The following is a 115,343-nucleotide window of genomic DNA, read 5'->3' as shown; positions in this document are numbered from 1 at the left end:
CCATATCTTCAATTTGGCAGCCAGGTCAATCTGAAACATTTTTCGTATACAAGTGAAGCGAACTTTATCGGACAGCTGCTGGAATCTGTGGAGCTTCCAAGGAGTTTTGCTGAACGTTACCCGCATGAGCTAAGCGGCGGACAAAAGCAGCGTGTGACCATTGCACGCGCAATCAGCATTGAACCGGCCCTCATTATATTGGATGAACCGGCTTCAAGCCTGGACGTTCTATCTCAAGCGGCGGTGCTGAAATTGTTAGGCGGGCTGAGGGAGACTTTGGACATTTCTTACCTTTTTATTTCTCATGATCTGTCGGCAGTACAGGAGATGAGCCATCGGATCATGGTGATGAAAGGTGGTGTAATTGTGGATTCTTTCGAAAATGAACGGCTTTTTTGCAGCGATCGCCATTCATACACAAAAGAACTGATTTCGATGTTTGAATAATGAGGTTGTGTTAATTTGGTTAATCGCAATGAACGAGTTGCTTCGGCAATTCGTTTTTATTTTGGGAAAAAAGAAATTCCAATAAACTTACTTGACATTATAAGCTTGTGAAAATATAATTACTTACATAAAGTAACCAACAAAAAGGAGAATTCATAATGAATAAAAATGATGCAGGTCAAGTTTTTTTAAGGGTGATTTTAGGTCTTACTTTTTTAATTCACGGCGTTTCAAAGTTTCAAGGGGGCATAGGAAATACGGAGGGATTTTTCGATAGCCTTGGCATTCCTGGCTTCATGGCGTACCTCGTTGCAGGAATCGAATTGATCGGGGGAATTGCGGTTATACTGGGTTTGGGAACACGAATCGTATCCGTCCTATTTGCGGTCATTATGGCGGGGGCGATTTTCACGGCTAAATTACCTGCTGGTTTTCTTGGAAACGGGCAAGCGGCGGGTTACGAACTGGACTTGGCACTGCTTGCCATGTCTGTCTATCTAGCGTGTGCAAACCGCACGGTTCTTTCTTTGGATCATGTGATTTTCAATAAAAAAGGGAAGTGACAATATGGATAAAAATTTTCATCAAAAACCAATTACCTTTGTTGGCGAAGTCAGTATAAATGTTTTGGATTTGAATAAGGCCATTCTGTTTTATCAAGAAATCATCGGTCTTAAAGTATTGAGTAAAACCGATCGGCAAGCTGTTTTGACGACAGACGGTAAAACCCCGTTGCTGACACTTGAGCAGCCTGCTGATGTGATTCCGAAAGAAGGGCGGACGACGGGCTTATATCACTTTGCCCTTTTACTGCCAAGTCGTGCTGACTTATCGATTTTTTTACGCCATTTACTTCAAACGAAATATCCATTTGGAGCGGCTGATCATGAAGTGAGTGAAGCGCTGTACATTACCGATCCGGATGGCAATGGGATTGAAGTATACTCTGACCGGCCATCGACTGATTGGAGATGGGCCGGAGGGGAAGTCGCAATGGGCACGGATCCGCTGGATGGGAATGACCTTCTGAAAGAAAGCGATGGTGAGTGGAGCAAACTGCCTGCAGGCACCTTGATGGGGCATATACATCTGCATGTAGCGGATTTACGTAAAACGGAGGAGTTTTACATGCAAGGTCTTGGGTTTAGCGTCGTGAATCGATATGGAGGAGCGCTCTTTACTTCAACCGGTGGATATCATCATCACATAGGATTGAACACTTGGAATGGCGTTGGCGCCCCTGCTCCTAAGGAAAATAGTGTGGGGCTAAACTGGTATACTCTCGTTTTTGCAGACGAAGAAGCGAGAAAAAAAGTAACGGAACAACTGAAAGGAATCGGGGCTGTCGTCACGGAAAAAGAAGGGTTTTTCGCTGTAACAGATCCATCAGGCAATGAGATTCATTTAGTCGTCTAAATATTATAAAGCAGAAAGCAATGGTGAGAGGATAATGGGATTTTTAAGTAGATTATTTAGAAATAAAGAAACCGCGGTAGGGGAGAATGGAAAAATGACAAAAGTATTATTCGTAAAAGTGAACGATCGTCCTGCAGAACAGGCAATCAGCTCGAAAATGTATGACACCTTCTTAAAAGCATATAAAGAGACACACCGTACAGATGAAGTGACAGAGCTGGATCTATTTAAAGAAGAACTTCCTTACTATGGAAATACGGCAATTACCGGCTTGTATAAACGTAACCAAGGTCTTGAACTGACAGCCGAAGAGGAAAAGGCGGCCGAACTGGTTGACCAATATTTAAATCAATTCATGGGGATGGATAAAGTGGTATTCGCTTTCCCTCTATGGAACTCAACGGTTCCTGCGCCGCTTATCACATATCTTTCCTATTTGGCACAAGCAGGTAAAATGTTCAATTATACGGCGGAAGGTCCTGTCGGGTATGCTGGTGATAAAAAAGTCATGCTATTGAATGCCCGCGGTTCTGATTATGCATTAGAAGGAATGGCTTCTGCTGAAATGGCCGTGAATTTAGTGAAAAATATCATTGGCCTATGGGGAATTAACAATCCGGATGTCGTGGTCATTGAAGGACATAATCAGTATCCGGATCGGACACAAAAAATCATCGCGGATGGTTTGGAGAACGTTGTAAAAGCGGCTGAAGCATTCTGATTGCGAAGTGAAATGAATAGAAGCAAAAAAGGCCCTCCATATTAATGGGGGCCTTCTTCGTGCAGAAATGATATTATTTGACCTGATACTTTTTCAAGCGGTATTGAAGACTTTGGCGGCTAATATTCAGGGCCTTGGCTGCTTTGGAGATATTCATCCCATGTTCCTTTAAAATCTTCTCCAAGTATTGCTTTTCAGTATGGGCGATATAATCATCAAGAGATAATGTCGACTCCTGTAAATCTCCATTTTCATGATTTTCTTTTCTATCGGGAAGAATGTCTTCCAAATGGGCTTTCTTCCTAAATAGAGCCGGAAGGTGGGTGATGGCAATCTTTGTATCGCCAGGTTCCATTAAATTCATGGCTCCCTCAATGATATGTTCAAGTTCCCTTACGTTCCCGGGCCAGTCGTAATCATAAAAAAGCGAGTAGACCTCTTCGCTGATTCCTTCTATATTCAATTCGAACAGCGCATTGAATTTCTCGATGAAGGATTGCGCCAGCAAAGGAATATCCTCTTTCCGTTCACGAAGAGGCGGGATGAATAACGAAACGACACTTAATCGGTAGTATAAATCCTTTCGTAAATGATCATTTGCAATGGCATCTATCGGATCTTCATTTATCGTTGCAATGACCCTAACGTCAATTTTTTTATCCTTTGTATCCCCAACACGGCGAATCGTCCTTTCTTGAAGGGCCCGTAATAATTTCGCTTGCATGTTCGGATTTAATGAGTTGATTTCATCTAGCAGGATGGTACCGCCCTGTGCCTGTTCGAATAATCCAGGCCTTTCAATTGATCCGGTAAAGGCGCCTTTCTTTGTGCCGAAGAGTATTCCTTCAATTAGACTATCCGGCAGGGCAGCACAGTTTTGGCTGATGAAAGGATGTGTCGAACGGCTGCTGCCATTATGGATGCTTTGGGCGAAGAGCTCTTTTCCAGTGCCCGTTTCCCCGACGATTAGGATGGAGGATGCCGTTCTGGTCGAGCGCTTGCTCTTTTCTATGACTTCCAGGAAATTTTCACTCGTTCCGATGATGCTGTCAAACGTATATTTGGTATCGCCTTTATTTAAGATATTATCTTTAATGATTCTTTCCAGATTCGTTATATCCTTTGCCACTTCAATTGCTCCGATGATATTTTGCTTCTGATCCAAAATCGGAAACGTATTATTGATTGTGGTAATTTCCTGTCCAAGATTATTGAAGTAGGTCTGCTTCGAGTTCTCGGTTGTCTTACCCGAATGAAGTGCCCTTATTAATGTACTCTCCGTTTCTTCCTTGAATTTAAAGATTTCGTGAATCTTCTTCCCTAACACTTCTTCTGAATCCATTCCTTCAATTTCTGCCATTTTCTTGTTATATACAATGGTCCGCCCTTTTATATCGATTATATGTATCCCTGTATCGATTACATCCACAAGCGAATAGAGGATGGGTTGGAAACCATCTATTTTAAGGATTTGATCTAAATTCATGAATGCCTCCCGTTTTTCTTCTTTTCTTAGAGCTATTGTAGAGGAATTGAAGTAAAGGCGCAAATAAAATTTGCACAGCAAGATTATTTTGCATCGAAGTGCAAAAATATTTTGCGGAAAAAGTGAAAAAACGCTGTTTTTTATGTTTTTTATAGTTGGCATGAATCTTGCATTAATTAAAAGTGTAAGGTTTAAGCGACGAAAATAGGGATTAGAGCAAAAAATAATGGCATACTATGTAAATTTTGCCCCAAAAGTGCTGAATTTCATTGCATATTTAATGAAATATCATTATTTTTTCAAAAAAATGAAAAGTTGGCACGGAACTTGCTTGTTAATTAAGGGTGAAGAAAAAAACATAAAATTTTAGGGAGATGAGCTATAATGGTCCAAACATATAAACACGAACCATTTACTAATTTTAAAATCGAAGAAAACAATAAAGCTTTTCAAGCGGCATTGAATGATGTAGCTAATGATTTAGGGAAGAAATATCCGCTGATCATTAATGGTGAAAAAGTGTTTACTGATGAAGTCATTACCTCTGTAAACCCAGCAAATAAAGAAGAAGTTATTGGAATCGTATCCAAAGCGAATAAGGATCTTGCTGAGCAAGCGATGCAAGCGGCAGATAAGACATTCCAAACTTGGAGAAAAACGAAAGCGGAAGTGCGTGCAAATATTTTATTCAGGGCTGCAGCCATCGTACGGAGAAGAAAACACTATTTCTCGGCTCTATTGGTGAAAGAAGCAGGAAAGCCTTGGAATGAAGCGGATGCAGATACAGCGGAAGCGATCGACTTCATGGAATACTATGCACGTCAAATGCTGAAGCTTAAAGACGGCATGCCAGTGGAAAGCCGTCCGATTGAACACAATGCTTTCAATTATATTCCGCTTGGTGTCGGTGTCATCATCTCACCTTGGAACTTCCCGTTTGCGATCATGGCAGGCATGACGACGGCAGCTCTTGTTTCAGGTAATACGGTCTTATTGAAACCGGCCAGTACAACACCGGTCATTGCAGCTAAATTCATCGAAGTGCTGGAAGAAGCGGGCATGCCTGCAGGAGTTGTGAACTTCATTCCAGGAAACGGTGCCGAGGTTGGCGATTATTTGGTAGATCATCCTCGTACACGTTTCATCAGCTTTACCGGATCTCGTGATGTTGGAATCCGTATTTATGAGCGTGCGTCAAAAGTTCATGAAGGCCAAATCTGGTTAAAACGTGTCATCGCTGAAATGGGCGGTAAAGATACGATCGTGGTTGATAAAGAGGCTGATCTGGAATTGGCGGCACAATCAATCGTCGCTTCTGCATTCGGATTCTCCGGTCAAAAATGTTCTGCTTGTTCACGTGCCGTCATAGTGGAAGATGTATATGACCAAGTCTTGAATCGTGCCATTGAATTAACGAAAGAAAAAACAGTCGGGGAACCAACAGATCTAAACAACTTCATGGGTCCGGTTATCGATCAAGCAGCTTACGACAAAGTCATGAGCTACGTTGAAATCGGTAAAGAAGAAGGGAAAATTGTTACAGGGGGAGAAGGAGACAATTCAAAAGGTTTCTTCATCCAGCCAACTATCATTGCCGATGTGGATGAGAACGCACGTGTCATGAAAGAAGAAATTTTCGGACCAGTGGTTGCATTCTGTAAGGCAAAAGATTTCAATCATGCAATCGAGATTGCCAATAACACGGATTATGGATTAACGGGTGCGGTCATCTCGAACAACATTGAACATATCGAACAAGCGCGTGAGGATTTCCACGTAGGTAACTTGTACTTCAATCGCGGCTGTACTGGTGCCATTGTAGGATACCAGCCATTTGGCGGATTCAATATGTCAGGTACAGATTCAAAAGCGGGCGGTCCTGATTATTTAGTTCTTCACCTTCAAGGAAAAACAACATCTGAAACGCTATAAATTTTAGGGGGAATCAACATGACAACTTTAACGGAAAAATTAATCGAGCAAACAGAACAATATGGTGCAAACAATTATAATCCACTTCCAATCGTCATTTCGAAGGCAGAAGGAGTTTGGGTGGAAGATCCTGAAGGCAACAAATATATGGATATGCTTAGTGCCTATTCAGCAGTGAACCAAGGCCACAGGCATCCAAAAATCATCGACGAATTAAAAAAACAAGCTGATCGCGTAACATTGACGTCCCGTGCATTCCATAGTGATAAATTAGGACCATGGTATGAAATGGTTTCACGCATTACGCAAAAAGACATGGCACTGCCTATGAATACAGGTGCTGAAGCTGTTGAAACTGCAATCAAAGCTGTTAGACGCTGGGGTTATGATGTTAAGGGAATCGCAGAAAACCAAGCTGAAATCATTGCATGTATCGGGAATTTCCATGGCCGGACGATGGCAGCAGTGTCCTTGTCATCCGATGATGAATATAGAAGGGGCTTTGGACCGATGCTGCCAGGAATCAAGCTGATCCCTTACGGCGACCTTGATGCATTGAAAGAAGCGATTACACCGCAAACGGCTGGATTTTTAATCGAACCGATTCAAGGTGAAGCGGGAATCATCATACCGCCACAAGGATTCTTAAAAGAAGCTTACGACTTATGTAAAGAAAATAATGTCCTATTCGTTTCTGATGAAATTCAGTCAGGACTTGGACGTTCAGGAAAAATGTTCGCCTCTGACTGGGATGGAGTAGTTCCGGATATGTACATTTTAGGTAAAGCGCTGGGCGGCGGGGTTTTCCCAATCTCTTGCGTAGCTGCAAACCGTGAAATCCTTGGCGTATTCAATCCTGGTTCCCATGGTTCTACATTCGGCGGCAATCCATTGGCATGTGCGGTTTCCATCGCATCATTGGAAGTCCTTGAAGAAGAGAAGCTTGCTGAACGTTCATTGGAGCTTGGACAATACTTTATGGATAGTTTAAAAGAAATCAAGAATCCAATGATTAAAGATATCCGCGGCAGAGGCTTATTCATCGGAGTCGAATTAACGGAAGCAGCAAGACCTTATTGTGAGCAGCTTAAAGAAGAAAAATTGCTATGTAAAGAAACGCATGATACAGTTATCCGTTTTGCTCCGCCATTAGTGATTACAAAAGAAGACTTGGATTGGGCAATCGAACGCATTAAAAAAGTTTTATCCTAATATACCTATGAGGTGAATTCCATTGAGTACAACAGTCAAAGAAGAAAAAGAAACTGCCAGCTTGCTTGATTCAACACAGGTCGTAATCAAGGAGGCGCTGGATAAGCTTGGCTATTCTGAAGAAGTGTTCGAGCTTTTGAAGGAACCTCTTCGGATGCTGACCGTCCGGATTCCAATCAAGATGGATGACAATTCAACGAAGATTTTCACTGGATACCGTGCACAGCACAACGATGCTGTCGGTCCGACGAAAGGCGGAATCCGTTTTCATCCTGAAGTCGATGAGGAAGAAGTCAAGGCACTTTCAATGTGGATGAGTTTGAAATGCGGAATCGTGAATCTGCCATATGGCGGAGGAAAAGGTGGCATCATCTGTGATCCGCGCCAAATGTCCATCGGTGAATTGGAAAGGCTTAGCCGTGGATACGTTCGGGCAATCAGCCAAATAGTGGGGCCGACTAAAGATATTCCGGCCCCGGATGTTTATACGAATTCACAAATCATGGCATGGATGATGGACGAATACAGTAGAATAAGAGAACACGATTCGCCTGGTTTCATTACAGGCAAGCCACTGGTACTGGGCGGTTCACACGGTAGGGAAAAGGCGACGGCACAAGGTGTCACCATCTGTATCGAGGAAGCGGCAAAGCGTAAGGGCATAGAATTGAAAGGTGCACGCATCATCGTCCAAGGGTTTGGGAACGCAGGAAGCTTTTTGGCCAAATTCATGCATGATGCTGGTGCGAAAGTGATTGGCATATCGGACGCATATGGTGCCATCTATAAACCGGATGGTCTGGATATCGATTACTTACTTGATAAAAGGGATAGCTTTGGAACGGTAACGACACTATTCGATAATACAATCACCAATCAGGAACTTCTGGAACAAGATTGTGATATTTTAGTGCCTGCTGCCATTTCCAATCAAATCACCAAAGAAAATGCACATCTTATCAAAGCCCAAATTGTTGTGGAAGCAGCTAATGGACCTACCACTTTGGAGGCAACCAAGATCTTGACGGAACGCAATGTGCTTCTCGTACCTGATGTATTGGCAAGTTCAGGCGGTGTGACAGTTTCTTACTTTGAATGGGTTCAAAATAATCAAGGTTATTATTGGGAAGATGCAGAAGTCCAAACCAAATTAAAAGAGTTATTGGTCAATTCATTTAATCAAGTATATGAAATGTCCGAGACAAGAAAAGTGGATATGAGGCTAGCAGCGTATATGGTGGGTGTCAGAAAAATGGCAGAAGCCTCGATATTCCGTGGCTGGGTATAAGCTAGCCAAATAATGGAGAGTGGAGGAGTGATTCCGTGTTAAAACCGATTCATACCATCGAGTGTGCTCAGGATGGGACCGTCGAACAAGTTTACGTTCAAAAGAATTCCTATGTTTATGAATGGGAGAGGCTCTTTTTAGTGAAAACGGAGGATGGGAAATTGATTGATGTTTCAATAGGTGCCAGTGGTCACATTACTGAAATTAATGTTTCGGCAGGGGATCCTATAAATAGAAAGCTTCCTTTAGCTTTGCTCCAAGACGATTTTGTTATAACTGGCTCTGATTGATTATAGGAAAGAGGGTGTTCCAAAGGCGGAAGCGATTTCTGCTTTGGGATGCTCTTTTTTTGTTGTGATCATTTATATGGTGATGACAAGCCAGGAAAAAGTTTGAAAAGAAAAAACGCCCTGTTTCATGGTAAAATATCAGAATGATTGGACAATGCACCAAGCAGTTCCAAACCAAGAAGCTACAAAGTGAATGGACCGATATGCGGAGATTGTCAGGGTTTGAATATGTAAAGTTGAGAGGAGGCTGGAAGGGTGAATATGAATGTGGATATATTCAGGAGATTATCCGATTTTGATAATGTTTTGGTCGTAGATGATAAAGGGATTATCATTTTTTATGATATGGCAGATTTAAATGTCCTTATAGAGCTTGGGATAAGGCCGGAAGAATTCATGGGGAAGAGTGTCACTTCCTTTTATAAAAATATCACGAACGAAAATAGTACGCTGATGAATGTGTTAAGGACGGGAAAACCGTTATGTAATATAAAACAAGAGATGATCACCAAAACGGGAGAGGTCATCGAAACGATCAATTCCACATTTCCGATAGCCGAAAACGGTAAAATAATTGGAGCCGTAGAATTCTCTAAGCGTTTCTTTTCCAAGGATGCCATTCAATATTTGGACAAATATTCGAGCCATAAAATCTTCAGGAGAAATAATACCGTTTATACGGTCGATGATATTATCACGGTTAACCCTAAAATGGAAAGCATTAAAGATAAACTTGGAAGAATTGCGTTAACGACCTCAAATATTTTGATCGTTGGGGAAACGGGCACAGGGAAAGAACTTATCGCTCAGGCGATCCATAATTTAAGCGATCGATTTGGAAAGCCCTTCATTTCACTTAACTGCAGTGCGGTCCCTGCTAGTTTATGGGAAAGCACTTTGTTTGGTACGAATAAGGGGAGCTTCACCGGATCGGAAGACATGCCGGGTCTATTCGAACAGGCGGAAGGCGGAACTTTATTTCTGGATGAAATCAATTCCCTGGATATGAATCTTCAGGTGAAGCTTCTGAAGGCGATTGAAGAGAAAACGATAAGAAGACTGGGCGGGAAGAAAAATATCCGCTTGGACATCAGGGTGATTTCAGCAACGAATGAGGTCCCGGATATTTTACTGGCGGAGAAGCGGTTGCGGGAAGATTTATTCTATAGAATTGGTGTCGTGCAGATTGACTTGCCAAACTTGATGGAAAGAAAAGAGGATATAGAAGTCCTTGTTGATCATTATCTGAATTTTTACAACAATGCGATGAATATATATATTGATGGTGTTCAGGATGAAGTGCTGGAGTGTTTCAAAAGATATCCATGGCCAGGGAATATCAGGGAATTGAAAAATGCGGTCGAGACGGCATATAATCATGTCCAGTCCAGTAGGATCACCCTTGATGATATTCCTGGAAGAATCAGAGATTATACCGAAGCTCCAATGGCTAATAACAACAGTCTTAATGTGGATTCATTAAAAGATGCGGTTCAGCAATATGAAAAAGAGATCATTGTGCGTCAGTTGAAAAATACGAATGGGAAAATGGCGGAATCTGCCAGACAGCTTGGTATCTCCAAACAATTATTGAAATATAAAATGGAAAAACATAAATTGCGGTAAAAATTTTTTTACGCTAGAGGGAAAAATTTCACCACTTTTATTGGATTTTGATAATCAAAGGGTCACGATTCTAGACGCTAAATAGAATCGTGACCCTTTTTTGCCTTGTGTTTAGCGTCATATGCAAGTAACGTTAAAAATAATTAAAATATTGTTAAGGTTGGCACGGCATTTGCTTATATAAGTGATAGGCGTATTAATAGCTGGTTTCATTTAGTGATAAAAAAATAGAGGTGAATGGATGAATAAAAACAAGATAGTACGTGACAGCCTTATTTTTGGTTTTGCTTTATTTGCCGTATTTTTTGGGGCTGGCAATCTGATTTTTCCTCCGTCGATCGGACTTGCATCAGGGTCGGATTGGCTTCCGGCGCTAGCGGGCTTCATTCTTACGGGAATTGTACTCCCTATACTGGGAGTTGTGGCGGTCCTGAATTCAAAAGGGAAATTTGAAGAACTGACAAGGCCGATCAGCACTTGGTTTTATAAGGTATTCAATCTGGTCGTCATGATTGGGATTGCGATGCTCGTCACTGTACCCAGGACGGCCGCTACGACCCATGAGATGGGGGTACATACATTATTCCCGAATGTACCTTCTTTCGTGACGATGGTCGTTTTCTTTGGATTGAATTTTTATTTTGCCAGCGATCGATCCAATCTCATTGATAAAGTCGGACAAGTGCTAACGCCTGCTCTGTTCGCCATTCTTCTTTTTATCGTCATCAAAGGCACTATCGATCCATTGGGGGCGCCTGTAAATACGGAAATTCAAAATCCGTTTGGCCACTCGTTTTTTAGTGCCTATCAGACGGGTGACGTGTTCACGGGCCTTCTTTGTGCCTCGGTTTTCATTGGCTCGATTGCAGCAAAGGGATATGCGGAACCTTCCAGAATGAAGCAAGTGGTCATGAATGGAACCATCGTGGCAGGTTTGGGATTGCTCATCATATACGGAGGACTTCTATATATAGGTGCTACAGGAAGCGGATTATTCCCTTATGACATGGAGAGTGCGCAGTTGGTGACGGGCCTGGTTTATAAACTGCTTGGGGATTACGGCACCATTGCTTTGGCTATAGCGGTTTCATTAGCGTGCCTTACCACCTCAATTGGAATAACCGCTTCAATAGCAGATTTCCTTAGCGGGTTGACGAAACAAAAAGTGAGTTACCGCAATTGGGTAATCGTCGTTTGTGCCACTGGAGTGTTGATGGGGCTAATGGGTGTCGAAAAGATCATCGACTACTCCGTACCGTTATTCATGGGAATTTACCCTGTTTCGATTGTGATTGTCTTACTTGGCGTTTTCCGCAGATACATACCAAACGCGGGAGCCTATAAGGGGTCGATCCTGGCCACTTTCATCATCAGTTTATGCGAAACATTGGAAAGCATCGGTATCCATATGGGATTCATGAATGATTTCATTTCCATCATTCCATTCAGTTCATATGGTTTTGCATGGCTGATTCCAGCCGTACTGGGATCCGTCGTGGGAACGTTCATTCACGGAAAACAGGCTCAGGAAATTCCTTCAAGCCCCATGAATGGCGAAAACCATTCATCTTAAATGTTGTGAAACGACATAAGGTTTAAATATGGAAGGATGAAGTTAAGTTTGAACTTTCATCATGTTGGATTTTACTAATTAAGGAGAGAGAAAGTATGAATGAAAATAAACGAAATATGAAGTTTATTTATATAAATGGAAAAATATTTACATCGAATCCAAAACAACCTTATGCGAGTGCCATGGTTGTTCGTAATGGGCGCATCGAGTGGGTTGGAGAACAGTCAGAGACAGACGGATTGAATGGGGAACGGATTGATCTACAAGGGCGGCGGGTGCTTCCCGGACTAATTGATGCACATCTGCATCCGCTATTTTTAGCTAAGGCAGCCAAGCAAATTCCATGTATGCCTCCTGTCGTTGAATCGATTGAGGATTTGATCAAGGCCGTTCGTGAACAGTGTGAATCCCAAAATTCAGGGGATTGGATTGAAAGCTGGGGATATGATGAAGGGAAATTGATGGAAGGGAGGTCCCCTTCACGCTACGATCTGGATAGGGCGACGACGGAAGTCCCTGTGGTCATAACCCGGACCTGCGGCCATATAATTGTCGTGAACAGCAAGGCATTGGAATTGGCGGGAATTACAAAGGACACGCCAAATCCAGCAGGGGGAGAGATTGACAGGGATTCAGAAGGGGAGCCGACCGGAATATTACGGGAAAATGCTAAAGAACTGATCAATAAAGTGATGCCGGTTCAAACATTCGAAGAAGAAACAGATACTCTCGCCGAACTGAGTCCCCAATTATTAGCACATGGGATTACTGCAATCACTGAACTCCTGGCAAGGACCAAGCCGATCGATTACTTGGATATGTATAGGGCTGCGAGCGAAAAGGGCTTAAAGCAACGTACAGTTTTATACTATATTTGGGAAGATATGAAGAATGATATGATCCTGGATAAGGGTAAAACAAACAGAGAAAGCCAGAATCATATCGGTGGGGTTAAGTTATTCTCGGATGGCAGCGTGTCGGGGCAAACCGCGTGGGTCGACCCGCCATTTTTAGGAGAAGAAAAGAACCAGGGCATACAGATGACCTCAGAGGCGGAGTTGTTAAGTGCAGCTGAGGCAGCCAGGGAAAACAATATTCAATTGGTCATACATGCAATGGGGGAGCAAGCGATCGATATGATCGTGAATACCTTTTACGGAAAAACGGGATGGATCGCGGATGGTCCATCAATAAGAATCGAACATGCAGCCATGCCTACAAAGCAAGCACTTAAGCGAGCAGCTGAAACGGGTATCGCTTTTGTTCCCCAACCAATCTTCTTATATGCCGAAATCGAAAGCTACCTTAATAATCTAGGTGCAGAACGCACAAGGCAAACGTACCCCATCCAATCCATGTTAAAGGCAGGCATAAAGCTGGCATTCTCTTCCGATGCACCTGCAACGGCGTGGGTTGATCCGGTCAATCCGTTCGTTGGAATCAAGGCAGCCGTCACGCGAATTGCCTATGACGGTACGGACACCGGTCAGGATCAGCGTGTGGATGTACCTACCGCGATTACACTCTACACGCGGGCCGCTCAGGAGATAACGAGAATCCCGGATGTCGGGCAGCTCACTCCCGGCTATCATGCAGACTTCATTGTGCTTGACCAGGATATTTTGGCGATAAGACCGGAGGAAATCGATAGGATTACAGTGGAAGAAACCTATATGGGCGGTTCTTTGGTTTATCAAAAAGAAAAGACGATAAATAAATAGAAGAAATAGGGACGAAAAGGGAGCGGATTTCCTTTTCGTCCCTTTCGTTTCTTAGTACGGTGTTCAATAGTAGTAAAAAATATTTTACGCTAGAGGGTAAAAAATTTACACTTCCATGGTGTATAAGGCGCAAAGGGTTTGCTGTATCCTATTTTTCAAGGAGCGGGAAGGGTAATCCGGAAAATTAATAATTGGCACATAACTTGCTGATTACTAGATAGATAGATCTTATTGTTCATATTTGAGGAGGAAATGGTCATGCAAAGTTTGAAATTATATCCGGAAATAAAAAGTGTAAGGGAAGATGTGATTGCTTGGCGGCGTCATCTTCACCAGCATCCGGAATTATCTTATCAAGAGGAGAAGACATCGCAATTCGTATACGAAACTCTGTTGTCATTTGGAAACCTGGAAGTTACACGTCCGACAAAATACAGTGTGATGGCCCGCTTGATTGGTTCCCAACCGGGGAAAACATTGGGCATCCGTGCAGATATGGATGCGCTGCCGATTGAGGAAGAGAATTCTTTCGATTTTAAATCCCGAACACCAGGTGTCATGCATGCTTGCGGTCATGATGGACATACGGCGATGCTTCTTGGTACGGCGAAAATCCTTTCCGGAATGAAAGATAGCCTGAAAGGTGAAGTCCGCTTCTTTTTTCAGCATGCCGAAGAGTATTTTCCTGGGGGAGCGCAGGAAATGGTCGATGCAGGCGTTATGGAAGGTGTGGATATCGTGATTGGAGCCCACCTCATGTCCACCTTTGAAGTCGGGAAAGTTGGCATCGTGTATGGACCGATGATGGCAGCGCCTGATGGTTTCTTCCTGACCATTAAAGGAAAGGGAGGCCATGGTTCTGCACCTCATGAAACGATTGACAGCATCGCGATCGGGGCCCAGGTCGTTACGAATCTTCAATATATCGTGTCCCGCAATACAGATCCGCTCGACAACTTGGTTCTGTCCATTGGAAAGTTCGTTGGAGGGGAAGCGGCCAATGTCATTGCAAACTCCGTAGAGATAAGCGGGACGGTTCGAAGTTTTGATTTGAAATTCCGTGAATCCATGCCAATTCTTATGGAAAGGGTCATCAAAGGCATTACGGAAGCTCATGGTGCCTCGTATGAATTTAACTATCTAACTGGATATCGACCAGTCATAAATGACAATGAAGTCACCAAGCACATTGAAGAAACTGTCCGTGAAGTTTATGGAGAACAGGCTATCGACCATCAGAAACCGACGATGGGGGCTGAGGACTTTTCGGCTTTTCAACAGAAGGCACCTAGCAATTATTTCTTGATAGGAGCTGGGAATAAGGAAAAGGGAATAACCTATCCCCACCATCATCCGCGTTTTACTTTTGACGAAGATGCCATGGAATACGGTGTTAATATTTTTATCCATGCTGTTCGTAAGATTTTAGGATAGAATCCAAGGGGCAAATTACTGGAGAACATTAGAAATCCTTGCCGGGAAGGAAAAAAGAACTAGAATGTACATTACCCAAGATTTATGAAAGCACCTTCGCTGACCGTACGCTTAATTGGGTATGGTTACGCGAAGGTTTTTTCAATTGGAAGGAATTAAATGGTTTTGTGGCACTGAAAATGATTGATGGCATATTGTCATATTCGCTTTCATAAACTGTTACAAGCCAATAACCAAGGCCAGAAAGGAGTTGATCATGGTTGCTCGAAACCGATTCAACCGCTTTTCTTTATCCGTGTGTGCTTTCTAGGAAATTAAGCCCACGGCTAGAAATATTATGTTAAAATACAACATGAGATTTAAACATCAAAAAAATAGTGGTTTTTCTTAATTCAACCAGATTTGACAATAAAATGGTGAATATTCAGAATTCCACTGTTTAAAAAAGGGGAGTTAAATAAGAGTATGAGAATCTCAGAATTAAAAAGGAACGCCCTTAAGTCGTTGGGAGGTAAATGGGGAGTAACTGTATCGCTAATGTTGCTTCTGTTCTTGATCAACATCATTTTGCCTTTTATTGTCGAAGTGATCGGAAGCGGTGGGTTTTCACAATGGCTCATGCAGGAAGAAACACCGATATGGTCTGATATCTTCAGCCTAGTCTTTACCATTGCATTAATCCCGCTTACCATTTCAACCACTTGGTTCTACCTGAATTTGGTTAGGGAAGGAAACCCTGATATTCCAGAAGTATTTGCTATCTATAAAGAAGGAAAAACCTCTTTCAAGCTTATTGGTGCATCCATCTTACAAGGTATTTTCATTTTTTTATGGTCATTATTATTAATCATTCCGGGTATCATTAAAGGCATCGCCTATTCGCAGCTGTTTTTCTTATTGAAGGATCATCCTGAATACACGGTGCTTGAAGGCATTACAGAAAGCAGAAAAAGGATGAAGGGCTTGAAATGGAAGTATTTCCTTATGCACCTAAGCTTCATCGGATGGGGCATCCTTTGCATGTTCACGCTGGGAATTGGTTTACTATGGTTGATTCCTTATGCAGGAACAACAATGGCTGCATTTTATAATGAATTAATTGTGCCTCAAGATGACGATCAACAATTAGAGGTATAAAAGATCAACCGATAGCAACTGGCTATCGGTTTTTTTATTCCCGATTCCCCTTAAAAAGGTTAAATTGTTCATTTTGCCTGGTGTATAATAGAATATTGAGAATGCCATTTAGGGGGATTACATAGTGAGTGGGTATAATATTGCGGATCTGGTATACCAATTGTTTTGCCTTGTATTTCTTATCCTGATCATCGTGGGAACCGTATCCCTTTTCCGTTCAATCAAGCACCGTAAAACCAGACTGGATATCATGGAAAAGAAGATGGATGATTTGCATGAACTGATTAAAAGGGGCAAAAATTGACGGCTACAGTGCAGCCGTTCAGACTGTAGACAAACTCGAAGAAAAGCGAGTTTGCCTGCAGTTTTTTTATTTGAAAAACGTTCCAGTTGATTGGGGCGGGTGTTCGAGACTCCTGCGGGAAAAGCGTGGCCAAGGGAGACCCCACAGGCGCAAAGAGTGACGAAGAGGCTCCCGGACCGCCCGCGGAAAGCGAGTGCCTGGAGTGGAAATCTACGTAAAATAATTTATACTGAAATAACTTAGTGAAAGGACTTTCACCGAATTTGAAAATGAGGATTGGATTTTAAGCTTCAATTGAGAGACATAAAAAAATTGAAAAAGAAAGGGAATTGTCAAAAATAAGCAGTTTTACATAGGGGAGTTGGGATTGTGGGGCAAATTTCATGTAAGGCTGCTGGTATGGAAGATGCATGGTTTGTTGCGGGATTTTACCCTATAATGGAATAGATGTGTATTTAAGGATTTGGTGAAAAAGTCTATCAGGAATGCTCGACCCTTTAACAAATCGACTGAGATGGTAATGCTGAACATTCGATCCTTTTGTTATGTAACTTTTAAGAAGTGGGAGGAGTCGGTATCATGAAAGAAGTTATTGCAGTAAAAGAAATTACTAGGTTTAAAACACGGACGGAGGAATTTAGTCCGTACGCTTGGTGTAAACGGATGTTAGAAAATGACCCGGTGAGTTATCACGAAGGAACGGATACGTGGAACGTTTTTAAATATGAAGATGTGAAGCGGGTTCTCAGTGATTATAAACATTTTTCAAGTGTACGGAAACGGACAACCATATCGGTTGGAACGGATAGTGATGAAGGTTCTGTGCCTGATAAAATCAAAATCACTGAAGCGGATCCACCTGAGCATAGAAAACGCCGTTCACTGCTGGCCGCAGCATTCACACCTAGAAGTCTTCAAAACTGGGAACCTCGCATTCAGGAAATTACGGATGAGTTGATTGGACAAATGGATGAGGAAACGGAAATCGATATTGTGCAATCATTGGCGAGTCCGCTTCCGATCATTGTCATGTCGGATTTGATGGGCGTTCCCTCGAAAGATCGTTTATTGTTTAAGAAATGGGTGGATACCTTATTTCTTCCTTTTGATAGAGAAAAACAAGAAGAAGTAAATGAATTGAAGCAAGTGGCAGCAAAAGAATACTATCAGTATTTGTATCCGATTGTTGTGCAAAAACGATTAAACCCGGCGGATGATATCATTTCAGATCTATTGAAGTCAGAAGTGGATGGGGAAATGTTTACGGATGATGAGGTTGTCCGGACGACCATGCTGATTTTAGGGGCCGGGGTCGAGACAACAAGTCATTTACTGGCCAATAGCTTTTATTCCCTGCTATATGATGACATAGAAGTTTATCAAGAGTTACATGAAAACCTGGATTTAGTTCCGCAGGCGGTCGAAGAAATGCTCCGATTCCGATTCAATCTTATTAAATTAGATCGCACCGTAAAGGAAGATAACGATCTATTGGGAGTGGAATTGAAAGAAGGGGATAACGTGGTTGTTTGGATGAGTGCAGCTAATTTGGACGAAGAGATGTTTGAAGACGCCTTCACCCTTAATATCCACCGCCCTAATAATAAGAAGCATCTAACCTTCGGAAATGGCCCTCATTTCTGTCTGGGAGCGCCGCTAGCCAGGCTGGAAGCAAAGATTGCGCTTACTGCATTCCTGAAGAAATTCAAGCGGATTGAAGCGGTGCCATCCTTCCAGTTAGAAGAGAATCTTACCGATTCAGCGACCGGGCAAACTTTGACATCACTACCGCTTAAGGCTAGCCGTATTTAAAAAACGAAAAACCTTGTGCACTAACCTGCATAAGGTTTTTTTCTTTTTAGTAGGGACGCATGGATACATGTTGATTGGCACCCGTTAAATCAATTGATGTACCTGAAGTCGTCAGGAAATCTTATAGTAACCTGAAGTTGAGGTGACAATGAAGAATGGAGTAGTATGATAAAGTAGGAAATTTTGTGCCGAGGCAAATTCCTGAATTCGGTTGGCGGGCGATTACACTCACCATGCAATGAAGAAGATATGATAAAATGGAAATTTCCATAGAATCGGTTTTAAATAAGTGAAAGGATGTTATTATGAAATTAAAGCAGCAATTAACCATTGCCTTTATAGTAAGTGTACTTTCTTTAATCGGGTTCAGTTTCATGGCATTTACCATAAGTGCAAATGAATACCTGAAATTTGATGAAGATGTGATTTCCTTGGTGCAGGGATGGGAGTCGCCTCTTCTGACTGACATCATGAAGTTCTTTACCTACATAGGTTCAACCGTTTCCCTGATCATACTTTCCTTGATCATTTTGTTTTTCTTATATAGGGTTTTGAAGCATCGTTTGGAATTGGTCTTATTCACTGCAGTCATGGTTGGTTCACCTCTTCTCAATTTGATGGTTAAGCTATTGTTTCAACGCACCCGGCCCGATTTACATCGACTCATCGAAATAGGGGGGTACAGTTTCCCTAGTGGACATGCCATGAATGCATTTTCTTTATACGGTATTCTTACATTTTTGCTATGGCGTCACATTACAGCTAGGTGGGCAAGGATTCTATTGATTCTGATCAGCATGATGATGATTCTCTCGATAGGTATTAGCCGTATATACTTGGGGGTCCATTATCCTAGTGATATCATTGCCGGATATTTGGCGGGTGGTTGTTGGATCGCGATTGCCATTTGGTTTTTCCAAAGGTATCAAGACCGCCGGAAGAACAAAGATCGTTAATAAAGGGAGCAAGATTATTGCAAGTTAAGCAGCCGGCGGGTAACAAGTAAGCTGTTGATTCAAGAAAGTTAGGAGCGTATTAAATGGAAAACTGGATTACGGAATTCATGAATGATTTTGGGTATATAGGAATCTTTCTATTAATAGCATTGGAAAATATTTTCCCGCCTATCCCGTCAGAGGTCATTCTTACTTTTGGCGGCTACATGACAACAAAAGCGGATATGACGATTATCGGCGTCGTGATTGCTGCGACTATAGGGTCAGTGGCAGGGGCAGTCGTCCTTTATGGAATTGGTTTACTTCTTGATGTTAAGGTTATTGAAAAGTTCGTGGAAAGATGGGGCCATATTCTTAGGTTAACGGTATCGGACGTCCATAAGGCGAATTCATGGTTTGACAAGTACGGGGCATGGACCGTGTTTTTCTGCAGGCTGGTTCCGTTGATCAGAAGCTTGATCTCAATTCCTGCAGGCATGTCCCATATGAGCTTTTGGCTCTTTCTGCTTTACACAACATCCGGAACATTAATTTGGAACATCATATTAGTCAATATCGGGGCAGCTGTTGGGTCTTCCTGGGAAGATATAGTAGGATATATGGACATTTATTCAAACATCGTTTATGCGATATTGGCTTTGTTATTGATTATTTTCGTTGTTTTGATTTTTAGAAGGAATAAAGGGAAAGTATAATTTAGAGTTTAGTTGATTGGGCGTTATAATCGGCACTTCATTACATAACGGAAAATAACCGCCAAAGGCTGTCATTGCGACAGCCTTTTTCTTATGGAAGGAAGTAGGCTGAACTCAGAATAAAGGGGGAATGCTTTGGGCAAAATGAGTGAAACGAAAAAGGAATGAGGTTCGGAATATGGCTTCTTTTTTCAAACAAAAGAGACAAGTAAAGCAACGTGAAAAGAAAAAGGAAGATGAAGGTCAATCCAAAAGCAAAACGCCAATTTATATTGAAAGTTCCCTTTCTGCCAATCTGGAAATCGTGAAGAAAAAGACGGGGAAAAGTCCCGACATCATTATCCGAACGTTGAAAATCGGTCAAAATCCGGAGATAAAAACAACTATTTTGTATGTGCAGGGTCTGATTGATAATCCTAGCGTAACGGACTTTTTAATTGAATCAATCATGAAAAATTCTCACCTATCAAAAAACATACTTCCACTGGAAGCATTGGAAATTATCTCTGAGGACGTGGTTTCCCTCGGTGGCGTAGAAAGGGTCACGGACTGGGAAAAACTATTTTTGACATTATTATCAGGGGACAGCATCATTTTTGTTGATGGAGTAAACATCGCCCTGGTTGCCAGTACAAGAGGAGGAGAGAAGCGCTCGATTCAGGAACCGAGCACGCATTTGACTGTCCGGGGATCTAGGGAAGGGTTTACGGAATCGAATGGAACGAACATCGCCATGTTACGCCGCATCATCAATACCCCGGACTTATGGATAGAGTCGATGAAAATAGGCACGGTGACAAAAACGGACGTTTCCATCATGTATATAAATGGAATTGTCAGGGAAGGGATTGTCGAGGAGGTCAAGAAGCGCTTAAATCGAATTAACATCGATAGCATTCTTGAATCAGGATATATTGAACAATTGATAGAAGACCAGGTCATGACCCCATTCCCAACCCTTAACCATACAGAAAGACCGGATATGGTTGCGGGAAATCTTCTGGAAGGAAGAGTGGCGATATTCGTTAATGGAACGCCTTTCGTCTTGGTGGCCCCGGCAATATTCGTACAGTTTTTTCAATCTGTCGAAGACTACTATAATCGCTTTGACATTGCTTCTGCCACACGTTTTTTACGAATCATCGTTTTCATCATCTCGATAGTCGGGCCGGCTGTCTATGTTGCCGCCACGACTTTTCATCAGGAAATGATTCCAACGAAGTTGCTGGTCATTGTAGCGGCCCAAAGGGAAACGGTTCCTTTGCCTGCCGTCGTTGAAGCGCTACTTATGGAAATGACCTTTGAAATATTACGGGAAGCAAGTCTTCGGATGCCAAAGGCCGTTGGTTCGACGATGTCCATTGTCGGGGCACTGGTCATTGGGCAGGCGGCCGTCCAGGCTGGTATCGTATCGCCGGCAATGGTCATCATCGTCTCGATCACGGCGATCGCCAGTTTTGCAACCCCTTCTTATGCCATAGCAATATCTGCCCGCATTGTCCGGTTCGGTTTCATCATTTGTGCCGGCACATTAGGTTTTTATGGGATGATTTTAGCCTTTATCATTCTCATCGTCCATTTATGCAGCCTGCGTTCACTTGGAGTTCCTTATATGACTCCGCTCGCACCTCTGAATCCTGAAGGGCTGGGCGACACATTCTTCAGAAGACCGATGTGGGCATTCAAGGAAAGGCCAAAATTTTTAACCAACGAAAATAATCTGATAAGGGAAGGCGAAAATCAAAGACCATTGCCTCCTGAATCGCGCGGAATGAAAACTTCTGACGAGAAAAAAGGTGAAGGCAATGAATCGTAAAAGATTAGTTCCGCTCTTGATGATGTTGATCGCCACCACATTCACTACTGGCTGCTGGGATAAAACAGAGTTAAATGAAATGGCCATCGTCTCGGCGGTTGGACTCGATAGAAATAAAGAAGGAAAGTTAGTGGGAACGTTCCAAATCATTAATCCAAGCAATGTAGCGGGAGCTCTTCAGGGAGGCGGCGGAACAAATCCACCGATATCCATTTATAGAGCCACTGCAAATAATGTGCTTGAACTGGATAGTATCGCTTCAACTAAAATCTCCCGAGATATGTATTTTGCCCATGCCAACCTGGTTGTCATCGGTGAGGAACTAGCAAAAGAAGAGGGTCTCAACGATATTATTGATGCATTTGAGCGCTCACCGGAATTCAGGGCAACTACGAGGATTGCGATTGCCCGGGGTGTGAAAGCAAGGGATATTGTCGAAACGTTAACTGCAATCGATAAGGTATCTGCTGAAAAAGTCATTAGGACAATTGAAACCACTGAAAAAACCCAGGGGAAAAGTATTAGCATCAATCTCCAAGAGGTGATCAAGAATCTGCTTAGTACCGGAAAAGAACCGATAATAAGCGGTTTTACCGTGAAAGGAAACACAGGTAAAGAGGATAAAATGGAGAATACCATGTCCTCGGATATTGAGGCAAACCCTAATGCAGCGGGAATTGGTGTTTTTAAAGATGGCAAATTGATTGACTGGCTGGATGGCGATAAGGCAATAGGATCAATGTGGGTAATGGATAGGATCGAAAATACCCATTTAAACCTTGATTGGGAGGGTAAAAAAGACGCAATCACCTATTCAGTAATTCGCCAAAAAACCAACATTGGGACAAAATTGGAAAACGGCAAACCGAAAATATCGATAAAGGTCCGTGCAGAGGGAGATATCCGGGAGGTGAATGTTCCTTTGAATCTAACCGATATGCATGTTCTGATAGATATTGAAAAGAAGTTAGCGAAAGAATTGAAGAAGGAGATGGAAGATGCGATTGTTCGGGCACAAAAAAATAAATCCGATATTTTTGGTTTTGGGGAGCTCATGCACGAATCCCATCCGAAAGAATGGAAGAAGTTGGAGAAGAATTGGGACAATGATTCTTTTCCTAAACTGGAAGTAGATGTGCAAGTGGAAACTTTCATTCGCCGTACCGGATTACGTAATAAGCCATTTCTTTCAAATTTAAAAAAGAAAGATCAATAATGGAAAGGAAGTGGCATCCTCATGGAAAAGGCAAAAATCAGCGGTTACCAGCTGTTCGTCCTTATTTTCCTATTTGAAATGGGCAGTGCACTTTTGGTTCCGCTTGCAGGTGAAGCCAAGCAGGCTGCTTGGCTAGTCATCCTTATTGCGATGATAGGAGGATTTTTATTATTTTTCATTTATTATGGCCTTTTTCAATACTACCCTGAGCAGCTGTTAACAGAGTTTGTAAAACAGATATTGGGGAATTTTCTAGGCAGGATCGTAGCTTTTCTATACATCCTTTATTTCATCTATCTTTCTGCAAGGGTGCTGAGGGATTTCGGAGATACGCTGCTTACTTTTGCCTATCCTCATATTCCGTTATTTGTCGCGAACGCTGCATTCATTTTAGTCGTGGTGTATACGGTCCGTAAAGGGATAGAAGTATTGACGAGGACGGGGGAACTATTCTTTGTCTTGGAGAATTTACTTTTAATGACCTTCATGCTTCTGATTATTGCTTCAGGCATGATCCATTTAAACAACTTAAAACCCATTTTTGAAATGAGCGGTCCAGAGATGGTGAAAATGGCTTTCACTAAAACCGTATTTTTTCCATTTGGCGAGATCATAGTGTTTTTAATGATTTTTCCTTATTTGAATGAACCTCAGCGACTGAAAAAAATTGGGATAGGGAGCTTGGCGACAAGCGGTATTTTTCTCGCGATAATAATGGCTGTAAATATTGCTGTACTTGGTGTGGACCTTACGACCCGTTCGCAATACCCTCTTCTTACCCTCATTCAGTCAATAGAGGTCGCTGGCTTTCTTGAACGTCTCGATGTGTACTTCTTGTTTTTGTTGATGATTGGCGGGTTCATCAAGATATGTGTATTTACTTATGTAGCGGTAACGGGTACGGCGAATGTTTTCAATGTTAAACAGCCCTCCAGACTTGCATACCCTGTTGGCATGGTCATTTTATTGATTTCGATTATTATGGCAAGCAGCTATACGGAACATATCCATGAAGGGCTAGATGCCGTACCAAATTACATCCATCTGCCATTTCAGGTGATCATTCCGTTGCTTCTCTTGATCATTGCCTTTTTTAAGAATCGAAAAAAAAGGAAGACAAGCACCAAAAAAAGTTCCTAAAAGGTGGAATTGATGAGAAATGAAAATCTTTGGTATTACAGTTTTGATCCTAGCCCCTTTAGTGGTCATATCTTTAGGTATGGATATTCTAATGGGATTTGATTTGGATAATTCAATCAAGCATGCCTTTAACCCATTTTTGGTGAAGGATCCCGCTGAACTTATCCTTTTTCTCATTCTTCTTGCATTCCTTGTGTTCAGCTTCTTTTATCGAAAAAAAAAGAAAGGCAACACCAAAGGACAACAATGATGGTGCAAATTCCCCTTGCTGAAATAGAGATGAACTCCGAATATGGGAGTTTGTCTTTTTGCTTTTTTCCACCCTGTAAACGCATTTCATAGTATGATGATTAAATGAGCTTAATTTTTAGCGTAATGTAAAATCACTCAACAAAAAAACCCCCGGGAGGAGGACGGCAATTTGGATATCAAATTGAATCAAAAAATCATAAAAGACATGTGCGGGGCCGTCTCCTTCAAAAGAGGGGAAGCTTTTCATCGTGCCAATAAAGTGAAATTTGAAAGCTACCGTCATGATGGTTGTGAAGCAACAGTTAAAGGCAAGGAAGACTTCCATGTCACGATCGAGGCGGATGCTGTCGGCGGTTTTCAGACAAAATGCAGCTGTCCTACGCTAGCTTCCTTCCATCGGGATTGCCAGCATATTGCAGCCGTCCTGATGTCGGTTTACGACCATCAGCAAGGTGGAACGATCCCTGAGGGCCTGCATTCAACCGGTTCTGATGCTTCAGCCAATAAGAAGCTGTCAGAGGGCTTGCTGACCCTTTTCGATAATCAGCCTGTCCGCAAAAGCGGTCATCAGCGCCACTTTGAAAAAAGAAAGGTGCTTGAAGCAGAGTTTACGTGCAAATCAGTATGGTTGGGCACGGAACAATATATGTTAGGACTGGAAATGAAAATCGGTTCTTTCAATGTGTCGAATATCCGGGATTTCCTGAAGCGCGTTAAAGACGGAAAACCTGCCGAAGTGTCCCATTCATTTATATATGACCCGGTATTGCATTGTTTTCAGAATGAAAATGATTCCGTGCTTCAGGAGCTCATTACAGTAATATCGGATGAAAAAGTCTATGTTGACGCCCTGACGGATAAATCCGAATATACATTGGACAATCACTTATTACTCTTGCCTCCATCTTCTTTTCAAAGGCTTGTCCCCATCCTTGAAGTAGCGCCATTGGTGAAGCTTTCCCATGGGGGCCATACATTCAATGGCTTTCGTTTATTAAATGGACCGCTTCCTTTACAGTTTGACTTTTCCGAAAGCACGGTCAAAGGGTATCAACTGAAAATTAATGGATTGCATGAGATGATTATCATGAATGCATACAAACTTGTTCTATTTAAAGGGAAATTGGTTCAGCTCCAAAATGAGGATTGCCAGCGCCTTTCTGAGTTAAAGCAAATGATGGAGGATTCGGGAATGAATCAAATTCCAATCCACCATGACCAGCTGGAACTATTCCTGGACAAAGTGGTACCAGGTTTGAAAAGACTCGGTGAAGTCCATATAGCAAGATCCATCACCGAATTATTTTTGAAGACACCGCTTGTTGCAAAGCTATACTTGGATCGCGTAAAAAACAGGCTGCTAGCGGGGCTGGAATTCCACTATGAAAATATTGTGATCAACCCTTTGGAAAAGCAGGAGTCCAAGGTTATAAGGGATGTTGAGAAGGAGTCGGAGATACTGAAGCTGATGGAAGATAGCCAGTTTGCCAAGACGGACGGCGGCTATTTCTTGCATAATGAAGAGTTGGAGTATGAGTTTTTGTACCACATCGTTCCGAAACTCCAAAAGTTGGTACAAATTTATGCCACGACGGCAGTAAGAAACCGGATTTCCCGTGGAAATGCTGCACCGAGAATTAGGGTGAATATCAAAAAAGAACGTACTAATTGGCTCGAATTCAAATTTGAAATGGATAATATCCCAGATAAACAAATTCGTGAGGTCTTAGCAGCGCTTGAAGAAAAGAGGAAGTACTTTCGTTTAAGGAATGGATCGCTGCTTTCCCTTGAAACAAGGGAATACGAGGAAATCAATCGTTTTCTGAATGCATTGCCTGTACAGGATGAAGACCTGGAGAGCACGCTGAATATGCCATTCGTAAAAGGGCTTCAGCTCCTTGATTCCGTGAATGACAGCCAGACATTCACAATGGAGGAGTCATTCCGTCAGTTTTTGGATAACATTGGGAATCCAGGCTCCTTGGAGTTCACGGTGCCAAATAGTCTAGTCCCGATCTTGCGCGAGTATCAAAAAAACGGCTATAAATGGATGAAAATACTTGCCCAATACGGTTTTGGCGGAATTCTTGCTGATGATATGGGACTGGGAAAAACACTGCAAAGCATCGCGTTCATTTTATCCGAGCTGCCTGACATCCGTGAGAAAAGGGTTCCGGCGCTTATTGTCTGCCCATCATCATTGACCTACAATTGGCTGAACGAATTCACCAAATTCGCTCCAGACATACAAGCCGTCGTCGTTGATGGCGACAAGACGGAAAGGACGAAGCTGCTTAAGGAAACAAAGGATGTGGATGTAGTGATCACCTCTTATCCATTGCTCCGGAAAGACATCGCGTCGTTTGAAAAGCAGGACTTCCATACGGTGTTTTTCGATGAGGCACAGGCCTTTAAGAACCCAGTGACACAAACCGCACGAGCGGCCAAGAAGATCAAAGCGGCACATCGCTTCGCGTTGACTGGTACGCCTATCGAGAATTCACTAGAAGAGCTCTGGTCCCTTTTCCACGTCGTATTCCCTGAACTATTCATGGGGTTAAAGGAGTATAGCAATCTCTCAAGGAAGCAGATTTCCCGCAGGATCCGCCCATTTTTGCTGCGGAGAATGAAAGAGGACGTGCTAGGTGAACTTCCGGAAAAAATCGAGTCGCTGGAATCGATGGAACTGCTTCCTGATCAGAAGAAACTGTACGGCGCCTATCTGGCGAAGCTGCGGCATGATACGCTGAAACACCTGGATAAGGACACCCTCCGGAAAAATCGGATCAGGATCCTCGCTGGCCTGACCCGGCTTCGGCAAATATGCTGTCACCCCGCCTTGTTTGTTGACGGATATAAAGGCAGTTCAGCTAAATATGAGCAACTGATGCAAATTGTCGAGGAATCGAAGCATTCTGGAAGACGGGTGCTGATTTTCTCGCAATTTACAAAAATGCTTCAAATTATCGGCAGGGATTTGGCCATGAAGGGACAACCTTTTTTCTACCTGGATGGACAAACCCCATCAAAGGAACGTGTGGAAATCTGCAATCGATTTAATGCAGGAGAGCGGGATATATTCCTCATTTCATTGAAAGCGGGAGGTACGGGTCTCAACCTGACGGGTGCCGATACAGTCATTCTATATGACCTTTGGTGGAATCCGGCAGTTGAAGAACAAGCTGCGGACCGTGCCCATCGAATGGGACAGAAGAATGCGGTTCAAGTCATCAAACTTATTGCCCGTGGCACAATCGAAGAAAAAATGAATGAACTTCAAGAGAAAAAGAGACATCTTATTGAAGAAATCATCGACCCTGGAGACAAATCGTCGTCTGCACTTACAGAAGAGGATATCAGGGAAATATTGATGATATAAGGGTTCAGCTGAAGGTAATCTTAGTAATGAATTGAATAGTTCAGTTATGGAGCATTCCTTTGTAATGAGGAATGCTTCTTTTATTTTTAAAAGAGAAAAGGATATTTCGATAACAATAATAATATAATAAAAAACAACAATGTTTTATTGTAAAACGATAAAATGTGTGTTAAATTCAAATTGATAAAAAATAAATGAGGTGCTAATTATGAAACAAGTGTCAACGACCTTTTTGAAGATAGCCGTTATTCTTATTGGAATGCCGGTTCTTGCTTTGTGCATCTTTGTGGTGCCTGAGATTGCGAATTTTGCAGCAGAATTATATCCGGATATGACTTATTTGAAATATCTCGTTTTAATCGATTTGTATGCATCGGCGATACCTTTTTACTTTGCTCTATATCAAGCCTTTAAACTTTTAAGCTATATTGACAAGAACAAAGCTTTCTCGGAATTATCTGTAAGAGCTTTAAAGACTATAAAAAATTGTGCAATCACAATCAGCAGCTTGTATGTGGTAGGAATGCCGCTCTTTTATCTCATGGCGGAGATGGACGACGCCCCAGGCATCATAGTAATCGGATTGGTCGTCATTTTTGCTTCAATGGTGATTGCAGTCTTTGCTGCTGTTCTTCAAAGGCTTTTGCAAGAGGCCATCGATATAAAATCAGAAAATGACTTAATAGTCTGAGGTGAATAACATGGCAATTATAATCAATATTGATGTGATGCTGGCTAAAAGGAAAATGAGTGTTACAGAGCTTTCTGAGAGGGTTGGAATAACGATGGCTAACCTTTCCATATTGAAAAACGGCAAGGCAAAAGCGATTCGATTATCAACTTTAGAGGCGATTTGCAAGGCGTTAGAATGTCAGCCCGGAGATATTTTAGAATACCGGAATGATGAAGACACCCAAGGATAATGGTAAAGGGGAGTAAAACATGAATTTAACCATTAAAAAAATGGAGACACCAATCATGCGGGCACTAAAACAACTCGTTCGGTTTGGTTGGGAGCAGGCCCTGTCATGTTTGTTTCCTGCCGTTATTTTTGCCTCTTTGGCTATTACAAAATTCATTCCGCTTCCCTTCCTGCCGCGGTATGATTGGCTGCTCATCATCTGCCTTCTGATGCAATGGTGGATGGTGCGTTCCGGGCTTGAAACACGGGATGAACTAAAGGTTATCACATTGTTCCACCTTATTGGACTTGCTCTTGAACTTTTCAAGGTACATATGGGCTCCTGGACTTATCCAGAGGAAGGTATCTTTAAAATATTTGGAGTGCCTCTGTATAGCGGATTCATGTACGCAAGTGTAGCGAGTTATCTTTGCCAGGCGTGGAGGAGGTTAAAGGTTGAACTGGTCAAGTGGCCGCCGTTTTCGGTCGTTGTATCTCTTGCAGCTGCGATTTATTTGAATTTTTTCACCCACCATTATTGGATTGATGTTCGTTGGTGGTTATCTGGACTTGTCATCATCGTCTTTTGGCGGTCATGGGTCACATACGAGGTTGGTGGAACTCGATATCGTATGCCAATCGCGCTTTCTTTTGTGCTCATCGGATTTTTTATATGGATAGCCGAAAATATCGCAACATTCTTTGGAGCTTGGGAATATCCAAACCAAACCGACGCATGGAGTCTCGTTCATCTAGGGAAGGTAAGCTCATGGCTCTTATTAGTGATTGTTAGCTTTCTTATAGTAGCGACGCTAAAGCAGGTTAAGGGGAAAGATTCCACTAAGATGGATGCCAATCATTTTTTATAAAATGACTTCACACAAGAAAATAAATAAGTAAAGACGACACATTAATCGATATATCTAAATTGTGTCGTCTTTGTTTTTTCTATGCTTTTATATACTTGATAACATAATGGTAATGCGGTGTCATATTCCGAATTTCTACAATAGCAAAATGACCTTAACTCATTCCTATGAAACAAGTTTTAATCCCACTGCTGCGCCAAGGACCATGGCTATAAAAACGACCCTTCGCCAATCTTTGGATTCCCCATATAATAGCATCCCGATTATCGCTCCGCCTGATGCGCCGATTCCTGTCCAGATAGCATAAGCCGTCCCCATCGGCAAGGATTTCATGGCATAAGCAAGAAAAAGGAAACTTGCTCCAAATCCGATGAATAACAGCAGCAAGGATTGCCAATTACGGTCTTTGTGCAATTTATTTATCATCGCCACCCCAAACATTTCAAATAGCCCCGCTAAGATTAAAGAGACCCAAGCCATTATGATTCATCCCCTTTCTCAGCCTTATCATCAGTCACTAGCTTCAAGCCGATCACACCTGATAATAAGAGCAGGATCAATAGCGTTTTGCTCAGCTTGAAGGATTCTCCAAAGAAAATGATTTCGGAAAAAACGGTACCGGCTGTCCCCATACCGACAAAAACGGCATATACCGTTCCTACAGGAAGCTTCCTGCCAGCCATGATCATCAAGTAAAAACTGATGATGATCGAAATGACCGTTCCAGACCAAGTCCAAAAGTCATCTGCATGTTTTAAGCCAATCACCCAAATTACTTCAAAAAAAGCTGCAATGAATACTTTAATCCAGTTTGTGCTCATGAAATATCGCACCTCCGATTTTATTCTTTACCAAAAAAAAAAGCCCAAGAGATAACTGTTAAACAGTTTCTCCCAGGCTTTTATCCTTCCGTGACACAGCATGCTGTGAGTTTTCTCTCGGACCAGACCAGTAATAAGACGCACTGCGGAACCCTAGAAAACCTTTGACATATGCAATTACCTTTCATTATACATACTTTTTGAACTTACTCAAGGTAAAAGTTTAATGATAAAAAATGGATGGTGAGCTTTTTGCCACTTTAAAAAATCATCAATTTATCATGACCTGTCAATGGAAAAAAAGAACGTAGTCAGTTTCTGTTTTCAGGTCGAAAAAGCCCCGAAATCTTATCCGGGGCTTTTTTGACTTGCTATTCAGGCACTCACTGTCCGTTTCCGGGATGAACCTTCTTTTTTATGTGATACATAGCTATGCAGGATCATTCCCATGATGACGATAAAGATACCGAACCACGATAACGGAGAAGGGATAGGTAAAGATAGGAATAGCAATTCGCCGGCTAGGGCAAAAAGGACCTCCATCGATTGTGTAGCTTCGACTGAAGCTAATTTCTGCATATTTCCACTTACCAAATCGGTCGCTTTGAAAAAAAGGACCGTGGCAATGACACCTGAAAATAGTGCGACCAAAAGGGATTGGAAACTCTGCATCTTCGTCGGCGCCCCTACTGTAAAGAAACCGTACAATGAAAGCAGGAACCAGAATGGCAAACTCGCCAAAGTCATTCCCAATACACGCTGGTAAGCATCCAAACGTCCTTCGGATACTTCCATCATTTTGCGATTTCCCAAAGGATATGCAAACGAGGCGATGACGATTGGAATCACTCCCAACCAAAGATTGGCCATAGAAATATGCTTGGTGTGTTCCAGCTGCATCAGGATGATTCCTAGCAGGATGATCATGGACATGAGGAGACCTTTCACAGAAACCTTTCCTCTTTGCCTTTCGAGCCCATCTTTTGTTTGGATATTTTCAAAAAACAGCGGCGCAAGTAATGCACCCGAAATGATCGTGATTTGCCAAGTGCCGGCGATTAGCCAGCCAGGTGAGTAGGCGGATGCAAAGCATAAAGGAGCATAAAATAACCCAAAACCGACAAAACTCCAAAGCAGCCAAGGACCTGGTTTTTCTCTCATCACTCGTAAAAGGGGACGCAGATTTTTTCTGCTTAATACGATACAAAACAGAAAAGGCACCATAAAGAAATAACGCAGCGAAGCACTCCATATCCAACTGCCGCCAGACAACTCCATGGCCTGATTCAAAACAAACGTAAATGCAAAAAAGAAAGCAGAACAAATACCTAATATAATCGGACGCAATTGACTCACCTCAATCTGTTTTATGAGTCAGTAAGACTCTGGAAGGATGGATGGCAATCGTTTCGGCTTTCTGAAAAATTTTTCAGATATATCCACTGTGTCAAAAGCGGAATGAATTTTCGGAATATTATAAGCGATCAATTTAAATTGTCCTTCAAAAGCAAAAGAAAATCAACAGGATTCTTTTAGACTAGTGAAATTCATTCTCCATGATTCGACATGGATGAAAAGAATGCTTGTTGGAATTAAATGAAGACGTTTCCATTTTAATATTTTGATTAACAAAATATACCAACACCGCAAGCGGAAAACGTTGTTAGGACGTGTGTTATGAAGGAATTACTAATGTTTTATATAAAAATCATATAGAGGCAGATAATATACGAAGATACGAGAATTGACGAATATGGGAGGGAGTGGTATCTTTATAGAAGTGCAAATAATGTCGAATGGTGACGAAATATATAGATGCAACATTCGCAAGAAAGTTAGTGGGGTAAATTATATGAAATCTACAGGTATCGTACGTAAAGTTGACGAATTAGGACGGGTAGTCATTCCAATTGAACTACGCAGAACATTAGGAATTAATGAGAAAGACGCTCTGGAGATTTATGTAGAACAAGAGCGCATCATCCTTCAAAAATATAAACCAAACATGACTTGTCAGGTTACAGGTGAAGTTTCCGATGACAATATGAAACTTGTTGACGGTAAATTAATACTTAGCCCTGAAGGTGCCGAACTTCTAATTAAAGAAATTCAAGCCAGCATGGAAACTGCTAAATAATTAATATGCTAGATAAATAGCATCCAAGTGTAGGGAGGTTTTCCCTACACTTTTTTATATTAAATGGTGAAATAATAAAAATGATTCGATTCACGGACGAAACCATTCTTTTCATAAAGCTTCTGTGCTTTAACATTATCCTTACCTGTCTCCAGTGAAACCCCTTTGGCACCTGTTTCCCGTGCAAAAGTGATGGCCGCGTTCAATAACTCCTCGCCAAATCCCTTTTTGCGGGCGGATTCCCTTACGAATAAATCATTCAATACCCATGAACGCATCATACTGACAGATGAAAAAGAAGGGTATAATTGTACAAAACCAATAGGATTTCCTTCATCATAGGCCATAAAAACCACAGAATCCCCATTTGTCAGTCTTTCTCTTAAAAACTCCCTTGCACGACCAGGATCAGATGCTTGCTCATAAAACACTCTGTATAAATCAAAAAGTTCCGTCAGTGTTTCCAGCTCATGTAATGTAGCCATTTGTACGCTCATAATTGGACCTCCAATTTTAGAATACTCTAAATTTACCATTTAATTATGCTATTCGACAAATTCTGGAACTCATTTTCCAGCCAAAAATCAGAATGGAGCCCCAAAAGGGACCATCCTGATTTTTTTCATCATGTAGAGGGCTATTAAAGCCAAGATGAGCAGTAAACTCACGAGACATAGCGTTTACTCGTGAGTTTAGAGCGAATACTCGTGAGTTTGGTCGATTTACTCGTGAATGAGCATTACTCGCAGAATGAAGCAGCAAACTCAAGAGATATCATCGTTTACTCGTGAGATTAGAGCAAATACTTGTAAGTTTGGCCTATTTACTCGTTAAAATGAAGCAAATACTCGTGAGTTTAGCCGTTTTACTCGTAAAAGGAGCATTATCCATAGAATGAAGCAGTAAACTCACGATATATAGGCGTTTACTCGTGAGTTTAGAGCGAATACTCGTGAGTTTGGTCGATTTACTCGTGAAATCGGAGCAATGAGTTTAGCCGTTTTACTCGTGAAAGGATCATTATCCATAGAATGAAGCAGTAACTCACGATATATAAGCGTTACTCGTGAATGATGCATTAACAAATAAAAATTGGCCCTAAAATCACAAGCAAAATCTTCATTACCGCAGTGGTTTAGCTTCTAATCCGCCTGTGTTAAGGATATGTACCTTTACGTTTATATCATGTATTGAATCCTTATCCAAATAATCCTTAGGCTCTTTTATATGATTCTTTTGCCAGTATTCTGTTTCTTTGATATAAAGGATTTTGCCAAAGTTTAAAGGATCTGCGTTCTTTTGAATCCCGCTTTTGAAGGATGTTTGGATTTCTTTTTTTATTTGGCTTTCGAATTTACGTTTTATTTTCTCGATATCGATTTGGGTATCAAGCCCCAGTATTTTGCCGGATACGTCAATTTCAATATCGAATTTGTACTTTCCATCCTTGAGAACAGGTTTTACTTTATGATCCGGATGGGAGAAAGAGGCATAGATGTCTTGCTTATTCATGGTAATGTTCACTGGAGTTTTGTTGGTCCTTTTAGTGAGCCAGCGTACACCGCTCAGTTCCTTTTCAGAGAACCAGGGCTGGGATACTTTATAGTAAATGACAAATGCACCTTCCATATAGAGGCTTTTTCGATTTTTATCTTTTTCCTTCCAAACTTTATCGTTCCAGGAAATGGAGGGTAAGATGGTTGTATATGCTTTTTCCCGTTGATTAGAATAATACTTTTGGACGGTAATGGGTTCGATGTATGATCTGCTACGATAAACATCTTCTGGTAAATATAATGTAGTATATAAAGGCGATAAATTAAAATAACCATTAATGGAGAAAAGCTCATCCATGGAACTTTTTGTAGCAAATATATTGGCTGAGTACCTTAGTAATTGGTTTCTGTATATATAATCCACTATTTCTGCACTTTGCTGTTTCAAAACATTTTCACTGATGACAAATGTGGAAACATGCCCTATATAGAGAGACTGTTGGGTATTGCGCATTAGTTTATTAATGGCGATCGAAATGGACCGTCCTTTTTGTTTCCCTACATATACGGGAGGTGCTTGCGTCGGCTTTGCCTCCGTTTTAGCTACCGCAGCGAAGTCTACAAGCTGCGTATAAACAATGTACTCCCCATCCTTGAAATCAATCCCGATGGCCGTTATATAATGAAAGTCCTGGATCGTTTTTTCATCCCAACAGCCTGAAAGCAAAAGGATTAAAGGTAGGGTCAAGCAAATTTTACAGATGCGGAACATTTCTTACTGCCCCTTTCTGGTCTTATCGTTAGCTGCCAATGATCTCTTGCTCATGGAATTCCATGGCCTCTTTATAAATGCATCCATTATTTTTGCAAATCTTGGTGGGTTCAGTCCGCCAATATAAGAAACCCCGAATGATTCAAGTCTGGATAATAAAGTGACAATCGAGAGTAAACCGATTATCATGCCGTAAATTCCATAAATGCAGCTGAGTAACAGCACAAACATACGTAAAATCGTTACGGCACCTGTTAAAGACTGGTTTACAAGGGTATAAGATGCGACAGAAGTTACGGCAGTAACCACAAGCATGGTTTGTGAGGTCAGACCTGCCCTTATCGCGGCATCACCGACAATGAGGCCGCCTACAACGGCAACTGTCTGTCCAACCGCTTTAGGTAACCTGACTCCGGATTCACGGAATAATTCAAATAAAATGAGCATGAGAATGAATTCCATCGTAGCAGATAAGGGAAGTCCCAGCCTTGAAAGGGTTATGGTTGCTAGTAACGGAAACGGCACCTGTTCAATATTGAAAGCGGAAATGGATATCCAAAACCCCGGCAATAAAACGGTAATGCCTAGCCCCATAAAGCGAAGCAGTCGCTCAAGGCTTACAAATAGATAAGGTAGATTCGAATCTTCTGCGGTTTTTATTTGCAATAATAATGTAGAAGGAGCCACGATTATTGTGGGCATACCGTCCACGATTAGAATGAATCTTCCTTGATTGAGTGCTTCCACTACAAAATCAGGGCGACTCGTATAATGAGTGAGTGGAAAAATACTATATTTACTGTTTGTGATTAATTCTTCCAATTGTTCGCTGCTCACCAATATATCAATATCAATGTTATTAATTTTCGACCTTACATTTTTAACGAGTTCTTTATTGATGATGTCATCCATGTACATCAGTCCGACTTTCGTTTGACTGCGCCTGCCAACGATAAAGTCTTCATAGGCAAGCGATTTTGTTTTTAGTCGCTTTCTGATTAAAGCAGTATTGATGGATATGTCCTCGACAAACCCGTCTCTTGGACCTCTTACTGAGACCTCGAAAGAAGACTCCTCAGGCTGCCGGTTCGGCACATTGGACAAATCTATTGAAAATAATTCTTGGGTTGATGGTATGAATAATAAGCCATGCCCAGAGAAAATTAGCTGTTGGACGCTATTGAATTCACTATCAATGGTTACTTTCCTGAGGTCAATCAAGGGTTTTAGCTTGTTGATTGCTTCTTCAGCATCGATTCTCTCATCCAATTCCATCATTTTGTTTAACTTTTCCAAAATACCCTCGTTCAGTAAACTGATGTCGGCCATACCCGAGCAATAAAAAATTAGGACAGGAATGAGTCTTTCGGTTTCTCCGATATAAATCGTGTCAAATATGATATCTGAACTTGAACTGAATAACTCCCGAAATGTCTCCTCCCTTAATTCAGGCGGGGGTAGTTCATTTTTGGATCGTTTCATTCGCATGTCGTTTACCCTCCTTAGAACTGATGAAAGTGCCGATAAACAAAAAGGCGGACAAAAGTAACAGGAAATAAAAAGCGCCAGGATAGTAGAATGTCTGACTTACATGCAAGAACTTGAAATTACTGAATGGTACGATGGAGATGACGACCATGAGGAAGCCTACAGCGAAAAGAATACCCAGCTTCATATTATTAGTTTTTCCTTTAAAGACTTCCGTTATTAAGAATAACGCCAGTGAAACACGGATATAGGCACCAGCAAGCCATTGATAAATGGAAAAGAAGTCTGTATGTTCGATATATTTACCAATTGTCAGCAGACGCCATTGTTCATAGGCGGGGTACCTCATGGCTTCGGCTAAGATCGGCCCGAATTCAGCGAGTGCTGCTGTCAATGGGCCAAGAAGTAAAAACACTAATCCGAGGCATAAGAATACTAGTACCTTTAGATTGAGCTTATCCGAAAGTTTTTCTTGAAAAAAAGCGATTAAAATCAGTTCGGCAAGGCCATAACCAGAATATTGAAAGGTTTTAACGCCATGAAAATAGCCCTTCTCGAAAAGGGGAAAGAGATGGCTGTATTCTTTTGTCGGTATATTTCCGGTCGCAACGAAAATGCCAAGAATGACGACTATTGGCAATAATACAGAAGAGCAAATGGCGATGGAGCGCATGCCGGAATGGGCAAGAAAAATGCATAGCAGCGTAAAAGGAATGATAATCGCTAAACTTGGGGTTTCAAAAAGAAAGCTTGTAGTTATCCAATCAATCGTTTCCTTTGTAGTGGCCAAAACAAGGCTGATCAGATAAATCACTATAAAGAATAAAGCGATATTTTTAATATGTTTTCCAAATCTATTTTCAAGCCAATCCGTCAGGGATTGATTATCCATATTCTTGATTATCCTCGATAATATGTAGACCCAAATCGGTATCAATCCAATAATTAGGATAGAAAAAAACCAAGCATCCCTTCCGCCGGTGGATAGGAGGAAAGGGATCAAAATAACGTGATTAAGAAGGCCGATTGATAAAAAGAAGATGCTAAGGGTTTGTATCGAACTTATTTTCTTCAAGATGATCCTATCCCCATTTCCATTGTTTAAAGGTTGGATTGATGTACATGGCATTCTTTTGTTATGGTTGCTAAATGTGGAATTAGTATACGTACTTAAGTTATATGGATAAAAATCCCTGTTTTTTTGATTAATCATTTTTCTAGGTGCATTTTTAGGATTGTAAACATAGAATTGCCGGTAAAAAGGATTTGTTTCAATCGATAAAGAATATATATAGATGCTATTTTTATTGAACATCAAGGGGGAATGAAGATGGATTTAAGATACCCGATTGGAAAGTTTCAGTTTGATGGGGAGATTACTAGTGGTGTAGCCGAGGGGTGGCTCAATGAGATTGATGCTTTGCCTCGGATGCTGCGGGAAGCGGTAGGTAACATGAATGATGAACAGCTTGATACGGCTTATCGGCCTGGAGGATGGACGGTCCGCCAAGTGGTGCATCATGTTGCTGATAGTCATATGAATGCGTATATTCGCTTCAAATTGGCCCTTACGGAAGATAGTCCGGTCATTAAACCATACGAAGAGGGGCAATGGGCAGAGCTGCCTGATTATGATTTGCCGATTGAAGTTTCTCTATCACTGCTCGAAGGTATACATATCCGCATGGGCAAACTTTTATCGGGTCTTCATGCGGATGATCTGAGCCGAACATTCATCCATCCTGATTCAGGAGAGGTGACAGTCGGTGAAAACATAGGAATTTATGCATGGCATGGACGTCATCATCTGGCTCATATTACTTCTTTATCAAAGCGCCAGGGATGGTGAATATGACTGAGAAAGGTGTGATTACTGTGAACGCCGATGTGAAAATCGAACAAATAACATCAATCGAATGCAATCTTAATGAACTTTCCGACCTTTTGGTGCAGGTTGTGGATGATGGCGCGTCCATCGGTTTTTTACCTCCCATGGAACGGTCTGAGGCAATTGATTATTGGAGTAGTGCCATAAATCCTGATGTGATTTTATTAGTTGCTAAATTACAGGGTAAGATAGTCGGGAGCGTACAGTTACATTTATGTTCAAAGCGGAACGGCGGCCATCGAGCGGAAATCGCAAAATTAATGATGCATACTGATTATAGACGAAATGGAATAGGGCGTTCACTCATGCTAGAGGCTGAGAAAAGGGTCAAGCAAGAGGGACGGACATTATTGGTCCTGGATACAAGGGAAGGGGATCCTTCTAACTCCCTGTATACTTCATTGGGATATATTCAGGCAGGCAGGATTCCTGATTATGCGAAATCTGCAAATGGTGAATTGCATCCAACCATTTTTTATTATAAAAAAATGAATTGAATGGGGAATGTATATGCAAGCTATAATCGAAAAACAGGGTAATGGGATTATCGCAAGATTCGATTGCCTGCTCAATCATTCGGTTGAAAAGGTATGGGGTGCTTTAACGGAGAATGATAAGGTGGAAAAGTGGATGTCCAACCTGGAGATGAAAGACCTTCGAAAAGACGGGACCATAAAATTCAATTTCAATGATGGGTCAGGGAAATCTTTTGATATGAAGATCAGGGACTTCCAAGAATTTGCCGTTTTAGATTTTGAATGGGGGGACGGCTGGGTTCGTTTCGAGGTATCCCCTGAAAAGGATGGATGCTCATTAGTATTGAAAGAATCCGTCACGCCAGTTAATGATCATACATCAAAAGATTTGGCAGGCTGGCATATTTGCCTTGATATGTTTAGTGATTTACTTGATGGTCATCATCAGGACTTCCCGATGGATGAATGGGAAAAAAGGCATAAGGAATATACGGCCGCCGTCAAACGAATTGAAGGATGAATGGAATGTGTGACATGCAGGTGGATACATAAGGAAGCGGAAAAGTGAATATCGGCCAAAACCGAAGTGATGCTTCTGCCATGAAGGAAGTTTTTAATTGATATTCCAGTTGGCTCCATGTTAAGATGTCTTTAACTTTTAAGAAATGGAGGTTTTCCTGTGACATTTATCAGACTGCGTTTCCAATCTTTGAACCGTTAATTGAATACGTTCAAGGGCTCTGCATGTCCGCAGGGTAAATGGGAATGGTCTGTCTATTTTTAAGGAAACCTTCATTTTACGCTTTTGTGAAAAAAAGAGACGATTTCAACCTCTTTTTTTTTGTGTCCAGCTGAAGCCGCGGCAACCTAATGGAAATGACCAGCTTGAAAGACCGACATATTCTATTGTCGGTCTTTTGATTTTTATTTGAAAACGTTCCAATTGATTTCAGCGTTTCCGCCGACAGTCTGCCAAGCCTCCTTGCCGCAAGCGCCTTTGGTGATCTAGCCAGTTATTCGCCAGGAGTGTCGCAAATTACTTAAATCTAATGAGGTTTCATTCCATATAATTAATAGAGTATAACCAAGTCTTGTCACAAAAATAAGGTAATCATCCCCATGGGTAAATCAAGAAAGGGATTCGGGATGAGGACATTCAACGTTTAAATTGTACGCCCGACTTTATTTTTCGGAACACGAATGCATTATTTGTTGGCATCATTTTCACTGACATGCATTTCTTGTTTAATTTCATTCATCCTGTTTTTCCCCCACTCATACATCATTTCAACGATTGGCAGCAAGGTCATTCCAAGGTCAGTCATGGAATATTCGACTTTAGGAGGGATCTCGGGATATACCTCCCGATGGACGACGCCGTCTTCCATAAGTTCACGTAATTGATTCGTTAAGATCTTATGGGATATTTTTGGGAAAAGCCTTTGGAGATCACTGAATCGGTGTGGGCCTTCTACACCTAAATGCCATAGAATGACGATTTTCCATTTGCCGCTGAATATGGATAACGTAAGTTCTTTTTCGCAGTTATAATAGCCGTTTAAGATCTTTTCTTTGATTTCATCTCTTAATGATTCTGACATGGACATTAGCTCCTTTTTAATTTTACCAGTAACCTTTAGGTAACCTCCGCACAAAAAAGTGCATTCTTCACAGCGCTGATTTCCAGCGTTACAATTTGAGTAGTCATCAGACAATTAAATTCAGGAGGCAATATATATGAGTAAAAAAGCATTACTAATTATACCACCGGAACGTTTTAATGAAGATGAATTATTTCAGCCGAAAGAAGTTTTGGAAAATACAGGAGTGGCAGTGACGATAGCAAGTACGAAAACAGGTGAAATAACTGGAGACTATCAAGGCAAGGCGTTGGCAGAGGTGATCTTTTCTGATGTATCAGCAAGTGATTATGATGCAGTTGCTGTAATTGGGGGATCGGGCACGAATGATCACCTATGGGGCAATCAAGAATTGCAAAGCTTTTTGAAACAAGCGCATGAACAAAAAGTTCTTGTATCGGGAATTTGTGCAGGTTCTGTAACTGTAGCGAAAACGGGTTTACTTTCTGGCCGCAAAGCTGCTTGTTACCCAGTTGATGTTCAAATTGACGAATTGAAAGCCAATTCCGTTGAATATGCAAAACAGCATGTCGTTGCGCATGATGATATCATAACAGGTGATGGTCCGGATGGTGCAAGAGAATTCGGAGAAAGCTTAGCCGCAGCATTACGCTAAATCTCTTTTTACTGCTGACCTAATATCCCCATGTGAAACCCTTGGATTCTATGTAATCCAAGGTTTTTTGAATTTGAAAACGCAATAAGTTCTTTATGCCTACATATTTATCCTTAATTGGCAATTGACAAGATTTAATTAGGTATATAGTATGTTTATGTGGAAAAATAAAGTAAGTGATCGTAAATAAGGAAGGATCCATTTTGAGCATAGATTGAATCTTTGTTTTCACACAGGTAAGCGAGAGCAATTGCAGGTCAAATAAAAAGGGGAAATTATTAATGAGAAGTTCATCGATTGAAAAGAAAGAAAAAGTGAAGAGGAGGATATCGCTCCGGATAAAATGGTTATTATTTATATGCACATCCGTTTTTCTAGCTATAGTCGTATCCGTTTCGATAATGGGGGTAAAAGTGACCTCCATTTTTAAAGAAGATAGTATATCCATCAACAAAAGCTCGGCCCAAAATGCGGCGGCACAAATCAATTTGAGCATGGCCACGTATGAGAATTCGCTAGAGCAATTATCACAGCTAGTTTCCAATCAGATCAAGAATGGTGATTCAATCAAGGATATCCAAAAAACGATAGAGGCATTTCAAAAGAACAATGAAGATTTAATTTCTGTTTATTATATGGATGGATCGGATGGTTCCTTGTATGCTTCGCCCCAAATGGATTTCAATCAGGATGCAAGGGAGACTAAGACTTATACGCAGCTGACCGAAAGACCAGAAACGAAATGGATGGATGTGTATAAGGATGGAGTTTCAGGGATGATCATGACGTCCGTTGTCACGCCCGTTTTATCGGACGGGAAAATGGCAGGAGCCCTTGGTTATGATATCGACCTTTCGACAATCGGGAAAATGAGGGCAACCATCGAAAAAGAGTCTCCTAGCAATCTGGTGATATTGGATTCACAAGGTTTTATCGTGAGTTCATTCATGCAGGGTATGGACGGGAAGAATATGAATCCTGAAAAAAGCGGCATGGAAGAAGGTGTGGAGGATTTCATGGCGGATACTGACCGATTCAATTCAGAGTTCAAGTGGGTGGCCGACATGTATAATGGGGGCGTCAAGGCGAATCAGGCCTTGACGTTGGATGGTGAAGATTATACAGGTGAATTGAGTACGGTCCCTGAAGTGAACTGGAAGGTTTTGGCGCTCACTCCAGACGAAATACTGCAATCAAAGCTGGATGACATTAATAGAATCGTAGTGATATCAGGTATTTTAGGTCTTCTATTCGGGACGGCATGTGCTCTTTATCTAGCAGGAAAGTTAACGAAGATCATGGCCGACTTCCAAAAAATCATAGAAAAGACAGCTAGTGGGGATTTAGTGTCCGAATTTGCCATTTCATCCAATGATGAGATTGGGGACTTAAGCAAAAGCTATAACTCGATGCTGGGGAAATTAAGAGGATTGGTTGCCAAGGTAAACGGCAATGCGGAATCGGTGACAAAGGCCAATGCCGGCTTAAGCCAAATAGCTGCTGAGAATAGTGCGGCCATTACAGATGTTTCACGCGCGATAGAAGAAATTGCAGCGGGAGCATCGAATCAATCTGAACAAGTGGAGCATGGTGCGGGCACGATTCAGGTACTTAGTGGAGAAATCGATGGGCTATCAAAAAAATCGAGGGAGACCCAAACCGTATTGGAGCTTGCATCTGAAAAAATAGAGTCAGGGAAACAACAGGTAAGTGGTTTGGAAACGTCGTACCATAAATTAGAAATGGCTTTTGCTGCAGTCAACAGCATGAGCTTAAGACTTGTGGAAAAATCAAAAACCATTTCCGATGTCACGAATGCCATTTCGAAAATATCGGAACAAACCAATTTGTTATCTTTGAATGCATCCATAGAAGCGGCAAGGGCAGGTGAGTCCGGCAAAGGGTTTGCTGTCGTGGCGAATGAAGTAAGGAGCTTGGCTGATGATTCAAAAGAAGCTACAAAAAACATTCAAGCCATCATCCAAAGCATTCTTTCAGATACAGAGGAATTGCTAAGGACGACCAATGAAACGAATCAAATCAGCAAGGATCAGAAAAATGCCGTGATCACGGTAAGTGAAGCCATGAAAGAGCTGGAGGATTCAGTCGGGAAGATATCCAATTCGATTCAGGAAGAAACACGATCCATTGAAAGCATCAATCAACAGAAAGAAACGGTTATTAAAGTAATAGAAGAAATCACCGCCGTTTCTCAGCAAACGACTGCTTCATCAGAAGAAATTGCATCATCGATGGAGGAACAAGCAGCTTCATCCAATGAACTAGCTCAATATACACAGCAGCTAACACAGTTAATAAATGATCTGGAGCATACGCTCGGGGAATTCCAGATAAAGAATTAGAGGAACGGAAAACATAAGCGTTGCGAAAAGGGGAGGCCACTAAGTGGTTTCCCCTTTTTTTGTTGTATTGCATTGACCCTGATTTCTGTGAACTGGGCATCTCTCTTTAGTGGACAAAATCACTAGAAGTACAAAAGTACAATTTAGAGGGGCTGGTCAAGTATCCATGCTTTTTTTACAAAGGGGAATAATATATAGGAATCGGACAAGTAGGGTCCAATGGCTCAAGGCCCAAAAAGGGGAGAACAACATGCATTTCGAAATAGGAATGACTATTTTTGTGTTCGTCATGACAATGATAGTTATATTGTGGAGGCCAGGAGGTATCAATGAAGCATGGCCAGCTTCAATCGGTGCAGTGATAATTTTACTGACTGGCACAGTATCCCAAGGCGATATTTTGGATATCATCAATAAAATCGGGGGCGCATCGATCACCATCATGGCAACGATTGTCATGGCAGTCATCTTGGAAAGTTTCGGCTTTTTTCACTGGGCGGCTGCGAGACTTGCTATCCTTGCCAGAGGATCGGGGTATCGTCTGTATTGGTACATTCAATTATTGTGCTTTTTAATGACCTTGTTATTCAATAACGACGGCAGCATCATGATTACGACCCCCATCTTGATCTTGCTTTTGAAAAATCTCAGATTAAAGCCGCATGAAGCCATCCCGTATCTTTTGAGTGGAGCATTGATTGCAACAGCTTCGAGTGCGCCTATTGGTGTGAGTAATATTGTTAATTTAATCGCTTTGAAAATTGTGCACATGACGCTTTATATGCATACTGCCATGATGTTTGTACCTGCAACTTTGGGGTTGGTCTTCATGTCATGGTTGATGTTCGTAGTGGTCAAGAAAAAATTGCCCAAGAAACTGCCGAATATTTCTTATGACATTGAGGAAAGTTTCTTCACTAAGAATTTCCACCCCTTAAAGGGGAAAATGACGGTTGAAACAAAAAGGCAACGCACAAAATTCATGTTGAAAGTATTGCTCTATGTGTTCGTGGTGCGCTGTTTACTCTTTGTAGCTTCTTATTTTTCCATTCCAATCGAGTGGGTTGCTGTACTTGGCTCTTTATCTTTACTGATCTGGAGGTGGTACCATTTACGGACAAACCCTGTCGATATCTTAAAAAAGACCCCATGGCACATCCTGATATTCGCCTTCTCCATGTATGTGATCATTTATGGTCTACATAATGTAGGCCTTACAGCCATGCTCGTACAGATATGCGAACCGATTGTAAATCAAGGGTTACTGAGTGCGAGCTTTGTCATGGGAGGATTGGTTTCGATTCTATCAAACATCTTCAATAATCATCCAGCATTAATGATAGGTACCATTACCTTAACCGAAATGGGCCTGGATCCGATCACATTAAAAACTATCTATCTAGCTAATATAATCGGTAGTGACATGGGATCATTGTTATTGCCCATCGGTACTCTTGCCTCACTTATCTGGATGCATATCCTGAAACAAAACAAAGTGAAAATTAAGTGGAAAGATTATTTAAGTGTATCCCTGATAGTCATACCAATTACGACAGTGGTGACACTGCTCTTATTATTTTATTGGGTGCAAATGATTTTTAGCTGAATAACCCCCTAGGAGGAGATAGTAATGAGTGATGCGTTTGCATTACTGGGTAAACAGATTGATGTCCAAATCTCAGGAAAAAAAACTTTCAAAGGAATTCTAACTGATCTGAGCACGGATATTCTAGTGTTGTTCAATGGTCAGCAGTTTTTGTATTTTCCTATGCTGCACGTCCATAGATTCAATCTGAGTACAGAGATAGATAACGAGATTAAAAATCCTATGGAGTCCCCCATGATGGAAGACATGGCGTCGATTTCCTATCGTAAAACACTAATGAACGCAAAAGGGGTTTTTTCAGAAATCCATGTTGCTGGACACATTCCTTTACACGGCTATATCACCAATGTTTTCAATGATTACTTTGCATTCTACTCGCCTGTATATAAAATGATGTATGTCTCGCTGCATCACCTTAAATGGCTTACTCCGTACAATCAAAATTCCACACCCTATACCCTCAGTAAAGAGAGTTTTCCCGTCAACCCTTCAGATGTGCCAATGCTGCGTTCTTTGGAAGACCAATTAAAGAAAAATGCAGGAAAGCTAGTAGTATTTGATGGGGGAGAGGACCCGATGAAAATCGGTATGCTTAAAAAGGCGGAAAACAACTTGGTTGAATTAACGACAGCTAATGGAGATCATGTGTTTTTGAAGCTTTCACATATTAAAACGGTGTACATGCCATAGATTCATAGAAACGAGGGGAAGGCCATTTAAGCTTTCCCCTTATTTTCTTCTGCAAGATGATGGGTGAGTTCCTGATCAAAAATCCATCGCCTTCGTAATCAATTTCCGTTGTAGTTCATCACGTCAGAGCAAGGTCTGTTTATGCCAAACCTCAAATACGTTGCCCCTCCTAAACTATGTTGCATATCTTCACTCCTATATCGTTAGTACGGCTTTATCATCACTGGAATGTCTCTAATCTAACTTTACCTATTCTGTCCAAAAAAATAAAATCCTCTAGTAATTCTTCGATTTCCAACCATGAACATTTCACCATGACCTGGGTAACTCTAGGGAAAGTAACACTGTGACGGTAAAAGAACATAATATAGGAATAATGGTTTATTTTTAAGGTGATTTATTGAATCGGATTGATGAATATTTGTAAAAAATAGGCTAAAGGTTTTGTTCATTTCGCCGATAATATTGTTGGGGTGAGAGTTAAGGCTCATCTGATTGGGTGGATGATAGGATAAAAGATTCATATGATGGAGGTTACTTGAACATCGTATATTTAAAATATTTCAAAGCGTATAAAGGAAGGGTTAAAATGTTTAATGGAAAATTAAGCGGTATGATACTTACATTGGTATTCATGGTCAGTTTCACTTTTTTACCTTGCTTGAAGGCCGAGGCAGCAGATCCTGTGCATACTGTAACCTCTGGCGAAACGGTAGAATCGATTGCCAAGACATATGATATATCGGCTGAGCAATTAATGAAAACGAATGGTTTACCGGATGATAAGTTATTTGCGGGCCAAAGGTTGACAATCATTCAAACGGCGTATATTCCTTCCATCTATCAATGGTCGGAGAGAGGAAAAAAAATTGCAAACTATGCGAAATCCTTTATAGGGTTTAAAAAGACAGCTGGAGAGGAGACGCCTGAAAAAGGGTTTGATTCGAGCGGATTGATTCATTGGGTGCTTTCCCGGCAAAATGTGCCGGTCGACCGTTTGACAGTAGATGGTTTTTATAAGCAAGGGATGGATACAGCCACTCCGAAAACGGGGGATATTATATTCTTTCTGGAAAAAGACAGCTTAAAAGTCGTGACTGCGGGTATTTATATCGGCAAAAACCAATTTGTCAATTCTGGATATGGTGCGGAAACGGTTCAGGTGAGATCCACTACAGAAGATTACTTTGCAAAATACCAAGTGGCGTACAAAACATATACGCCTAAAGGAGAGCATATCGTCCAAACGGGAGAAACGCTTAAAAGTATATCGGAGAATTACAGCATTTCCATGAGTACGATCAAAAGTCGTAACGCTTTAAGTACGGATGAGTTGATGCAAGGGCAGTATCTTCAACTATACAGCAACCCGTTGTATCCGTTTTATGTAAACCAGGATGCTGCATATGATAAAGCATATGATGTCATCAAGTATGCATACACTCTACGCGGATTCAACTATGTTTTCGGGGGAGAAGATCCGATGATCGGAATGGATTGCAGCGGATTCATTTATTGGGTCATGAAGGAACAGGGCCTTTCAGTAAAAAGGGGTTCTGCAGCAGATTACTTCTCATTACTGCCCAAAATCGAAAATCCAAAGGCAGGGGATTTAGTGTTTTTTAGGGACACAGGAACAAGGCTGGGTGTGACCCACGTAGGTATTTATCTAGGTGATGGCCGTTTTCTCCATACAACGGAAAACACGGGCGTTCATATCTCCAATCTTTCGTCAGGTTATTTTGCCGAGAAATTCGAAAGCTTCGGTCAAGTTGAAAGCCTTATGGACTAAGAAGGTCATTCAATCTGTTTATATTCAAGAGTGGCTTTTTCAATGGCAGTAACGAACCGTTTAAAAAGATCACAGTGATTGACCCTGTTTTTACTGGTAAAGTCATCACCTTTGAAAAAGCTTTTTCTAAGCTTAGTGGAAAGCTCCAATTGCACGCCTGCACCCGTTTTGGAGATGTTAGTGATGTTGTTTCCTTTCATCCCTGAAAGGTGCTGCGGTGCATGATCAGTTTGAAATCCAGCTTTGTTGAGGCAATGCTGTATCAGGTTCTTAAAGGGTTCGTTCCTTCCGCCAATGTAAACCAGCGCATTATGTACGTCGTAGTGGCCATGGATGGAAAGGGTGGTTTGTGCGTTCGCTGCCATTGAAACGCCGACCGGTTCATTGAACAATCGGGATGTTATATGGAGGACCTGGTTACCCCTTGGTTTAAGACCTTCGAATAGGTAGGTGCTTGCACAAAGTCTTTCTCCAAGTGCGGCTGCAATCTCGCTAGTTCCTGGTTCGATGTTCCCGCCATGTATGGCTAGAACTGCAATATCAGGATTCCTGTGATGAACGATGATACGGTAATCGAGGTCTTCTTGTTCATTTTGCTCTAATTCAATAAAATCAGTATAGTTATTTTCCTTCATGGTTATCCTCCGTATCTGTACTGGTTTTAATCTTTCACCCGTTGACGGCAAAAATAAAAAAAGCGGGGATGCCCCGGCTTTTTTCATTTTTCGACAGTCGTATATTGTTCTATCTTTTTTTGCTCGTCGGGTGTTAAAGTTTCTGTCCGTTTAAACGTATTCATGGTCACAAGCAGGGCCGCTATTATAAAAACGGGTATGACCCAGCTTGTTATTTTTTTTACGATATTCATATTCTAAGTCCCCTTATACATCGTTAAAATTCATATGATATTTAGAAAAGCAGGTGCTGGATTCCTCGTTTATTGCTGAGCTTTCCAGCTTCCATTTCTTCTTTTATCCCCAGCTCCGGATATTTGTCCATTTTTCTCGTTTTTAACGAGAACTTGAACACCGCCATAATACATGGGGGAAATTTTCTGAATGACTTCATATCCTGAATCTTCCAAGTTGGATATTATTTCATCCGAAAGCCTGGATTCTGTATAAATCTTCTTTCCATCAAAGACGAACCGATTACGGTCGACGATATCCTGAAATGGGCCTTCATTCTCTGTATAAGAATAAAGAACCTGCATCAATACTTGCGGAATCCTATCACCGCCTGGTGAGCCGATCCCAATCGATTCCTGCCCTGGTTTCTTGAGAATGGTCGGAGCGGTGAAAGTTCTTGACCGTTTATATGCCTCTTGAGAATTCAAGCCGGACCGGAAATTTTTCAATTGATCGTTAAGGAAAAATCCATTCGTATAATCCCCAGATCCGAAAAAGTTACTGAGCGTATTTGTTGTGGAAACGACAGTGCCATACTTGTCCATTATCACAAAGTGTGTCGTACTTTCATGCTCTTCAGAACCATTCGATTCTTTATCTTCCCATTTTTCACTTTTGATCTTATTTTTAAGATTATCCAAGTGAATGGGGGAGAGCAATTTTTCCGCCTTAGAGTGACTTATTCCATCTCCAACATGGGCGGACCGATCTTGATACGCAGTATCCGTGATGCCCCCCAAGATTTTCATATAAGCTGATTTGCTTGAAGAATCACCTAGGTTCATTTCCTCGGCGAGCTTTAACATTTCAAGAACTGTAATTCCTGAAAAGGGCGGAGGGGCGGTAAAAACATCATAACCGGCAAATGCTCCTTGGACCGGCTTACGTTCTTTCACCTCATAGCGCTTTAAATCCTTCAAATCGATATCTGATTCTCTTTTAATATCACGGGCAATTTCCCCTTTATAAAAACCATCAGGACCTTCCTTTTGAATCTGCTTCAATGTTTCAGCAAGTCTTTCTTGGACGAGAGTTTTGCCTGGTTCAATGGCATCACCATCAGGATAAAAAAGAGAAGTCGCATTGGAAGATATCCTTGGCTGAGCTGCTTCTAAGCGTGATGATAACGATTCGTCGACTTCAAATCCGTCTTCAGCCAAATCTATCGCCGGCTGAAGAAGATCCTCCATCGGTACGCTCCCATACTTATCACTTATAACCTGCATGCCGGCCACTAAGCCTGGAATCCCTGTATCGTGTCTTGAACTTGGGTCTTCCGGAGAGGATTCACGATAATCGATAAAATTGGGATCGCCGGATTCCGGGGCAATCAGCATACCGCCGCCGCCACCCACGCCAGATCCATAAGGTTCAACTACACCTAATACATAAGATACGGCAATGGCGGCATCCGCCGCCGTTCCGCCGTTTTCCAATATATCCATCCCGACATCTATTGCGATTGGGTTTGAAGAACTGACCCCATATGATTGTTCCGTTTTACTCTCTATCGGATCATTCGTGTCAGAAATAGGGGGTGTCTTCGAACATCCAGCAATATATATGAGCATGCTAAGGGATATGAGTACTTTTCCCGTCATACGGTTAATCATCGGTTGTTCCCCCTTTTCGTTGAGCTTCTAAGTTGTGTGTCTTTATTCTTCAAGTAGTAGTAACAATGCGTTCCTTACTGAATGGGCTGCGTATCCTGTTGTTTAGCCTGTGCTGCTTTTTTCACTTGTGCTGCTTTCTTTTCCATTGCTGCCTTTTCCTCTAGTTCACGGTGTGCCTTATGGTCGATTACCTTTTTGTGATCCAAGGTAATCTCGATGCGATCCTCTTTTTTCGACCACTGGACTTTTTCACTCGTTTCCTTCGTCAACTGCCGGTAAACACGTGATTTGTCAATTGAAGAGGTAGCTGGCCTTGGTGTTGCTTCTTCAATTTGCAGTGGAACCACATCGATTGTAGCTTTTCCGTCTTCCGCTAAATGGTATTGAACCATGGCCGAATCCTTTGTGCGTGTCCAGCCTTGATCGAATATGAAATTTCCTAAGCTATAGAAAATAATTCCATCTTTATAAACATCAAACGATTGAAGCACGTGGGGGTGATGGCCGATGATGATGTCAGCCCCCGCATCGATGATAGCTTTTGCCAAGTCTTTTTGACGAGCGGTTGTTGATGTTGAATACTCTTGTCCCCAGTGCATATTCACCACAACCAAGTCTGCGTTGCCTTGTTTGGCATTCCTTGCTTTGCCGATCATTTCAAATAATAAATCAGGGTTGGAGTTCAATAGTCCGGCTTTATCATTTTTTGACACGGCATCCTTACCGTAAACATCCGTGAAGCCAAGTGTTGCGACACGTACGCCATTAACATCCGCATAGTCGATGCTATTTTTAGCTTCCGCAGTGTTCGATCCAACACCGACATAGTGCATATCTGCACTTTTGAATTCATCTATCGTGTCAAGGAGGCCTTGTTCTTCATAGTCCATCATATGGTTATTTGCCAAAGACATCACAGAGAAGCCAGCATCTTTAATGGCTTCCACACCACTAGTATTGGAGTTTAACCGGATGGGCGTATCTGCTTCCTTGTAGTTAGATACCTCTTCTTTTAAAGCGGTATGTTCATAATTCCCACTGACATAATCCGAATTGGCAAAATAGGGCTTCATATACCGGAAGAGGTATTCATACCCATGCCTTTCCGTCACTTCTTCAACATAACGTCCCATCATCACATCACCGACCATTGTCATCGTCAATGGTTGATCGGATTTTGGAGCGGTTGTTTTCACTTCTTCAGCCTGTCCCATCCAAGTGGTAATGACCAAAGCGATTAGTAATATTGGTAGTATGATTCCAGAGTATAAAAGATTCTTTTTCTTTGTGCGTTTAATAAAGATAAGTGTTTTTTCTTTTGCATTTAAAGTCCGTTTCATTTTTTGCACCTCAGAATAGGTAGTACACGTTCATTAAACCGAAAGTCAAGCCGGATAATAAAAGCGTGCTGCCAAGTGTCAATGGCATTCCTTGTCTTTGAATCGTATTCGCTATCAATCCAGGTACGATTATACCGATTCCCCGAAACTCGAATATTTCAAATGGCATGACGGGGTAGACTAAGTCCAACAGGAGCTTTAAGCAAATCCCAGTCACCATCATGGCTGCGAATTTTCTTCTTCCATATAAAATCACCCATCTTGAAAGGCCATGAGTGACGATCAAATAAGTTACGACACTGATGATCAGGATGGTCAGCATGATTTCCCATTGGTCAAATACCAATGCCAAATAACCTGGCACGATAAGTCCTGCGGGTACGACACCCGTTTTTTCTGAAAATATAAGGCTAAGCGTAACTCCTAGCACTAGGGCTACATATAAATCCGATCCAAACATTAAGGTTCCTCCTACTTAACTCGCTTTTTGCTTCGTTTTAGATTTCATGAATGCTTCAATTAATGGTTCAGCTGCACCGTGAATATTCCCGACACCGTAGACGATGCGATTTTTCATCATTGGGCGGAGGCGGGCCACGATTTCTTCAGTTGACCAGTTTTCCAAATCCCAATATTCTTTTGTATCCAATTTACCTTGCTCGAATGCCCGAGTGATCGGTGATGTGGTTTCACCAATGGAAATGACGATTTCAGATTTTATGTAAGGCAATACATCTCTAGCAAATTGTTCGGTACGGTCCACACGGTCGGGACGGCAATTCATGATGACGATAGGAGGTTCTGTGCTGTATCCGAATGTATTGACTCGTTCCCAGATGTTCAACGTCGATGACGCGTCATTGGCAGCAAAGCCATTGACAAAGAAAGTTGGCTGGATGGGATCTCCGAATTTGGTGATCCGCATGGCACCTGGATCGGGATGCGCATTCAACATGCCGCGAAATGCTGTTTTTTCATCAATGCCCAAAGCTTCCGCAACGGCCAATGCCAGTGATGCATTATCCGGAAATACCATATAGTCGAATTCGCGTAGAAATTCTTCCGAAATTCTGGAATTGTCTGCCACAATCACTTTTGTGTTGCGTTCTTTGGCAATTTGCTTGAAAAAATCCAAATATTCACTTTCGATGGTTATTAAGTGACCATTATAGGGAATGGTAGCAGTGAAGGCTTCAGCAACCTCATCCAAAGTCGGTCCCATGACATCCATATGGTCTTCCAATACATTCACGATGACCCCGATGTTTGCTTGAATCATTTTGTTTTGGAAGATTAGTTGATAGTCAGGCTGTACGGCCATACATTCACAAACCAGTGCTTCGGTTCCTAAATCGGCAACTTCCTTAATTACACGCCGTTGTTCTCCTATGTTGGGTCCTTCCGGTCGGCGTACAATCGGTTTTTCCTTGTCGGTAAACCAATAGATCATTCTTGCTGATGTTCCGGTTGTTTTACCTACTGTTTTGTACTTAGCTTCCTGGATCACACCTGTAATCAGGCGCGTTACAGTCGATTTCCCTCGGATCCCATTCACATTCACACGTACCGGGATGGAGTCGAGACGCTTCTGATGGCGCTTTTGTTCGAAAATGCCATAGCCAAGCAAAAAGATCGCACAAATAAATATTGGTGCCATTTTTTAACCTCTCTTTTTTAAAATATTTGATTTACTGAATACACACTACATGATTTTAAACTTAATAGGCAATAGTCAATTATTCTATTGCAATATAGTTATTATCAGCTTTTTCAAATAAATGTATATTGGAGTGTAATAGTATCTAATGGAATAAATTGTTTTATGAGTACAAAGATATGGCTGGAAATCAAGGGAATCCTCGGTTCATTTACACTAAATTATGGAAAGTTTAATAAAAACCCATTTTGGTCAGAATCAAAATAGATTCATGAGCATTTGAACCTAATTCTTAATGGCTGTATTTGAATAATAATTGTTTTTGAAATGTGAGGTTTATTACAGTTTGTTGATTGTTTATACCCATTGTTTGACATAAAAGTAACAATTTCGATACATTTGTCATTCAATGTGAAATATTGCATCTAACGACTCAATTAGTTGAACTCTTTTGAATATGGACAAAGATGAGTAAAAGAACACATCTCTTTTTTTGATATTTTCCGGTTTTTTCCTTAGGCAATACCCATTGGGTCTATCATTGATCTTTTACCTAAAACATGAAATAAACTAAAGTTAACCCATTTTTTTTAAAAAATACCTAGTTTCTTCTATAGATATAGTGTTTATAGAAGAATGCAAAATAAAAAAAGCTCAGAAGCATTTCTGAGCTTTCGGCATATATATTGTAAATGAATGGAATGGTCACTAATCTCCGTTCATCTGGAGATTTAATGTTTGTGGGTCTTGAGCTGCTGGGTAGCTGATTATGGAAGGAATCAGGTTAACTGGATTTCTTTCTGTCAGAAATTTCAAGGTTGGAGCCCTTTTTACCGCCATCAATTACATAAAGTCTAGGAGCTAATCTCCTTCTTTTTCCTTGATTGTCAGGATTCATCTTCATATAATTTTCGTATTCTTTGCGAAAGAGTTCTTCGGTTTCCCGTTCCAGTGCTTTTCTTTCGTTAAAATCTGTTATGAATTTGAAAAAACGTTTCATATGAATTCCTCCTTATGGGGTTAAAAGGTCTTGGTTTAATAGTAACATATCATTAGTGAAATTTAACCTTTTTAAAAAATTTGGAGTGGAAATCGTGTTTTTGTGTGAATAAAGTTGTGAATGGTTTGATTCGAGAGAAAGCATGCAATGGAACCTTACTGGGTATATGTTCCCGTGCATGTTGTTGAAAGGAAATGTCGGGATTTGCAGTAGCAGATATTGGAAGTGATGATTATTTAAGTTAAAATATTCCTTTAATCAATTATACACTAAATATTCTGAAAACAAATGAAAATATTCACTTCCAGCCGCTGCTGATAGATTTATTTTTTAATGGTTTATTATTGTGTATAGTTATTTATTCCCCGAATATACGAAAATGAAACAACCTTATAATGGAAGGAAAAAAGCAATTTCCCGCATTCGGGAAATTGCTAGTGTCATAATTGGAACTTCTTAACCTGTTCAGTGAGCAGTTCTGCCGAAGATGCAAGTTCACTGGCATGATTCGTGATTTCATCCATCGAAGAGCTGGATTGCTGAGCGGAGGCGGAGACTTGTTCGATTCCTGCTGCGGACTCTTCAGAAACGGCTGCGATATCTTCAATAGCCTGATTGATTTTTTGGCTATTTGTGGAGATATAGTTCAATTCGTTTGTTATATGCTGTATTTTCATTTCCATATTCCCGACAGAATGATTGATTGTTTCAAAGGTTCGGCCTGTGAGCGTGATTTGTTTCGTGCCTTCATCCACTTGTGTATAACCATCTTCCAGGGAGTGGACGACCGTTTTTGAACCTGTTTGAATGGCGGAGACAATATTGGTGATATCCCCAACGGAGTGTGTGACCTCTTCAGCGAGTTTCCGCACTTCATCGGCGACGACGGCAAAGCCCTTGCCATGTTCACCAGCACGAGCAGCTTCTATGGCTGCATTCAGCGCCAATAGATTAGTTTGATTGGATATATCCTTGATGACCTGCACAAGCTGCGAAATTTGCTGTGATTGAGAATCGAGCACTTTCACTTGCTCTACGGCATTTTTGACAATTCCATCCATACTTTGCATCTGTTGGACCGAACTGCGCATTAAAGTGGTGCCCTCCTTGGTCAAGGAAAGGATTTCGGTTGAACTTTTAGCTACATCCACCCCTTCTAGGTGGGCAAGCTTAATCCTGCCGGTGAAATCATCCATGATGCGAACCATTTCAGATGCCCGGTTGGCTTGTGACTCCGAGCCTTCCGAAAGTTCATACATCGTAGTCGCTATCTGTTTGCTGCCCTGCTGCACTTCATTTGCTGATTGAGTCAGATCTTCGCTTTGGTTGGAAACGGAGTGCGAAACAATGAGCATTTTTTCGATCGTATCACGAAGGTCTTTCTGCATTTGATTGGCGGATACCGTTAGTTCACCCATTTCATCATTTGATTTTTGCTCCAGGGGCTCATGATTCAGCTCTCCTGCAGCCACCAATTTCATCCTATCCCTGATTTTAAGGAGGGGGGTGGTAATGAGGTTGGCTGTAACAACCGCAAGGACAAGGCCGATAAGGACTGCCGCAATGGATATGATGATACTTGTCGTCTTAACCGATTTCCCGCTGGCGATGACGGTTTCACCTGAAGCGACAATCAATTCCTCGCGTTCCGAAGCAAGCTCCTTGAAACCCTCCATAACTTCATTGCTAATTGGCGCCACTTCATTTTTGAGTATCTCTTTAGCGCGTTCTTCATTTCCATTTTCATATTGTGGAAACACCCGGTCTACAATCATCGTCCTCCAATCCACGCTTTTCTCGATTAATTCCTTCGCTTTATCAGAATCGCTTAAGGCAAGGAAATCCTCCTGGATGACCTGGCTTTCTTCAGTATATTGTAAGAACCCTTCTTTATAACTCTCGTCACCATAAAGAATATAGGCTCGGGCGTATGCGGTTCTTTGTGCTAGATTGTATAGCAGCTTTTCGTCTTGGATAAGAAGCGGAAGTTCCTTTTCGATGATATCCTGGGAATATACCAGTGACTTGTTGCTGCTATAGATGTTGAATGCTCCTAAGATGACACATAAAGATATGATGAGTGAAAATGCCACCAATATCTTTGATTTAATGCTTTTCAAATTATTGGACCCCTTTATCGATATTTTATTCACACTGTTTTATCGGATAAATAAAAGGATATTTAAGCAATGAAAAGTTAACCAAATTTTCCATCAGATCTAATGTTCTCTTAATATAAACATCTTGATTTATTATCCTTTTCAAGTTACTATTGACTTGGAAAAATATAATATTCCGCGTTAAGGCGGAAGAGGTTCTAGCTACCCTCTCAAAAAAACTAAGGAGAAACAGTGCTCTATTCTTAGGGTGCTGTTTTTTTCCGTAAAAAGGAGTTTTATAGAAATGAAGAAGAAAGAAAAGGCAGTGGTTGTGTTTAGCGGAGGTCAGGACAGTACGACGTGCCTGTTCTGGGCGATGGAAAGATTTGAGGAAGTGGAAGCGGTGACGTTCGATTATAATCAGCGGCATAGCTTGGAAATCGAATGCGCTCAAAACATTGCCAAGGAATTGGGCGTAAACCATCATATCCTTGACATGTCGCTGCTGAACCAACTGGCACCAAATGCGCTGACGAGAAGTGATATTGCGGTGGCGGATGGAGAAGAAGGGGAATTGCCGTCGACGTTCGTACCAGGGAGGAATTTGCTGTTCCTTTCGTTTGCCGGAGTGCTGGCGAGTCAGATTGGCGCTAAACATATTGTCACCGGTGTCTGTGAAACGGATTTCAGCGGATACCCGGACTGCCGCGATGTATTCATTAAATCATTGAATGTGACCTTGAACTTGTCGATGGACCAGTCATTCGTGATTGATACGCCGCTAATGTGGCTTAATAAAGAGGAAACATGGGAGCTAGCGGATCAGCTAGGCGCGTTCGACTTTGTCCGCGAAAAGACCCTGACTTGCTATAACGGAATCATCTCCGACGGCTGTGGAGATTGTCCGGCATGTAATCTGCGTAAAAAAGGACTGGATGACTATGTAAGCAGACGGAAGGTGCTTTCATGATGTACGGTTTTAAGATAGTGGATAAACTCCAAAAAATAGATGAAGATATTCAGCGCAGCCAATTGAAGTATACAAACAAGAGGGTTCTCGTGAGTAAGGAATTCACCTTTGATGCAGCACACCATCTGCATGATTATGAAGGAAAATGCAAGAACCTGCATGGCCACACGTATAAGGTCATTTTCGGATTAAGCGGGTATACAGATTCACGCGGGTTGATGATAGATTTTGGGGACATCAAGGATATATGGAAAAATGAAATTGAAATCCACCTGGATCACCGTTATTTGAATGAAACCCTGCCGCTCATGAATACAACAGCTGAAAATATGGTTGTCTGGATTTATGAAAAAATGGCCGAATCCCTTTCATTAAAAGAATATGAGGGTGCTAGAGTCGAATTTGTTCGACTGTACGAAACGCCGACAAGCTATGCCGAAGCCAGACGGGAGTGGATGGAAAGTGAGTAAACTCCCGGTTATGGAAATCTTTGGGCCGACCATCCAAGGAGAGGGAATGGTCATTGGCCAAAAAACCATGTTCGTTCGGACGGCCGGCTGCGATTATTCGTGTGCCTGGTGTGATTCCGCATTTACTTGGGATGGCACCGGTAAGGAAGATACCGTCCAGATGACTGCTAGAGAAATATGGGATGAGCTGAAGCGTATTGGGGGTTCCGGCTTTTCCTTCGTGACGATATCAGGAGGAAACCCGGCTCTACTGAAAAACCTAAACGGCTTGATAGCGATCTTACATGAAAATAAAATGAAAATAGGTGTCGAAACCCAAGGGAGCCGATGGCAGGATTGGTTTCTCGATATTGATGAACTGACTATTTCACCTAAGCCGCCGAGCTCTGGTATGAACACGGACTTTACGGTGCTTGACCAAATCATCTCGAACCTTGCCAATCGAAATCCTGAGAACCATGTCTCATTGAAAATCGTCGTCTTTAATGAGGAAGATTATCAATATGCCAAACATGTACATGGGCGTTACCCGGAAATTCCTTTTTATCTGCAGGTCGGCAATGACGACAGCAGGACGGCGGATGATCGTCAATTGATCAGCGGTCTTTTAAAGAAGTACGAAGAGTTAATTGATAAAGTGATAGCGGATGATGAATTGAATGATGTGAAAGTGCTGCCCCAGCTGCATACCTATATATGGGGAAACAAGCGGGGCGTATAAAGAAAAGAGAGCAGGAGGCAGTGTGATGCGTAATCACACTGCCTTTTAAGCTTATTACAACCTTTGAATGTGTGTATCTTTGAAGGATGATGTGTATTTAAGGCCATATCCAAATAAGCGATCCATTCCAATATGCGCGGTCCAAATTAAACCAAACAGCATCAATGCATCAGACTTTAGAAAAATGGCTAGCAAAATCATGAAGATGGACAGGGTATAAGTATGAAATAAGTTATAAACCCTTGCTCCAATCCGATCATTGATCAGATAGGCCAGCATGGAAACATCAGGCGATAAAATCAATAGAAGGAAAATCCACCAGCTGAATTCATATAACGAATAGATGTAAATCACCGCTAAAAGGACCATGAGTCCTTCAATATGAAGGAATTTCTTTACCATATTAAAACCTCCAAAAATTTATTTGACCAATGGTCAATAATATTCAAAAAAATTATATGATGTTCCTGATGATATTTTTTACATGAAAATAAGCTAAGCCTTTTACATCTTGATAAGTTAGCTCAGAATTAATATAAAAAGTTATGAATCCGTGAAGAGAAAGAAAAATCGACCATATGGATGCAGGATTCAATTTGTTGTCCGTTAGGTCCGTCAGGGACTGGATTAGCTTTTCATATGTTTTATTAGAATCAAATTGAAGTAACTGCTGAATTTCTTTTTCCTTCGATAAAAACATGATGGAATAATGATTTTGTTGGGTTAAACCGAACTCCAAGAAGCACAATAAAATCTTTTCCATTTTTACAGTAGGATCATTTTCCGACATGATGATATCATCGATTAAATTATTTAATACGGAAAAATCCGTTTTTACCAAACTATAAAATATTTCCGCCTTATTTTTAAAATGATAATAAATGGCTCCATGGCTGCAATCCAATGATTTAGCCAATTGCCTCATTGAGACATTCGAATACCCTAACGTTGCAAAAAGGTTTCTAGCTTCATTCAACACCATTTCCCTGGATAATTCTTTACCTGCCGATTTCCTTGGCGACATCTTGACACCTCCTATTTATTGACCACTGGTTAATTAGGATGATAGCTCACTGATTTCCAAATGTCAATTATTAGATTGAATGATAAATTCCTGTTTTTAAAGAAAAACTTTACCATTTATTGAAGCGGAATTCCACCAGTTGTTGCAAAGGGGAGGATTCAGGACATTGCAGCGTTTGACTTATTTTTTACCGTTAATACCCTTATATGGTATTATAAGGGTATTATTAGTGCGTTGAGGAGATGAATAAATGAAAAAGAAATTCGGTATTTTGGCATCAATTTTCATAGTCTTGACCGGCCTTTTTTTATTCACTAAACCGTATAAAGATAAAACAAAACCTGTAGAAGACTTTATTAAAGTGTTTCCACGAGATCAGGTAATAATAAATGAAATGATGATCATGGAGGGAGTTGATGAGGACAATCCGGGTGATATCGATTTGAATGATGAAGAGGAGTTAAGAAAATTGGCAAGAAAGCAATATGAGCAAAATCAAAAGGGGGAAATAATTTTTACAGAAAAAAATCAGTGAAATCACCTACCTGTAATGAGTAAACTAATGGGGGAGGCGGCAGTTATTGATAGTTTTGGATAGTATCTATGGGGAACACATTGTAGAGGGAGTTCTGAAAGAGCTGATAGTAAGCAAACCTGTCCAAAGATTGAAGGGGATACATCAAGGCGGGGCAAGTTATTTAGTTAATGAGAAGTGGGATGTCACACGATTTGACCATTCAATTGGTGTGATGCTTTTAATTAAAGCGCTTGGAGGTTCATTAGAGGAACAAATCGCGGGCTTGCTGCATGACGTATCCCACACTGCATTTTCACATGTTATTGATTTTGTTCTGGATTGTAAGGAAGAAGATTATCATGAAAAGATATATGATCAAGTCATTATGGAATCCGAAATCCCATTTATACTGAAGGAATATGGATATGATTGTAAAGTCATTTTTCAATCAAAATGGGAATTGCTTGAACAGCCAGCACCTGAGTTATGTGCCGATCGGGTAGATTATACTCTCCGCGATATGTATCAATATGGATATATCACAATCGAAGCCATTAAAGAATTTCTAGAACATGTAATCATAATAAATGGAAGGATGTATCTGGATAATATTGAATCGGCGGAATGGTTTGTAGAAACGTATTACAGCGAAGTTATTGATTTTTTCATGAACCCGCTTAATATATTTGGCTATGATATCTTGGCAAAGACCTTAAAATTGGCTTTAGCTAAAAAATTGATCAGCCTTGATGACTTACTCGGTACAGATGAAGAGGTCATGTCCTTGTTAAGCTTCACTGAAGACCATGAAGTTCAAAACCTGTTAAAACGGATCCATGGTAACGTAAAGGTGAAAGAAGATCAAGTGGAATACGATATCATCGGAAAAATAAAATGCGGCTCATTGATCCTTCCGTTATTCAAGGAACCCAAGTAGTAAGAGCATCCAGTTTATCGGAAAAAGTCCAGAGAATGGGAATTAAAGCCTACAAAAAAGCTTCAAAGGGCATGTATCTAAAAGTGATTTCCGATTGAATTTCGTGTCAAACCATACGGAAAGTCATTTAAAAATTAGTTGATTTAGACAATCGACATCTAGGAAGGAGCTTGATTAACGGATGCCTAATACATCTGAACCAGCACCCTTTAATAATTAAAAAACTAATGATGCTCTCAAAGTATTAACGCCATTTTCCAAATAACCCTTTAAACAGGTTAAAGTATAAACCCAACCTTCCTTTTGTCCGATCATTTTGTTTATTATTTCAGGGTCGTCTTCACTCAATCCTGATTCGTTCACTTCAATAATTGTACTCGTATTATCCAACTCTTTTAGTGTAATGGTAACAATCGTTTCTTCATCATTTCCGCCCCACGCAAACACGATTTTCCTATTTTCCTCGACTTCCATTACATTAATAACCACTTCAGCATCGTATTCGTTGTATCTCAATGTAAGTGTCCTGCCTTGTTCCCATCTTTCAGAACTCGATGAGAACCAGAAATTCCCGATTTTTTCAGGATTCACTATGGCTTCAAACACTTCATTAGCTGGCTTGATTATCTTAAATTTCGTAATTATTTGGGTATCCATACTAAATCAACTCTCTTTCGATTTGTTTTTTATTGTTTTCCACTATCCCAATCTACTGATATTGGCGGCAGGGTCCATCCAGTTTCAAGCAAGCTCTTCAGGTTACTCAGAATGGCTGGCCAACCATTATTCAGGCCTTCAAAGGTATTGTCATCATATACAAAGTCTGTCTCCAAAAGCTCCTCATGCCTAAGCATTAACTTTACAGTCGAATCATCCATTTTCTGTAATTCAAAAGTGACCCGTGTAGGCTGCTCGCGAGGTGTTTCGTCTCCTGCCATGTTCCATGTATACGAGAGCAGGTGGAACGGATCACACTTAAGTACATTCCCATGATCAGTAATCCGCCCATCTACCAGCATATATTTGACGCTTGAACCTTCTTGCCAGTCAGACTGGACTTGGCATCCGAAGTGATATTTCTTCGTGACTTCACCACTCGTCAGGGCTTCCCAAAGCTTCTCTGGTGTGGTTGCGATATAAATAGGATAGACAAACGTAGTTTTTTTCATAATTCTTTTTCCTCCTCGCCAAATAAGATATCAAGAACGTAACCTAACTCTATCATTGATTGTCGTCTTTCATATACAGCCGGTCAAGCAGTTTTTTGCGACAGAAATCGGCAAAGTCATTGCATTGAAGAAGATTTGAAATGCATTGCTAAGACCGGATTCTCCGTGACATAAAAGGGCAGTATGGAAACTTCTTGATTTCCAATCGCTTTCAAGCTACGATAAATAAGGAAAATGATAATCCGCCCGGGCGGAAGAGGTTCTAGCTACCCTCTCAAAAAAACTAAGGAGAACAGTGCTCTTTCTTAGGGTGCTGTTTTTTCTGTATAAGGAGAATTAAGAAATGTTAAGAATTTTATTGTATTTGGTATCCATCATCACGGCGAATGTGGTTACAGCAGCTTTTGCGCCATTACATTTTGGCATGTTCATCATCCCGATGGGGACATTGCTCATCGGGGGAACCTTCATCTTCCGAGATCTGGTCCAGAATAAATTCGGCCGCGCAAAGACCTATATATGTATCGTCACTGCACTTATTTTATCTGCATGTGTATCATTTTTATTAGGGGATACGTTATTGATTGTATTTGCTTCCGCCTTATCGTTCATGGTCGCAGAAACAGCGGATACGGAAATTTATACCCGTTTAAAACTTCCGATGAGTTGGAGGGTGTTTTACAGCGGGATCGTTGGAGGATTTTTCGATTCGGTGATATTTGTCGTGATTGGTCTAAGTCCAATGGGTGCCAATATATTACCGTGGGAAGCTGTACCCGCTGCGGTTATCGGCCAAATCATCGTGAAAACCATCATTCAGTCAATAGGTGCCGTACTTTTGGGACGAATCAACGTAGAACTGGAGAAACGTGTAGTCTCCAGTTAAATGCCAGGAGGGATGGACTACATGGATGGAACAAAAAAAGAAGAAGATAAATGCTATTGCCTCGAGGCCTTTCGTGAAAAATATGGCCCGCATGTTCAAGGGGAATGTATGAAGCTCTCCTGCGCCAATTATCGCAAGCATAAAGGAATAGACAAAAAAGGACCAAATTAGGTCCTTTTTTTTCGTGAACGGAGTAACTCACGAGTAAAACGTGCAAGATCATGTGTGATTCACGAGTAAAAGTGAAAATTCACGATTAAACGGCTCAAAATCGTGAGTGTAACAATTCACGAGTAAACAGTGCAAATTCACGAGTAAATAGCCTAAACTTACGAGTAAAAGTGTGAAAATCACGAGTAAATGTGCAAAACTCACGAGTAAACGGCTCAAAATCGTGAGTGTAACATGAATTCACGATTAAACAGTGCAAATACACGAGTAAATAGCCTAAACTTACGAGTAAAAGTGTGAAATTCACGAGTAAATGTGCAAAACTCACGAGTAAACGGCTCAAAATCGTGAGTGTAACATGAATTCACGAGTAAACAGTGCAAATTCACGAATAAAACAGAAAGATTTACGAGTAAAAGTGCGGAATTCACGAGTGAACGGCTCAAAATCGTGGTGTAACATGAATTTACGAGTAAACAGTGCAAATACACGAGTAAAAGTGCGGAATTCACGAGTGAACGGCTCAAAATCGTGGTGTAACATGAATTTACGAGTAAACAGTGCAAATACACGAGTAAAAGTGAAAATTTACGAGTAAACGGCTCAAAATCGTGAGTGTAACATGAATTCACGAGTAAACAGTGCAAATTCACGAGTAAATAGCCTAAACTTACGAGTAAAAGTGTGAAATTCACGAGTAAATGTGCAAAACTCACGAGTAAAAGTGCGGAACTCACGAGTAAACGGCTCAAAATCGTGAGTGTAACATGAATTTCACGAATAAACAGTGTGAAATTATGAGTGCAGGACAAATTCACGAGTAATTAGCCCAAACTCACGAGTAAACATCAAAAAAAGCTTCCTGCACCGTTTCATTAATGGGGCTAGGAAGCTTTGTATTTTGTTTAGAATTGCTCTGTGCTTTTCCGAACTAATTTTTCGAGGAAGAAAAAGCATTCTCGCTTCCGTTCAAGTTCGGTTTGTCCATTTTCGGTGACATGATAATATTTCCTGCGGCCTGACTCGGACTCTTTCCAATGGCCTTTTATGAATTCTTTTTTTTCTAACCGTTTAAGGGCGGGGTAGAGGGTGCCTTCACTTATTTGATATTTGCCCATGCTCATTTCCTTCAAGATCTTCGTGATTTCATAGCCGTATAGCTTTTTTTGTGAAAGAAGTGAAAGCAAAAGGAGGTCAATGCTTCCCTTCATTAATTCTTTATCCAAATAAATTCTCCTCCTTTTCATTTTTAAAGTGTAATACGTTGTACATCGTATCACAAGGTGCATTTTACTTTTCTTAAAAAAAATGGTTAAATGACGATTGCTAAATAAATTTAATCATAGTAAAATGTGCTTCGGAACGGATGAGTTGTGAAGAGTGTGGTAAGGATACTATATACATGATTTAATTGTTTTAATGAAAATACGGAATAGGATAGAAGAATCCCTACTCAAGGGGTATTAATTGATTTTTTTTCGAAAATCATTTAGATTCTATTTATCAACAAGAGCAAAGAAAGAAGGTCCTAGATAGATGAAAGTGAAAGCACCTGAGCCATTCACATATATTGGTGGAAAGAGAGCTGTTCTTTTACTTCACGGGTTTACCGGAAGTACAGGAGATATGAAGAAATTAGGGAAATACTTGAATGATCTCGACTATACTTGCCACGGACCTCTTTATAGAGGGCATGGAGTGTCTGGTGAGGAACTCGTTCAGACTGGTCCAAAGGAATGGTGGGAAGATGTAGTTAATGGCTATAAATTCCTTAAAGAAGAAGGCTATGAGGAAATTGCTGTTGTAGGAATTTCTTTAGGAGGAGTTTTCTCATTAAAAGTGGGAATTGAATTGCCTGTAAAAGGCGTAGTTTCAATGTGCGCTCCGACGCAAGGGAAAAGTATCGATCGACAAAAGAACCGCTTGCTCAATTATGCACAGGCTTATAAGAAGTTTGAGGGCAAAGATGCAGACCAAATTGCTGCAGAAGTGAAGCTGCTGGAAGAAGAGCCTATGCCTCAACTAAAAGATGTGCTGAATATTATAAATGAGACAGGTGAAAATTTAGATTTAATCACATCACCAACTCTTGTTTTACAAGGGCGCTTGGATGATCCCGACTATACTGAGAGTGCTACAGCGATTTTCAATGAAGTCGATACGCAGCATAAACACTTGATATGGTATGAAAATTCAGGTCATATTATCACATTGGGCAAAGAACGTGAACAGGTGTATGAAGATGTGTATAAGTTTTTAAATACACTGAACTGGTCGGAGTAGTAAGCGAGTTTATAAATCCCCTTTAAGTTAAACATGTGTAAAGCCTGCATTCATATGCATGCTTTACACAATGCTTGAGGGGATTTTATTTTGGCTGAAAAGTGTTTTTTAGCATCTATTGGTAGAAAAAGACCTTTAAGTTATCGTTATTATCAAGAGTTGCCAATAAAATATCGTTCACGTCGGCATTATATGTTATTTTGATTCTGTTTTTCAGCCATGCTTCGTCTTTACCGCCCCGATTTAATTCTTTAGAATCAATCTTCCCTTCTTTAATAATCGTTTTAGGAAAAGCGAAGGCATTTGTTGCTAGGTGCATATCTGCTGGGGTGACGGCTTCATATTGAGGATATAAGAACAATGAAATGGTACCACTCGGTTCCCATAGTGCGAGAGATACTTTTTGAATATCTTCGACTTTTTCTTTTCTTAATTCCGATAATAAAAAATCGATGGAGATTCGGGCCCTTGCTAAGCTTTTGTAAATGATTTGCCCATTTTCGATAAGTGGAAAGGGGGCGGAGTCAAAAAATCTTCGGATTTTGCCCCACTTAAGACCCGTAAACACACTAATTATATATAAAATCACTAAAACAAAGGTCGTAATCATTGAACCCTTTAAACCTAACTGTTCATCTGATAAAGGGTGGGCAAGAATGTTTCCAATAATTAATGCCATTATGAAATCAAGTAATCTTAACTGGGAAATGGACCGTTGCCCCATCAATTTAACCGAAAAAAGTAAGAAGAAGAAGGATATAATGGCTCTTAAAGTCCACTGGATTGCAGTAAGAGTTTCCTGGCTATTAAAAAAGTCCACAAAAAATTCACGTCCTTATTTCCTGCAAAGGAGATGTAATGGTCAGAAGGATGAATTGAAACAACTGGGAAGCTTATTTAAAGAACTCTTTAGATGGGTCCGTTTATAATTTAAGCTAGCTCTTTCTTAAGTATTACCCAACATCGGTCCTTCTAAGACTTTCTTGACTGTTTTCAAAAAATTTATATTAATATAACAACTTTAAAACGTATTGTAATTAAAAATAAACTGATTTAAAATGATATCTTTCCTAAGAAATTTATTTTAAAAATATCCTTGTATAATATCAGTGACGATGGTCTGATAGTTTCTACCTGGCAGCCGTAATGCCGGACTACAAGGAAGTATGAAAATAGAAGAGATGGACAGGTTTATGTTGGTTCGCTTGTGATCCATATAACATGTCTGAATAAAGGCTCTTACTTTTTCACACTTTCTTCCTGCGGCTGAAAGTGTAAAAAGGTGAGGGCTTTTTATATAAAAAAAACGAATGGGAAATGATATAGCCAAAGGGGATGAAAGCATGTATTTCTTATTGAATATACTAGGTGTTTTAGTTGTAATGGGCATCGTTTACCTTTGTTCACCTAATAAAAGGAACGTTAAGTGGAAAGCCATTCTTACCTTGCTGGTTCTTGAATTGCTTATCACATGGTTCATGTTATCGACAAAAATAGGGGCGTGGGTCATCAATCTGATCGCTTCATTCTTCACCTGGTTGATTGAATGTGCGAATGAAGGGATTTCTTTTGTCTTTCCTTCACTTATGGCAAATGAACAAGTGGATTTCTTTTTCAGCGCATTGATGCCAATTATCTTCATTATCACGTTTTTTGATGTTTTATCGTATTTCGGTATACTTACCTGGATCATTGATAAAGTGGGATGGCTCATCTCAAAAGTATCCGGCTTGCCAAAACTTGAGAGTTTCTTTTCGATTCAGATGATGTTCCTAGGAAATACTGAGGCACTTGCCGTACTCCGCCTTCAACTCAGTGCGATTAAGGATCAGCGTCTTTTGACATTTGGAATCATGAGCATGAGCAGCATCAGCGGTTCAATCATTGGAGCCTACCTGTCTATGGTACCGGCAACCTATGTTTTTGTAGCGATACCTTTGAATTGCTTAAATGCCTTGCTGATAGCTAACATGCTGAATCCCGTCGATGTCAGTAAAGAAGAAGACGTCGTTTATGTACCTTCCAAAGAGGAGCGTAAAGATTTCTTTTCCACCATTTCCAACAGTATGTTGGTTGGTGCCAAAATGGTCTTCGTCATCATGGCAATGGTTATCGGCTATGTGGCGTTAACGGCCAGCGTAAACGGCATTTTCGGTTTCTTCGTGGATGGATTGACCATTCAAAAGATTTTCTCTGTCATTTTTAGTCCATTTGCATTCTTGCTTGGATTATCTGGACATGATGCCATGTATGTCGCTCAATTGATGGGAATCAAGCTTGCCACAAATGAGTTCGTTGCCTTGCTCGATTTAAAAGATAAAGTCAGTACACTGCCACCGCATACAGTCGCTGTGGCTGTCACTTATCTGACGTCATTTGCCAACTTCAGTACAGTGGGCATGATTTATGGAACATTCAATTCCATTCTCAATGATGAGAAATCGAACATTATCGGAAGGAATGTTTGGAAGTTGCTGGTTAGCGGGATGGCTGTTTCCTTGCTAAGTGCCATGGTCGTTGGATTATTCGTTTGGTGATTTAAAACATGGGCATCCATTTTTATAAATGGATGCCCTCTTGTATGAAAAAAGCTATGCAGGATTTTCCCTTGCACAGCTTTTTTGTTTATTTCGTCAAATAGTTTTCCGTATAATATGGTTTATCTTCCTCATCGAAGGCAACTCCGACACCGAGCGATTCAAAATCCTTCTGTAATTTGTTTTCCCTGTGTCCAATGGAATTCATCAGGCCTTCATGGGCAAAGATACTGCTATTCTGACCGGCAGCCAGGTTTTCCCCCGCCATTCGAAAATTGATTTTGTCATCTTCCATCCGGTCAAAAGGGGATTCTCCTTCAAGGTTTGTATGGCTGAAGTATTGATTCACGGCCATATCTGAACTATGATCCTGTGCAGTGACCTTTACTTGTTTATCCCATGAAAGCACTGAGAGATCATGATTGACCCGTGAGGCATTGGTCAAATCGAATAATTGATATTCAAAGCCCTTCTTTAATCCGGAACCGGCTTCTGCAAAATAGCCGCTCTTTTGCTTTTCGAGTTTTGCGTCGATGATTTGGATTGCCGTGACTGTATTTTTCTCATGTTTGTCATAAAAAATGGTCACATAGCTATTATCCATTTCAAACATATCGTATTCGCCGCTGTCACTTTGAATCTGGTAATAGACGTTTCCTTTAAGCAGTTTTGTTACAGGCTCCGCCATTTTCCCAGTCACGGTTTCTTTGGGAGTGCCGCGTTTAATGCCTTCCTTTGAGGAAATCAAATCTTGGTTCGTATATAAACCAACAACTTTATTGTCGTTATCATAGGAAACCATGAAGAAGTTTTGATAATTTTCGTGATATGCGAACCAGTCCACGCCATATTCATTCCGCGTATTCCGTTTAGCTTCACCAGCCAATTTTTCTACATCATCCTTCGTGTCACCAATTTCGATATTACGGACTGAGAAGGATGCATCAGCAGGTGCTTCCAGTGCTGGTTTTTTCACTTTTTCCGTTTCCTGCGATTCTTTTTCAGAGACGGTATCCAATGTTTCCGTCAGCGAGCCAATCAGGCTGCTGACTCCAGTACTCAGTTTTTCCAACGCGGTTGAAACCTCGGGCCCGTTTATAAAGGAACGAACATCTGATGCAAAGGCACCAACCCCCGCTTTGAATCCAGACTCCTGAATATCTTTACCATATCCATACCATAATCCAGAGAGTAGGAGTATGAGGACCACAATATTAAACAATTTCCGCAAATCGTTCACTCCTGCTCTATCCAAGATATAAAATCCCGTTTAATGAAAGATCATCGGCACCAAACTTAAGACAGGTGGGGCACATAACAATAATAGTGAACACAGAATGAGTATTTGTGAGGCCGTTTTTGGAAGCTTTTCCTTCCCTTTTCCCGAGTACCAGCCACTGAACTGAAGTTTATTTCTATACCAGACGAATAATAAAAGCAGTATCGCAATCGATCCTATCCAGCCATACTGATTCACTCCTATGTTTATATATATGCCGTTTACAATGCTTGAAATGATTGTTCCGGCTATCCCGAATATTAATATGATGCGTATCAATTCTAATAAGACCCTCATATGTCACTCCTTGGTTTCACCATTATACTTCTTCGATTAAAAAATAAAAACTTTAAATGATGCGATATTACATATTATACCAAAAAGAAAGAGGGGAATAAAACAGGTGCCTCATACGGTGCAGGGCTAGCTTTCATTATTAGTTAAACCAGGAGAATTCGTTATAAACAAAAAAAGATTAGCCACTTCGAGCTAATCTTTTTTTGTTTGGGATTACTTTAATTGATCATTCAATACACTTTCCTCTAGAACGGAAAACTTATCTCCATACACTCTGGTTATGTGATTTTCCCCCCACGTACATAGTGCGGATAGGATACTTTCCAGGCTTTGCCCATACTCACTAAGTTCATATTCCACTTTAGGTGGGACTTGGTTGTAAACGATACGATTGATGACTTCGTCCTTTTCCAACTCCCTCAATTGTTGGGTCAACATTTTTTGGGTGATGTTCGGCATAAGGCGCTTCAATTCACTAGTCCGTTTTTTTCCGTGGGTCAGATGGCAGAGGATAACGCATTTCCATTTTCCGCCCATTACTTCAAGTGTCGCTTCAACGGATATATTGTATTTCTTTTTTTGCATGATTTGGATACTCTCCTTATTTTATAGGTACTAAAAGGTGCCTATATCACTTTAAAGTACGTACTGTTTTTTATTCCTATTATATCTCATAATAACATTTGCACACCGAATTCCACTGTACCATTTATAAAAAAGTTGCTAAGGCAATTTCAATGATAGTACAAAATGACAAGAAGGAGAAGAGGATATGATTTCAAATAAAAATAGAAGTACATGGGCATTGCTGGCTTTAGCGATCAGTGCCTTTGCGATTGGAACAACTGAGTTCATCAGCGTGGGATTATTACCACTCATTTCTAAAGATTTACACATTACAGTGACGACGGCCGGATTGACGGTATCCTTATACGCCTTGGGGGTCATGTTCGGGGCACCTATCCTGACATCACTGACATCGAATATGTCGCGAAAGACTTTATTGCTTTGGATCATGGTCGTGTTCATTGCCGGAAATGCATTAGCGGCTTCTGCAACCACAGTCGGTGTATTATTGATCGCACGTGTCATTTCAGCACTTGCACATGGCATCTTCATGTCAATCGGCGCTACGATTGCGGCTGATTTGGTCCCTGAAAACCGCAGGGCGAGTGCCATCGCCATCATGTTTACAGGTCTGACGGTGGCAACGGTGACCGGAGTTCCTTTTGGAACGTTCATCGGTCAGCAATTCGGCTGGAGGTTCGCTTTCATCATCATTGTGGCAATCGGCTTGATTGCTTTCATCGGAAACGGCATCCTCGTGCCGTCCGATTTAAGAAAAGCAGCACGGACCACTTTCCGTGACCAAATCAAATTGGTGACGAATGGGCGTTTGCTGCTAGTATTCATCATTACAGCGTTAGGGTATGGAGGTACATTCGTTGTCTTCACGTACCTGTCGCCATTACTTCAGGAAGTGACAGGGTTTAAAGAAGGAACTGTGGCCTTAATTTTGTTAATATATGGAGTAGCCATAGCGATAGGAAATACCCTTGGCGGGAAATTCGCCAATCGCAATCCTATTAATGCCCTATTCTATATGTTTCTTATTCAGGCCATAGTACTTGTCGTTTTGACTTTCACGGCACCGTTCAAGATAGCTGGTTTAATTACGATCATTTTAATGGGATTGTTTGCATTCATGAATGTTCCCGGGCTTCAAGTGTATGTCGTCATGTTAGCGGAGCGTTTCGTGCCGAGTGCAGTGGACGTGGCGTCAGCCATCAATATTGCCGCCTTCAATGCGGGTATCGCCATTGGTGCCTACTTAGGAGGGGTGATAACGGATTCGATCGGATTGATCCATACAGCGTGGATAGGTGGAGTCATGGTGTTTGCAGCAGTGATTTTAACAGGATGGAGCCGGGCCCTGGAAGGTAAAGACCGTACCAAGGGGACGGACATGATAGCATAGGATTAAAAAAGTGATGCATGTTAGAAAAAGCATGCTATGCGTATAGAGTATCGATAACATCAGTATCATTGCATCCCTTCAGCGAATGATGGAAGGTTCCTTGAAGGGATGTAATGATACTGATACTAAAAGCGCATTACAATCTATAAAAACAATAAAGAAAGAATTTGGAGGTAGAGTGATAATGGTGAAAAATTTACAAGATACAACAGCATTGCATAACGGCGTCAAAATGCCTTGGTTCGGATTGGGCGTATTTAAGGTGGAAGAAGGTCCGGAGCTGGTAAATGCAGTTAAAGTGGCCATTAAACATGGTTATCGCAGTATCGATACGGCTGCCATTTATGAAAATGAAGAAGGGGTCGGCCAAGGAATCCGTGAGGGCTTAAAAGAAGCTGGAATCTCAAGGGAAGACTTATTCGTAACATCAAAAGTCTGGAATGCCGATTTAGGATATGAATCGACAATCGCGGCTTACGAAAAAAGCTTAAAGAAACTTGGCTTGGAGTACTTGGATTTATATCTTATCCATTGGCCAGTGGAAGGAAAATATAAAGAAGCCTGGAGAGCGTTGGAAACTCTTTATAAAGAAGGAAAAGTGAAAGCTATCGGTGTGAGCAATTTCCAGATTCACCATCTTAAAGATTTAATGGCAGATGCAGAAGTGAAGCCGATGGTCAATCAAGTGGAATGCCATCCGCGTTTAACTCAAAAAGAAGTTCAGGCATTCTGTAAGGAACAAGGAATCCAACTTGAAGCGTGGTCACCATTGATGCAAGGTGAACTTCTGGATAATGAAGTTTTACAAGCTATTGCAACCAAGCATGGCAAATCAGTTGCACAAGTCATTTTGCGCTGGGATTTACAAAATGGGATTGTTACGATTCCAAAATCCACTAAAGAACATCGTATTGTAGAAAACTCATCTGTATTCGATTTCGAATTGACGGAAGAAGAAATGAACCAAATTGACGGATTGAACCAGAATCACCGTGTTGGTCCAGATCCTGATAATTTCGACTTTTAATCACGAAGGAAGGAGAGGGACGGGATATCCGCCCTTCTCTTTTTTATTGGATTACCACATCGGCATTTACAATGACAGCTTCGGGAATCTGATTAGTTGACACGGTATTACTGAGATGATATAAATGCATGTGCATGCATTTTATAAAAAAGGAGATAAAAAATTATGAATGATTTATTTTCACCTTATCGAATAAAAGAACTTGAACTTAAAAATAGAATCGTCATGCCGCCGATGTGCCAATACTCCGTCGAAGCGGAAGATGGTATACCAACAAACTGGCATCAGCAGCATTATGTAAGCAGGGCAGTTGGCGGCACGGGGTTAATTATAGTGGAAATGACCGATGTGGAGCCTGATGGGCGCATTTCGAATCGCGATCTTGGATTATGGTCCGACGACCAAATTGGAGCTTTCTCCAACATCGTTAAGGAAGTACATCAATACGGTGCAAAAATCGGGATACAAATTGCCCATGCAGGCCGTAAAGCGGAGGATGCCGAAACTCCGGTGGCACCATCAGCCATTGCGTTTGACGAAACGTACAAAACACCAAGAGCTTTAGAAACGAAAGAAGTGAAGGAAATGGTCGATAAATTCCGGGCATCGGCCAGAAGGGCTGTTACAGCAGGATTTGACGTAATTGAATTACATGGTGCACACGGGTATTTAATCCACCAATTCACATCACCGCTTACGAATAAACGTGATGACGAATATGGAAAAGAACTGACAAAATTCGGAGTGGAAGTCATTAAAGCAGTGAAAAGCGAAATGCCTGCCGACATGCCTTTAATCATGCGTATTTCTGCAAAAGAATACGTTGAAGGCGGATACGGTATTGAAGAAAGCGTTGCATTTTCACAAGTCTTTAAAGAAGCAGGCGTCGATATGTTCCATGTAAGCTCTGGAGGAGAAGGCCCGATTGGAGCAGACGGAAGGCCGGGTACACATGCTAGCTATCAAACTCCGTTGGCCAGGGAAATCAAAAAAGCCTTGGATATTCCGGTGATTGCTGTAGGTCGATTAGATGATCCGATTCTTGCAAATTCAATCATTGGTAATGAAGAGGCCGATTTGGTTGCCGTCGGCAGAGGAATGCTGCGAAACCCTTATTGGGCATTGGAAGCATCTAAGACTTTGAATAAAAAAACGGAGATCCCTGAACAATATCAACTGGGATTCAAGCATTAATACAAATTTATGCTTTAAAACGCCGGCGAATTTTATATTCGCCGGCGTTTTTACAATCAGGCGTGAGGGGAATTTTCATAATGGAAATCCATTACGTGATGTTTAACTGGAAATTTTGCTATAATGAAAAAGATAAATCAAACGATAATTCGAGGTGCTAATTATGGAAGAAATCAAAATCATTACAACTGAAGAAGTGGAAGCTAAGCTTGAGGCAGGCGAAGCGATGGAACTTGTCGATGTTCGTGAAGACGAAGAAGTGCAAGAGGGAATGATCGAAGGCGCGAAACATATTCGCATGAATGATATCCCGGCAAACCTTGACTACTTTGATAAAGAAAAAGAATATATTTTTATCTGCCGTTCAGGACGCCGCAGTGAAAATGTATGCCATTATCTTCAGGAACAAGGATATAAAGTGGCAAACATGGTTGGCGGAATGCTTGAATGGGACGGCGAAGTCATCGTTAAGTGAGGTTCCTCAAAAAGACCTGTTACTTTTGTAAGCGTAAATCCAGGAATGTGACGGTTTATTTGAATGAAGAAAGAACAAAGATCATGGTTTGTTCACAATGCCGTGAATATGCAGAAAGACGCGCATATTTGAAGGCGTAAAAAAAAGAGACCTTTCATCATGAAAGGTCTCTTTTTTTTCTGTATGGACCTCTTCTAACGGGAATGCAAAAAATTATATGTTAAAATTAGGGGGTTAAAATCAGAAAATATAGAAAAAGGAGAGTTGAAGCATGAATGTTCATAAAATTGCGGTCATTGCGGGTGACGGGATAGGCCCTGAGGTGATTGATGAGGGTGTAAAGGTCCTTAAAGAAGTGGCTGCAATTGCCGGGGATTTTTCTTTCCAGTTCACCTATTTTCCATGGGGATGTGAATATTACCTTGAAAACGGCAAAATGCTGCCCGACGACGGACTGGAACAACTGATGAAGTTTGACGCCGTGTATCTTGGAGCGGTCGGTTATCCTGGTGTCCCGGATCATATTTCCTTACGTGAACTCCTGCTGAAAATCAGAAAGGGATTTGACCAATATGTGAATGTTCGACCCGTTAAATTGCTTCAAGGTGCACCCTGTCCATTAAAAGACGTGACTCGTGACCAAATCGATATGGTTGTCATCCGTGAAAACAGTGAAGGGGAATATTCCGGTGCCGGTGATTGGCTTTTTAAAGGCAAACCGGAAGAAGTCGTCCTGCAGACGGGGGTCTTTTCAAGAAAAGGGACGGAGAGGATCATCCGTTATGCGTATGAACTTGCACGTAAGACGGGCAGGACGTTAACCAGCATAAGCAAGGCGAACGCATTGAATTATTCAATGGTTTTTTGGGATCAGGTTTTTGAAGAAATTGGACAGGAGTATCCGGAAGTAGAAACGAATTCCTATCTGGTCGATGCGGCGAGCATGTATTTTGTCAAGCAGCCCGAACGGTTTCAAATCGTTGTCACCTCCAATTTGTTTGGTGACATCATCACGGATTTAGGTGCTGCCATTGCAGGCGGGATGGGACTGGCGGCTGGTGCCAATTTAAACCCTGAACGGATTTATCCGTCGATGTTCGAACCGATTCATGGTTCAGCCCCGGATATAGCACATCAAGGCATCGCCAATCCACTTGCGGCCATATGGTCCGCCAGTCAGATTCTCGATTTCTTTGGACATGAGGTTTGGGGTGCTAAAGTGTTGGACGTGATCGAACAGGTGATGGTCGATAAAAAGGCGCTCACCCCTGATATGGGCGGGACAGCTTCTACAGAAGAAGTCGGGGATGAAGTGGTTGCATTAATATCCGCTTTACAAACAAATCAAGTATAATCTTTATGTAAAATGGGCATCCTGCACAATAACTATCATTATAGTAAAAGGGCGGGGAGAGCCGATGATACAAGTCAAATTATTTGATTATGAGCATGAAAAGGATCTTGAGGATGAAATGAACTTTTTCCTTGAAGACATTCGTGATAATCAAATCGTCGATATCAAATACAATGTCGCCACTACAGGTGAAGAGGAAGAGGAACAGATCTACTGTTTTAGTGCGATGATCATCTATAAAAAAAAATAAAGGCCGGCTGGCCTATAATCAAAAAAAGACTTCCTATTGCTGCAAGGCGTGCAATCAAGGTAGTCTTTTTTTCGTGAAATGCGATGTGGAAATTAGGACGATGTCGCTTCCCCGCCGTTGACATGAAGTGTTTGTCCTGTCACAAAACGGGAATCATCAGAAGCGAGATAGACAAAGGTGGGAGCCAGTTCAAATGGCTGGCCTTGACGCTCCATCGGGTTATCGACTTGTGTCACTTCGTCTGCCGAGAAACTTGCCGGGATGAGGGGTGTCCAAAACCTTCCGGGCGCAATGGCATTCACCCGGATGCCTTGATCGACAAGACTGTTTGCCAAGGCACGGGTAAAACCAATGTTGGCCCCTTTAGTCGCCGTGTAATCAATTAATTGCTTATTCCCATTAAACGTCACGACTGAAGATGTATTAATGATGGAGGCCCCGGCCTTTAAATGGGGAAGGGCAGCACGGGTCGTGTAGAAGTGGGAATAGATATTCACTTTAAAGGTATCATCGAATTGCTCATCCGTAATATCAAGCAAGCTTAATTGCTGAAATTGAATACCCACATGGTTACAAAGAATATCGAGCTTTCCAAATGTTTCGATGCTGTCTTCCGCGATATTGATGCATTGCTGTTTATCCCTTAAGTCACCAGGAAGCAGTAAGCAACGTTGTCCAAGCTCTTCAATTCTCCATTTTAGTCCGATTGGCATCCTCATGTTCATCCAGATAAGCGATGGAAACATCTGCGCCTTCTTTAGCAAAGGCAATGGCAGCCGCAGCTCCAATCCCACTGTCTCCGCCAGTTATCAATGCGACACTACCTGTTAATTTCCCGCTGCCCCTATAATTGGGATTTTCGATGATGGGCCGGGGCACCATTAATTTTTCTACACCAGGCTGGCGGAATTGGCGTTGCTCCGGAACCGTGATGGGAACGTCTTGATAACGGGTGATCTTTCCATAATTCGGCTGCATGGGATAGCCTTTATCGGATGATTTTTTTTTCTTATCTTCTGCCATGAGGAGTCCTCCTAAAAAAGAATTTAGTCGGTTTACTTTATGTATAGCAAGTAAACGCCGTGCATGAAGAACATGTATGGGTACGGGCTCGTTGCCGTGCGGCTCGAATATGCTGAAGGGGAGAAAAAAAGTTTTTGGGGGCCTCTATATGCCATATTATTATAGCGAAGAAGTGAAGTTATTATTGGTCGAACAATCGGATGAAAAAGTGGAGTTGTTATATGATTCCAACCCAAATACCTTTGAATTGCCGCTCATAGGACCAAGACCGCCATATTATTATAACCCGCGTTATGTGCCGTATTATCCTGTGATTTAGGGACGAACATCAAAAGGGAAAATGCATGAAGAACGGAATCTGCTGAATTGGGCTGCCTTGGTCATTCAATGAGTGACTAAAAGCAGCCTCCATTCGACTCAACAAAATTCCCGATCATAACGGATGACATTAGGAAAAACTGATTATTTTCTTCTATGAATTTTACAAACACGGAGATAATGGGTAAAGTTATACATAATACATAGAGCGGACTGGTGTATTTAAAGGGGAGATCCATTTTGGATAACAATATGAAACAACTACTAGAAAATATACAGCAATCGGATGGTGGCCATATCTTATATTGTTTTAATGAATTGGAAGCCTACATTGAAAATGAGGCAACATTCATCATTACAGGTGTTGAACAGGGAGACCATATCCTGGTCGTCGAAAATGACCGTATCTTTCCTTTCGTGTACAAGAAATTGCAGCTTCATTTAAATGAGGAGCAATTGGGGCAAGTGCATCTTATGAATAATTTTGATTTTTATTGTTTTCATGGAGACTTCCATCCTTCGACGATGGTTAATTATTTCTTGGAAAATATCGATACATACACTGAACGCAATCAGCACGTGAGGACTTGGGGCCATGTTGAATGGGGCCAAGACGATCAAGCCAGCTTTGCGATAGGCGAATATGAAAAAGGAATCAACAAACTGATCAAGGAACGAGGATTGATTTCTGTTTGTGCGTACGATGACTGCAGAGTGCCTGCCGAGCTTAAAACAAACTTGATCAAGCATCATGGGGTCCTGATAACCGATGAAAAAATCACGATTTTAGCAAACGGATAGAATGGAAGGGGCAAGTTATTTGGAAAGTTTTACTGAACGGGTAATTAATATCATACAACAAATCCCTTCCGGTAAAGTGATGACATATGGTCAAATTGGACAGCTCGCCGGAAGTCCGCGCGGTGCAAGGCAGGTTGTAAGGATCCTTCATTCAAGCAGTAAAAAACATGACCTTCCTTGGCACCGGGTAATCAATGCCAAAGGCGAAATCGGCATAAAAGCTGAAGGCGCCGCAGAACACCAGAAGGCGATGCTAGAGAGTGAAGGCGTCACATTCACGAAACGGAATACCATTGACCTCGAAGCATTTCGCCATCATCCAGAAATGTTTTAATCGAAAAGCCGGATAGTAGAGGCGGCGCGGGTGCGGAAAAAAAAGTACGGTGAAGGCCCAAATAACAGCACCTACGCCAGAATCAAAGCTAACAAACACCGAATGGATGTGTAGGCTGACGAAATCGCAATAAAAGAGGCTGATCCAAGCGGATCAGCCTCTTTTACGAATTATGAACGGGCATACATGGCAGCATTCATTCCGGCGAGTCTTCCGGTTACTAATGCCGATGTGATATTATAGCCGCCTGTGTATCCGTGTATATCCAGAATTTCACCGCAGAAATACAGTCCGTCCATTAGTTTGGATGCCATTTCCTTGGGATGTATTTCTTTGACGGATACGCCGCCGCCCGTGACGAAGGCTTTTTCCAGCGGCTGGGTGCCGTGCACTCCGAATTGGAAGTCCTTGCATAATTCTGCAAAGCGGCGGATTTTTTCATTTGATATCGTCGCTCCTTGTTCTTGAAGGTCGATGCCGCTTCGCTCAAGCAGGAAGTGAAGGTATCGTTCAGGAACTAAGCCTTTTAAGGTGTTTTTAATGGCTTTTTTCGGTTCGGCTTTGATTTCCTTCATGATATCTTGAAAAACCTCTTCCTTGTTTCGGTCCGGCAGGGCATCGAGTCTCATAGTCACTTCCGACAAGTTCCATTTTTTCATCGCTTTCACGACGAATTGGCTGCATCTTAGAACAGCTGGACCGGAGACGCCAAAATGGGTGAAGAGCATATCCATTCGGTGTGTGATCAGGGCCTTGCCCTTTGGGTTAAGGACACTCAATGAAACATCGCGAAGTGCAAGACCTTGAAGTGTTCGATCTTTAATGAATGTTTCATGGCTAAGTACGGGAACTTCAGTTGGGAACAGCTCGGTAATCGTATGTCCCGCCTTTTTAGCCCATGCGTAGCCGTCTCCCGTTGAACCGGTGTGGGGAACTGATTTCCCGCCGACTGCAATCACGACTGCATCCGTGTCAATGGTCTGGCCATCTTTTAACCGGACACCGCTGGTTTTTCCATGTTCATAGAGAACTTCCGCAACTGGAGAGTTCTTATAGATCGTTACCTTTAAATTCGACAGGCGCGTCAGAAGGGCATCCACGACACTTTGTGCTTTATCGTTGACAGGGAACATCCGGCCATGGTCCTCTTCTTTTAGAGCCACGCCCAATTTTTCAAAGAATTGAATAATGTCCTCATTATTGAACTCTGAGAAAGCACTGTATAGAAATCGCCCGTTTCCAGGGATATGCTGAATGATTTCATCGATTGAGAGCCTGTTCGTCACGTTGCAGCGTCCGCCGCCCGAGATTGCAAGTTTCCTGCCAAGCTTCTCGCCTTTATCCACTAACAAGACATGGGCACCTTTTTCACCGGCTGCAATTGCTGCCATCAATCCGGAAGGACCGCCGCCAATTACCACTACATCATATTTCAAATTGATCACCACTTTATCATTTTCAGTCCCTTCATTATATAGCAAGAGCCCGTCAGATTGCGAATGTAGAAGAAAAGGAATTATTTGTTTGTGTATTATCATCGAAAACGATAAACTTGAGTGTAGTTTTCTATAGAAAAAATACTTTAATATGATAAGATAAAGAGCGTGTGAAACGTAACTGACAGAGGCAGGAAGGGATTAGATGTCATCTAAGTTTTTAAAAGGGGCTTTTATATTAACGCTGGGAGCGATCATTTCCAAGATACTTGGTTTATTTTACGTCATCCCATTTGAACATATGGTTGGGAATAAAGGGGCTACCCTCTATCAATATGGGTACGTTCCATATACCATTTTCATTAGCTTTGCAACGGCAGGCATGCCGCTTGCTGTTTCTAAATTTATTTCGAAGTATAATGCGCTTGAGGAATACGCAGTCGGTGAAAAGTTATTTAAATCTAGCCTGAAATTAATGGTTGTCACCGGTTTTCTCGCTTTCTTGATTCTCTATACGATGGCTCCGCTGTTTACTGGAGTCTTTGGGGTCAGGCAGGAAGATGTCAGTGATGTCACGGAGATCATACGGGCAGTCAGCTTCGCCTTGATTTTTGTACCGTTCATGAGTATCATCCGCGGCTTCTTTCAAGGTCATGAAGCGATGGAACCAACGGCCATATCTCAGGTTATCGAACAGATCGTCCGCATCGTGTTCCTTCTGGCCGGTGTGTATGTTGTTTTGAATGTCCTTGATGGAGAGTTAGTGAGAGCCATCCAAGTAGCTACCTTCGCGGCGACGGTTGGGGCTGTCGGCGGTTTAGTGGTATTATTTTGGTATTGGAAAAAACAAAAACCCCATTTGGACAGCTTGATGAAGAAAGACCGGGGGACGATGGAAATTTCCCTGAAGGAGATCTATAAAGAAATATTTCTTTCGTCGATTCCTTTCATATTTGTCGGAATCGCGATGCCATTGTTTCAGTTTGCGGACTTATTGTCTTTCAATAAGGCGATGTCTTCAATCGGTTTGCAGCACGTCGCAGAAGATGCCCTTGGGGTGTTGAATGTATATGCCCAGAAGCTTGTCTTGATTCCGATGACGCTGGCAACCGGATTTTCAATGGCGCTTCTTCCCTCGGTGACGAAGGCATATGTAAGCGAGGATTCGGAAGAGTTAAACCGCCAGCTGAACCAAGCCTTCCAAATTTTGTTGTTCATTACGATTCCAGCTGTCGTTGGCATGTCGGTGCTAGCGGATCCAATCTATAGTGCCTTTTACAGCCATGATCCACTTGGAATCAGTGTCTTGAAGGCATATGCTCCCGTTTCCATCTTATTTGCGCTTTTTTCCGTTTCGGCGGCCATTTTACAAGGCATCAATCAGCAAAAATATACGGTGCTAAGCCTGCTTGTAGGCTTTTTAATCAAATTGAGCTTGAATATCCCGATGATCAAGTTGTTTGAAACGGAAGGATCCGTTTATGCCACGGCATTCGGCTACTTGGCTGCTGTGCTGCTGAATTTGTATGTCATTACCTACTTTACTGGATATCGTTACAGCCTTACCATCAGAAGATCTGTTTTGATCACTGTTTTTTCAATTATCATGGGAATGGCTGCATGGGGCATGAACAGTTTATTATCGCTGTGGCTTACAACGGAAGGGCGCTTCCAGGCGATTTTGATCGTGGCCGTTTGTGCAATTTTTGGAGCGCTCATTTATGCGGCGCTTTCCTTGAAAAGCAAACTTGCCCATCGTTTGTTCGGTACCCGGATCGATCGGTTAAAAGCTAAATTAGGATTATAAGCTGGAAGTTTGATGTGTAAAATAAAGGGTATTGAATGGTGAATCCCCAGATTAAAATATATTGGCCTTGCCTGTCATTAAAGTGGGCAAGGCTTTTTACTGAAAAAGGCTTTAGGAGGAAACGATGAGAATAGATAAGATTTTATCCAATATTGGTTATGGCAGCAGGAAAGAAGTGAAAAAGCTCCTGAAATCCGGCGCCGTCAAGGTCAATGACAGGCTGCTTAAGGACCCGAAGGAACAAGTGGACCCTGATACGGAAATCGTTACGGTTCATGGTGAACGGGTTGAATACAGGGAATTCATATATTTAATGATGAATAAACCGCCAGGCGTATTGTCGGCAACGGAAGACAACTACCAAGAAACGGTCATCGACATCTTGGAGCCGGAAGATTCGGTATTCGAGCCATTTCCTGTAGGCCGTCTTGATAAGGACACAGAAGGTTTATTACTGATCACGAATGACGGAAAGCTTGCCCACCAACTGCTTTCTCCAAAGAAACATGTCCCTAAAACATATTTTGCGGTCATTGATGGCGAAGTGACGGAACGGGATATCGAGGCATTCCGCAACGGCGTGACCTTGGATGATGGATACGAAACAAAACCAGGTGAATTGAACATTTTAAAATCAGGTCTGACATCGGATATCGAGCTAACGATCATGGAAGGAAAGTTCCATCAGGTGAAGCGGATGTTTGAGGCCGTTGGCAAACGTGTCGTCTACCTAAAGCGTCTTTCCATGGGGAGTTTACAGCTTGATGAGGAACTTGAGCTTGGTGAATACCGTGAGTTGACGGTGGAGGAGCTTGAACAGTTAAAGGCAGGCCAACCGACTGAATGATAGCTGGATACAAAAAATGAGGCGGACAATATTGTCCGCCTCAAAGTATTTTACATATCGATCTTGTTCGGGTGGTCGTTCTTTTTACGATGACATCTTCACCTTTTTACTTGTTGTCGTCCAAAGGCCTCGGCTTGGGCTTTGAACAAGGTCATTGTATGCTAAGACATTTAAATCGCGCTGCACAGTTCGAGGAGTGATGCCAAATTCTTCTACAAGCTCTTGAGTAGAAACCGTACCGTTATTACTAATGAACATATAAACGGATTTAATACGGGTTAACATGCGATTTGTTGAAGGTTTCAAAAAATCACTCCTTATTCTTTTCATTGTTATTTTGAACAAATGAAAACAACCGATATGTCGGACAGCATTTCAGCTGTCACTATGTACTTGCTATACCCACCCTATAACTCCTCGGAAACATTTAGAAAAAATAAGATGTCATTAGCTTCATTCTACCCCTTTGCAAAAGCAAATTCTAGGAAAAGATACTAATTGACTAAATATTACATTTATTATATCAAATTTTAACAAAATTATTCTCTATACCTATAGAAAATTAATAAAAAGCTGTTCCATTTGTTCATGCTCATATTTTGCCAATAAAGGATGCTTACTATGCACACAACACGAACGTTGACTTTTAAAGCATATACATGTTATTTTACTTAAAACGGATCATAAATCGTAATAATTACGCTTTGTGTATTGATACAGGAATTGCTTGATGGCTTGCGGTCACGATGTCATAATGAGGTATCGGGCAGTACAGACTTTTCATACATATCTAAAAGGATTTAAATATAAACCAATTCGAGGTAGAGCCATATGAACGAAAGATTAATGGAGTTTTTATTGCGCGACGAAGTAACCAGACTTTCTGGCGTCAAAAAACAAGTGTATGAATTCATCGTGAACGAAGAAGATTATCTTGCATCGAAGGCGGATACGGTCGATCAATTCATGAGATTGCTGGTAAAGCATTCTCCGCCTAGGCTCGCAGCCCGTCATTTCAATATGCCTTATGGGGAAATCATTCGTTTCATGAATGAAATAGAAGATGAACTGAATGAGAGATTAGAGGAAAGATGCAAGAAAGTGAAGTGGATGGACTACACGGAAAAGGACCAGCAGGCATTTGAGGAATATAATAGGAAGTTATATCTATTTGTAAATTAATAAATGGATCATCAAAATGCCCTGGTATGAATGGGCATTTTTTTTATTTGTCCGGAACCGTTAAACGGGAATCCAGCACAATCATTCCTTTAAATCCAGCCTCCTCGCCGCAAGCGCCTGTGGGGTCTTGGCTAGTCAGTTTTTCGGCAGGAGTGTTGCAAATTTCTTCAATCCAGTGAGTTTACCTGCAGATTTTTAAAAAAAACATTCCAGTTGATTGGAACGGAAGGCGCGAGACTCCTGCGGGAAAAGCGCCGAGGAGGCTACCGGACCGCCCGCGGAAAGCGAGTGCCTGAAGAGGAAATCAACGTTGTGATGAAGGTGATCGCTATAATTAGACTGGTTAAACGTCCTTCTTTCCGAATACACTTGGCATTCGCCGTACCTGAAAAACGGGACTTATACTATTGTATAGTTCCCGTTTTTTTCTTGCTTTTAAGAAAGAATCAAATGTGTGCCGGTCTCTTTAAACGAAGAGATGAAATCTTTATGCAGATGATCGTCAGTAATGATGTAATCGATTTTATCCAGTGACGATATCCCGATGGTCACGTCTTTCCCGAACTTTGTGCTGTCAGCGGCAACATAGACTTCTTGGGATAGATCTATGATTTTTTTTCGTGTGTTCGCTTCTTCTAAATTATAGTCGGATATGCCTTTTTCAACGGTTATGCCACTCGCACAAATGAATGCTTTTGTAATATTCAATTCACTAAAGTTAAATAAGTAGTCAAATGCAACGATGGATTGTTCATTTCGCCTGACTTTCCCGCCAATGATCAATATCTCGATGTCGCTATGAATGAGCTCATTTACAACGGGGATGGAACTGGTTATCACGGTCAGTTTCTTTTTCTGTTTTATATATTTAGCGATTTGATAGGTTGTCGAACCACTATCGATATAAATGCAATCACCATCGTCGATATACTCACTGCATTTTTGAGCGATGGTTTCCTTTTCTTCTAATTGACTGAACATCCGTTCATCTATCGTCGATTCTCCAAACTTCGATTGAACCAGCTTAACGCCGCCATAGATCTTTTCAATTTTTCCTTGCCTTGTAAGAAGGTTTATATCCCTTCTGATGGTTTCGATGGAAACTTGCATTTCTTCAGTAAGCTCGGCAATCTTCATAACTTTTCTAATCGTTAATAACTCGATGATCTTCTTTTGCCTTTCAAGAGGAAGCATAAGTTACACCCGCCTATTCTTCATATCTATCTTCCTGATATTCAGTTTAAGTGTACTGTTTACCGCGAACATATTCAACATATAGATGATAAAAATATCACTAGTTAGTCAAAAGTTAGTATTAAGTTAGTAATAAAGTGTTCAATATTTACAGAGTATTTACAAAAAACTCAAATTCGTTTTACAAAGGGCTTTTATACTAAGGGTGTATTAAAGGAGGTGAACGGTTTGCTAAAATTACAAAATATTAGCAAGCAATTCGATGGAAAATCAGTTTTGGATAATATAAATCTTGAAATTAAAACGGGGGAGATCGTTTCACTTTTAGGACCAAGTGGAAGCGGCAAAACTACTTTATTACATATAATTTTGGGCTTGACGGGTATCAATCATGGAAAAATCATTTTCAATGATACCGATTTGAGTAACGTGCCCATGAAAGACCGGGGATTTAATATCGTTTTCCAGGATTATGCTCTTTTCCCGCATTTGAATGCCTATGAAAATATCGTTTATGGATTGAGGAACAGGAAGGGATCCGTTTCCAAGGAAGAGCTTCAGGAATACATCGATTTCCTGGAATTAACACCGCATTTGAAAAAAAGGATCAGCGAATTATCCGGGGGTCAGAAACAAAGGGTTTCGATCGCAAGGACTCTTGTAATGAAACCGAAAATCCTTTTACTTGATGAGCCGCTGAGTGCTTTGGATGGTGTGATCAAGGAATCGATAAAGGAACGCATCAAAACCATAGCACGAGAATTTAAGCTGACGACGATCATAGTGACACATGACCCGGAAGAGGCTTTGACGATGTCCGATAAGATTTTGATCATTAATCAAGGGAATATTTCTCAATTTGGATCGCCTCAAGAAATCATCAATCAACCAGCCAATGATTTTGTGAAGGAATTCATTCTTAAACAACTGGAGATCAAGAGAGAAAATATTTACAACTTATTTGGTGAAAAGTATGCCTGATGTAAAACCGGCAATGAGAGTCATTTATATACCTATCTTACTGCTATTTGCCGCTTTTCTTTTCTTGCCGCTTGGGATATTGTTCGTCCGTTCTTTTGAAACGGCTGATGGAATCAATCTCTCGAATTATCTAACGGTTCTTTCAAATGCAGAGCTGATGATGTCATTTGGAAACAGCGTGAAAATCTCAGGGCTCACAGCCGTCATTACAACCGTTTTAGCCTTTTTCCTGGCCTATTCCATCCATTGCACCCGATTATATAGGCCGTTAAAAAGTGTAATTAAAACAGGGATCCTTATTCCGATGCTGCTTCCGACGATCACGTTCGGGTTTGCGATTATCTACTCTTTCGGCAATCAAGGAATCATAACGAAGATTTTTGGAAGGAATCTATTCGATATATACGGATTTAATGGATTATTGATAGGTTATGTGATTTATACATTGCCATCAGCTTTTCTGCTCATTAATAATTCCTTCAAGTACATGGATAAAAAGTTCATCATCGTTTCAAAATTAATGGGTGACGGAACGATAAGAAGTTTCATGAATACGATCATACGGCCATTATCGGGAACTTTGGGAGGAGCCTTTGTACTTTCATTCATCTTGAGCTTCACCGATTTTGGGATACCGGCTTCAGTCGGAGGGACCTACTCCGTTGTTGCGACGCAACTGTATCAAGTCATGCTAGGTTCAATCCCTGATTTCAATAATGGTGCAGTGATTGCCATTCTCATGCTCATTCCGGTAGTATTCAGTGTTTTTCTATTAAACTATCTCGAAAAACTTAATTTTCATTATGACAAGTTCAGCGATATCGAATTGACGAAGCACATAGGAAGGGATATATGTTTTGGGGGTATCTCGCTGCTGGTCTTGATAGGGATGTTTTCTGTATTTGCGGTCATGTTCATTGCACCATTTTTAACTAGTTTCCCTTACGATCTCTCGTTCACCTTAAAGCACTTTATCGACACATTCCAATCGAGCGATTTAACGGCAGTTTATAAAAACTCCTTATTCGTTGCCTTGATGACGGCTGTAATGGGAACGTTCATCGCCTTTAGCTCTGCGGTTTTGAATGTCCGGACGCCCCTTAAGGGGAAATCGTCAATGGATGTCATTTCGATGCTGACGAATACAGTACCGGGAATGGTGTTGGGCTTATCGTATTTGCTGCTGTTCAACGGCAGCAGCTGGAAGGGGACCTTTGCCATCATCATTCTATGTAACATTGTCCACTTCTTTACAACACCCTATTTAATGGCGAAGAACTCTTTATCCAAAATGAACCCTGGTTGGGAAACCACCGGGAATCTATTGGGGGATAGCTGGATCAGGACAATCTATCGTGTCATTCTGCCAAATTCGGCATCTACGGTGATCGAGATGTTCAGCTACTATTTCATCAATAGTATGGTGACGATCAGCGGAATCATCTTTTTGGTCACGGCCCAAACCACATTAGTGGCCAGTAAAATTAAAGAGCTTCAGCATTTTGCCAAATTCAATGAAATATTCATCCTGTCTTTACTTATCTTTTTTACAAATCTAGTCGTGAAGCTGCTTTGTGATCATTATCAAAAAAGACAATTCAAACATTAATGAGGGGGATATTATGTCTAAAACGTTGAAGATAGCCTTACTTTCTCTAGTTGCTTTAAGTTTGGTATTTGTATTGGTGGGCCGTAACAGCGGCAAAGCGGATGAGGAAAAGGTGGTCATTTATACGAATGGCGATGAAGAAGCCACTGCAGCAATGGAGACTTCCCTGAAAGATGCCGGATACGAAGGGAAATATGTCCTTCAATCATTAGGCACATCAGAATTAGGCGGGAAACTGCTGGCAGAAGGCGCTGAAATCGAGGCAGATGTCGTGACGATGAGTTCTTATTTCATCGAAAGTGCCCAAGATCAGCACACCATGTTCAAGGACCTGTCATTCAGTACAAAAGCATTGGAAAAAAATCCAGCTTATTATACGCCGATTTTGGCAAATACCGGTTCCATTTTTGTAAATACGGAAGTGCTTAAACAAAAAGGCCTGCCGATGCCGACCACGATTAAGGATTTGACAAAGCCGGAATATAAAGGGTTCGTTTCAATTCCTAATATCCTGGACTCTTCAACAGGGTGGCTGTTAGTTCAAGCAATAATCAGTCAATACGGTGACGCAGAGGGGAAAAAGGTTCTCCATGACTTAATAGCAAATAGCGGTCCGCATCTTGAAAGCTCAGGTTCAGGCCCAATCAATAAAGTTCAAGCAGGGGAAGTGGCTGCCGGTTTTGGTTTACGCTACCAAGCTGTGATGGCTAAAGAGTCGGGCTTACCGATCAAGTTCGTCGATCCGGTTGAGGGGAATTTCTCCTACACGGAATCTGTGGCTGTCGTGAATAAAGATAATGAAGCTAAAACAAGTTTAGCAATGAAAATGGCAGAAACAATCAGTAAAGATGCTAGAGAAGAATTGCTGAAACATTACCCGGTCGCACTTTATGAAGGTGAAAAGGTAACGGAAAAGAACAAACCGGCCCACCCTAAGAAATACAAGCAGCCCCTAACGGTTGAATTATTAAAACAGCATCAAGAGTTCTTTAAATCAGCACAATGATAAATACAGTGAGGAGTGAAGTAAAATGAATACCTATAAACTATTAACGCCTGGACCGCTGACCACTACAAGTACGGTGAAACAGGAAATGCTTGTTGACCGCTGTACGTGGGAAAATGATTATAAAGAAATCACACAAAAAATCAGATCCCAGCTTCTTGAATTGGCGTATGCTGCAAACGGAGAATATACGGCTGTACTTATGCAGGGAAGCGGCTCGTTTGTTGTAGAATCTGTGCTGACGACTGCACTTTCAATATCCGATAAAGTGCTGATCATAACGAATGGTGCATATGGAAAACGGATTGTGAAAATGGCGGAGTGCATCGGACTGAATCATATGGAATATGGCGTTGAGTACAATGAATTTCCAAAGGAAGCTGAAATCCGGAACATTTTACTGGATGATAGTGACATCACACATATTGCAATGGTTCATTGTGAAACGACGACAGGGATTTTAAATCCGATAGAGATGGTTTCGAAGATATCAAAGGAACAAGGGAAAACCTTGATCATTGATGCGATGAGCAGCTTTGGCGGAGTGGACATGAATGTACCTGAACTCGGAATCGATTATTTGATCAGCAGTGCGAATAAATGCATTCAAGGAATCCCCGGTTTTGGTTTCGTCATCGCAAAGCTTGAGAAATTGTTGGCTTGTGAAGGCAATGCCCGCAGTTTGTCCTTGGATTTATATGATCAGTGGAAAGAGATGGACAAGGATGGGAAATGGCGTTTTACTTCTCCAACACATGTAGTGGCCGCGTTTGCTAGAGCGTTGGAAGAATTAACGGAAGAAGGCGGCATCCCAGCTAGATTCTCCCGCTATAAAAATAATAATGATAGGCTGAGGGAGCTGATGGGGAAATTGGGCATTCATACATATATCTCACCTGATAAACAATCGCCTATCATTACAACTTTCCTTTTTCCAACTGAAACCTTTGATTTTGAGGACTTCTATAATTTTATCAAAGAGAGGGGATACGTAATATACCCCGGAAAGCTTACTGACATAGATACATTCCGAATCGGCAATATTGGCGAAATCCATGAAGAAGATATCGAGGAACTTGGCAGGATCGTAAAAAAATATATGAAAGTGGTGACAGTATGAATAAGGTAGAGGGAATCATTTTGGATTGGGCAGGAACAGCTGTGGATTTTGGATGTTTTGCACCAGTGAATGTTTTTGTGGATATTTTTAAGAATGCTGGACTGGACGTGACGATGGGGGAAGCCAGAGCTCCGATGGGCATGCTGAAAATCGACCATATTCGTGCGATGCTGACCATGCCAAGGATATCTTCGTTATGGGAAGAACAATACGGAAGACCATTCAATGAGGAAGACGTTGAAAAACTATATGCTGAATTTGAACCGGCACTGATGATGTCATTGGCGGATTATACAGATCCCATTCCAGGGGTTATCGAGACGGTGGAAGTGTTAAGGAATCACGGCCTGAAGATTGGGTCGACAACAGGGTATACGGATACAATGATGGAGGTCGTCGTAGCAAATGCTTTGCAAAAAGGGTATCGGCCGGATTTCCATGTAACTCCGGATGCAACCGATTCGATTGGCAGGCCTTATCCTTACATGATATATCGGAATATGGAAGAATTGAAGTTAACGGCATCATGGAAGGTAGTGAAGGTAGGGGATACCATTTCCGATATGCAAGAGGGAGTGAATGCTGGAGTATGGTCGGTTGGAATCATTGTCGGAAGCTCTGAGATGGGATTGAGTTTGGATGAGTATACAAGTTTACCAGAACAAGATAAACAAAACCTCATCTCTAAAACGGCAGATATCTTTACGCAAAACGGGGCAGACTTCACCATCAAAACGATGGAGGAACTACCTGAACTCATAGATCGCATCAACCTCCTTATAGCAGAAGGGAAAAGACCTCGTTCAAGCTAACATTCAGTGCAGCATCTTTCATCCTTGAATGAGATGAAGGATAGCTGCACTTTTTTTCGCTTGCCTGAACATCATTATATTGCTTTTTTCCAATCTCATACAAACGTGCAGAATCAATGATTTTTTTGAAATTTAACTCGACTGCTTATTGTAAAAAATGAAAAAAGAGTGTACGATTAAATGAGAATGATAATCAATCACACTTGATTACCGGGGAGTGGACGGAAATGGAACAGCAGGATTTATTTGATGTAACGGTTATTGGAGGAGGGCCAGCAGGCCTTTACTCCACTTTTTATAGCGGACTTAGAGAAATGAAAGTTAAACTGATTGAATACCAGCCTCGGCTAGGCGGAAAAATTCATGTCTATCCGGAGAAAATGATTTGGGATGTAGGGGGGCTGACACCCACTACTGGGGAAAAATTAATTGAGCAGCTAGTGGAGCAAGGCTTAACATTCAATCCAACAGTCGTCTTGAATGAAAAAGTGGAATCAATCACACGTAATGAAGAAGGTATCTTCGTTTTACATACAGCTTCAGGGCAAATGCACTATTCCAAAACGATCATTGTCGCGGTTGGCGGCGGAATTCTGAATCCGCAAAAGTTGGAAATAGACGGGGCAGAAAGGTTTGAAGTCTCCAATTTAAACTATACGGTTAAGTCCTTCAATCGATTCAAGGATAAGACGGTGATCATTTCAGGCGGCGGGAATTCTGCTATAGACTGGGCAAATGAATTGGAGCCCATCGCCAAAAAGGTGTATCTGACATACAGGAAAGATAGTTTGGCAGGTCATGAATCACAAGCAAGGCAATTGATGGAAAGCTCTGCTGTTTGTTTCTTGAATACGACGATTACAAAATTGATTGCCTGCGCTGATCATGAATCAATTGAACATGTTGAACTGACGAATCACGCAACCGGAGAGGTTTCTTACTTGCCGATCGATGAGGTCATCATCAATCATGGTTATGAGCGTGATACATCGCTGCTTCTAAATAGTAAAGTGGACATTGCCATTGCCGACAATTATTATATTGAAGGTACTCCTGCAAGTGAATCCTCGATGGATGGGATATACGCTGCCGGTGATATCTTAAAGCATGAAGGTAAATTGAACCTGATAGCAGGTACTTTTCAAGACGCAGCAAATGCCGTAAACAAGGCGAAGCGATATATCCAGCCTGACGCTCATGGAGTGGGGATGGTTTCTTCCCATAATGAAATCTTTAAAAAGCGCAATAGGGAATTGATCAAGGAAATGATGAAACCGGCTGGGGTACTTTAAAGGGAAAATAAAAGCTCCAGGGCCTCTTGGGTCCTGGAGCTTTTTAGCACTTATAGAGATTCTTTGATGACCTTCTTGTAATGAAATACGGATAGTATTCCGAAGATCGAATACAATGCCGTGTATAATGCCATGACGATGATCATCGGTGTCCAAACTTCGGTCCCGAAAAAGAACCATCCTGATTGGACTGCGAAATAACTGTGAAGCAGCCCGACGACTAAAGGAATGCCGAAATTGAAAACTTGTTTTGCTTGGATTCCTCTTAGTAAATCACCACGTGTGAATCCCAGTTTTCTTAAGATGGTATAATTGGATTTTTCACCTTCACTTTCATCCATTTGTTTGAAATAGAGGATACAACCGGATGTGATGAGGAAGGTTAATCCCAAGAATCCGACGATGAACATGATAAGACCCATATTCTTCTTCTGAGTGTTGAACATTTCAAATTGGGACTCATTCACATGTTCTTCTTTAAAACTCATTTTTTTGAATAGATCATTCGCTTTTTCAAGTTCAGCTTCATCCTTCACATCAATGCCGATATTAACGGATGATACATTTTGGATTTTCGGGTCGATATCCTTTTTCAAACGGTCGAATATCGTTTGGTCCACAATGGCAACGGGCATTCCGCCGTTCGTGAAGTAATGGGACACGAAGGTATCATCATTCAATCCCATATATGTTTGCGGAATCACTTCATGCTTGCCTTTCAGCTCAATGTTTCCGGAATCCTTCAAGGATATGACCTTTTCCATCATATTACTGTATCCGCTGAAAAGGGTCTCATCTTCAGCGAGGTTGATACCTTTAACGGATTCATCACTGATGACGGCAACGGTCATGATGTCCGGATCAAAGTTCACTTCATCCAGGCTGGTCTCCATTATTTCCTTTACATTGACATCCACTTGAATGACATCGATCACCTTTTCGTCATAATCAATTTTACTGTCTGATAAAGCTTCTTTGAATGCAGCTGCATCTTTCATATCCGTCATCGAAAAATCGGTGGGGATACTGCTTTGTGCACTCTTCTCCGCCGAGTAGTAGGAGATATAGCTTAATGATAATAACCCGATAGCCAGAGCGGAAACGGTCGTGATGATCGTCAATAATATCGCATTCGATTTCATCCGGAACATGATGGATGAAAGGGACAATACTTCATTGATATTCAAATATCCATTTTTCTTTTTACGGACGATATTAAAGATGAAGCTTACGGATCCTTTATAGAATAGGTAGGTCCCGATGATGACGGTTGCCAGAATGAAGACCATGGCCATAAAAAGCTCGGTCATATCTGAAAAAGCTCCATCGAATAATTTGGATGAAACGACATAGCCGGCAATGATCATGATGATCCCGAATAGCCCGATGATCATTTCAAATATCGAAACCTTTTTCACTTTTCCTTCCGTCATTGAAGTCACTCTAAATAATGATAGAATGGTCTGCCTTTTAATGAAGGTATAATTCATCAACATGATGAAAAGATAGATGGCGCTAAAAACGAGAATGGTTTGCACTAGCGGCTGAAAAGAAAATTTTAGAGTCGCGATTGCCTGGACTCCCATTATTTTGAATAGTATCATGATGATCAATTTTGAAGCGGCAAACCCTACAAAGATTCCCAGGAATACGGAACAGAAATACAGGATCAGGTTTTCCATACTCAGGATACGGAATATCCTGTTCTTGGTCATGCCAATCAATTGGAATAAGCCAATTTCTTTACTGCGTCTTTTTATGAAAATGCTATTGGCATATAAAAGGAATATGGAAACGATCGCAACAAGCAGGATCGATGCAGCCTTGATGGAGGCAGCTCCTTTCACCGTGCCCTCCGCTTTATCCATCGATGGGTCATATTGCAAGGTGACAAAGGCAAAATAAAGGGAAGCGCTGAAAATCAGGGCAAACACATACAGATAATAGTTCTTCAGATTCTTTTTCAGATTTCGAAAGATGAGTTGATTAATGCTCATTTTGAACCCCTCCCAATACACCTTGCGTTTTCATGATGTCCTTGAAGAAGGTTTGTCTGGATTCTTCACCTTTATTCAATTGCGTATAGATTTGTCCATCTTTAATGAAAATGACTCGGCTGCAATAACTGGCCGCCACTGGATCATGGGTTACCATGATGATGGTCGCTTGACGCTTTTGATTCATTTCGCTCAGTTTGTTCAGTAAATCGGAAGCTGATTTGGAGTCAAGCGCCCCAGTAGGTTCATCCGCGAAAATGATGCTTGGATCATGGATGAAAGCCCGTGCTGCAGATGTACGCTGTTTTTGACCGCCGGAAATTTCATTTGGGTATTTATCCTTCACTTCATATATGCCCAGTTCTTTCGCCACGGTATCAAACCTTAGTGCCGCTTCATTATTGGGCGTTTTGGTAATGGATAAGGGCAGAAGGATATTTTCTTTGACAGTCAGTGTGTCCAATAGGTTATATTCCTGGAAGATGAAGCCCAGATGGTTCTTCCGAAATTCGGCCAACTTCTTTTCCTTCATCCCCGAAATCTCTTTTCCATCAATCGTAATGGTGCCGTTGCTGATTTTATCGATCGAGGAAAGGACATTAAGCAAAGTCGTTTTTCCTGAACCGGATGCACCCATGATACTTACGAATTCACCTTCTTGTATGCTTATATCGAGACCCTTTAATACTTCTTGTTTATTAAATTTATTACCATAGCTTTTATGGATTTTTTTCGCTTCTAATATATTCATTTGGATACACTCCTTTTTTTCTATATCCTCATTATAAAAGGCCATGTATTTCTTTTCCTTCGTTTGGACGAACAAAGAATAAAAGCATGTGACACTTTTGTCACATGCTTGTGATATTAACGAAATCATTTCTTTTTGGGAAGGTCAAGGTAAAGGTCGTTCCGGTTCCAAGCTCTGATTTCACGTCAATGGAGATGGATAGGGACTCGGCTGCATTCTTGGTTAAATATAGACCCATGCCAGTTGCCGCAGTGTCACGATGATTTGTCGTGGAAGTGAATCCTTTATCAAATATGCGGGATAAATCCTTTGGGTCGATGCCCCGTCCAGAATCCTGCACTTCAAGAACAGTTTGTCCGGCTTGCTCATGGCTATATATCATGATATCTGAGTTTTCACTGTATTTAATGGAGTTGGTCAAGAGCTGTCTCATGATGAAGGCCAGCCATTTGGCATCAGTAAGCACTTCGGTTACATCCAATTGTATGTCGAAGCCGATCCCTTTTTGAATGCACCATGATCGCAGCGTTTTAATCTCATCAAAGATTATTGTTTCCAAATCGGTTTTCTCCATATACAAATCATTTTCGATGAAAGGCATGCGCCTTTTATGGAGCTGCTGATCAAGAAGAAGGTGAATGCGCAGCCACTCATAAGTCAAGTGTGATTTAAGCAATTCATCATCCAAGCGGTCAAACATTAAATGCATCGCCGTCAATGGTGTCTTCACTTCATGAATCCAAGATAATAATTCATCCTTCTCCTGCTCTAAAGTCATTTGACCAATTGCTGCGGATTGCTTCAATATTTCGGTTTGGTTAATGATGCTGTTTTCTATGATTTTTTCGAAAGGGCTTTCTGGCTCGGCTATATTCGTAATATCCAGATTGTCTTCCCGCGCTTCTAAACTTTTATAAAAATAGGTTTCTTTTTTATAGCGGAATATCAAAAAGATACTGAATATGAGCAATGATAAAAAAACAATATACAGTATGGGCTTTAACGGAATGGCCGAATCAAGATAAGCGACAAAGATAATGAATAGATGAAGAATTATGTAGAATGTGATCCAGCTGAACCTTTCCATGAGATATTTTCTGATCATGCATTTGCCTCTTCTACGGCGATATAGCCCTGTCCGACCTTCGTTTCGATAAAATGTCCTAATCCCAGTTCATCCAACCTCTTTCGTAAACGGTTCACATTCACTGTAAGGGTGTTATCGCTTATGAAACGTTTGTCATCCCATAAGCTGTTGATCAATTCTTCGCGGCTTACGATCTTGTTTTTCTGCTCAATGAGCTTTTTCAAAATGAAAATTTCATTTTTCGTCAATTCGATCGTGCCAGTCTCGGCCGATACCGTGTTCTTCTCGTAATCCACAGTGGCGTTGCGCCAGGTTTTCAATTCGATCTTTTCGGTATTGTAATTATATACACGGCGAAGGGTGGCCTGTATCTTCGCGATGAGTACATCGAAATGAAAAGGCTTCTGGATAAAATCATCAGCTCCAAGCTGCATGGACATCACCATGTCGGTAGGATGATCGCGTGAAGATAAAAAGATGATGGGAACATTGGAATGGGAACGGATCATTCTGCACCAATGAAATCCATCAAACTTCGGTAACTGTATATCAATGATGACCAAATCAGGTTTTATGTCCGTGAATTCCTGAACCACTTTACTAAAATCGCCGATTCCGTAAATATCATAAGACCATTGCGCCAATCTATCTTTAATTTCATTGAATAATGTCGTATCATCTTCTATCAATAATAGTTTAAACAATGGATTCACCGCACTTTCCAGCTTTTTCTTAAAAGTATATAGTAAAACCTTTATAGGTTCTAGAGGAAGGGGGGAACAGGAGCAGTATAGCCTACTGGTTGTGTGTAAACCATTATTATATTAAAATTGGCTATAACGAATGGAGGAAGTGAATTTATGTCAGATTTTCCTAATTGCCCTGCATGTGATTCAGAATATACATATGAAGACGGAAGTCTTTTTGTTTGCCCGGAATGCGCCCATGAGTGGGCGGTGGAAGCGGAAACGGAAAATGGTGATCAAAAGAAGGTCATCAAGGATGCTAATGGAAACGCCTTGAACGATGGTGATACCGTTACGGTAATCAAGGACCTTAAAGTGAAAGGGAGCTCATCCGTCTTAAAAATGGGCACTAAAGTCAAAAGCATCCGTCTAGTTGATGGAGATCATGATATTGATTGCAAGATTGATGGTTTTGGTGCAATGAAATTAAAGTCCCAATTTGTTAAAAAGGTATAATGATAAAAAACGGCCTAATCCATTGATTAGGCCGTTCTATTTTACGTTCCTTCTTAATAAACTTTGTCACCGTTAAAGATTGAATTCTTAACGACCACATAATCCACATTCCGGATGGCTTCCAACTTGGTACCACCTGCATATGAAATGGAAGACTGAAGATCTTGTTCCATTTCCTTCAACGTATCTTCCAAAGATCCTTTGTGCTCGACATACATCTTTTTACCTTCAACGTTTTTCTTTTCACCTTTTTGGAATTCAGAAGCTGAACCAAAGTATTCTTTAAAGGCCTTTCCATCTTTCTCGATCGTTTGACCTGGAGATTCTTCATGTCCGGCAAATAGTGAGCCGATCATGACCATGGAAGCTCCAAATCTAACTGATTTAGCAATATCACCATTCGTGCGAATGCCGCCGTCAGCTATGATTGGCTTGCTTGCCGCTTTTGCACACCAGCGAAGTGCAGCTAGCTGCCAGCCGCCCGTTCCAAATCCAGTCTTGATTTTAGTGATGCAAACTTTCCCTGGCCCGATGCCCACCTTTGTAGCATCGGCACCGGCATGTTCCAATTCACGTACCGCTTCAGGAGTCCCTACATTTCCTGCAATGACAAAACTTTCAGGTAAATGTTTTTTAATATGCTGTATCATCTTTATCACGGCATTGGAATGGCCGTGTGCAATATCTATAGTAATGTATTCAGGTACAATGTTGTCAGCCGATAATTGTTCAATGAATCCGTATTCTTCTTCTTTAACGCCGACACTGATGGAAGCGATCAATTCTCGTGAATGCATATCTTTAATGAAAGTCAGTCGTTTTTCTGGCTCAAAACGATGCATTACATAAAAGTAACCGTTTTCAGCCAAGTAAATGGCAATCTTTTCATCAATGATCGTTTGCATATTGGCAGGTACTACAGGTAACTTGAATGTATGTTTACCCAGAGTAACGGATGTATCACACTCAGAACGGCTATTTACTACACATTTTGCGGGAATTAATTGAATATCTTCATAATCAAACACGTTTTCCATGTTATGCACCTCTATATACGAATATTTTTGTCTTTTTACATAAAAATTGTTCGCCCATTAGGTAATGTACATCATTTTTGACAGTAAGTCAAAAATTTTATTGGTTTTATTTTGATTTTATTTCAGCTAGATGGAAAATCCGTTACAGCGTAGGAAGCTGAAAAAGACGAATCAGCAGAAAATTACTAATGTATTTCAGTTTGTCGACAAAATTGGGTTACCACTCCAGGAACTCGCTTTCCGCGGGCGGTCCGGGAGCCTCCTCGGCGCTCGCCTGCGGGGTCTCCCTTGGACGCGTATTCCCGCAGGAGTCTCGTACATCCGTTCCAATCAACTGGAACTTTTTTTGGGCGATTCGAAATGGTCTCAACCCTTACATTCTTTTAATACAATCTTGTATTACTATTTTAGGATGAAATCGACTCGAACGTTTTTTTTGAGGGTTCGTAAATCTGATTCGCTGATTTCCACTCCAGGAACTCGCTTTCCGCGGGCGGTCCGGGAGCCTCCTCGGCGCTTGCCTGCGGGGTCTCCCTTGGACACGCTTTTCCCGCAGGAGTCTCGCGCCATCCGTTCCAATCAACTTTGTTTTAAAAGATAGTTTTGTCTACAGCCTTGAAATACTTAAGTATTTTCACCAATCTGGGTGACTTTTACACCTTTACGTTTTTTTACATCATCTTAACGTTGACCGACATGGCACTAAGTTAAAATGATAATGGGTAACGAAAAAGAATGGGGGGATTGGCATGAAGGTTGAATTACATTGTCATACGAACATTTCAGATGGTTCCAGTTCTTTTGAAGAACTATTGGAGGTTGCAAAAAGGGAGAGCATTGGTCATTTAGCAATTACGAATCACGATACAACGATAAGATTGCAAGAGATGGTGGAACGGGGAAAGGAAATAGGAATTGAAATCATCCCTGGTATAGAAGTTTCTGGTTATGACTTTGCAAGAGGCAGGCGTGTACATATTTTGGGCTATTTTGTTGAGCCTGGTCATAAGGCACTTGAGGAGCTTTGTAATCCATTGATTGAAAAAAGGAATGCAGCTTCTGAAAAAATGGTGGAACGACTAATCAATGCAGGCTATCGAATAACGTGGGATCAGGTTTCTAAATTCAGGGGAGGAACCGGTGTTTATAAACAGCATATTATGCTAGCACTAAGGGAATCGGGGTATACGGATTCCATCTATGGAGATTTGTATAAGAAGATCTTCAGTCGCGGCCAAAATGGAGAAGAGCCAGGCATTGCCTTTATTCCTATGGAGTATGTGGATGCCATTCTGGCTGTAAAGGCGATTCGTGCTGCCGGAGGCGTCCCGGTCCTTGCTCACCCTGGACAATACGGGAGCTTCGAAATTATTCCTGAGCTTGTCGAAGCAGGGCTTGAAGGGATTGAAGTTCTTCACCCTCATCATGGTCATGAAGAAGAGGAAAGAGCGATTTCATATGCAGATCAATATGATCTGATTAAGACAGGAGGTTCGGATTTTCATGGGGATTATGGGGAGAATCCGATTCGGCTTGGCAGTATGAGCCCTGGAAAGGAATGTGTGGATGCTTTGAAATTAAGGAAAAAAAGCATGTCCATTAATGATATGGTATTGAAAAATATCGATTTATGAAACCAGAAGTTTTGCTGTGAAAGCGGCCTGCCCATTGCTGGATGAGCAATTTGAATGACTGAACGATGCTGGATGTCGTATTGAGAAAAATCCATAAAATAAGTATTCCTTTTGTTCTGGTAATTGACCAGGACTTTTTTTTTTACAAGAAAATCATGGCAGCTTCATATTTTCTCATTACACTGACATTAACAAGGAAAAATAGGTATTATGCAGATCGAATATGTAAAGGGGGATTTCTGTTGGCGGAAAAAAACTTTTTAGTGGATCATTTGATATCTGAAATTAAGAGTGGAACCTTTCAATTGGATAAAAAGTTACCTTCAGAGCATATACTCGCCGATCAATTTAATGTACCAAGAATGGTTGTCAGGAAGGCATATGAGCAGCTTCAAGATTTAGGCTTTATCTATTCAAAGCAAGGTAAGGGAAGTTATGTCCAGGAAACAAAAAAACAAATTCCGTTAATTCTATCCGGAGATGTTAGTTTCACGGAGAAAATGAAAGAATTTCAGTTTTCCTTTCAAACGAGTACTATTTTTTGCGAAGAAATTTCTTATGATCAGAAGATCTTTCAAAGCCTCGGGGCGGAAAGTGATGACAAGGTCTTTAAAATTGGCAGGCTTAGGTTAATGGACGATTTCCCGATTGCTCTTCATACATCTTTTGTAGCAAATTCAACATTTCCTGAAATAGAAAAGGATGGTCCGGATATTACCTCTATGTTTCAATATTATCGGCAGCGTGGTTATGTAGAATTCGGATCCAGCAGGAGCACGCTGAATGTGATTTTTCCTACTCTATTCGAACGGGATATTTTACAGTGTTCAAGTTTAATTCCACTTTTGCAAGTGGAATCGTTATGCCGGGATAAGCGGAGCAATCAAGTCCTTGAGCACACGAACATAATCTATCGGAGCGATTGTTTCACATATGTTATATAAAAATTTCCATTCCAGATATCGGTCGAATTCACTAGTAAATGCCCTGAATTCACGAGTAAAAGTACGAAACTCACGAGTAAATGTCCCGAATTCACGAGTAAAAGTACGGAACTCACGAGTAAATGCTCCGAATTCACGAGTGAAGCACGAAATTTGAATAGTGCAGGTCCGGCTTTAACAAATTTCTTACAAAGATTTACTCTTTCTTAACTTACGTTCACTTGGCAACAAGATACATTGAAGATGTTAGCTTGAAACTAAAACATTTGGAGGCCAATGGAATGAGAAGAAGGGAAAGAACCGAGATTTTGATTCAAGGCTCTGAGGACATTGCGAAGGAATTTGCCAAGGAAATAGCAATGAAATATAAAATTACCGTCATTCAAAAGCCAGAGACTGCCCTCGTGTTGCTAAAGACAAGGGAGACGGCAAAAAAGAGCTTGTTTTATCTTGGGGAAATGCTGGTGACAGAATGCACGGTCCAAATCCAGGATTCAATCGGGATTGGTATCGTTAAGGGACATCGGGAAGAACTGGCACATAGTTTAGCGATCATTGATGCTGCTTATCAGGCTGATCTTGGAGAAACAAGATTATGGTCACATGTTTTAGAAAATGAGAAGAAGAATATACAGAAAATTCTTCATGAGCAGAATCGATCAATCTTAAGAACCAAGGTTAATTTTGAAACAATGGATGTTCAATAAGAGGGGGGAAAGCAATGAATTTGGATGTAGTTCATGATATACAAACTGTTTATAGAAAGCTTGTAACGGCGACTTCAAGACCTGGAACTTTAGTGGTTTTGGAGAGGGAAGCCAAGACATTGGATGTTCAAATGGAATGCTTATCTTCTACTATCCTGCTTGCACTTACTGTACTTGACCCTGAAGTGACTTTTAATGTCATTGCAAAGGAGGAGGAGGCGGTGTCAAGAATGATTAATCAGCTTACTTATTCAAAGCCTGTCGATTTGCCGGAAGCGGATTTTATCTTCATTTTACATGATGCCTCCGACGAGCAAATGAAGGAAGCGCTGACTAAAGCAAAGGTAGGAAATCTGTTGAACCCTCATGAATCGGCAATGATCATTCTAGAAGTACCGGATGTGACGAAAGGGGACTTTATGATCCTTTCTGGACCGGGAATTCAAGAGGAATCATTCATAAGCCTCCCGAATGTCTCCGCCTGGCTTGGTGTAAGGAACGAAAAAAACATAGAATTCCCGTTAGGGATCGATATGTATTTTGTGGATCAACAAGATCGTTTGATAGCCTTACCGAGAACGACTCAAATCAAAGAAAATGGGGGTGAGATTATATGGGATATGTTGCAGTAAAGGGCGGAACAAAAGCGATTGAGGAATCCATCAAACGCTTAAAGTATGAACGGGTCAAAAAAGGGACGGCTATAGAGCTGCATAAGATAGAAGCTGGGATGAGAGGGTTGATTGATCAGGTTATGTCAGAAAGCAGTTTGTATGATCTATCACTGGCTGCACTTGCCATTAAACAAGCTGAAGGCAATCCGGAAGAAGCTGTTTTCCTCTTGAGAGCCTATCGATCCACTTTGCCGCGAAAGCATGTTTCACGAGTGATCAGTTCTGAAAATATGAAAGTGGAAAGGCGGATTTCAGCTAGTTTTAAGGATGTACCTGGCGGGCAGATTTTAGGTGCCACGACCGATTATACCCACCGGTTACTAGATTCGGAGCTGAAAAATGAATCGGATATAAGCATTCAAGAGTGGTTACGGGCTTTTCAAGAAGAAAATCGTTCAACGGAATATCAGAACGATATGGATGATTTAAACTCTCTGCCTAAAGTTTTGGACTACTTAAGAAGTGAAGACTTATTAGCAAGCTGTGAAAACAATGATTTGCAGCCTGGGGATGTGACAAGGAAAAGTCTGGAGTTTCCTTCAATGCGGAGTGAACGCCTGCAAATTTTAACAAGAGGCCAAACCGGTGCAGTGACATCACTTGCTTATGCAGTCATTCGTGGATATGGTGCACTGCACCCGACAGTAGGGGAGCTGCGCGTAGGCCAGCTGCCCGTTCATCTCGATCACCCGCTGCTGGACGACGGGCAAGGAGAAGATAGCTATTATATTGGGGATTTCACAGCAACTGAGGCAGAGATGCTCATTCCGCTTACGGTAGAGAAAGAACAAGGCAAAAAAGAAATAGAGTTTGAAATTGGCTATGGCATGTGCATGGGACAAAATGAAACGAAAGCAATCGCAATGGGCATCTTGGATAATTGCCTGGAAAAACCCAACAAGGAGTTTCCAAGTCACAACGAGGAATTCGTTCTTTATCATATAGATTCAGTGGAATCAACGGGTTTCATCTCCCATTTGAAGATGCCTCATTATGTTACGTTCCAATCCAAGCTTGATAGCATTCGGAAGTCGAAAGATAAGACCACAGAGCAGGAGGTTGGATTGCATGAATAAGACCTATAATTTTGCATTCTTTGATGAAGGGTCGAAACGGGAGATTAGAAGGGCGACACTGAAGGCGATTGCCATTCCGGGTTATCAAGTACCATTCGCTTCAAGGGAAATGCCGATTGGGCGTGGTTGGGGCACAGGCGGCCTGCAGTTGACATTGTCATTGATCGGAAAGGATGACGTCCTTAAGGTGATCGACCAAGGCTCGGATGAATCCGTTAATGCCGTTAACATAAAAAAACTCGTATCTGATACCACTGGGGTAAGGACAACGGATAGCACAAAAGAAGCCTCTTTAATCCAGTCTAGACACAGGGTGCCGGAAGTGCCGCTGCAACGAGACCAGATTTTAGTTCTTCAAGTTCCGTTACCGGAACCTTTAAGGAATTTTGAACCGAGCGAACATGAAACGAAAAAGCTGCATGCTGAGAGAGAGTATAGCGGAGCATGGCTAATGTTATTTGAACAAATTATGAAGTACGGAATAATGGCGACGGATGCAGACCATCCGGTCATGGTTCACGACAGGTATGTCATGGCACCAAGTCCAATACCAAGATTCGATAATGCCAAGCTGGACGATAATGAAGCGCTCATTTTGCTAGGTGCAGGCAGGGAGAAAAAGGTATATGCAGTACCTCCATATACAAATGTATCATCTTTGGCATTTGATGATTATGAATTTGAAGTCGAGTCCTTTGTAAATCATGCTTGCATTCTCTGCGGGTCCAACGATGTGTTTTTGGATGAACTTGTTGATGAGGAGTCAGGTGAAACGTATTTCCAATGCAATGATACAAGCAATTGCCTTGAAATGGTCAATCAAAAACAATCATTGGGAGTGAATTAAATGTCTGTGCTTGAGGTGCCCGTATTATCAGTTAAAAAAATGAACAAACAGTATGGTGACGGATGTTCGACATGCAAGCAAATGAAATCAGGAAAAGTGACGAAAAACTATTGTCACGAATGCGGGACGGTTTATGCCTGCAGAGATCTGACATTTGATTTGTATCACGGTGAAGTTCTCGGAATAGTAGGGGAAAGCGGCAGCGGCAAATCCACTTTAATGAAAAGTTTGTATTTTGACGAAGAAGTAACCGATGGAGAACTGTATGTGGCTGGCTTTGAGGAAGGAAAAAAGAATTTATTCATGGAGTCTGCCCAGAAAAAAAGATACGTTCGAAACCACCTGATGGGGAAGGTTTATCAAAACCCGATTCTAGGGTTGAAAATGGATTTCTCCTCGATAGGCAATATTGCCGAGAAGTTAATTTCAGCTGGGAACAGACATGTTGGCAGCATGGAATCAAGAGGCGCCGAGCTCTTGGAAGCAGTCAATATTCCCATTCATCGAATGAAAGAAGAACCAAGGAATTTCTCAGGCGGAATGCAGCAACGGGTCCAGATAGCCAAAGCATTGTCCAACAATCCACCCATACTGCTATTGGATGAGGTCACCACAGGTTTAGATTTATCAGTTCAAGCAAGTGTATTGGATTTAATTAAAGGCCTCCAAAGAGATTTGAATATTAGCATTGTATTGGTTTCCCATGATTTGGGCGTAATCCGAATGCTTGCAGACCGTACGCTCGTTATGCTGGAGGGTAAAGTAATCGAGCAAGGTTTAACAGATCAAATACTCGAAGATCCACAGCATCCTTATACCCAGCAATTAGTACACTCGCTGCTGTAAAAGAAACTAAAGAAAATGGGGGAAGAGACATTGTTGCTGATTAAAAATGGAAAGATAATAACGGAAGCCTCGATATTGATGGACCATGATCTCTTAATTAAGGATGATAGAATTTGCCGGATTGCACCTGTGGGAGAAATCGAAAGAAGTCCTGAGATGGAAGTGCTGGACGCTATGGGTGGATATGTTTCACCCGGTTTCATTGATCTCCATTCGGATTATATAGAACATATGACTGCGCCGCGCCCGACTTCTTTAATGAATTTTCATTTGAGCTTAAGAGAAACGGAAAAGGAACTGATTACGCACGGGATCACGACCATGTTCCACTCTCTGTCGCTCTATAAATCCACTGAATACGCATATAAGCCAATTCGGGAGCCTGAGAATGTTAGGAAGCTTATTGACTTAATTGATCAAACACATAAGATGAAGCACCTGGTCCGTCATCGGTTTCATGCCCGTTATGAAATCGATAATTTGGAGGATATTGATAGTCTAAGAGAATATGTTTTGGAAAAGAAAGTGCATCTGGTCTCATTCATGGACCACACTCCAGGACAAGGGCAGTATCGGCATCTAGAGATTTATCGAAACACTTTAAGAGGGTATAACGATTATAGTGATGAAGCCATTGATGTCATGATCCGGACTCATCAAGTGAAAGAAAAGCTGACGATTGAAAGAATGAAGGAAATCGCACTGCTGGCAAGAGAAAACAATATTGCCGTTGCCTCACATGATGATGATTCAATAGAGAAGCTTGAATTGGTTCACAGCTTTGGAACGAGTATAAGTGAATTTCCAATCACACTTGAGATTGCCCGTAAGGCCCATGATATGGGGATGTATACTATAGCCGGTGCACCAAATGTGCTTTTGGGAGGTTCTCACAGCGGGAACTTAAGTGCCTCTGAAGCCATTCAGGATGGAAGCATAGACATATTATGCAGTGATTATTACCCTGCAGCCCTTCTGCATTCAATGTTTGAATTAGTCGAAAACCATGGAATGGATCTTGTCGATATGTTTAAGCTAGTTACGTTAAATCCCGCAAAGGCAGTCAAGATGGAGGACGAAATTGGATCGATTCGCAAAGGGAAAAAGGCTGACATACTTATTATTGAAAAAATTTCTGGTGATTTCCCTGTAATAACAACCGTGATTGTAGATGGGAAATTGATTCAAAAAACGAATTACAGGATATAAATTCTAGAAAGCGGGTGGCAAAGTGGAGAACATATTGGAGATCAATGATTTATCCAAGTCTTTTATTTTACATAATCAACGCAAGAATATCCATGCAGTCAGCAACATTACGATCATAGTGAAAAAAGGCGAATTCATTGGCATTACAGGCAAGAGCGGCAGCGGAAAATCAACGATCCTAAAATCGATTTACGGTACTTATCGGGTTCAAGAAGGGGACATCTGGTATGATTCTTCCCACTATGGTGCGATCAATCTGGCAAAAGCAACAGAAAGGGAAATGATTTACCTGCGTAAGCATGAGATAGGCTATGTATCCCAATTTTTAAATGTCATGCCAAGAACTACAGCAAGGCAGCTCGTTACCGGGGCCATCCTTGAAATGGGACAAACCAGGGAAATGGCCAATTTCGAAACAGAAAAAATCCTCGGCCACTTTGAAATAGGAAAAGAGCTATGGGACAGTTACCCTGCTACTTTTTCAGGAGGAGAAAAGCTAAGGTTAAATATTGCAAGAGCAATGGTGAAAAGGCCGCGGCTCCTCCTGTTGGATGAACCGACAGCAAGTTTGGATCACGATTCTAAAGTGAAGGTGAAAACCCTGCTGGAACAGCTAATGAACGAAGGAACGACAATGCTGGGCATTTTTCATGACTTGGGGTTCATGAATCGGTTAGTAACTAAGGAATATAGCATGCAGAATGGATGTTTTACTCAAGCTGTTCAAAAAATTTAATGATGAATTCACACAAATTTTACTGAATATTCAGCCTCCTTAACGGCAGGTTAGTATTGTACCGGTATTGTTATATGGGAAGTGACTGAAATAAGAAAAGACTGTATAAATTGGAGGGAGATTTAACGTGAAAAAATCGATGATGTCCATATTGATGTTAGTTTGTTTGCTGGTGTTTACAGGATGTTCTTCTAGTAGTTCAACAGGTGCAAATGAGGATGATACATTAACCATTGCATGGCTGCCAAATGAATCAGGGGAAGATTTAGGGGAAGCCCGCGATGAAATCGGGAAGATCTTAGAAGATGCCACAGGAAAGAAAGTCGAACATAAGACCACTACGGATTATAACATTGCAATCGAGGCAATTGCTAATGGAAACGCAGATTTAGCATTCCTGGGAGCACAAGGATATATTGAAGCAAACAACAAAAACGATAGTGTTCAACCTCTAGTTGTTCCAAGCGGTGAATCAGGTACGTTGGAAGATGCAGTCTATAATAGCTGGCTGGCTGTTCAAAATGCGGATGACTATAAAATTAACGGCGAATATAAGATAGACGGTATACAAGGGAAAAAGTTCTCTTTCGTATCCAATAGCTCTACATCCGGCTTCAAAGTTCCTTCCACAGGAATCGTTGATTATTTCTCGCAGCAAGATAAGTTTAAGGAATTAAAGGCCGAGGATTTATTGGAAGGCGGGAAAGATAAATTCTTCAGTGAAGTGCTTTATGGAGGTTCACACCAAGGGTCGGCTGTAAATCTTTTGACCGGGAAAGCGGAAGTGGCAGCTTTTTGTGACACATGTGTCAATAATTATGTGGAGCTGGCTGATGGGGAAGAGAATAAAGCAGGTGCCGTGTATAAGGTAAAGAAGGATGCAGCTGAGCCCTTCAACACAGTTGTAGATAAGACATTCTCACTCATTTCAGTAACTCCAGTTTTGAATGCACCTTTCGTTGTTAACACCGAATTAGTCAGTGAGGAAACACGTGAAAAAATTCTTGAAATGTTGATGTCTGATGAAATAGCAAATAACGAGAAAGTTTTTGTACCAGAAGACTCTAAGTTATCAGGTCTATTTAAACGGGTGAGCGGAAAAGAAAAATTGGTAGAAGTCGAGGATGACTGGTTCAATCCAATTCGGGAATTATCTAAATAAAGGCAATACAATGTGGGAGGATCATACATGAAAACATTATTGGAAGTGAAAAATGTCTCAAAACATTTTGGAAATGGAACAAAGGCGTTATCCAATATTGACTTCACTGTGAAAGAAGGAGAGTTCGTTTCGATCATAGGGCCATCCGGTGCAGGGAAATCAACTCTTCTTCGATGCATCAATAGGATGATCGATGCTTCTAGCGGAGAAATCATTTTTGATAATGATCATGTATACAAAGTGAATAAAAGGGAGTTAAAGAAAGTACGCAGGAAAATAGGGATGGTTTTTCAACATTACAATCTAGTAAATAGATTAAGTGTGATTGAAAATACCCTGCATGGACGTTTAGGCTATAAATCTACACTGGCTGGAATCCTTGGCCTTTATAGTGAAGGGGAGAAACTTCAGGCTGCTAAAGTTCTCCAAATTCTCGGTCTGGAAGATCTAATCTATAAAAGGTCCGATCAGTTGAGCGGAGGCCAGAAACAACGGGTTGGTATAGCGCGGGCGCTTATCCAAAATCCTAAATTGCTATTATGCGATGAACCGATTGCCTCTCTTGACCCGAATTCTTCCAAGGTGATCATGGATCATTTAAGGAATATCTGCACTTCAATGGGAATCACAGTTGTAGTCAACCTGCATCAAGTCGATGTGGCCCTGAAATATTCGGATCGAATCATCGGTGTGAATGGTGGCAAGGTTGTTTTCAATGGCACAACTCAAAATATAACCTCAAATGATATCCATCAGATTTATGGATCAGATGAAGGAAAGTTGATTTTTGATTTGGGAGGTTCCCATGTCGGCTGATGTTTTTGCTAGAAAAAGAAGAAATTCACTTGTATTGTTTTTGCTTATTGGGGCTGCGACGGCTGTTTCCATTATCATTACAGAATTCAGCATCGTAAAAGGGGTTACTTCCGTTCCTAAGGCCATACAATGGTCGTTATCGAATTTTTATCCAACAAAGGATTCCCTTACCAAACTGCCAGACATTTTGATAAAACTGAAAGAAACACTTTTAATATCCGTTGCAGCTACCACACTCGCGGGAATATTGGCCTTTGCATTTGCGATATTGGGTTCCAATACGACAAGGGTGAATGCCTTTTTCGGAGGTTTTAGCCGAGGGATAGCAGTTTTATTTAGAAACATTGATGTCTCAATATGGGCATTAGTTCTGTTATTTTCATTTGGACAAAGTTCCTTGACCGGTTATTTTGCCTTGTTTTTTGGATCTTTCGGTTTTTTAACAAGAGCTTTTATTGAAACGATCGATGAAGTGAGCTGCAGTTCCGTAGAAGCTTTGCAGACAACCGGAGCAAGTTATCTAACCGTCATTTCGCAGTCTGTTATCCCTTCAACCATTCCGCAAATGATTAGCTGGGTACTTTTTATGATTGAAACGAATATCAGGAATGCAATATTGGTCGGACTGCTTACAGGATCGGGTATTGGTTTTACGTTTAATCTTTATTATAAAAACTTGAGTTATGACATTGCCAGTCTTGTCGTCATTACGATCATCATTTCGATATTATCTATTGAATTGATCTCAAATTATGTGAGGAGGGTGATTTTATAATGCAGGCCGAGGGTCCAATCAAACCATTTCCTTCTCCCACTGGTCAGGATTTAGATAAAATGCTACTTGAACGGCTATCCAAAAAGCCCTTCTCGAAATCTTCAATCGCGATTAGGTTGAGTGTGCTGGTACTAGCGGTTTTGACCATATACGCTTTTGCCAGTTTTGATTATAAGGATGTTAAACTGTGGGACGCGCTATTATTGACCGTCGACAATTTGAAGACCATGTTTTTTGAACCGCATCTGAAGCACTTTACCTTTACTCAAGCGCTTTATCAGGTGTCGATTACATTAGGTTTAGCCTTCTTGACGACAATATTTGGTGCAATCATTGCCCTGATGTTAGGACTTTTAGCAGCTGGAAATATCTCGTCCAAGCCATTATCGATTATCATAAAGGGTTCGGTTGCCCTGATCAGAGCCGTTCCTACCGTGTTATGGGTCCTCATTTTTGCAGTCGCAGCAGGGTTGGGCAGTGTAGCGGCAGTTATAGGGATGACGTTTCACTCCATAAGTTACCTTGTAAAGGCCTACTCGGAATCCTTCGAGGAAATCGATAAAGGTGCTATAGAAGCCCTGCAAGCAAGCGGTGCGAATTGGTGGCAAATCGTGTTCCAAGTCATCATTCCATCTTCAATCACTTATATCGTTTCCTGGACTTTCATGCGCTTTGAAATCAATTTTGCAGTGGCAGTCGCAATGGGAGCAGCGGCAGGCGCAGGAGGAATCGGCTTCGATATGTTCATGGCAAGTGGATTTTACTTTGACTTGAGTGAAATTGGAGCAATCACTTATTTTATCCTGATAATTGCAATCTGTCTTGAAATCTTCGCAACACAAATCAAAAGGAAACTAAAAGTATCATCTTGATACTGGAATGGTTAAATATCGGTTATGCCCATCTATCAATTTGGTGCAGCCCCTGACAGTCACGTTCGTTTAATAGTATGCATGAAAGAAGACCACAAAATGAAGTGGTCTCTTTATTTGTTGAAAATCGATTTAAATGCTGTCCCCGGCTGATTACTAATGGAGTCATTGAAAGGCTTAAATAAGGGAGGACTTTATTTCTTGTATCTGTTTGATATGCCTTTGTTCATGTAAGGATAATAATTCTATCCATTGATCCAATGAGAGGTCCCCGAACAGGGGATGCTTGGCTTTCTTTCTATTCAACAAGATATCTGAATCCATATCATAAAGAACCTGTAATAATCGATCTCTTGATTCTGCCAGCAAATCCATAAGGCTCGATAATTGAAATGGGGTTGAAGAGGGTGAAATGACCTCAGGGGATGAGAATTTCCTTGTTCTATCAGTAACGAAGTAAATGTTTTTTTGAATGATATTATTAAAATCCCTTTCCCGAATGCCATTTGCTATAACTTCTGTAAATACCTGTTCCGTAAGATATAAATGATGGCAAATTTGGGCGATGTTCCATACTTCAGGCACAGGCCTATGGTGGAGCATTTTTTCATCCAACTCCGTAATTTCCTCTATTAACTGTTTTCTTGATTCAAATAGCAAATCATACTCGATAAAATTCATGAGAACTCCCCTTTTGTGACACCCCCATATGAAAGCATCACTGAATTTTTTGATATAAGAAAAAACAAAGGGATATCTGATTGCATAAAGAATGCATAAAAACTACGGAAAAAAATATCTGATTTAAAGTGGATTCATGATGATTAAAGGAGTGTGAGACTAGGATTTTAAGCAGTTTTTCTATTTAGTAAAGAGTGTTAAAAGATATCTCTTATAGTACAACGAAAAGACAATCTCTTATAGTACAACGAAAAGACAATGTTTATCGGTATTTATAATGTTTTGAGGTAGAAATACAGATCTGAAGTCAGGTCTGTATTTCCAGGAGAATCATTTTTTCAGGAGCGTTGATACCCTAATGCCTATGCACATTACTTAAGTTTATGCCTGTAATTGACGCATTACTTGGTTAATGGAAACCTTAATGGGATGGATATCTTTTGAATTCCATAATAAAAGTCCTTGATTAAGTGAAATGAAGTAAATGGCCAGTTCCAACGGGTCACCATCCACAAAAATTCCGTCCTGCTGTCCTTTACTGATAATACGGGCAATCCCTCTCATGGCTGTGGCATATTTTTGATTCAATTCTTGTTTAGTCTCATCAGAGAGCGTGTCGGAGTGTTGGGCTTCAATAACAAGAACACGGCGGTCTAAGGCTTCCTCTGGTGAACCGGAAAAAGTAAGTTCAGTGAACCAAACCAGTTGATCCCAAGGTGTGCCTTTTCTATTTTCCGCTTCATTCACTGTTTCAATAAACATATCCAGTACGTTCATGATAATGGAAACATAAATATTCTCTTTAGATTTGAAGTAATGGTAAAACAGTCCATGACTTAAATTCACGGATGAAGTAATATCACTGATTTTTGTTGCAGCAAAGCCCTTGCGTGCGAAAATCTTCAGTGCAGCACTACTGATTTCTTCATAACGTTGATCTCGGATTATCTTAAATTGTTCATCATTTTTTGGAGCCATTGTTGATTCCTCACTTGCTGAATAATATTTCATCGCTGTTGCATATGGGTAATTTTTTAAAAAATACCGGTAGGAAACTTTTCTGTTCATAAACACCCTACCATAAAAGTTTATCATAAAAAATAGTGATGGGTCTTTTTAACATTCACTAACATATTCGATAGAAAAGGGCGGTTATCCTCGTTCTTCAGCGAATGATTTTTTGATTGACTCATCAGTCAACATTTTGATTGACTTACAAGTCAACGTTATATATTATTGGTTCATGCTAATATGCATATTCACGATACTGATTTAAAAAGCTTGATATATGCCTAGAGAGCAGTTCATTGCATTTCAAAAAAAACATGTATTAAAAAGGGGATGGAAAAATGAGTAGACTTAAAGGGAAAATCGCTATCATCACTGGGGCAGCTGGCGGTATTGGTAAAGGTATGGCCATGGCTTTCGTTAAAGAAGGAGCAAAAGTGGCGATCATCGATTTAAATGAAGAGCTTGGGAACCAAACCATAAAAGAATTACAAGAATATCAACCAGAATCCATTTTCATTCAAGCTAATCTTGCAGAGCATGACAATTTGGCTTCGATCGTTAAAGAAGTGGCTGATAAATTCGGGAAAATTGATATCTTGGTAAATAATGCACACGCTTCAAGAATGGCTTCCATTGCTGACACAACACAAAAAGAATTGGATTTATCCTTTAATACCGGATTCTATCCAACCTTCTACTTCATGCAAGCTGCATTGCCATACTTAAAAGAAACACAGGGCAAAATCATTAACTTTGCATCAGGTGCCGGGATTAATGGCGATGTCAATCAAGGTACGTATGCAGCAGCAAAAGAAGCAATCCGTGGAATTACCCGTGTTGCAGCAAATGAATTCGGTCCATTCGGCATCAATGTAAATATCATTGCCCCGATTGCCAAATCACCAGGCATGCTTCAATGGGCAGAGGAGCAACCAGAATATTATAAAAACATGCTTGCGAAAATTCCGCTAAGAAGACTTGGTGAGCTTGAAAGTGACATCGGACGTACAGCTGTATTCTTGGCAAGTGAGGATTCTGATTATATTACTGGTCAAACAATCATGGTGGATGGCGGTTCCATTAAATTACGTTAAGCGGTTGATAGCTGGGTGTTTTTGAGGATTAAACTTTAGCCTTCGGTGTTCTTTCGGATAAAATTGGAGCGAAAAACACAGCTCTCTTTGCGATGATAATAGGTTTGGTTCCAATTGTAATCCTTTTGGCCATTCCGGAAAATTCAGCAATGTTTACATTGGCCATTTCTATCTATGGATTTGTAGTTGCATCTATCGGCACATTGGGACCGTTGCTGACAACTGCTTTGTTCGGCAATAAAGAATACAGTGAAATCTATGCTTCTGCTGTGGTAGGTTTAGCAGTCGCGGGTATCGTCGCTTTACCGGGATACGGTTATATCTTTGAATTCACAGGTAGCTATACATCCGTACTCTATGCTATCGCTATCATGTTAATCATCAATTTAGCTTTGATTATCCTTGCTTTCAAAGGGAAAAGGAAACTCGAGGAAGCCGGGCATTGGAATTGACTTTTTCTAAAAGCATGCGCCAATATATTTAAAAAGGGCGGGAGAATTATTTCCTGTCCTTTTTCTCTTGAATAAGAAAAGTTGATAACGCAATGGGGAGCTTATAAACTGAAGATAGACAAAATGAACTAGGATGGTGAATGCGAATGGCTAAAACAATAGTCGAAAAACTGAATTTACATAAATATGAACGGGTCGCAGTCTTGAATCTGCCAGCCGGGGCGGATTATTTAGCGGAGCTGCCGGATTACGATGCAGAGCTTACTGAAAGTGACTATGATCTTATATTTGCCTTTGTATTGGATATGGGTTCTTTAAAAGGAATCGTGGATAAGGTAATCGAGAAGAATCATTTGAGTAAAAACGGCTATATTTATTTAGCGTACCCCAAGAAGGGGAATAAAGAATATGCTACATATATTCATCGTGATGATCTGATGCAAGGCCTTGGTGCGGATGATGAAGGTTATGTTGGCTCGAGTGACCTGAAGTTTGCACGTATGGTTGGGTTGGATGATGTCTTTACGGTAGTCGGACTGAAAGAAGATTCGAAAAATAGAAACCGTACATCTACCAAAGCAAGCCAATCAGTAGATGATTATATCGAAATGATTTCTGAAATTGAGAAAGATTTGCAGGATTCTCCTGATTTGCTTGCGTTCTATCAATCACTTACCCCAGGGTATCGCAAGGATTGGGCCCGTTACGTGTATAGTGCAAAACAAGAGGCGACCCAAGTGAAACGGCGCCAGGAAATGAAAATGATTTTAGGAGAGGGTTACAAGAGCAGGGATCTATATCGTAGAAATAAATGAGTGTGGGGAATGTCTTCCATTCTCTTTTTTTTGTTCTGTTCATCCTATCAAAAGCATATACTAGATCGAATCCAAACTTAAATCGTAATAATTATGATTTGTGAGGTGGTTAAATATGCTTTTGAAACGTTACACGGGAAATTTGCTGTTATTGATTCTGCTGTTTTTGCTGCTGGCATTCTTTTTTCTAGGCGATGTTTTCATTCCCAAAGCAATTGATTTCTCGGGCTACCCGATGCTTCACTCTGTATTCGTCGTGTTTTTGGGATTGTTTTTAGAGTCGATTCCTTTCCTGTTCCTTGGGGCCATTGCTTCATCGTTCATCCAGTTGTTCATCAGTGAAGAAATCATTCAGCGAATGATACCAAAAAGACCCCTGACAGCCATTTTTGCTGCGATAGTGGCGGCGCTGATCATTCCGGTTTGCGAATGTGCAATCATCCCGGTCGTCCGGAGATTGATTCAAAAAGGTGTTCCTGTCCATGCGGGTGTGGTCTTGCTCGTAACTGCCCCAATATTGAATGTCATCGTGTTCGGCTCAACTTATTATGCGTTCCAAAATAATCCGTCCATTCTATATGGAAGAATCATTCTTTGTGTCCTGACGGCCATAATCGCAGGTTTATTCATTCATATATTCAGCACTAAAGATGTGGTGAAAGAGGAGAAGCTGGAACTGGTACACGGGCATGAACATGATATTCAGTCCAGTAAATGGACAAGCTTCATTGATCATACTTCACAGGAATTTTTTATGGTCGGCAGATACTTTATCATTGGGGCCTTGTTTGCCAGTGTATTTCAAGTGTTTATGGATCGATCTGTTATGGCAGATATTGGTCAGGCGCCAATAAAAGGCACGGCGTTGATGATGGGAATTGCATTTGTGCTTTCACTCTGTTCATCAGCTGATGCATTCGTTGCCGCCTCCTTTTCCCATAGTTTTCTGCCAGGCTCGATACTGGGGTTCCTTGTATTTGGTCCCATGCTGGATTTGAAAAATGTCCTGATCATGATGTCCTGTTTTAAACGGAGCTTCGTCGTCACGTATGTCCTGCTTGTTTTCGCAGTCGTCTTCAGCCTATGCCTGATTGCAGGCGGATTGATCAGTAAGGGGGGCTTCTGATGAAACGTTTTTTTATCCAAAGACTTGAAGGATTGCTGCTGCTTGGACTGGGCCTCATGATCTTTAAATTGTATGTTTCAGGGTGTTTAACGAAACTGATTGCACCTAAAATGGTTCCATATGCATTGGCAGCGCTTTTTGCTTTTTTAATGATCAGCCTTCTCCGAATGAAAAAACAAAAACAGGGTGAACAACATTGTGATTGCGGATCGAATGGAGAGCCTTCCTCGTCCGCACTGGTCCTGAAATATAGTTTGTTCTTCATTCCGATTCTTCTGGGCTTCGTCTTGACCGATTTTACATTAAGCGGTGAAGTGCTGGCCAAAAGAGGGATGGCGAAGCAGCAGGCACAGATGGTAAGTTCTTATGATTCAGGGAAACATGCGAATGGGGAGAAAATCTCCGTAACCGATGATAATTATTTTGAAGTCCTGGATGATTTACTGAACAACCTCGATAAGATAGA

At 41.2% G+C, this 115,343-nt stretch carries 114 protein-coding genes, 3 pseudogenes and 4 riboswitches (2 of these 121 only partly in view); of the genes and pseudogenes, 80 read left to right on the top strand and 37 right to left on the bottom strand.

Going from position 1 to position 115,343, the window contains the following annotated elements:
* The 4 genes from ACIQZD_RS04855 to ACIQZD_RS04840 all read left to right on the top strand — a co-directional run.
* Nucleotides 1-447: the 3' portion of an ABC transporter ATP-binding protein gene (locus tag ACIQZD_RS04855; protein ID WP_402898818.1), read on the top strand. It extends 318 nt beyond the left edge of the window; the window shows 447 of its 765 coding nt (coding positions 319-765); its start codon lies off the left edge, out of view; it ends in the stop codon at nt 445-447.
* A 158-nt stretch (nt 448-605) separates the two neighbouring features.
* Entirely contained in the window at nt 606-1,010 is a 405-nt protein-coding gene (locus ACIQZD_RS04850) for a DoxX family protein (protein WP_402898815.1), read from the top strand.
* A 4-nt stretch (nt 1,011-1,014) separates the two neighbouring features.
* Nucleotides 1,015-1,863 (top strand): VOC family protein, encoded by an 849-nt coding sequence (locus ACIQZD_RS04845; RefSeq protein WP_402898812.1) that lies wholly within the window; start codon nt 1,015-1,017, stop codon nt 1,861-1,863.
* Nucleotides 1,864-1,897: 34 nt separating this feature from the next.
* A complete protein-coding gene (locus ACIQZD_RS04840; protein ID WP_402898809.1) occupies nt 1,898-2,584 on the top strand; it encodes an FMN-dependent NADH-azoreductase in 687 nt (228 codons plus the stop codon).
* 73 nt (nt 2,585-2,657) lie between these two features.
* Here the strand turns inward: ACIQZD_RS04840 and ACIQZD_RS04835 are convergent, their stop codons facing one another.
* Nucleotides 2,658-4,070, bottom strand: a complete 1,413-nt coding sequence (locus tag ACIQZD_RS04835) for a sigma-54 interaction domain-containing protein (RefSeq protein ID WP_402898806.1) — start codon at nt 4,068-4,070, stop codon at nt 2,658-2,660.
* Nucleotides 4,071-4,454: 384 nt separating this feature from the next.
* On the opposite strand from ACIQZD_RS04835, the gene pruA reads away from it, so the two are divergent.
* The 21 genes from pruA to ACIQZD_RS04730 all read left to right on the top strand — a co-directional run bounded on the left by pruA (nt 4,455) and on the right by ACIQZD_RS04730 (nt 29,623).
* Complete coding sequence (gene pruA, locus ACIQZD_RS04830; protein WP_402898803.1) at nt 4,455-6,002, top strand: L-glutamate gamma-semialdehyde dehydrogenase; 1,548 nt, start codon at nt 4,455-4,457, stop codon at nt 6,000-6,002.
* An 18-nt stretch (nt 6,003-6,020) separates the two neighbouring features.
* The gene (locus ACIQZD_RS04825; RefSeq protein ID WP_034309472.1) at nt 6,021-7,214 is read left to right on the top strand and encodes an ornithine--oxo-acid transaminase; all 1,194 of its coding nucleotides are present in this window, start codon (nt 6,021-6,023) and stop codon (nt 7,212-7,214) included.
* A 22-nt stretch (nt 7,215-7,236) separates the two neighbouring features.
* Nucleotides 7,237-8,502, top strand: coding sequence for a Glu/Leu/Phe/Val family dehydrogenase (locus ACIQZD_RS04820; RefSeq protein ID WP_260358427.1), 1,266 nt, complete (start codon nt 7,237-7,239; stop codon nt 8,500-8,502).
* Between the two features lie 35 nt (nt 8,503-8,537).
* Complete coding sequence (locus ACIQZD_RS04815) at nt 8,538-8,792, top strand: biotin/lipoyl attachment domain-containing protein (protein ID WP_076364404.1); 255 nt, start codon at nt 8,538-8,540, stop codon at nt 8,790-8,792.
* Between the two features lie 261 nt (nt 8,793-9,053).
* Nucleotides 9,054-10,418: a sigma-54 interaction domain-containing protein gene (locus tag ACIQZD_RS04810; RefSeq protein WP_402899940.1), complete on the top strand. Its 1,365-nt coding sequence runs from the start codon at nt 9,054-9,056 to the stop codon at nt 10,416-10,418.
* A gap of 241 nt (nt 10,419-10,659) precedes the next feature.
* Nucleotides 10,660-11,991, top strand: a complete 1,332-nt coding sequence (brnQ, locus tag ACIQZD_RS04805) for a branched-chain amino acid transport system II carrier protein (RefSeq protein WP_402898798.1) — start codon at nt 10,660-10,662, stop codon at nt 11,989-11,991.
* 95 nt (nt 11,992-12,086) lie between these two features.
* Nucleotides 12,087-13,712 (top strand): amidohydrolase, encoded by a 1,626-nt coding sequence (locus ACIQZD_RS04800; protein ID WP_402898795.1) that lies wholly within the window; start codon nt 12,087-12,089, stop codon nt 13,710-13,712.
* Nucleotides 13,713-13,970: 258 nt separating this feature from the next.
* A complete protein-coding gene (locus ACIQZD_RS04795) occupies nt 13,971-15,146 on the top strand; it encodes a M20 family metallopeptidase (RefSeq protein WP_402898792.1) in 1,176 nt (391 codons plus the stop codon).
* 465 nt (nt 15,147-15,611) lie between these two features.
* Complete coding sequence (locus ACIQZD_RS04790; RefSeq protein WP_402898789.1) at nt 15,612-16,283, top strand: DUF975 family protein; 672 nt, start codon at nt 15,612-15,614, stop codon at nt 16,281-16,283.
* Nucleotides 16,284-16,407: 124 nt separating this feature from the next.
* A complete protein-coding gene (locus ACIQZD_RS04785; RefSeq protein ID WP_241665139.1) occupies nt 16,408-16,587 on the top strand; it encodes a DUF4083 domain-containing protein in 180 nt (59 codons plus the stop codon).
* Between the two features lie 576 nt (nt 16,588-17,163).
* A complete protein-coding gene (locus ACIQZD_RS04780) occupies nt 17,164-18,399 on the top strand; it encodes a cytochrome P450 (protein WP_402899937.1) in 1,236 nt (411 codons plus the stop codon).
* Nucleotides 18,400-18,704: 305 nt separating this feature from the next.
* The gene (locus ACIQZD_RS04775; RefSeq protein ID WP_402898786.1) at nt 18,705-19,355 is read left to right on the top strand and encodes a phosphatase PAP2 family protein; all 651 of its coding nucleotides are present in this window, start codon (nt 18,705-18,707) and stop codon (nt 19,353-19,355) included.
* Nucleotides 19,356-19,438: 83 nt separating this feature from the next.
* On the top strand, nt 19,439-20,050 hold the full coding sequence (locus ACIQZD_RS04770) for a DedA family protein (protein WP_137023866.1): 612 nt from the start codon (nt 19,439-19,441) through the stop codon (nt 20,048-20,050).
* Nucleotides 20,051-20,228: 178 nt separating this feature from the next.
* Nucleotides 20,229-21,866, top strand: a complete 1,638-nt coding sequence (locus ACIQZD_RS04765) for a spore germination protein (protein WP_402898781.1) — start codon at nt 20,229-20,231, stop codon at nt 21,864-21,866.
* Entirely contained in the window at nt 21,856-23,082 is a 1,227-nt protein-coding gene (locus tag ACIQZD_RS04760) for a Ger(x)C family spore germination protein (RefSeq protein ID WP_402898779.1), read from the top strand. The genes ACIQZD_RS04765 and ACIQZD_RS04760 overlap by 11 nt, the downstream gene beginning before the upstream one ends.
* Before the next feature lie 21 nt (nt 23,083-23,103).
* Entirely contained in the window at nt 23,104-24,222 is a 1,119-nt protein-coding gene (locus tag ACIQZD_RS04755; RefSeq protein WP_402898774.1) for a GerAB/ArcD/ProY family transporter, read from the top strand.
* A 19-nt stretch (nt 24,223-24,241) separates the two neighbouring features.
* Nucleotides 24,242-24,472 carry a YczF family membrane protein gene (locus tag ACIQZD_RS04750; protein ID WP_402898771.1) on the top strand — a complete coding sequence of 77 codons (231 nt, stop codon included), beginning with the start codon at nt 24,242-24,244 and terminating at the stop codon, nt 24,470-24,472.
* 171 nt (nt 24,473-24,643) lie between these two features.
* Nucleotides 24,644-27,853 carry a DEAD/DEAH box helicase gene (locus tag ACIQZD_RS04745; RefSeq protein WP_402898768.1) on the top strand — a complete coding sequence of 1,070 codons (3,210 nt, stop codon included), beginning with the start codon at nt 24,644-24,646 and terminating at the stop codon, nt 27,851-27,853.
* Nucleotides 27,854-28,061: 208 nt separating this feature from the next.
* A complete protein-coding gene (locus ACIQZD_RS04740; protein WP_402898765.1) occupies nt 28,062-28,544 on the top strand; it encodes a DUF2975 domain-containing protein in 483 nt (160 codons plus the stop codon).
* 10 nt (nt 28,545-28,554) lie between these two features.
* Nucleotides 28,555-28,776, top strand: a complete 222-nt coding sequence (locus ACIQZD_RS04735; protein WP_101223077.1) for a helix-turn-helix domain-containing protein — start codon at nt 28,555-28,557, stop codon at nt 28,774-28,776.
* A gap of 55 nt (nt 28,777-28,831) precedes the next feature.
* Nucleotides 28,832-29,623, top strand: a complete 792-nt coding sequence (locus ACIQZD_RS04730; RefSeq protein ID WP_402899933.1) for a DUF817 domain-containing protein — start codon at nt 28,832-28,834, stop codon at nt 29,621-29,623.
* A 165-nt stretch (nt 29,624-29,788) separates the two neighbouring features.
* Here the strand turns inward: ACIQZD_RS04730 and ACIQZD_RS04725 are convergent, their stop codons facing one another.
* The 3 genes from ACIQZD_RS04725 to ACIQZD_RS04715 all read right to left on the bottom strand — a co-directional run bounded on the left by ACIQZD_RS04725 (nt 29,789) and on the right by ACIQZD_RS04715 (nt 31,791).
* Nucleotides 29,789-30,103, bottom strand: coding sequence for a DMT family transporter (locus ACIQZD_RS04725; RefSeq protein WP_202311672.1), 315 nt, complete (start codon nt 30,101-30,103; stop codon nt 29,789-29,791).
* The gene (locus ACIQZD_RS04720; protein WP_402898760.1) at nt 30,103-30,444 is read right to left on the bottom strand and encodes a DMT family transporter; all 342 of its coding nucleotides are present in this window, start codon (nt 30,442-30,444) and stop codon (nt 30,103-30,105) included. Before ACIQZD_RS04720 ends, ACIQZD_RS04725 begins: the two co-directional genes overlap by 1 nt.
* A gap of 67 nt (nt 30,445-30,511) precedes the next feature.
* Nucleotides 30,512-30,612: riboswitch (guanidine-I (ykkC/yxkD leader) on the bottom strand.
* Nucleotides 30,613-30,819: 207 nt separating this feature from the next.
* On the bottom strand, nt 30,820-31,791 hold the full coding sequence (locus tag ACIQZD_RS04715; protein ID WP_402898757.1) for a DMT family transporter: 972 nt from the start codon (nt 31,789-31,791) through the stop codon (nt 30,820-30,822).
* A gap of 505 nt (nt 31,792-32,296) precedes the next feature.
* Between ACIQZD_RS04715 and ACIQZD_RS04710 the strand changes: the two genes are divergently transcribed.
* Nucleotides 32,297-32,581, top strand: coding sequence for a transition state genes transcriptional regulator AbrB (locus tag ACIQZD_RS04710; RefSeq protein WP_350299833.1), 285 nt, complete (start codon nt 32,297-32,299; stop codon nt 32,579-32,581).
* Nucleotides 32,582-32,640: 59 nt separating this feature from the next.
* Here ACIQZD_RS04710 and ACIQZD_RS04705 read toward each other — a convergent pair whose 3' ends face one another.
* From ACIQZD_RS04705 to ACIQZD_RS04690, 4 genes are all read right to left on the bottom strand, one after another.
* Entirely contained in the window at nt 32,641-33,078 is a 438-nt protein-coding gene (locus ACIQZD_RS04705) for a GNAT family N-acetyltransferase (RefSeq protein ID WP_402898754.1), read from the bottom strand.
* Nucleotides 33,079-33,703: 625 nt separating this feature from the next.
* Entirely contained in the window at nt 33,704-34,849 is a 1,146-nt protein-coding gene (locus tag ACIQZD_RS04700) for a Ger(x)C family spore germination protein (RefSeq protein WP_402898751.1), read from the bottom strand.
* A 3-nt stretch (nt 34,850-34,852) separates the two neighbouring features.
* On the bottom strand, nt 34,853-36,337 hold the full coding sequence (locus ACIQZD_RS04695; protein ID WP_402898748.1) for a spore germination protein: 1,485 nt from the start codon (nt 36,335-36,337) through the stop codon (nt 34,853-34,855).
* Nucleotides 36,312-37,466 carry an endospore germination permease gene (locus ACIQZD_RS04690; protein WP_402899930.1) on the bottom strand — a complete coding sequence of 385 codons (1,155 nt, stop codon included), beginning with the start codon at nt 37,464-37,466 and terminating at the stop codon, nt 36,312-36,314. Before ACIQZD_RS04690 ends, ACIQZD_RS04695 begins: the two co-directional genes overlap by 26 nt.
* A gap of 201 nt (nt 37,467-37,667) precedes the next feature.
* Between ACIQZD_RS04690 and ACIQZD_RS04685 the strand changes: the two genes are divergently transcribed.
* From ACIQZD_RS04685 to ACIQZD_RS04675, 3 genes are read left to right on the top strand one after another with little or no spacing between them, the layout of a single operon-like run.
* Entirely contained in the window at nt 37,668-38,186 is a 519-nt protein-coding gene (locus ACIQZD_RS04685; protein WP_402898745.1) for a YfiT family bacillithiol transferase, read from the top strand.
* A 2-nt stretch (nt 38,187-38,188) separates the two neighbouring features.
* Nucleotides 38,189-38,722: a GNAT family N-acetyltransferase gene (locus ACIQZD_RS04680; protein ID WP_402898742.1), complete on the top strand. Its 534-nt coding sequence runs from the start codon at nt 38,189-38,191 to the stop codon at nt 38,720-38,722.
* A gap of 13 nt (nt 38,723-38,735) precedes the next feature.
* On the top strand, nt 38,736-39,221 hold the full coding sequence (locus ACIQZD_RS04675; protein WP_402898739.1) for an SRPBCC family protein: 486 nt from the start codon (nt 38,736-38,738) through the stop codon (nt 39,219-39,221).
* A 685-nt stretch (nt 39,222-39,906) separates the two neighbouring features.
* Here ACIQZD_RS04675 and ACIQZD_RS04670 read toward each other — a convergent pair.
* Nucleotides 39,907-40,302: a winged helix-turn-helix transcriptional regulator gene (locus ACIQZD_RS04670; RefSeq protein WP_402898737.1), complete on the bottom strand. Its 396-nt coding sequence runs from the start codon at nt 40,300-40,302 to the stop codon at nt 39,907-39,909.
* A 136-nt stretch (nt 40,303-40,438) separates the two neighbouring features.
* Here ACIQZD_RS04670 and ACIQZD_RS04665 point away from each other — a divergent pair, with 136 nt between their 5' ends.
* From ACIQZD_RS04665 to ACIQZD_RS04645, 5 genes are all read left to right on the top strand, one after another.
* Nucleotides 40,439-40,957: a DJ-1/PfpI family protein gene (locus ACIQZD_RS04665; protein ID WP_402898733.1), complete on the top strand. Its 519-nt coding sequence runs from the start codon at nt 40,439-40,441 to the stop codon at nt 40,955-40,957.
* A 281-nt stretch (nt 40,958-41,238) separates the two neighbouring features.
* The gene (locus ACIQZD_RS04660) at nt 41,239-43,320 is read left to right on the top strand and encodes a methyl-accepting chemotaxis protein (protein ID WP_402898729.1); all 2,082 of its coding nucleotides are present in this window, start codon (nt 41,239-41,241) and stop codon (nt 43,318-43,320) included.
* A gap of 250 nt (nt 43,321-43,570) precedes the next feature.
* Nucleotides 43,571-44,926 (top strand): arsenic transporter, encoded by a 1,356-nt coding sequence (locus ACIQZD_RS04655; RefSeq protein WP_137018695.1) that lies wholly within the window; start codon nt 43,571-43,573, stop codon nt 44,924-44,926.
* A 24-nt stretch (nt 44,927-44,950) separates the two neighbouring features.
* Nucleotides 44,951-45,616 (top strand): DUF2642 domain-containing protein, encoded by a 666-nt coding sequence (locus ACIQZD_RS04650; protein ID WP_402898721.1) that lies wholly within the window; start codon nt 44,951-44,953, stop codon nt 45,614-45,616.
* A 589-nt stretch (nt 45,617-46,205) separates the two neighbouring features.
* The gene (locus ACIQZD_RS04645; protein ID WP_402898718.1) at nt 46,206-47,408 is read left to right on the top strand and encodes a C40 family peptidase; all 1,203 of its coding nucleotides are present in this window, start codon (nt 46,206-46,208) and stop codon (nt 47,406-47,408) included.
* Nucleotides 47,409-47,413: 5 nt separating this feature from the next.
* On the opposite strand, the gene ACIQZD_RS04640 is transcribed toward ACIQZD_RS04645, so the two are convergent.
* The 8 genes from ACIQZD_RS04640 to ACIQZD_RS04605 form a co-directional block, all read right to left on the bottom strand.
* Nucleotides 47,414-48,043, bottom strand: coding sequence for a poly-gamma-glutamate hydrolase family protein (locus ACIQZD_RS04640; RefSeq protein ID WP_402898715.1), 630 nt, complete (start codon nt 48,041-48,043; stop codon nt 47,414-47,416).
* An 83-nt stretch (nt 48,044-48,126) separates the two neighbouring features.
* Nucleotides 48,127-48,276, bottom strand: a complete 150-nt coding sequence (locus tag ACIQZD_RS04635) for a CapE family protein (protein ID WP_157831026.1) — start codon at nt 48,274-48,276, stop codon at nt 48,127-48,129.
* Nucleotides 48,277-48,345: 69 nt separating this feature from the next.
* Entirely contained in the window at nt 48,346-49,929 is a 1,584-nt protein-coding gene (locus ACIQZD_RS04630; RefSeq protein WP_402898711.1) for a gamma-glutamyltransferase family protein, read from the bottom strand.
* 74 nt (nt 49,930-50,003) lie between these two features.
* Complete coding sequence (locus ACIQZD_RS04625; RefSeq protein ID WP_402898708.1) at nt 50,004-51,269, bottom strand: CapA family protein; 1,266 nt, start codon at nt 51,267-51,269, stop codon at nt 50,004-50,006.
* 10 nt (nt 51,270-51,279) lie between these two features.
* Nucleotides 51,280-51,729: a poly-gamma-glutamate biosynthesis protein PgsC gene (pgsC, locus tag ACIQZD_RS04620; RefSeq protein ID WP_048687555.1), complete on the bottom strand. Its 450-nt coding sequence runs from the start codon at nt 51,727-51,729 to the stop codon at nt 51,280-51,282.
* A gap of 15 nt (nt 51,730-51,744) precedes the next feature.
* On the bottom strand, nt 51,745-52,926 hold the full coding sequence (gene pgsB / locus ACIQZD_RS04615) for a poly-gamma-glutamate synthase PgsB (RefSeq protein ID WP_101223059.1): 1,182 nt from the start codon (nt 52,924-52,926) through the stop codon (nt 51,745-51,747).
* A 784-nt stretch (nt 52,927-53,710) separates the two neighbouring features.
* Entirely contained in the window at nt 53,711-53,926 is a 216-nt protein-coding gene (locus tag ACIQZD_RS04610; RefSeq protein WP_402898704.1) for a hypothetical protein, read from the bottom strand.
* 440 nt (nt 53,927-54,366) lie between these two features.
* Complete coding sequence (locus ACIQZD_RS04605) at nt 54,367-56,046, bottom strand: methyl-accepting chemotaxis protein (RefSeq protein ID WP_402898701.1); 1,680 nt, start codon at nt 56,044-56,046, stop codon at nt 54,367-54,369.
* A gap of 185 nt (nt 56,047-56,231) precedes the next feature.
* Nucleotides 56,232-56,274: riboswitch (PreQ1 riboswitch) on the top strand.
* A 55-nt stretch (nt 56,275-56,329) separates the two neighbouring features.
* On the opposite strand from ACIQZD_RS04605, the gene queC reads away from it, so the two are divergent.
* The 3 genes from queC to queE are packed head-to-tail and all read left to right on the top strand — an operon-like array spanning nt 56,330 to nt 58,186.
* Nucleotides 56,330-56,995 carry a 7-cyano-7-deazaguanine synthase QueC gene (queC, locus tag ACIQZD_RS04600; protein WP_402899927.1) on the top strand — a complete coding sequence of 222 codons (666 nt, stop codon included), beginning with the start codon at nt 56,330-56,332 and terminating at the stop codon, nt 56,993-56,995.
* Entirely contained in the window at nt 56,995-57,465 is a 471-nt protein-coding gene (gene queD, locus ACIQZD_RS04595) for a 6-carboxytetrahydropterin synthase QueD (RefSeq protein WP_402899924.1), read from the top strand. Before queC ends, queD begins: the two co-directional genes overlap by 1 nt.
* A complete protein-coding gene (gene queE, locus ACIQZD_RS04590; RefSeq protein ID WP_402898698.1) occupies nt 57,458-58,186 on the top strand; it encodes a 7-carboxy-7-deazaguanine synthase QueE in 729 nt (242 codons plus the stop codon). Before queD ends, queE begins: the two co-directional genes overlap by 8 nt.
* 54 nt (nt 58,187-58,240) lie before the next feature.
* On the opposite strand, the gene ACIQZD_RS04585 is transcribed toward queE, so the two are convergent.
* Nucleotides 58,241-58,588, bottom strand: coding sequence for a DUF4260 domain-containing protein (locus ACIQZD_RS04585; protein ID WP_402898695.1), 348 nt, complete (start codon nt 58,586-58,588; stop codon nt 58,241-58,243).
* Between the two features lie 52 nt (nt 58,589-58,640).
* Nucleotides 58,641-59,210 (bottom strand): TetR/AcrR family transcriptional regulator, encoded by a 570-nt coding sequence (locus ACIQZD_RS04580; RefSeq protein WP_402898692.1) that lies wholly within the window; start codon nt 59,208-59,210, stop codon nt 58,641-58,643.
* Nucleotides 59,211-59,460: 250 nt separating this feature from the next.
* Here ACIQZD_RS04580 and ACIQZD_RS04575 point away from each other — a divergent pair, with 250 nt between their 5' ends.
* Nucleotides 59,461-59,745, top strand: coding sequence for a hypothetical protein (locus ACIQZD_RS04575; RefSeq protein ID WP_402898689.1), 285 nt, complete (start codon nt 59,461-59,463; stop codon nt 59,743-59,745).
* A gap of 46 nt (nt 59,746-59,791) precedes the next feature.
* Nucleotides 59,792-60,762, top strand: a pseudogene (locus tag ACIQZD_RS04570) (HD domain-containing protein).
* Between the two features lie 118 nt (nt 60,763-60,880).
* On the opposite strand, the gene ACIQZD_RS04565 reads toward ACIQZD_RS04570, so the two are convergent.
* A complete protein-coding gene (locus ACIQZD_RS04565) occupies nt 60,881-61,321 on the bottom strand; it encodes an SRPBCC family protein (RefSeq protein ID WP_402898686.1) in 441 nt (146 codons plus the stop codon).
* A gap of 29 nt (nt 61,322-61,350) precedes the next feature.
* Complete coding sequence (locus ACIQZD_RS04560) at nt 61,351-61,833, bottom strand: SRPBCC family protein (protein WP_402898683.1); 483 nt, start codon at nt 61,831-61,833, stop codon at nt 61,351-61,353.
* A 250-nt stretch (nt 61,834-62,083) separates the two neighbouring features.
* Nucleotides 62,084-62,126, top strand: a riboswitch (PreQ1 riboswitch).
* A 50-nt stretch (nt 62,127-62,176) separates the two neighbouring features.
* On the opposite strand from ACIQZD_RS04560, the gene ACIQZD_RS04555 reads away from it, so the two are divergent.
* On the top strand, nt 62,177-62,719 hold the full coding sequence (locus ACIQZD_RS04555; protein ID WP_402898681.1) for a VUT family protein: 543 nt from the start codon (nt 62,177-62,179) through the stop codon (nt 62,717-62,719).
* Nucleotides 62,720-62,740: 21 nt separating this feature from the next.
* Entirely contained in the window at nt 62,741-62,890 is a 150-nt protein-coding gene (locus tag ACIQZD_RS04550) for a hypothetical protein (RefSeq protein ID WP_155726451.1), read from the top strand.
* A gap of 905 nt (nt 62,891-63,795) precedes the next feature.
* Here ACIQZD_RS04550 and ACIQZD_RS04545 read toward each other — a convergent pair.
* Nucleotides 63,796-64,116 carry a PadR family transcriptional regulator gene (locus tag ACIQZD_RS04545; RefSeq protein ID WP_137018710.1) on the bottom strand — a complete coding sequence of 107 codons (321 nt, stop codon included), beginning with the start codon at nt 64,114-64,116 and terminating at the stop codon, nt 63,796-63,798.
* Nucleotides 64,117-64,426: 310 nt separating this feature from the next.
* Between ACIQZD_RS04545 and ACIQZD_RS04540 the strand changes: the two genes are divergently transcribed.
* Nucleotides 64,427-65,173 (top strand): alpha/beta hydrolase, encoded by a 747-nt coding sequence (locus tag ACIQZD_RS04540; protein WP_402898676.1) that lies wholly within the window; start codon nt 64,427-64,429, stop codon nt 65,171-65,173.
* Nucleotides 65,174-65,288: 115 nt separating this feature from the next.
* On the opposite strand, the gene ACIQZD_RS04535 is transcribed toward ACIQZD_RS04540, so the two are convergent.
* Nucleotides 65,289-65,993, bottom strand: coding sequence for a DUF421 domain-containing protein (locus tag ACIQZD_RS04535; RefSeq protein ID WP_402898674.1), 705 nt, complete (start codon nt 65,991-65,993; stop codon nt 65,289-65,291).
* A gap of 256 nt (nt 65,994-66,249) precedes the next feature.
* Nucleotides 66,250-66,350: riboswitch (purine riboswitch) on the top strand.
* Between the two features lie 166 nt (nt 66,351-66,516).
* On the opposite strand from ACIQZD_RS04535, the gene ACIQZD_RS04530 reads away from it, so the two are divergent.
* Nucleotides 66,517-67,710, top strand: a complete 1,194-nt coding sequence (locus tag ACIQZD_RS04530; protein WP_101223498.1) for a nucleoside transporter C-terminal domain-containing protein — start codon at nt 66,517-66,519, stop codon at nt 67,708-67,710.
* Between the two features lie 88 nt (nt 67,711-67,798).
* On the opposite strand, the gene ACIQZD_RS04525 is transcribed toward ACIQZD_RS04530, so the two are convergent.
* From ACIQZD_RS04525 to ACIQZD_RS04515, 3 genes are all read right to left on the bottom strand, one after another.
* Entirely contained in the window at nt 67,799-68,950 is a 1,152-nt protein-coding gene (locus ACIQZD_RS04525) for a CAP domain-containing protein (RefSeq protein WP_402899922.1), read from the bottom strand.
* 30 nt (nt 68,951-68,980) lie between these two features.
* Entirely contained in the window at nt 68,981-69,286 is a 306-nt protein-coding gene (locus ACIQZD_RS04520; RefSeq protein ID WP_402898671.1) for a hypothetical protein, read from the bottom strand.
* Nucleotides 69,287-69,499: 213 nt separating this feature from the next.
* Nucleotides 69,500-69,871, bottom strand: coding sequence for a winged helix-turn-helix transcriptional regulator (locus tag ACIQZD_RS04515; RefSeq protein WP_034309370.1), 372 nt, complete (start codon nt 69,869-69,871; stop codon nt 69,500-69,502).
* A gap of 187 nt (nt 69,872-70,058) precedes the next feature.
* Here ACIQZD_RS04515 and ACIQZD_RS04510 point away from each other — a divergent pair, with 187 nt between their 5' ends.
* From ACIQZD_RS04510 to ACIQZD_RS04485, 6 genes are all read left to right on the top strand, one after another.
* Nucleotides 70,059-71,264, top strand: coding sequence for an MFS transporter (locus ACIQZD_RS04510; RefSeq protein ID WP_402898667.1), 1,206 nt, complete (start codon nt 70,059-70,061; stop codon nt 71,262-71,264).
* A 184-nt stretch (nt 71,265-71,448) separates the two neighbouring features.
* A complete protein-coding gene (locus tag ACIQZD_RS04505; protein WP_402898664.1) occupies nt 71,449-72,291 on the top strand; it encodes an aldo/keto reductase in 843 nt (280 codons plus the stop codon).
* A gap of 165 nt (nt 72,292-72,456) precedes the next feature.
* A complete protein-coding gene (locus ACIQZD_RS04500) occupies nt 72,457-73,485 on the top strand; it encodes an NADH:flavin oxidoreductase/NADH oxidase (RefSeq protein ID WP_402898661.1) in 1,029 nt (342 codons plus the stop codon).
* Between the two features lie 163 nt (nt 73,486-73,648).
* Complete coding sequence (locus ACIQZD_RS04495; protein ID WP_034309364.1) at nt 73,649-73,960, top strand: rhodanese-like domain-containing protein; 312 nt, start codon at nt 73,649-73,651, stop codon at nt 73,958-73,960.
* Between the two features lie 271 nt (nt 73,961-74,231).
* Nucleotides 74,232-75,314, top strand: a complete 1,083-nt coding sequence (locus tag ACIQZD_RS04490; RefSeq protein ID WP_402898659.1) for a tartrate dehydrogenase — start codon at nt 74,232-74,234, stop codon at nt 75,312-75,314.
* Between the two features lie 64 nt (nt 75,315-75,378).
* The gene (locus ACIQZD_RS04485; RefSeq protein WP_048682016.1) at nt 75,379-75,564 is read left to right on the top strand and encodes a sporulation protein Cse60; all 186 of its coding nucleotides are present in this window, start codon (nt 75,379-75,381) and stop codon (nt 75,562-75,564) included.
* A 92-nt stretch (nt 75,565-75,656) separates the two neighbouring features.
* On the opposite strand, the pseudogene ACIQZD_RS04480 reads toward ACIQZD_RS04485, so the two are convergent.
* Nucleotides 75,657-76,587, bottom strand: a pseudogene (locus ACIQZD_RS04480) (SDR family oxidoreductase).
* Nucleotides 76,588-76,735: 148 nt separating this feature from the next.
* Here ACIQZD_RS04480 and ACIQZD_RS04475 point away from each other — a divergent pair.
* The 3 genes from ACIQZD_RS04475 to ACIQZD_RS04465 all read left to right on the top strand — a co-directional run bounded on the left by ACIQZD_RS04475 (nt 76,736) and on the right by ACIQZD_RS04465 (nt 78,040).
* Nucleotides 76,736-76,906: a hypothetical protein gene (locus tag ACIQZD_RS04475; RefSeq protein ID WP_169803975.1), complete on the top strand. Its 171-nt coding sequence runs from the start codon at nt 76,736-76,738 to the stop codon at nt 76,904-76,906.
* Nucleotides 76,907-77,145: 239 nt separating this feature from the next.
* Complete coding sequence (locus ACIQZD_RS04470) at nt 77,146-77,706, top strand: MEDS domain-containing protein (RefSeq protein ID WP_402898655.1); 561 nt, start codon at nt 77,146-77,148, stop codon at nt 77,704-77,706.
* 1 nt (nt 77,707) lies between these two features.
* Nucleotides 77,708-78,040 carry an MGMT family protein gene (locus tag ACIQZD_RS04465; protein ID WP_402898652.1) on the top strand — a complete coding sequence of 111 codons (333 nt, stop codon included), beginning with the start codon at nt 77,708-77,710 and terminating at the stop codon, nt 78,038-78,040.
* Nucleotides 78,041-78,210: 170 nt separating this feature from the next.
* Here ACIQZD_RS04465 and ACIQZD_RS04460 read toward each other — a convergent pair whose 3' ends face one another.
* Nucleotides 78,211-79,476 carry a BaiN/RdsA family NAD(P)/FAD-dependent oxidoreductase gene (locus tag ACIQZD_RS04460; protein WP_402898649.1) on the bottom strand — a complete coding sequence of 422 codons (1,266 nt, stop codon included), beginning with the start codon at nt 79,474-79,476 and terminating at the stop codon, nt 78,211-78,213.
* A gap of 205 nt (nt 79,477-79,681) precedes the next feature.
* On the opposite strand from ACIQZD_RS04460, the gene ACIQZD_RS04455 reads away from it, so the two are divergent.
* Together ACIQZD_RS04455 and ACIQZD_RS04450 are read left to right on the top strand one after the other, a co-directional pair.
* Complete coding sequence (locus ACIQZD_RS04455) at nt 79,682-81,283, top strand: putative polysaccharide biosynthesis protein (protein WP_402898646.1); 1,602 nt, start codon at nt 79,682-79,684, stop codon at nt 81,281-81,283.
* Between the two features lie 124 nt (nt 81,284-81,407).
* Nucleotides 81,408-82,130 carry a pseudouridine synthase gene (locus ACIQZD_RS04450; protein WP_402898643.1) on the top strand — a complete coding sequence of 241 codons (723 nt, stop codon included), beginning with the start codon at nt 81,408-81,410 and terminating at the stop codon, nt 82,128-82,130.
* 84 nt (nt 82,131-82,214) lie between these two features.
* On the opposite strand, the gene ACIQZD_RS04445 is transcribed toward ACIQZD_RS04450, so the two are convergent.
* On the bottom strand, nt 82,215-82,436 hold the full coding sequence (locus tag ACIQZD_RS04445; protein ID WP_034309346.1) for a DeoR family transcriptional regulator: 222 nt from the start codon (nt 82,434-82,436) through the stop codon (nt 82,215-82,217).
* A 525-nt stretch (nt 82,437-82,961) separates the two neighbouring features.
* On the opposite strand from ACIQZD_RS04445, the gene ACIQZD_RS04440 reads away from it, so the two are divergent.
* Nucleotides 82,962-83,312 (top strand): hypothetical protein, encoded by a 351-nt coding sequence (locus ACIQZD_RS04440; RefSeq protein ID WP_402898640.1) that lies wholly within the window; start codon nt 82,962-82,964, stop codon nt 83,310-83,312.
* A 435-nt stretch (nt 83,313-83,747) separates the two neighbouring features.
* On the opposite strand, the gene ACIQZD_RS04435 is transcribed toward ACIQZD_RS04440, so the two are convergent.
* Complete coding sequence (locus tag ACIQZD_RS04435) at nt 83,748-84,506, bottom strand: DeoR/GlpR family DNA-binding transcription regulator (RefSeq protein WP_402898637.1); 759 nt, start codon at nt 84,504-84,506, stop codon at nt 83,748-83,750.
* A gap of 228 nt (nt 84,507-84,734) precedes the next feature.
* Here ACIQZD_RS04435 and ACIQZD_RS04430 point away from each other — a divergent pair, with 228 nt between their 5' ends.
* From ACIQZD_RS04430 to ACIQZD_RS04405, 6 genes are all read left to right on the top strand, one after another.
* Nucleotides 84,735-85,487, top strand: a complete 753-nt coding sequence (locus tag ACIQZD_RS04430) for an ABC transporter ATP-binding protein (RefSeq protein ID WP_402898634.1) — start codon at nt 84,735-84,737, stop codon at nt 85,485-85,487.
* Complete coding sequence (locus ACIQZD_RS04425) at nt 85,480-87,096, top strand: ABC transporter permease subunit (RefSeq protein WP_402898631.1); 1,617 nt, start codon at nt 85,480-85,482, stop codon at nt 87,094-87,096. The genes ACIQZD_RS04430 and ACIQZD_RS04425 overlap by 8 nt, the downstream gene beginning before the upstream one ends.
* Before the next feature lie 13 nt (nt 87,097-87,109).
* Nucleotides 87,110-88,102 carry an extracellular solute-binding protein gene (locus ACIQZD_RS04420; RefSeq protein WP_402898628.1) on the top strand — a complete coding sequence of 331 codons (993 nt, stop codon included), beginning with the start codon at nt 87,110-87,112 and terminating at the stop codon, nt 88,100-88,102.
* A 25-nt stretch (nt 88,103-88,127) separates the two neighbouring features.
* A complete protein-coding gene (gene phnW, locus ACIQZD_RS04415) occupies nt 88,128-89,222 on the top strand; it encodes a 2-aminoethylphosphonate--pyruvate transaminase (protein ID WP_402898625.1) in 1,095 nt (364 codons plus the stop codon).
* Nucleotides 89,219-90,034: a phosphonoacetaldehyde hydrolase gene (gene phnX / locus ACIQZD_RS04410; RefSeq protein WP_402898623.1), complete on the top strand. Its 816-nt coding sequence runs from the start codon at nt 89,219-89,221 to the stop codon at nt 90,032-90,034. The genes phnW and phnX overlap by 4 nt, the downstream gene beginning before the upstream one ends.
* A gap of 227 nt (nt 90,035-90,261) precedes the next feature.
* Complete coding sequence (locus tag ACIQZD_RS04405; RefSeq protein ID WP_402898620.1) at nt 90,262-91,326, top strand: NAD(P)/FAD-dependent oxidoreductase; 1,065 nt, start codon at nt 90,262-90,264, stop codon at nt 91,324-91,326.
* A gap of 50 nt (nt 91,327-91,376) precedes the next feature.
* On the opposite strand, the gene ACIQZD_RS04400 is transcribed toward ACIQZD_RS04405, so the two are convergent.
* The 4 genes from ACIQZD_RS04400 to ACIQZD_RS04385 all read right to left on the bottom strand — a co-directional run bounded on the left by ACIQZD_RS04400 (nt 91,377) and on the right by ACIQZD_RS04385 (nt 95,865).
* Nucleotides 91,377-93,323, bottom strand: a complete 1,947-nt coding sequence (locus tag ACIQZD_RS04400; RefSeq protein WP_402898617.1) for an FtsX-like permease family protein — start codon at nt 93,321-93,323, stop codon at nt 91,377-91,379.
* Nucleotides 93,313-94,074, bottom strand: coding sequence for an ABC transporter ATP-binding protein (locus tag ACIQZD_RS04395; RefSeq protein ID WP_402898614.1), 762 nt, complete (start codon nt 94,072-94,074; stop codon nt 93,313-93,315). Before ACIQZD_RS04395 ends, ACIQZD_RS04400 begins: the two co-directional genes overlap by 11 nt.
* Before the next feature lie 100 nt (nt 94,075-94,174).
* Entirely contained in the window at nt 94,175-95,179 is a 1,005-nt protein-coding gene (locus ACIQZD_RS04390) for a sensor histidine kinase (protein ID WP_402898611.1), read from the bottom strand.
* Nucleotides 95,176-95,865: a response regulator transcription factor gene (locus ACIQZD_RS04385; RefSeq protein WP_402899919.1), complete on the bottom strand. Its 690-nt coding sequence runs from the start codon at nt 95,863-95,865 to the stop codon at nt 95,176-95,178. Before ACIQZD_RS04385 ends, ACIQZD_RS04390 begins: the two co-directional genes overlap by 4 nt.
* A gap of 156 nt (nt 95,866-96,021) precedes the next feature.
* Here ACIQZD_RS04385 and ACIQZD_RS04380 point away from each other — a divergent pair, with 156 nt between their 5' ends.
* Nucleotides 96,022-96,363, top strand: coding sequence for a zinc ribbon domain-containing protein YjdM (locus tag ACIQZD_RS04380; protein ID WP_402898608.1), 342 nt, complete (start codon nt 96,022-96,024; stop codon nt 96,361-96,363).
* Nucleotides 96,364-96,416: 53 nt separating this feature from the next.
* On the opposite strand, the gene guaC is transcribed toward ACIQZD_RS04380, so the two are convergent.
* Nucleotides 96,417-97,400, bottom strand: coding sequence for a GMP reductase (guaC, locus tag ACIQZD_RS04375; protein WP_192206137.1), 984 nt, complete (start codon nt 97,398-97,400; stop codon nt 96,417-96,419).
* 749 nt (nt 97,401-98,149) lie between these two features.
* Here guaC and ACIQZD_RS04370 point away from each other — a divergent pair.
* The 13 genes from ACIQZD_RS04370 to ACIQZD_RS04310 all read left to right on the top strand — a co-directional run bounded on the left by ACIQZD_RS04370 (nt 98,150) and on the right by ACIQZD_RS04310 (nt 109,698).
* Nucleotides 98,150-99,034, top strand: coding sequence for a PHP domain-containing protein (locus ACIQZD_RS04370; RefSeq protein WP_402898603.1), 885 nt, complete (start codon nt 98,150-98,152; stop codon nt 99,032-99,034).
* 242 nt (nt 99,035-99,276) lie between these two features.
* Nucleotides 99,277-99,978, top strand: a complete 702-nt coding sequence (locus ACIQZD_RS04365; protein ID WP_402898600.1) for a GntR family transcriptional regulator — start codon at nt 99,277-99,279, stop codon at nt 99,976-99,978.
* Nucleotides 99,979-100,259: 281 nt separating this feature from the next.
* Nucleotides 100,260-100,685, top strand: coding sequence for a phosphonate C-P lyase system protein PhnG (gene phnG, locus ACIQZD_RS04360; RefSeq protein ID WP_402898597.1), 426 nt, complete (start codon nt 100,260-100,262; stop codon nt 100,683-100,685).
* A gap of 14 nt (nt 100,686-100,699) precedes the next feature.
* On the top strand, nt 100,700-101,317 hold the full coding sequence (phnH, locus tag ACIQZD_RS04355; protein WP_402898594.1) for a phosphonate C-P lyase system protein PhnH: 618 nt from the start codon (nt 100,700-100,702) through the stop codon (nt 101,315-101,317).
* Nucleotides 101,299-102,435 carry a carbon-phosphorus lyase complex subunit PhnI gene (locus tag ACIQZD_RS04350; RefSeq protein ID WP_402898592.1) on the top strand — a complete coding sequence of 379 codons (1,137 nt, stop codon included), beginning with the start codon at nt 101,299-101,301 and terminating at the stop codon, nt 102,433-102,435. Before phnH ends, ACIQZD_RS04350 begins: the two co-directional genes overlap by 19 nt.
* Nucleotides 102,428-103,282 (top strand): alpha-D-ribose 1-methylphosphonate 5-phosphate C-P-lyase PhnJ, encoded by an 855-nt coding sequence (locus ACIQZD_RS04345; RefSeq protein WP_402898589.1) that lies wholly within the window; start codon nt 102,428-102,430, stop codon nt 103,280-103,282. The genes ACIQZD_RS04350 and ACIQZD_RS04345 overlap by 8 nt, the downstream gene beginning before the upstream one ends.
* Nucleotides 103,283-104,128 carry an ATP-binding cassette domain-containing protein gene (locus tag ACIQZD_RS04340; RefSeq protein WP_402898586.1) on the top strand — a complete coding sequence of 282 codons (846 nt, stop codon included), beginning with the start codon at nt 103,283-103,285 and terminating at the stop codon, nt 104,126-104,128.
* A 30-nt stretch (nt 104,129-104,158) separates the two neighbouring features.
* The gene (gene phnM, locus ACIQZD_RS04335) at nt 104,159-105,337 is read left to right on the top strand and encodes a phosphonate metabolism protein PhnM (protein WP_402898583.1); all 1,179 of its coding nucleotides are present in this window, start codon (nt 104,159-104,161) and stop codon (nt 105,335-105,337) included.
* A 22-nt stretch (nt 105,338-105,359) separates the two neighbouring features.
* Nucleotides 105,360-106,073 carry a phosphonate C-P lyase system protein PhnL gene (locus ACIQZD_RS04330; protein ID WP_402898580.1) on the top strand — a complete coding sequence of 238 codons (714 nt, stop codon included), beginning with the start codon at nt 105,360-105,362 and terminating at the stop codon, nt 106,071-106,073.
* Nucleotides 106,074-106,200: 127 nt separating this feature from the next.
* Entirely contained in the window at nt 106,201-107,235 is a 1,035-nt protein-coding gene (gene phnD, locus ACIQZD_RS04325) for a phosphate/phosphite/phosphonate ABC transporter substrate-binding protein (RefSeq protein WP_402898577.1), read from the top strand.
* A 27-nt stretch (nt 107,236-107,262) separates the two neighbouring features.
* On the top strand, nt 107,263-108,051 hold the full coding sequence (phnC, locus tag ACIQZD_RS04320) for a phosphonate ABC transporter ATP-binding protein (RefSeq protein WP_402898574.1): 789 nt from the start codon (nt 107,263-107,265) through the stop codon (nt 108,049-108,051).
* A complete protein-coding gene (locus ACIQZD_RS04315; protein ID WP_402898571.1) occupies nt 108,041-108,826 on the top strand; it encodes a PhnE/PtxC family ABC transporter permease in 786 nt (261 codons plus the stop codon). Before phnC ends, ACIQZD_RS04315 begins: the two co-directional genes overlap by 11 nt.
* Nucleotides 108,827-108,885: 59 nt before the next feature.
* Complete coding sequence (locus ACIQZD_RS04310; protein WP_402899914.1) at nt 108,886-109,698, top strand: PhnE/PtxC family ABC transporter permease; 813 nt, start codon at nt 108,886-108,888, stop codon at nt 109,696-109,698.
* Nucleotides 109,699-109,875: 177 nt separating this feature from the next.
* Here the strand turns inward: ACIQZD_RS04310 and ACIQZD_RS04305 are convergent, their stop codons facing one another.
* Nucleotides 109,876-110,379 carry a DinB family protein gene (locus ACIQZD_RS04305; RefSeq protein ID WP_137018093.1) on the bottom strand — a complete coding sequence of 168 codons (504 nt, stop codon included), beginning with the start codon at nt 110,377-110,379 and terminating at the stop codon, nt 109,876-109,878.
* 381 nt (nt 110,380-110,760) lie between these two features.
* Nucleotides 110,761-111,447: a TetR/AcrR family transcriptional regulator gene (locus ACIQZD_RS04300; protein WP_402898564.1), complete on the bottom strand. Its 687-nt coding sequence runs from the start codon at nt 111,445-111,447 to the stop codon at nt 110,761-110,763.
* 281 nt (nt 111,448-111,728) lie between these two features.
* Between ACIQZD_RS04300 and ACIQZD_RS04295 the strand changes: the two genes are divergently transcribed.
* The 5 genes and pseudogenes from ACIQZD_RS04295 to ACIQZD_RS04275 all read left to right on the top strand — a co-directional run.
* Nucleotides 111,729-112,484 (top strand): SDR family NAD(P)-dependent oxidoreductase, encoded by a 756-nt coding sequence (locus tag ACIQZD_RS04295; protein ID WP_402898559.1) that lies wholly within the window; start codon nt 111,729-111,731, stop codon nt 112,482-112,484.
* A gap of 47 nt (nt 112,485-112,531) precedes the next feature.
* Nucleotides 112,532-112,936: pseudogene (locus tag ACIQZD_RS04290) on the top strand (MFS transporter); the annotation flags it as partial.
* 146 nt (nt 112,937-113,082) lie between these two features.
* Nucleotides 113,083-113,751 carry a YdeI/OmpD-associated family protein gene (locus tag ACIQZD_RS04285; protein ID WP_402898554.1) on the top strand — a complete coding sequence of 223 codons (669 nt, stop codon included), beginning with the start codon at nt 113,083-113,085 and terminating at the stop codon, nt 113,749-113,751.
* A gap of 115 nt (nt 113,752-113,866) precedes the next feature.
* Nucleotides 113,867-114,877 carry a permease gene (locus ACIQZD_RS04280; protein WP_402898551.1) on the top strand — a complete coding sequence of 337 codons (1,011 nt, stop codon included), beginning with the start codon at nt 113,867-113,869 and terminating at the stop codon, nt 114,875-114,877.
* Nucleotides 114,877-115,343, top strand: the 5' portion of a protein-coding gene (locus ACIQZD_RS04275) for a TIGR03943 family putative permease subunit (protein WP_402898548.1). The gene runs 298 nt beyond the window's last position; only the first 467 of its 765 coding nucleotides appear in the window; the start codon lies at nt 114,877-114,879; the stop codon falls past the right edge of the window. The genes ACIQZD_RS04280 and ACIQZD_RS04275 overlap by 1 nt, the downstream gene beginning before the upstream one ends.

It is taken from the genome of Peribacillus sp. NPDC096447 (genome assembly GCF_044762725.1).
GTDB lineage: Bacteria > Bacillota > Bacilli > Bacillales > DSM-1321 > Peribacillus.
Note: the sequence above shows the minus strand (reverse complement) of the source record. Positions and strands in the feature narration are given on the sequence as shown.

Bases quoted from the DNA above. Each gene is read 5' to 3' on its own strand.
- ACIQZD_RS04760 (WP_402898779.1), top strand. From the start codon at position 21,856: ATGAATCGTAAAAGATTAGTTCCGCTCTTGATGATGTTGATCGCCACC.
- ACIQZD_RS04725 (WP_202311672.1), bottom strand. From the start codon at position 30,103: ATGGCTTGGGTCTCTTTAATCTTAGCGGGGCTATTTGAAATGTTTGGG.
- ACIQZD_RS04505 (WP_402898664.1), top strand. From the start codon at position 71,449: ATGGTGAAAAATTTACAAGATACAACAGCATTGCATAACGGCGTCAAA.
- queC (WP_402899927.1), top strand. From the start codon at position 56,330: ATGAAGAAGAAAGAAAAGGCAGTGGTTGTGTTTAGCGGAGGTCAGGAC.
- ACIQZD_RS04775 (WP_402898786.1), top strand. From the start codon at position 18,705: ATGAAATTAAAGCAGCAATTAACCATTGCCTTTATAGTAAGTGTACTT.
- phnH (WP_402898594.1), top strand. From the start codon at position 100,700: ATGAATTTGGATGTAGTTCATGATATACAAACTGTTTATAGAAAGCTT.
- ACIQZD_RS04450 (WP_402898643.1), top strand. From the start codon at position 81,408: ATGAGAATAGATAAGATTTTATCCAATATTGGTTATGGCAGCAGGAAA.
- ACIQZD_RS04475 (WP_169803975.1), top strand. From the start codon at position 76,736: ATGCCATATTATTATAGCGAAGAAGTGAAGTTATTATTGGTCGAACAA.
- ACIQZD_RS04630 (WP_402898711.1), bottom strand. From the start codon at position 49,929: ATGATTAACCGTATGACGGGAAAAGTACTCATATCCCTTAGCATGCTC.
- ACIQZD_RS04380 (WP_402898608.1), top strand. From the start codon at position 96,022: ATGTCAGATTTTCCTAATTGCCCTGCATGTGATTCAGAATATACATAT.
- ACIQZD_RS04285 (WP_402898554.1), top strand. From the start codon at position 113,083: ATGGCTAAAACAATAGTCGAAAAACTGAATTTACATAAATATGAACGG.
- ACIQZD_RS04305 (WP_137018093.1), bottom strand. From the start codon at position 110,379: ATGAATTTTATCGAGTATGATTTGCTATTTGAATCAAGAAAACAGTTA.
- ACIQZD_RS04390 (WP_402898611.1), bottom strand. From the start codon at position 95,179: ATGATCAGAAAATATCTCATGGAAAGGTTCAGCTGGATCACATTCTAC.
- phnC (WP_402898574.1), top strand. From the start codon at position 107,263: ATGAAAACATTATTGGAAGTGAAAAATGTCTCAAAACATTTTGGAAAT.
- ACIQZD_RS04680 (WP_402898742.1), top strand. From the start codon at position 38,189: ATGACTGAGAAAGGTGTGATTACTGTGAACGCCGATGTGAAAATCGAA.
- queD (WP_402899924.1), top strand. From the start codon at position 56,995: ATGTACGGTTTTAAGATAGTGGATAAACTCCAAAAAATAGATGAAGAT.
- ACIQZD_RS04640 (WP_402898715.1), bottom strand. From the start codon at position 48,043: ATGAAGGAAAATAACTATACTGATTTTATTGAATTAGAGCAAAATGAA.
- ACIQZD_RS04400 (WP_402898617.1), bottom strand. From the start codon at position 93,323: ATGAGCATTAATCAACTCATCTTTCGAAATCTGAAAAAGAATCTGAAG.
- ACIQZD_RS04515 (WP_034309370.1), bottom strand. From the start codon at position 69,871: ATGCAAAAAAAGAAATACAATATATCCGTTGAAGCGACACTTGAAGTA.
- ACIQZD_RS04405 (WP_402898620.1), top strand. From the start codon at position 90,262: ATGGAACAGCAGGATTTATTTGATGTAACGGTTATTGGAGGAGGGCCA.
- ACIQZD_RS04550 (WP_155726451.1), top strand. From the start codon at position 62,741: ATGGATGGAACAAAAAAAGAAGAAGATAAATGCTATTGCCTCGAGGCC.
- ACIQZD_RS04660 (WP_402898729.1), top strand. From the start codon at position 41,239: ATGAGAAGTTCATCGATTGAAAAGAAAGAAAAAGTGAAGAGGAGGATA.
- ACIQZD_RS04300 (WP_402898564.1), bottom strand. From the start codon at position 111,447: ATGAACAGAAAAGTTTCCTACCGGTATTTTTTAAAAAATTACCCATAT.
- ACIQZD_RS04575 (WP_402898689.1), top strand. From the start codon at position 59,461: ATGAAAAAGAAATTCGGTATTTTGGCATCAATTTTCATAGTCTTGACC.
- ACIQZD_RS04655 (WP_137018695.1), top strand. From the start codon at position 43,571: ATGCATTTCGAAATAGGAATGACTATTTTTGTGTTCGTCATGACAATG.
- ACIQZD_RS04645 (WP_402898718.1), top strand. From the start codon at position 46,206: ATGTTTAATGGAAAATTAAGCGGTATGATACTTACATTGGTATTCATG.
- guaC (WP_192206137.1), bottom strand. From the start codon at position 97,400: ATGGAAAACGTGTTTGATTATGAAGATATTCAATTAATTCCCGCAAAA.
- ACIQZD_RS04490 (WP_402898659.1), top strand. From the start codon at position 74,232: ATGAATGTTCATAAAATTGCGGTCATTGCGGGTGACGGGATAGGCCCT.
- ACIQZD_RS04685 (WP_402898745.1), top strand. From the start codon at position 37,668: ATGGATTTAAGATACCCGATTGGAAAGTTTCAGTTTGATGGGGAGATT.
- ACIQZD_RS04370 (WP_402898603.1), top strand. From the start codon at position 98,150: ATGAAGGTTGAATTACATTGTCATACGAACATTTCAGATGGTTCCAGT.
- phnX (WP_402898623.1), top strand. From the start codon at position 89,219: ATGAATAAGGTAGAGGGAATCATTTTGGATTGGGCAGGAACAGCTGTG.
- pruA (WP_402898803.1), top strand. From the start codon at position 4,455: ATGGTCCAAACATATAAACACGAACCATTTACTAATTTTAAAATCGAA.
- ACIQZD_RS04585 (WP_402898695.1), bottom strand. From the start codon at position 58,588: ATGGTAAAGAAATTCCTTCATATTGAAGGACTCATGGTCCTTTTAGCG.
- ACIQZD_RS04810 (WP_402899940.1), top strand. From the start codon at position 9,054: ATGAATGTGGATATATTCAGGAGATTATCCGATTTTGATAATGTTTTG.
- phnW (WP_402898625.1), top strand. From the start codon at position 88,128: ATGAATACCTATAAACTATTAACGCCTGGACCGCTGACCACTACAAGT.
- ACIQZD_RS04580 (WP_402898692.1), bottom strand. From the start codon at position 59,210: ATGTCGCCAAGGAAATCGGCAGGTAAAGAATTATCCAGGGAAATGGTG.
- ACIQZD_RS04695 (WP_402898748.1), bottom strand. From the start codon at position 36,337: ATGCGAATGAAACGATCCAAAAATGAACTACCCCCGCCTGAATTAAGG.
- ACIQZD_RS04730 (WP_402899933.1), top strand. From the start codon at position 28,832: ATGCGGGCACTAAAACAACTCGTTCGGTTTGGTTGGGAGCAGGCCCTG.
- ACIQZD_RS04395 (WP_402898614.1), bottom strand. From the start codon at position 94,074: ATGAATATATTAGAAGCGAAAAAAATCCATAAAAGCTATGGTAATAAA.
- ACIQZD_RS04845 (WP_402898812.1), top strand. From the start codon at position 1,015: ATGGATAAAAATTTTCATCAAAAACCAATTACCTTTGTTGGCGAAGTC.
- ACIQZD_RS04485 (WP_048682016.1), top strand. From the start codon at position 75,379: ATGATACAAGTCAAATTATTTGATTATGAGCATGAAAAGGATCTTGAG.
- ACIQZD_RS04825 (WP_034309472.1), top strand. From the start codon at position 6,021: ATGACAACTTTAACGGAAAAATTAATCGAGCAAACAGAACAATATGGT.
- ACIQZD_RS04770 (WP_137023866.1), top strand. From the start codon at position 19,439: ATGGAAAACTGGATTACGGAATTCATGAATGATTTTGGGTATATAGGA.
- ACIQZD_RS04750 (WP_402898771.1), top strand. From the start codon at position 24,242: ATGAAAATCTTTGGTATTACAGTTTTGATCCTAGCCCCTTTAGTGGTC.
- ACIQZD_RS04790 (WP_402898789.1), top strand. From the start codon at position 15,612: ATGAGAATCTCAGAATTAAAAAGGAACGCCCTTAAGTCGTTGGGAGGT.
- ACIQZD_RS04280 (WP_402898551.1), top strand. From the start codon at position 113,867: ATGCTTTTGAAACGTTACACGGGAAATTTGCTGTTATTGATTCTGCTG.
- ACIQZD_RS04665 (WP_402898733.1), top strand. From the start codon at position 40,439: ATGAGTAAAAAAGCATTACTAATTATACCACCGGAACGTTTTAATGAA.
- ACIQZD_RS04705 (WP_402898754.1), bottom strand. From the start codon at position 33,078: ATGAGCGTACAAATGGCTACATTACATGAGCTGGAAACACTGACGGAA.
- ACIQZD_RS04675 (WP_402898739.1), top strand. From the start codon at position 38,736: ATGCAAGCTATAATCGAAAAACAGGGTAATGGGATTATCGCAAGATTC.
- ACIQZD_RS04465 (WP_402898652.1), top strand. From the start codon at position 77,708: ATGGAAGGGGCAAGTTATTTGGAAAGTTTTACTGAACGGGTAATTAAT.
- pgsB (WP_101223059.1), bottom strand. From the start codon at position 52,926: ATGGCACCAATATTTATTTGTGCGATCTTTTTGCTTGGCTATGGCATT.
- ACIQZD_RS04350 (WP_402898592.1), top strand. From the start codon at position 101,299: ATGGGATATGTTGCAGTAAAGGGCGGAACAAAAGCGATTGAGGAATCC.
- ACIQZD_RS04635 (WP_157831026.1), bottom strand. From the start codon at position 48,276: ATGAATATCGTAAAAAAAATAACAAGCTGGGTCATACCCGTTTTTATA.
- ACIQZD_RS04700 (WP_402898751.1), bottom strand. From the start codon at position 34,849: ATGTTCCGCATCTGTAAAATTTGCTTGACCCTACCTTTAATCCTTTTG.
- ACIQZD_RS04495 (WP_034309364.1), top strand. From the start codon at position 73,649: ATGGAAGAAATCAAAATCATTACAACTGAAGAAGTGGAAGCTAAGCTT.
- ACIQZD_RS04555 (WP_402898681.1), top strand. From the start codon at position 62,177: ATGTTAAGAATTTTATTGTATTTGGTATCCATCATCACGGCGAATGTG.
- ACIQZD_RS04670 (WP_402898737.1), bottom strand. From the start codon at position 40,302: ATGTCAGAATCATTAAGAGATGAAATCAAAGAAAAGATCTTAAACGGC.
- ACIQZD_RS04315 (WP_402898571.1), top strand. From the start codon at position 108,041: ATGTCGGCTGATGTTTTTGCTAGAAAAAGAAGAAATTCACTTGTATTG.
- ACIQZD_RS04650 (WP_402898721.1), top strand. From the start codon at position 44,951: ATGAGTGATGCGTTTGCATTACTGGGTAAACAGATTGATGTCCAAATC.
- ACIQZD_RS04835 (WP_402898806.1), bottom strand. From the start codon at position 4,070: ATGAATTTAGATCAAATCCTTAAAATAGATGGTTTCCAACCCATCCTC.
- ACIQZD_RS04755 (WP_402898774.1), top strand. From the start codon at position 23,104: ATGGAAAAGGCAAAAATCAGCGGTTACCAGCTGTTCGTCCTTATTTTC.
- brnQ (WP_402898798.1), top strand. From the start codon at position 10,660: ATGAATAAAAACAAGATAGTACGTGACAGCCTTATTTTTGGTTTTGCT.
- ACIQZD_RS04420 (WP_402898628.1), top strand. From the start codon at position 87,110: ATGTCTAAAACGTTGAAGATAGCCTTACTTTCTCTAGTTGCTTTAAGT.
- ACIQZD_RS04740 (WP_402898765.1), top strand. From the start codon at position 28,062: ATGAAACAAGTGTCAACGACCTTTTTGAAGATAGCCGTTATTCTTATT.
- ACIQZD_RS04720 (WP_402898760.1), bottom strand. From the start codon at position 30,444: ATGAGCACAAACTGGATTAAAGTATTCATTGCAGCTTTTTTTGAAGTA.
- ACIQZD_RS04435 (WP_402898637.1), bottom strand. From the start codon at position 84,506: ATGCTTCCTCTTGAAAGGCAAAAGAAGATCATCGAGTTATTAACGATT.
- ACIQZD_RS04530 (WP_101223498.1), top strand. From the start codon at position 66,517: ATGTATTTCTTATTGAATATACTAGGTGTTTTAGTTGTAATGGGCATC.
- ACIQZD_RS04455 (WP_402898646.1), top strand. From the start codon at position 79,682: ATGTCATCTAAGTTTTTAAAAGGGGCTTTTATATTAACGCTGGGAGCG.
- ACIQZD_RS04610 (WP_402898704.1), bottom strand. From the start codon at position 53,926: ATGAAACGTTTTTTCAAATTCATAACAGATTTTAACGAAAGAAAAGCA.
- ACIQZD_RS04560 (WP_402898683.1), bottom strand. From the start codon at position 61,833: ATGAAAAAAACTACGTTTGTCTATCCTATTTATATCGCAACCACACCA.
- ACIQZD_RS04340 (WP_402898586.1), top strand. From the start codon at position 103,283: ATGTCTGTGCTTGAGGTGCCCGTATTATCAGTTAAAAAAATGAACAAA.
- ACIQZD_RS04840 (WP_402898809.1), top strand. From the start codon at position 1,898: ATGGGATTTTTAAGTAGATTATTTAGAAATAAAGAAACCGCGGTAGGG.
- ACIQZD_RS04765 (WP_402898781.1), top strand. From the start codon at position 20,229: ATGGCTTCTTTTTTCAAACAAAAGAGACAAGTAAAGCAACGTGAAAAG.
- ACIQZD_RS04710 (WP_350299833.1), top strand. From the start codon at position 32,297: ATGAAATCTACAGGTATCGTACGTAAAGTTGACGAATTAGGACGGGTA.
- ACIQZD_RS04800 (WP_402898795.1), top strand. From the start codon at position 12,087: ATGAATGAAAATAAACGAAATATGAAGTTTATTTATATAAATGGAAAA.
- pgsC (WP_048687555.1), bottom strand. From the start codon at position 51,729: ATGTTTGGATCGGATTTATATGTAGCCCTAGTGCTAGGAGTTACGCTT.
- ACIQZD_RS04690 (WP_402899930.1), bottom strand. From the start codon at position 37,466: ATGCCATGTACATCAATCCAACCTTTAAACAATGGAAATGGGGATAGG.
- ACIQZD_RS04795 (WP_402898792.1), top strand. From the start codon at position 13,971: ATGCAAAGTTTGAAATTATATCCGGAAATAAAAAGTGTAAGGGAAGAT.
- phnG (WP_402898597.1), top strand. From the start codon at position 100,260: ATGAGAAGAAGGGAAAGAACCGAGATTTTGATTCAAGGCTCTGAGGAC.
- ACIQZD_RS04500 (WP_402898661.1), top strand. From the start codon at position 72,457: ATGAATGATTTATTTTCACCTTATCGAATAAAAGAACTTGAACTTAAA.
- ACIQZD_RS04540 (WP_402898676.1), top strand. From the start codon at position 64,427: ATGAAAGTGAAAGCACCTGAGCCATTCACATATATTGGTGGAAAGAGA.
- ACIQZD_RS04735 (WP_101223077.1), top strand. From the start codon at position 28,555: ATGGCAATTATAATCAATATTGATGTGATGCTGGCTAAAAGGAAAATG.
- ACIQZD_RS04425 (WP_402898631.1), top strand. From the start codon at position 85,480: ATGCCTGATGTAAAACCGGCAATGAGAGTCATTTATATACCTATCTTA.
- ACIQZD_RS04850 (WP_402898815.1), top strand. From the start codon at position 606: ATGAATAAAAATGATGCAGGTCAAGTTTTTTTAAGGGTGATTTTAGGT.
- ACIQZD_RS04625 (WP_402898708.1), bottom strand. From the start codon at position 51,269: ATGAAACGGACTTTAAATGCAAAAGAAAAAACACTTATCTTTATTAAA.
- ACIQZD_RS04345 (WP_402898589.1), top strand. From the start codon at position 102,428: ATGAATAAGACCTATAATTTTGCATTCTTTGATGAAGGGTCGAAACGG.
- ACIQZD_RS04520 (WP_402898671.1), bottom strand. From the start codon at position 69,286: ATGAGGGTCTTATTAGAATTGATACGCATCATATTAATATTCGGGATA.
- ACIQZD_RS04310 (WP_402899914.1), top strand. From the start codon at position 108,886: ATGCTACTTGAACGGCTATCCAAAAAGCCCTTCTCGAAATCTTCAATC.
- ACIQZD_RS04440 (WP_402898640.1), top strand. From the start codon at position 82,962: ATGAACGAAAGATTAATGGAGTTTTTATTGCGCGACGAAGTAACCAGA.
- ACIQZD_RS04510 (WP_402898667.1), top strand. From the start codon at position 70,059: ATGATTTCAAATAAAAATAGAAGTACATGGGCATTGCTGGCTTTAGCG.
- ACIQZD_RS04565 (WP_402898686.1), bottom strand. From the start codon at position 61,321: ATGGATACCCAAATAATTACGAAATTTAAGATAATCAAGCCAGCTAAT.
- ACIQZD_RS04295 (WP_402898559.1), top strand. From the start codon at position 111,729: ATGAGTAGACTTAAAGGGAAAATCGCTATCATCACTGGGGCAGCTGGC.